Annotated in this window: 117 protein-coding genes, 2 pseudogenes and 1 riboswitch (2 of these 120 cut by a window edge); of the genes and pseudogenes, 56 read left to right on the top strand and 63 right to left on the bottom strand. The window is 47.8% G+C overall.

Annotation, left to right across the window (positions count from 1 at the left end; translation table 11 throughout):
• From AC8GE9_RS03290 to AC8GE9_RS03280, 3 genes are all read left to right on the top strand, one after another.
• Positions 1-1400: the 3' portion of a M81 family metallopeptidase gene (locus AC8GE9_RS03290; RefSeq protein WP_506675679.1), read on the top strand. The gene continues 106 nt to the left of window position 1, outside the view; the window shows 1400 of its 1506 coding nt (coding positions 107-1506); its start codon lies beyond the left edge, outside the window; its stop codon occupies positions 1398-1400.
• A gap of 138 nt (positions 1401-1538) precedes the next feature.
• Positions 1539-1805 (top strand): helix-turn-helix domain-containing protein, encoded by a 267-nt coding sequence (locus AC8GE9_RS03285; protein ID WP_506675678.1) that lies wholly within the window; start codon positions 1539-1541, stop codon positions 1803-1805.
• A complete protein-coding gene (locus AC8GE9_RS03280; RefSeq protein ID WP_506675677.1) occupies positions 1802-3109 on the top strand; it encodes a HipA domain-containing protein in 1308 nt (435 codons plus the stop codon). Before AC8GE9_RS03285 ends, AC8GE9_RS03280 begins: the two co-directional genes overlap by 4 nt.
• Positions 3110-3235: 126 nt before the next feature.
• Here the strand turns inward: AC8GE9_RS03280 and AC8GE9_RS03275 are convergent, their stop codons facing one another.
• The 5 genes from AC8GE9_RS03275 to AC8GE9_RS03255 all read right to left on the bottom strand — a co-directional run bounded on the left by AC8GE9_RS03275 (position 3236) and on the right by AC8GE9_RS03255 (position 8587).
• Positions 3236-4207: a Bug family tripartite tricarboxylate transporter substrate binding protein gene (locus tag AC8GE9_RS03275; RefSeq protein ID WP_506675676.1), complete on the bottom strand. Its 972-nt coding sequence runs from the start codon at positions 4205-4207 to the stop codon at positions 3236-3238.
• A gap of 89 nt (positions 4208-4296) precedes the next feature.
• Positions 4297-5172, bottom strand: a complete 876-nt coding sequence (locus AC8GE9_RS03270) for a polysaccharide deacetylase family protein (protein WP_506675675.1) — start codon at positions 5170-5172, stop codon at positions 4297-4299.
• A complete protein-coding gene (locus AC8GE9_RS03265) occupies positions 5169-5999 on the bottom strand; it encodes a polysaccharide deacetylase family protein (protein WP_506675674.1) in 831 nt (276 codons plus the stop codon). Before AC8GE9_RS03265 ends, AC8GE9_RS03270 begins: the two co-directional genes overlap by 4 nt.
• A 43-nt stretch (positions 6000-6042) precedes the next feature.
• Complete coding sequence (locus AC8GE9_RS03260) at positions 6043-7059, bottom strand: Bug family tripartite tricarboxylate transporter substrate binding protein (RefSeq protein WP_506675673.1); 1017 nt, start codon at positions 7057-7059, stop codon at positions 6043-6045.
• A gap of 43 nt (positions 7060-7102) precedes the next feature.
• Positions 7103-8587, bottom strand: a complete 1485-nt coding sequence (locus AC8GE9_RS03255) for a M81 family metallopeptidase (RefSeq protein WP_506675672.1) — start codon at positions 8585-8587, stop codon at positions 7103-7105.
• 145 nt (positions 8588-8732) lie between these two features.
• Here AC8GE9_RS03255 and AC8GE9_RS03250 point away from each other — a divergent pair, with 145 nt between their 5' ends.
• On the top strand, positions 8733-9659 hold the full coding sequence (locus tag AC8GE9_RS03250) for a LysR family transcriptional regulator (RefSeq protein WP_506675671.1): 927 nt from the start codon (positions 8733-8735) through the stop codon (positions 9657-9659).
• Positions 9660-9804: 145 nt separating this feature from the next.
• On the opposite strand, the gene AC8GE9_RS03245 is transcribed toward AC8GE9_RS03250, so the two are convergent.
• The 3 genes from AC8GE9_RS03245 to AC8GE9_RS03235 all read right to left on the bottom strand — a co-directional run bounded on the left by AC8GE9_RS03245 (position 9805) and on the right by AC8GE9_RS03235 (position 12365).
• Positions 9805-10998, bottom strand: a complete 1194-nt coding sequence (locus AC8GE9_RS03245; protein ID WP_506675670.1) for a CaiB/BaiF CoA transferase family protein — start codon at positions 10996-10998, stop codon at positions 9805-9807.
• Between the two features lie 16 nt (positions 10999-11014).
• Positions 11015-11974, bottom strand: coding sequence for a Bug family tripartite tricarboxylate transporter substrate binding protein (locus tag AC8GE9_RS03240; RefSeq protein ID WP_506675669.1), 960 nt, complete (start codon positions 11972-11974; stop codon positions 11015-11017).
• A gap of 142 nt (positions 11975-12116) precedes the next feature.
• On the bottom strand, positions 12117-12365 hold the full coding sequence (locus tag AC8GE9_RS03235; RefSeq protein WP_506675668.1) for a GSU2403 family nucleotidyltransferase fold protein: 249 nt from the start codon (positions 12363-12365) through the stop codon (positions 12117-12119).
• A gap of 285 nt (positions 12366-12650) precedes the next feature.
• Between AC8GE9_RS03235 and AC8GE9_RS03230 the strand changes: the two genes are divergently transcribed.
• The 5 genes from AC8GE9_RS03230 to AC8GE9_RS03210 all read left to right on the top strand — a co-directional run bounded on the left by AC8GE9_RS03230 (position 12651) and on the right by AC8GE9_RS03210 (position 20992).
• Positions 12651-14447, top strand: coding sequence for an amidohydrolase (locus AC8GE9_RS03230; protein ID WP_506675667.1), 1797 nt, complete (start codon positions 12651-12653; stop codon positions 14445-14447).
• A gap of 236 nt (positions 14448-14683) precedes the next feature.
• On the top strand, positions 14684-15142 hold the full coding sequence (locus AC8GE9_RS03225; RefSeq protein WP_506675666.1) for a MerR family transcriptional regulator: 459 nt from the start codon (positions 14684-14686) through the stop codon (positions 15140-15142).
• Between the two features lie 16 nt (positions 15143-15158).
• Positions 15159-17510 carry a VIT and vWA domain-containing protein gene (locus AC8GE9_RS03220; RefSeq protein WP_506675665.1) on the top strand — a complete coding sequence of 784 codons (2352 nt, stop codon included), beginning with the start codon at positions 15159-15161 and terminating at the stop codon, positions 17508-17510.
• Between the two features lie 198 nt (positions 17511-17708).
• The gene (locus tag AC8GE9_RS03215) at positions 17709-19865 is read left to right on the top strand and encodes a sulfatase-like hydrolase/transferase (protein WP_506675664.1); all 2157 of its coding nucleotides are present in this window, start codon (positions 17709-17711) and stop codon (positions 19863-19865) included.
• Positions 19865-20992: a formylglycine-generating enzyme family protein gene (locus AC8GE9_RS03210; RefSeq protein WP_506675663.1), complete on the top strand. Its 1128-nt coding sequence runs from the start codon at positions 19865-19867 to the stop codon at positions 20990-20992. The genes AC8GE9_RS03215 and AC8GE9_RS03210 overlap by 1 nt, the downstream gene beginning before the upstream one ends.
• Positions 20993-21022: 30 nt before the next feature.
• Here AC8GE9_RS03210 and AC8GE9_RS03205 read toward each other — a convergent pair whose 3' ends face one another.
• Both AC8GE9_RS03205 and AC8GE9_RS03200 read right to left on the bottom strand, forming a co-directional pair.
• Positions 21023-21367: a type II toxin-antitoxin system RelE/ParE family toxin gene (locus AC8GE9_RS03205; protein WP_506675662.1), complete on the bottom strand. Its 345-nt coding sequence runs from the start codon at positions 21365-21367 to the stop codon at positions 21023-21025.
• Positions 21364-21645 (bottom strand): type II toxin-antitoxin system ParD family antitoxin, encoded by a 282-nt coding sequence (locus AC8GE9_RS03200; RefSeq protein ID WP_506675661.1) that lies wholly within the window; start codon positions 21643-21645, stop codon positions 21364-21366. Before AC8GE9_RS03200 ends, AC8GE9_RS03205 begins: the two co-directional genes overlap by 4 nt.
• 228 nt (positions 21646-21873) lie before the next feature.
• Between AC8GE9_RS03200 and AC8GE9_RS03195 the strand changes: the two genes are divergently transcribed.
• Positions 21874-23031 carry a M20 family metallopeptidase gene (locus AC8GE9_RS03195; RefSeq protein ID WP_506675660.1) on the top strand — a complete coding sequence of 386 codons (1158 nt, stop codon included), beginning with the start codon at positions 21874-21876 and terminating at the stop codon, positions 23029-23031.
• Positions 23032-23130: 99 nt separating this feature from the next.
• On the opposite strand, the gene AC8GE9_RS03190 is transcribed toward AC8GE9_RS03195, so the two are convergent.
• From AC8GE9_RS03190 to AC8GE9_RS03170, 5 genes are all read right to left on the bottom strand, one after another.
• Positions 23131-23424: a hypothetical protein gene (locus AC8GE9_RS03190; protein WP_506675659.1), complete on the bottom strand. Its 294-nt coding sequence runs from the start codon at positions 23422-23424 to the stop codon at positions 23131-23133.
• Positions 23414-23893 (bottom strand): type II toxin-antitoxin system HicB family antitoxin, encoded by a 480-nt coding sequence (locus tag AC8GE9_RS03185; RefSeq protein ID WP_506675658.1) that lies wholly within the window; start codon positions 23891-23893, stop codon positions 23414-23416. Before AC8GE9_RS03185 ends, AC8GE9_RS03190 begins: the two co-directional genes overlap by 11 nt.
• A 7-nt stretch (positions 23894-23900) precedes the next feature.
• A complete protein-coding gene (locus AC8GE9_RS03180) occupies positions 23901-24155 on the bottom strand; it encodes a type II toxin-antitoxin system HicA family toxin (protein ID WP_506675657.1) in 255 nt (84 codons plus the stop codon).
• A 329-nt stretch (positions 24156-24484) separates the two neighbouring features.
• A complete protein-coding gene (locus AC8GE9_RS03175; RefSeq protein ID WP_506675656.1) occupies positions 24485-24634 on the bottom strand; it encodes a hypothetical protein in 150 nt (49 codons plus the stop codon).
• Positions 24612-24860 carry a nucleotidyltransferase domain-containing protein gene (locus AC8GE9_RS03170; protein WP_506676313.1) on the bottom strand — a complete coding sequence of 83 codons (249 nt, stop codon included), beginning with the start codon at positions 24858-24860 and terminating at the stop codon, positions 24612-24614. Before AC8GE9_RS03170 ends, AC8GE9_RS03175 begins: the two co-directional genes overlap by 23 nt.
• Here AC8GE9_RS03170 and AC8GE9_RS03165 point away from each other — a divergent pair.
• Positions 24833-25045, top strand: a complete 213-nt coding sequence (locus tag AC8GE9_RS03165; protein ID WP_506675655.1) for a hypothetical protein — start codon at positions 24833-24835, stop codon at positions 25043-25045. The two genes, AC8GE9_RS03170 and AC8GE9_RS03165, sit on opposite strands and share 28 nt — an antisense overlap.
• A 154-nt stretch (positions 25046-25199) precedes the next feature.
• Here AC8GE9_RS03165 and AC8GE9_RS03160 read toward each other — a convergent pair whose 3' ends face one another.
• Positions 25200-25736 (bottom strand): hypothetical protein, encoded by a 537-nt coding sequence (locus tag AC8GE9_RS03160; protein WP_506675654.1) that lies wholly within the window; start codon positions 25734-25736, stop codon positions 25200-25202.
• Between the two features lie 146 nt (positions 25737-25882).
• Here AC8GE9_RS03160 and AC8GE9_RS03155 point away from each other — a divergent pair, with 146 nt between their 5' ends.
• On the top strand, positions 25883-27004 hold the full coding sequence (locus AC8GE9_RS03155; RefSeq protein WP_506675653.1) for a muconate/chloromuconate family cycloisomerase: 1122 nt from the start codon (positions 25883-25885) through the stop codon (positions 27002-27004).
• Between the two features lie 30 nt (positions 27005-27034).
• On the opposite strand, the gene AC8GE9_RS03150 is transcribed toward AC8GE9_RS03155, so the two are convergent.
• Positions 27035-27922 carry a LysR family transcriptional regulator gene (locus AC8GE9_RS03150; protein WP_506675652.1) on the bottom strand — a complete coding sequence of 296 codons (888 nt, stop codon included), beginning with the start codon at positions 27920-27922 and terminating at the stop codon, positions 27035-27037.
• A gap of 189 nt (positions 27923-28111) precedes the next feature.
• Here AC8GE9_RS03150 and AC8GE9_RS03145 point away from each other — a divergent pair, with 189 nt between their 5' ends.
• The 9 genes from AC8GE9_RS03145 (at position 28112) to AC8GE9_RS03105 (ending at position 32848) form a co-directional block, all read left to right on the top strand.
• Positions 28112-29083 carry a Bug family tripartite tricarboxylate transporter substrate binding protein gene (locus AC8GE9_RS03145; protein ID WP_506676312.1) on the top strand — a complete coding sequence of 324 codons (972 nt, stop codon included), beginning with the start codon at positions 28112-28114 and terminating at the stop codon, positions 29081-29083.
• Positions 29084-29395: 312 nt separating this feature from the next.
• Positions 29396-29614 (top strand): hypothetical protein, encoded by a 219-nt coding sequence (locus AC8GE9_RS03140; RefSeq protein WP_506675651.1) that lies wholly within the window; start codon positions 29396-29398, stop codon positions 29612-29614.
• Positions 29615-29743: 129 nt separating this feature from the next.
• The gene (locus AC8GE9_RS03135) at positions 29744-29977 is read left to right on the top strand and encodes an antitoxin (RefSeq protein WP_506676311.1); all 234 of its coding nucleotides are present in this window, start codon (positions 29744-29746) and stop codon (positions 29975-29977) included.
• A gap of 126 nt (positions 29978-30103) precedes the next feature.
• The gene (locus tag AC8GE9_RS03130) at positions 30104-30430 is read left to right on the top strand and encodes a type II toxin-antitoxin system RelE/ParE family toxin (RefSeq protein WP_506675650.1); all 327 of its coding nucleotides are present in this window, start codon (positions 30104-30106) and stop codon (positions 30428-30430) included.
• On the top strand, positions 30427-30708 hold the full coding sequence (locus AC8GE9_RS03125; RefSeq protein ID WP_506675649.1) for a helix-turn-helix domain-containing protein: 282 nt from the start codon (positions 30427-30429) through the stop codon (positions 30706-30708). The genes AC8GE9_RS03130 and AC8GE9_RS03125 overlap by 4 nt, the downstream gene beginning before the upstream one ends.
• A gap of 103 nt (positions 30709-30811) precedes the next feature.
• Positions 30812-30916, top strand: a riboswitch (SAM-I-IV-variant riboswitch).
• Positions 30912-31352, top strand: a complete 441-nt coding sequence (locus tag AC8GE9_RS03120) for a hypothetical protein (protein WP_506675648.1) — start codon at positions 30912-30914, stop codon at positions 31350-31352. Its footprint overlaps the riboswitch before it by 5 nt.
• Complete coding sequence (locus AC8GE9_RS03115; RefSeq protein ID WP_506675647.1) at positions 31345-31965, top strand: hypothetical protein; 621 nt, start codon at positions 31345-31347, stop codon at positions 31963-31965. The genes AC8GE9_RS03120 and AC8GE9_RS03115 overlap by 8 nt, the downstream gene beginning before the upstream one ends.
• Positions 31966-32198: 233 nt before the next feature.
• The gene (locus AC8GE9_RS03110; RefSeq protein ID WP_506675646.1) at positions 32199-32405 is read left to right on the top strand and encodes a hypothetical protein; all 207 of its coding nucleotides are present in this window, start codon (positions 32199-32201) and stop codon (positions 32403-32405) included.
• Between the two features lie 65 nt (positions 32406-32470).
• Positions 32471-32848: a type II toxin-antitoxin system MqsA family antitoxin gene (locus AC8GE9_RS03105; protein WP_506675645.1), complete on the top strand. Its 378-nt coding sequence runs from the start codon at positions 32471-32473 to the stop codon at positions 32846-32848.
• A gap of 29 nt (positions 32849-32877) precedes the next feature.
• Here AC8GE9_RS03105 and AC8GE9_RS03100 read toward each other — a convergent pair whose 3' ends face one another.
• Positions 32878-33291: a hypothetical protein gene (locus AC8GE9_RS03100; protein ID WP_506675644.1), complete on the bottom strand. Its 414-nt coding sequence runs from the start codon at positions 33289-33291 to the stop codon at positions 32878-32880.
• Positions 33292-33764: 473 nt separating this feature from the next.
• Between AC8GE9_RS03100 and AC8GE9_RS03095 the strand changes: the two genes are divergently transcribed.
• Together AC8GE9_RS03095 and AC8GE9_RS03090 are read left to right on the top strand one after the other, a co-directional pair.
• Positions 33765-34544, top strand: coding sequence for a type IV toxin-antitoxin system AbiEi family antitoxin domain-containing protein (locus AC8GE9_RS03095; protein WP_506675643.1), 780 nt, complete (start codon positions 33765-33767; stop codon positions 34542-34544).
• Positions 34544-35386 carry a nucleotidyl transferase AbiEii/AbiGii toxin family protein gene (locus AC8GE9_RS03090; RefSeq protein WP_506675642.1) on the top strand — a complete coding sequence of 281 codons (843 nt, stop codon included), beginning with the start codon at positions 34544-34546 and terminating at the stop codon, positions 35384-35386. The genes AC8GE9_RS03095 and AC8GE9_RS03090 overlap by 1 nt, the downstream gene beginning before the upstream one ends.
• 40 nt (positions 35387-35426) lie before the next feature.
• Here the strand turns inward: AC8GE9_RS03090 and AC8GE9_RS03085 are convergent, their stop codons facing one another.
• The 4 genes from AC8GE9_RS03085 to AC8GE9_RS03070 form a co-directional block, all read right to left on the bottom strand.
• On the bottom strand, positions 35427-35618 hold the full coding sequence (locus AC8GE9_RS03085; protein ID WP_506675641.1) for an antitoxin VbhA family protein: 192 nt from the start codon (positions 35616-35618) through the stop codon (positions 35427-35429).
• A 55-nt stretch (positions 35619-35673) separates the two neighbouring features.
• Entirely contained in the window at positions 35674-36000 is a 327-nt protein-coding gene (locus AC8GE9_RS03080; protein WP_506675640.1) for a type II toxin-antitoxin system HicB family antitoxin, read from the bottom strand.
• 281 nt (positions 36001-36281) lie between these two features.
• Positions 36282-36353: a nucleotidyl transferase AbiEii/AbiGii toxin family protein gene (locus tag AC8GE9_RS03075; RefSeq protein ID WP_506676310.1), complete on the bottom strand. Its 72-nt coding sequence runs from the start codon at positions 36351-36353 to the stop codon at positions 36282-36284.
• 323 nt (positions 36354-36676) lie between these two features.
• A complete protein-coding gene (locus tag AC8GE9_RS03070; protein ID WP_506675639.1) occupies positions 36677-37150 on the bottom strand; it encodes a hypothetical protein in 474 nt (157 codons plus the stop codon).
• A gap of 601 nt (positions 37151-37751) precedes the next feature.
• Here AC8GE9_RS03070 and AC8GE9_RS03065 point away from each other — a divergent pair.
• Complete coding sequence (locus tag AC8GE9_RS03065) at positions 37752-38213, top strand: (2Fe-2S)-binding protein (protein WP_506675638.1); 462 nt, start codon at positions 37752-37754, stop codon at positions 38211-38213.
• A gap of 37 nt (positions 38214-38250) precedes the next feature.
• Complete coding sequence (locus AC8GE9_RS03060; RefSeq protein WP_506675637.1) at positions 38251-40485, top strand: xanthine dehydrogenase family protein molybdopterin-binding subunit; 2235 nt, start codon at positions 38251-38253, stop codon at positions 40483-40485.
• A 360-nt stretch (positions 40486-40845) separates the two neighbouring features.
• Here the strand turns inward: AC8GE9_RS03060 and AC8GE9_RS03055 are convergent, their stop codons facing one another.
• Positions 40846-42327, bottom strand: coding sequence for a Fic family protein (locus tag AC8GE9_RS03055; protein ID WP_506675636.1), 1482 nt, complete (start codon positions 42325-42327; stop codon positions 40846-40848).
• Between the two features lie 260 nt (positions 42328-42587).
• Between AC8GE9_RS03055 and AC8GE9_RS03050 the strand changes: the two genes are divergently transcribed.
• Positions 42588-42848 carry a hypothetical protein gene (locus AC8GE9_RS03050; RefSeq protein ID WP_506675635.1) on the top strand — a complete coding sequence of 87 codons (261 nt, stop codon included), beginning with the start codon at positions 42588-42590 and terminating at the stop codon, positions 42846-42848.
• Here AC8GE9_RS03050 and AC8GE9_RS03045 read toward each other — a convergent pair.
• The gene (locus AC8GE9_RS03045; protein ID WP_506675634.1) at positions 42826-43134 is read right to left on the bottom strand and encodes a DUF4236 domain-containing protein; all 309 of its coding nucleotides are present in this window, start codon (positions 43132-43134) and stop codon (positions 42826-42828) included. The two genes, AC8GE9_RS03050 and AC8GE9_RS03045, sit on opposite strands and share 23 nt — an antisense overlap.
• A gap of 95 nt (positions 43135-43229) precedes the next feature.
• Complete coding sequence (locus tag AC8GE9_RS03040) at positions 43230-43649, bottom strand: tetratricopeptide repeat protein (protein WP_506675633.1); 420 nt, start codon at positions 43647-43649, stop codon at positions 43230-43232.
• A gap of 196 nt (positions 43650-43845) precedes the next feature.
• Here AC8GE9_RS03040 and AC8GE9_RS03035 point away from each other — a divergent pair, with 196 nt between their 5' ends.
• Positions 43846-44394 (top strand): alpha/beta fold hydrolase, encoded by a 549-nt coding sequence (locus AC8GE9_RS03035; protein WP_506675632.1) that lies wholly within the window; start codon positions 43846-43848, stop codon positions 44392-44394.
• Positions 44395-44414: 20 nt separating this feature from the next.
• On the opposite strand, the gene AC8GE9_RS03030 is transcribed toward AC8GE9_RS03035, so the two are convergent.
• Positions 44415-44822, bottom strand: coding sequence for a hypothetical protein (locus AC8GE9_RS03030; RefSeq protein WP_506675631.1), 408 nt, complete (start codon positions 44820-44822; stop codon positions 44415-44417).
• Between the two features lie 421 nt (positions 44823-45243).
• Between AC8GE9_RS03030 and AC8GE9_RS03025 the strand changes: the two genes are divergently transcribed.
• The gene (locus AC8GE9_RS03025) at positions 45244-46179 is read left to right on the top strand and encodes an Abi family protein (protein WP_506675630.1); all 936 of its coding nucleotides are present in this window, start codon (positions 45244-45246) and stop codon (positions 46177-46179) included.
• Between the two features lie 146 nt (positions 46180-46325).
• On the opposite strand, the gene AC8GE9_RS03020 is transcribed toward AC8GE9_RS03025, so the two are convergent.
• Together AC8GE9_RS03020 and AC8GE9_RS03015 are read right to left on the bottom strand one after the other, a co-directional pair.
• Positions 46326-46910: a hypothetical protein gene (locus AC8GE9_RS03020; RefSeq protein WP_506675629.1), complete on the bottom strand. Its 585-nt coding sequence runs from the start codon at positions 46908-46910 to the stop codon at positions 46326-46328.
• Entirely contained in the window at positions 46907-47347 is a 441-nt protein-coding gene (locus AC8GE9_RS03015) for a hypothetical protein (protein WP_506675628.1), read from the bottom strand. The genes AC8GE9_RS03020 and AC8GE9_RS03015 overlap by 4 nt, the downstream gene beginning before the upstream one ends.
• Positions 47348-47465: 118 nt before the next feature.
• On the opposite strand from AC8GE9_RS03015, the gene AC8GE9_RS03010 reads away from it, so the two are divergent.
• From AC8GE9_RS03010 to AC8GE9_RS02990, 5 genes are all read left to right on the top strand, one after another.
• Positions 47466-48059, top strand: a complete 594-nt coding sequence (locus tag AC8GE9_RS03010; RefSeq protein WP_506675627.1) for a SprT family zinc-dependent metalloprotease — start codon at positions 47466-47468, stop codon at positions 48057-48059.
• Positions 48056-48562, top strand: a complete 507-nt coding sequence (locus AC8GE9_RS03005; protein ID WP_506675626.1) for an HD domain-containing protein — start codon at positions 48056-48058, stop codon at positions 48560-48562. Before AC8GE9_RS03010 ends, AC8GE9_RS03005 begins: the two co-directional genes overlap by 4 nt.
• A gap of 174 nt (positions 48563-48736) precedes the next feature.
• The gene (locus AC8GE9_RS03000; RefSeq protein ID WP_506675625.1) at positions 48737-50938 is read left to right on the top strand and encodes a sigma-70 family RNA polymerase sigma factor; all 2202 of its coding nucleotides are present in this window, start codon (positions 48737-48739) and stop codon (positions 50936-50938) included.
• 210 nt (positions 50939-51148) lie between these two features.
• Positions 51149-55111 (top strand): Eco57I restriction-modification methylase domain-containing protein, encoded by a 3963-nt coding sequence (locus tag AC8GE9_RS02995; protein ID WP_506675624.1) that lies wholly within the window; start codon positions 51149-51151, stop codon positions 55109-55111.
• On the top strand, positions 55104-58427 hold the full coding sequence (locus AC8GE9_RS02990) for a helicase-related protein (RefSeq protein ID WP_506675623.1): 3324 nt from the start codon (positions 55104-55106) through the stop codon (positions 58425-58427). The genes AC8GE9_RS02995 and AC8GE9_RS02990 overlap by 8 nt, the downstream gene beginning before the upstream one ends.
• Here AC8GE9_RS02990 and AC8GE9_RS02985 read toward each other — a convergent pair.
• Positions 58424-59608, bottom strand: coding sequence for a DNA cytosine methyltransferase (locus AC8GE9_RS02985; protein WP_506675622.1), 1185 nt, complete (start codon positions 59606-59608; stop codon positions 58424-58426). The genes AC8GE9_RS02990 and AC8GE9_RS02985 overlap by 4 nt on opposite strands.
• A gap of 223 nt (positions 59609-59831) precedes the next feature.
• A pseudogene (locus tag AC8GE9_RS02980) lies at positions 59832-60955 on the bottom strand (IS3 family transposase).
• A gap of 251 nt (positions 60956-61206) precedes the next feature.
• Here AC8GE9_RS02980 and AC8GE9_RS02975 point away from each other — a divergent pair.
• Together AC8GE9_RS02975 and AC8GE9_RS02970 are read left to right on the top strand one after the other, a co-directional pair.
• Complete coding sequence (locus AC8GE9_RS02975) at positions 61207-63102, top strand: GmrSD restriction endonuclease domain-containing protein (protein ID WP_506675621.1); 1896 nt, start codon at positions 61207-61209, stop codon at positions 63100-63102.
• A gap of 299 nt (positions 63103-63401) precedes the next feature.
• Positions 63402-64544, top strand: coding sequence for a protein NO VEIN domain-containing protein (locus AC8GE9_RS02970; protein ID WP_506675620.1), 1143 nt, complete (start codon positions 63402-63404; stop codon positions 64542-64544).
• Between the two features lie 193 nt (positions 64545-64737).
• Here AC8GE9_RS02970 and AC8GE9_RS02965 read toward each other — a convergent pair whose 3' ends face one another.
• A complete protein-coding gene (locus AC8GE9_RS02965; protein WP_506675619.1) occupies positions 64738-65043 on the bottom strand; it encodes a hypothetical protein in 306 nt (101 codons plus the stop codon).
• A gap of 109 nt (positions 65044-65152) precedes the next feature.
• On the opposite strand from AC8GE9_RS02965, the gene AC8GE9_RS02960 reads away from it, so the two are divergent.
• Positions 65153-65413 carry a hypothetical protein gene (locus AC8GE9_RS02960; protein ID WP_506675618.1) on the top strand — a complete coding sequence of 87 codons (261 nt, stop codon included), beginning with the start codon at positions 65153-65155 and terminating at the stop codon, positions 65411-65413.
• A 49-nt stretch (positions 65414-65462) separates the two neighbouring features.
• Here the strand turns inward: AC8GE9_RS02960 and AC8GE9_RS02955 are convergent, their stop codons facing one another.
• On the bottom strand, positions 65463-67148 hold the full coding sequence (locus tag AC8GE9_RS02955; RefSeq protein ID WP_506675617.1) for a phosphoethanolamine transferase: 1686 nt from the start codon (positions 67146-67148) through the stop codon (positions 65463-65465).
• 143 nt (positions 67149-67291) lie between these two features.
• On the opposite strand from AC8GE9_RS02955, the gene AC8GE9_RS02950 reads away from it, so the two are divergent.
• Positions 67292-68278: a Bug family tripartite tricarboxylate transporter substrate binding protein gene (locus tag AC8GE9_RS02950; RefSeq protein ID WP_506675616.1), complete on the top strand. Its 987-nt coding sequence runs from the start codon at positions 67292-67294 to the stop codon at positions 68276-68278.
• 134 nt (positions 68279-68412) lie between these two features.
• On the opposite strand, the gene AC8GE9_RS02945 is transcribed toward AC8GE9_RS02950, so the two are convergent.
• The 7 genes from AC8GE9_RS02945 to AC8GE9_RS02915 form a co-directional block, all read right to left on the bottom strand.
• Complete coding sequence (locus tag AC8GE9_RS02945; RefSeq protein WP_506675615.1) at positions 68413-68979, bottom strand: helix-turn-helix domain-containing protein; 567 nt, start codon at positions 68977-68979, stop codon at positions 68413-68415.
• 93 nt (positions 68980-69072) lie between these two features.
• Positions 69073-70380, bottom strand: a complete 1308-nt coding sequence (locus tag AC8GE9_RS02940; protein ID WP_506675614.1) for a TRAP transporter large permease — start codon at positions 70378-70380, stop codon at positions 69073-69075.
• A 13-nt stretch (positions 70381-70393) separates the two neighbouring features.
• The gene (locus AC8GE9_RS02935; RefSeq protein WP_506675613.1) at positions 70394-70936 is read right to left on the bottom strand and encodes a TRAP transporter small permease; all 543 of its coding nucleotides are present in this window, start codon (positions 70934-70936) and stop codon (positions 70394-70396) included.
• A gap of 22 nt (positions 70937-70958) precedes the next feature.
• The gene (locus tag AC8GE9_RS02930; protein WP_506675612.1) at positions 70959-72662 is read right to left on the bottom strand and encodes a hydantoinase B/oxoprolinase family protein; all 1704 of its coding nucleotides are present in this window, start codon (positions 72660-72662) and stop codon (positions 70959-70961) included.
• Positions 72663-72668: 6 nt separating this feature from the next.
• Complete coding sequence (locus tag AC8GE9_RS02925) at positions 72669-74684, bottom strand: hydantoinase/oxoprolinase family protein (RefSeq protein ID WP_506675611.1); 2016 nt, start codon at positions 74682-74684, stop codon at positions 72669-72671.
• A 106-nt stretch (positions 74685-74790) separates the two neighbouring features.
• Positions 74791-75921 carry a C4-dicarboxylate TRAP transporter substrate-binding protein gene (locus AC8GE9_RS02920; RefSeq protein WP_506675610.1) on the bottom strand — a complete coding sequence of 377 codons (1131 nt, stop codon included), beginning with the start codon at positions 75919-75921 and terminating at the stop codon, positions 74791-74793.
• Between the two features lie 197 nt (positions 75922-76118).
• A complete protein-coding gene (locus tag AC8GE9_RS02915; protein ID WP_506675609.1) occupies positions 76119-77402 on the bottom strand; it encodes an NAD(P)/FAD-dependent oxidoreductase in 1284 nt (427 codons plus the stop codon).
• 100 nt (positions 77403-77502) lie between these two features.
• On the opposite strand from AC8GE9_RS02915, the gene AC8GE9_RS02910 reads away from it, so the two are divergent.
• Positions 77503-78657 (top strand): NADH:flavin oxidoreductase/NADH oxidase, encoded by a 1155-nt coding sequence (locus tag AC8GE9_RS02910; RefSeq protein WP_506675608.1) that lies wholly within the window; start codon positions 77503-77505, stop codon positions 78655-78657.
• A 187-nt stretch (positions 78658-78844) separates the two neighbouring features.
• Here AC8GE9_RS02910 and AC8GE9_RS02905 read toward each other — a convergent pair whose 3' ends face one another.
• From AC8GE9_RS02905 to AC8GE9_RS02895, 3 genes are read right to left on the bottom strand one after another with little or no spacing between them, the layout of a single operon-like run.
• Positions 78845-79381 (bottom strand): hypothetical protein, encoded by a 537-nt coding sequence (locus tag AC8GE9_RS02905; RefSeq protein WP_506675607.1) that lies wholly within the window; start codon positions 79379-79381, stop codon positions 78845-78847.
• A 2-nt stretch (positions 79382-79383) separates the two neighbouring features.
• Complete coding sequence (locus AC8GE9_RS02900; protein WP_506675606.1) at positions 79384-79695, bottom strand: nucleotidyltransferase family protein; 312 nt, start codon at positions 79693-79695, stop codon at positions 79384-79386.
• Between the two features lie 28 nt (positions 79696-79723).
• On the bottom strand, positions 79724-80104 hold the full coding sequence (locus AC8GE9_RS02895) for a helix-turn-helix domain-containing protein (protein ID WP_506675605.1): 381 nt from the start codon (positions 80102-80104) through the stop codon (positions 79724-79726).
• A gap of 358 nt (positions 80105-80462) precedes the next feature.
• On the opposite strand from AC8GE9_RS02895, the gene AC8GE9_RS02890 reads away from it, so the two are divergent.
• Genes AC8GE9_RS02890 through AC8GE9_RS02875 form a run of 4 tightly spaced genes read left to right on the top strand, consistent with a single transcriptional unit; the run spans position 80463 to position 82515 of the window.
• The gene (locus AC8GE9_RS02890; RefSeq protein ID WP_506675604.1) at positions 80463-81176 is read left to right on the top strand and encodes a TetR-type transcription factor C-terminal domain-containing protein; all 714 of its coding nucleotides are present in this window, start codon (positions 80463-80465) and stop codon (positions 81174-81176) included.
• Between the two features lie 59 nt (positions 81177-81235).
• Positions 81236-81652: a MaoC family dehydratase gene (locus AC8GE9_RS02885; protein ID WP_506675603.1), complete on the top strand. Its 417-nt coding sequence runs from the start codon at positions 81236-81238 to the stop codon at positions 81650-81652.
• A 16-nt stretch (positions 81653-81668) separates the two neighbouring features.
• Positions 81669-82076, top strand: coding sequence for a Rid family hydrolase (locus tag AC8GE9_RS02880; RefSeq protein WP_506675602.1), 408 nt, complete (start codon positions 81669-81671; stop codon positions 82074-82076).
• Positions 82069-82515, top strand: coding sequence for a MaoC family dehydratase (locus AC8GE9_RS02875; protein WP_506675601.1), 447 nt, complete (start codon positions 82069-82071; stop codon positions 82513-82515). The genes AC8GE9_RS02880 and AC8GE9_RS02875 overlap by 8 nt, the downstream gene beginning before the upstream one ends.
• 33 nt (positions 82516-82548) lie before the next feature.
• Here AC8GE9_RS02875 and AC8GE9_RS02870 read toward each other — a convergent pair whose 3' ends face one another.
• From AC8GE9_RS02870 to AC8GE9_RS02860, 3 genes are read right to left on the bottom strand one after another with little or no spacing between them, the layout of a single operon-like run.
• Positions 82549-84114, bottom strand: coding sequence for a class I adenylate-forming enzyme family protein (locus AC8GE9_RS02870; RefSeq protein WP_506675600.1), 1566 nt, complete (start codon positions 84112-84114; stop codon positions 82549-82551).
• A complete protein-coding gene (locus AC8GE9_RS02865; protein WP_506675599.1) occupies positions 84104-84985 on the bottom strand; it encodes a hypothetical protein in 882 nt (293 codons plus the stop codon). Before AC8GE9_RS02865 ends, AC8GE9_RS02870 begins: the two co-directional genes overlap by 11 nt.
• Before the next feature lie 44 nt (positions 84986-85029).
• Positions 85030-85998, bottom strand: coding sequence for a Bug family tripartite tricarboxylate transporter substrate binding protein (locus tag AC8GE9_RS02860; protein WP_506675598.1), 969 nt, complete (start codon positions 85996-85998; stop codon positions 85030-85032).
• A 430-nt stretch (positions 85999-86428) separates the two neighbouring features.
• Here AC8GE9_RS02860 and AC8GE9_RS02855 point away from each other — a divergent pair, with 430 nt between their 5' ends.
• The 7 genes from AC8GE9_RS02855 (at position 86429) to AC8GE9_RS02825 (ending at position 93121) form a co-directional block, all read left to right on the top strand.
• On the top strand, positions 86429-87265 hold the full coding sequence (locus AC8GE9_RS02855) for a transporter substrate-binding domain-containing protein (RefSeq protein ID WP_506675597.1): 837 nt from the start codon (positions 86429-86431) through the stop codon (positions 87263-87265).
• A 29-nt stretch (positions 87266-87294) separates the two neighbouring features.
• Positions 87295-87948 (top strand): amino acid ABC transporter permease, encoded by a 654-nt coding sequence (locus tag AC8GE9_RS02850; protein WP_506675596.1) that lies wholly within the window; start codon positions 87295-87297, stop codon positions 87946-87948.
• A gap of 2 nt (positions 87949-87950) precedes the next feature.
• Positions 87951-88628 (top strand): amino acid ABC transporter permease, encoded by a 678-nt coding sequence (locus AC8GE9_RS02845; RefSeq protein WP_506675595.1) that lies wholly within the window; start codon positions 87951-87953, stop codon positions 88626-88628.
• Positions 88629-88658: 30 nt separating this feature from the next.
• Positions 88659-89432 carry an amino acid ABC transporter ATP-binding protein gene (locus AC8GE9_RS02840; protein ID WP_506675594.1) on the top strand — a complete coding sequence of 258 codons (774 nt, stop codon included), beginning with the start codon at positions 88659-88661 and terminating at the stop codon, positions 89430-89432.
• Positions 89433-89456: 24 nt separating this feature from the next.
• Positions 89457-90053 carry a DUF1989 domain-containing protein gene (locus tag AC8GE9_RS02835; RefSeq protein WP_506675593.1) on the top strand — a complete coding sequence of 199 codons (597 nt, stop codon included), beginning with the start codon at positions 89457-89459 and terminating at the stop codon, positions 90051-90053.
• Between the two features lie 39 nt (positions 90054-90092).
• Entirely contained in the window at positions 90093-91052 is a 960-nt protein-coding gene (locus AC8GE9_RS02830; protein WP_506675592.1) for an agmatinase, read from the top strand.
• Positions 91053-91168: 116 nt separating this feature from the next.
• Positions 91169-93121, top strand: a complete 1953-nt coding sequence (locus tag AC8GE9_RS02825; RefSeq protein ID WP_506675591.1) for an alpha/beta hydrolase domain-containing protein — start codon at positions 91169-91171, stop codon at positions 93119-93121.
• Between the two features lie 75 nt (positions 93122-93196).
• Here AC8GE9_RS02825 and AC8GE9_RS02820 read toward each other — a convergent pair whose 3' ends face one another.
• Positions 93197-94273 carry an alpha/beta fold hydrolase gene (locus AC8GE9_RS02820; RefSeq protein WP_506675590.1) on the bottom strand — a complete coding sequence of 359 codons (1077 nt, stop codon included), beginning with the start codon at positions 94271-94273 and terminating at the stop codon, positions 93197-93199.
• A 315-nt stretch (positions 94274-94588) separates the two neighbouring features.
• On the opposite strand from AC8GE9_RS02820, the gene AC8GE9_RS02815 reads away from it, so the two are divergent.
• Complete coding sequence (locus AC8GE9_RS02815) at positions 94589-95569, top strand: Bug family tripartite tricarboxylate transporter substrate binding protein (protein WP_506675589.1); 981 nt, start codon at positions 94589-94591, stop codon at positions 95567-95569.
• A 38-nt stretch (positions 95570-95607) separates the two neighbouring features.
• Positions 95608-96618, top strand: a complete 1011-nt coding sequence (locus tag AC8GE9_RS02810; RefSeq protein WP_506675588.1) for an isopenicillin N synthase family dioxygenase — start codon at positions 95608-95610, stop codon at positions 96616-96618.
• A gap of 188 nt (positions 96619-96806) precedes the next feature.
• Here AC8GE9_RS02810 and AC8GE9_RS02805 read toward each other — a convergent pair whose 3' ends face one another.
• The 4 genes and pseudogenes from AC8GE9_RS02805 to AC8GE9_RS02790 all read right to left on the bottom strand — a co-directional run.
• Complete coding sequence (locus AC8GE9_RS02805) at positions 96807-97010, bottom strand: hypothetical protein (protein WP_506675587.1); 204 nt, start codon at positions 97008-97010, stop codon at positions 96807-96809.
• Positions 97007-97315, bottom strand: a complete 309-nt coding sequence (locus tag AC8GE9_RS02800) for a nucleotidyltransferase domain-containing protein (RefSeq protein ID WP_506675586.1) — start codon at positions 97313-97315, stop codon at positions 97007-97009. The genes AC8GE9_RS02805 and AC8GE9_RS02800 overlap by 4 nt, the downstream gene beginning before the upstream one ends.
• On the bottom strand, positions 97315-97443 hold the full coding sequence (locus tag AC8GE9_RS02795; RefSeq protein ID WP_506675585.1) for a TA system antitoxin ParD family protein: 129 nt from the start codon (positions 97441-97443) through the stop codon (positions 97315-97317). Before AC8GE9_RS02795 ends, AC8GE9_RS02800 begins: the two co-directional genes overlap by 1 nt.
• Positions 97416-97547, bottom strand: a pseudogene (locus AC8GE9_RS02790) (XRE family transcriptional regulator); the annotation flags it as partial. The pseudogene AC8GE9_RS02790 and the gene AC8GE9_RS02795, both read right to left, overlap by 28 nt.
• A 70-nt stretch (positions 97548-97617) precedes the next feature.
• Between AC8GE9_RS02790 and AC8GE9_RS02785 the strand changes: the two are divergent.
• Positions 97618-99279 carry a nuclease-related domain-containing DEAD/DEAH box helicase gene (locus AC8GE9_RS02785; protein WP_506675584.1) on the top strand — a complete coding sequence of 554 codons (1662 nt, stop codon included), beginning with the start codon at positions 97618-97620 and terminating at the stop codon, positions 99277-99279.
• Between the two features lie 25 nt (positions 99280-99304).
• Here the strand turns inward: AC8GE9_RS02785 and AC8GE9_RS02780 are convergent, their stop codons facing one another.
• Positions 99305-99595 (bottom strand): nucleotidyltransferase family protein, encoded by a 291-nt coding sequence (locus AC8GE9_RS02780; protein WP_506675583.1) that lies wholly within the window; start codon positions 99593-99595, stop codon positions 99305-99307.
• A 193-nt stretch (positions 99596-99788) separates the two neighbouring features.
• On the opposite strand from AC8GE9_RS02780, the gene AC8GE9_RS02775 reads away from it, so the two are divergent.
• Genes AC8GE9_RS02775 through AC8GE9_RS02765 form a run of 3 tightly spaced genes read left to right on the top strand, consistent with a single transcriptional unit; the run spans position 99789 to position 101180 of the window.
• Positions 99789-100031 (top strand): AbrB/MazE/SpoVT family DNA-binding domain-containing protein, encoded by a 243-nt coding sequence (locus AC8GE9_RS02775; protein ID WP_506675582.1) that lies wholly within the window; start codon positions 99789-99791, stop codon positions 100029-100031.
• Positions 100031-100372 carry an endoribonuclease MazF gene (gene mazF / locus AC8GE9_RS02770; protein WP_506675581.1) on the top strand — a complete coding sequence of 114 codons (342 nt, stop codon included), beginning with the start codon at positions 100031-100033 and terminating at the stop codon, positions 100370-100372. The genes AC8GE9_RS02775 and mazF overlap by 1 nt, the downstream gene beginning before the upstream one ends.
• A 13-nt stretch (positions 100373-100385) precedes the next feature.
• Positions 100386-101180, top strand: a complete 795-nt coding sequence (locus AC8GE9_RS02765; protein ID WP_506675580.1) for a hypothetical protein — start codon at positions 100386-100388, stop codon at positions 101178-101180.
• Between the two features lie 308 nt (positions 101181-101488).
• Here AC8GE9_RS02765 and AC8GE9_RS02760 read toward each other — a convergent pair whose 3' ends face one another.
• Complete coding sequence (locus AC8GE9_RS02760) at positions 101489-101842, bottom strand: helix-turn-helix domain-containing protein (RefSeq protein ID WP_506675579.1); 354 nt, start codon at positions 101840-101842, stop codon at positions 101489-101491.
• Between the two features lie 189 nt (positions 101843-102031).
• Between AC8GE9_RS02760 and AC8GE9_RS02755 the strand changes: the two genes are divergently transcribed.
• Positions 102032-102931 (top strand): alpha/beta fold hydrolase, encoded by a 900-nt coding sequence (locus AC8GE9_RS02755; RefSeq protein WP_506675578.1) that lies wholly within the window; start codon positions 102032-102034, stop codon positions 102929-102931.
• A 16-nt stretch (positions 102932-102947) separates the two neighbouring features.
• Here the strand turns inward: AC8GE9_RS02755 and AC8GE9_RS02750 are convergent, their stop codons facing one another.
• The 11 genes from AC8GE9_RS02750 to phnH form a co-directional block, all read right to left on the bottom strand.
• The gene (locus tag AC8GE9_RS02750; RefSeq protein WP_506675577.1) at positions 102948-103565 is read right to left on the bottom strand and encodes an HD domain-containing protein; all 618 of its coding nucleotides are present in this window, start codon (positions 103563-103565) and stop codon (positions 102948-102950) included.
• A 21-nt stretch (positions 103566-103586) separates the two neighbouring features.
• Positions 103587-104462: a phosphonate ABC transporter, permease protein PhnE gene (gene phnE / locus AC8GE9_RS02745; protein WP_506675576.1), complete on the bottom strand. Its 876-nt coding sequence runs from the start codon at positions 104460-104462 to the stop codon at positions 103587-103589.
• On the bottom strand, positions 104462-105322 hold the full coding sequence (phnE, locus tag AC8GE9_RS02740) for a phosphonate ABC transporter, permease protein PhnE (protein ID WP_506675575.1): 861 nt from the start codon (positions 105320-105322) through the stop codon (positions 104462-104464). Before phnE (AC8GE9_RS02740) ends, phnE (AC8GE9_RS02745) begins: the two co-directional genes overlap by 1 nt.
• A gap of 6 nt (positions 105323-105328) precedes the next feature.
• Positions 105329-106231, bottom strand: a complete 903-nt coding sequence (gene phnD / locus AC8GE9_RS02735) for a phosphonate ABC transporter substrate-binding protein (RefSeq protein WP_506675574.1) — start codon at positions 106229-106231, stop codon at positions 105329-105331.
• Positions 106232-106274: 43 nt separating this feature from the next.
• Complete coding sequence (gene phnC, locus AC8GE9_RS02730) at positions 106275-107096, bottom strand: phosphonate ABC transporter ATP-binding protein (RefSeq protein WP_506675573.1); 822 nt, start codon at positions 107094-107096, stop codon at positions 106275-106277.
• A 108-nt stretch (positions 107097-107204) separates the two neighbouring features.
• Positions 107205-108377 carry an alpha-D-ribose 1-methylphosphonate 5-triphosphate diphosphatase gene (locus AC8GE9_RS02725; protein WP_506675572.1) on the bottom strand — a complete coding sequence of 391 codons (1173 nt, stop codon included), beginning with the start codon at positions 108375-108377 and terminating at the stop codon, positions 107205-107207.
• Entirely contained in the window at positions 108374-109102 is a 729-nt protein-coding gene (gene phnL, locus AC8GE9_RS02720) for a phosphonate C-P lyase system protein PhnL (RefSeq protein WP_506675571.1), read from the bottom strand. The genes AC8GE9_RS02725 and phnL overlap by 4 nt, the downstream gene beginning before the upstream one ends.
• Positions 109099-109857, bottom strand: coding sequence for a phosphonate C-P lyase system protein PhnK (gene phnK / locus AC8GE9_RS02715; protein WP_506676309.1), 759 nt, complete (start codon positions 109855-109857; stop codon positions 109099-109101). The genes phnL and phnK overlap by 4 nt, the downstream gene beginning before the upstream one ends.
• 26 nt (positions 109858-109883) lie before the next feature.
• Complete coding sequence (locus AC8GE9_RS02710; RefSeq protein WP_506675570.1) at positions 109884-110753, bottom strand: alpha-D-ribose 1-methylphosphonate 5-phosphate C-P-lyase PhnJ; 870 nt, start codon at positions 110751-110753, stop codon at positions 109884-109886.
• Positions 110740-111849 (bottom strand): carbon-phosphorus lyase complex subunit, encoded by a 1110-nt coding sequence (locus AC8GE9_RS02705; protein WP_506675569.1) that lies wholly within the window; start codon positions 111847-111849, stop codon positions 110740-110742. Before AC8GE9_RS02705 ends, AC8GE9_RS02710 begins: the two co-directional genes overlap by 14 nt.
• 4 nt (positions 111850-111853) lie before the next feature.
• Positions 111854-112149, bottom strand: the end of a protein-coding gene (phnH, locus tag AC8GE9_RS02700) for a phosphonate C-P lyase system protein PhnH (RefSeq protein ID WP_506676308.1). The gene runs 328 nt beyond the window's last position; 296 of the gene's 624 nt are visible here — the last part of the coding sequence; the start codon falls outside the window, past its right edge; the stop codon is at positions 111854-111856.

Below are 112149 nucleotides of genomic sequence, written 5' to 3'. Positions count from 1 at the left end.
CTCTGCGCGGAGATCGTATCCTGACTCAGTTACGTGGAACCAATACAGTCATGGGAGGGTTTATCAAAGTATGCGAGCAAGCAAATATTGAGATGTTGCCCATCGTTCAAACTTCTCAAGGTGCGGCGGGCGCAGCAACCGATGAGGCAGTAGAGTTCTACCTCAAAGAAATTTCAGTTGCGATAGAAAAACACCATGCTGAACTCGATGGTGTCCTCCTGTTTCTGCATGGCGCATGCTGGTCTCCGGGCATTCACGATCCTGAAAAAATCATTATCGGACGCATTCGCAAAGTGATTGGCCCCAATAAGCCTTTAGTCGTTGCCTTTGATTATCACGGAAATTTGTCCAGAGACAGTATTGAAGGTGCTGATGGTGTATTTGCTTATAGAAAGTCTCCGCATACGGATGCGGGTGAAACTGGGGAAAGAGCTGCTGACTGTATGTCACGCATGCTTCGCGGCGAAATCAAACCAACGGTCCATTTAGTCAAGCCAGGCGTACTCGTGCCCAGCATTTTTAGCGCGACCAATCTTAAGCCCTTGGCGGATATCATTGCGCTAGGGCACACGTTACAGCAAGAAAGTCCTCACTATCTTGATATTTCAATCATGGCTGGCTTTTCATACACCGACGCGCACAACACCGGGTTTAGCGTGATGTGCACAGCGGATAGTCAGGCGACAGATACTTCCAAAATTATTCAGCAGCTTTCTGATGCCATCTATGAAAACCGAGAGGCGCTGTATCGACCCGTTCCGGTTTATACCTGTACAGAGGCCTTCGAGATCGTTGACTCATTCATCGCCAAACGACCATCAAGTTTAAAACCGATTGTGTTGCTCGAACATGCTGATCGCGTCAATGACTCTAGTTATATCCTGCAAGAATTACTCAAAAGAAGACCTAGCTACAAAGTCAGTGTCCCACTCTTATGGGATCCAGAAGCCGCATCTGTCGCGAGTAAGGCTGGCGTGGGTCAAACAGTCAGACTTCAACTCGGCGGACACAGCTCCCCAAAAGCTGGGCCACGTCTAGATGTCAATGCCAAGGTACTCTGGGTTGGACCAAAGTCCTATCGCAACACAGGCGCTTATATGAAAGGACTGCCTGTCGACCTAGGATTGACCGCATTGCTTGATGTCAATGGCATCAGTATTAGCGTCACGACTAAATCACATACCGCTGTAAATGGTGATCCGTTTTATATATTCGATCAAAAGCCAGAAGATTTTGATCTCATCGTTTTGCGCTCAAAGACACACTTTCGAGCCTTCTATGAGGATGCCGCAGAAACGATCCTGATTGTCGATACGCCTGATTACGGCCCAGCTGACTTAACCACTGTGCCATATCAATTTTTAAATACTGATACTGTTTTTCCTTTTAAGGAAAATTGATTGGAATGAAAAAATCCTCACGATCATAAGGATTTAGTCAAAACAATCATTTTGCATCATAAAATCCTTGCATTCATGAGGATTCATTGACAATCTCGCCAATATAGCTTAAAATCCTCACATTCATGAGGATTTATTGTGAAAATAGCGATTGATAATGTGGCACATATTGGCAAGATCGTGCGCGAAAGCCGCAAAGCTCAAAAAATTCGCCAAGACGACGCTGCGGGCAGTATCGGCGTCAGTGAAAACTTTCTTGGCAAAGTAGAGCGCGGCAGTGAGTCTGTCCAATGGGGAAAGCTCTTTCAAGTGCTCAACGGGCTCGGTATCCGAGTCATTGTCGATGTACCGGAAAGCGCAGAAGCATATTTATCCTCCTTTCCCAAGGCGAAGGATGAGGCATGAACGCCAGAGCTCTAAGCGCCTCTATCAATAATACCCAAGTAGGCACCTTGCAAGAGGTGGATGGACTCTGGAGCTTCACCTACTCCAAAGCTTGGCTCGACAACCCTCAGGGTTTCGCGCTTAGCCCTCAGCTTCCCCTTTCCACGAGCCAGTTACTCGATGGTGCGAGTCTGCGGCCTGTGCAGTGGTATTTTGATAACCTGCTCCCCGAAGAAGGACAGCGCACGTTACTAGCTGCTGATGCACGTCTTGATACAGCAGACGCTTTTGGTCTTTTGGCTTGGTATGGCGCCGAGTCTGCCGGTTCTTTGATTTTGTTGCCGACAGGTGCCGAACCTCAGACTACAGAGCCTTTAAAGCCTTTATCAGATGAGTCACTCGAGGAGAGAATTCGACTGTTACCGAAAGCACCGCTCACCCATGCTGCGACTAAACGTATGTCACTCGCAGGTGCTCAACATAAACTCGCTGTCGTCTTGCAAGGTGGCGCCTTATTTGAACCTGTCGGTGCCGCGCCTTCTACACATATTCTTAAACCCGATCATCCCGATGAGGATTATCCCCATTCTGTGATTAATGAGTGGTTTGTCATGTGCTTGGCCAAGCGACTAGGTCTGAACGTTCCAAACGTTCACCGTCGCTACGTTCCTTCGCCGGTATATCTTATCGATCGTTTTGATCGGTTTGCAAATCAGCATGGTTGGCACCGCACGCACGTCATCGATGCGTGTCAATTACTCGGCCTCGACCGAAGCTTTAAATATATTCAAGGCAATATCGAAAATTTGGCCGCGTTGGCAAAGGCTTGCCGCAGCCCAGCTATTGCTCGTACTCGTTTATTTGAATGGCTCATCTTTAATGTGCTGGTTGGCAACACCGATGCACACCTTAAAAATCTAAGCTTTATGGTCTCTGCCCAAGGCGTTCAGCTCGCGCCTTTTTATGATCTCCTGAGCATCGCCGCCTATGAATCGATTGCGTTTGACCAAAAAGGCTGGCCAGAACAAACACCGTTGGCTTGGCCCATCATGGGCAGCAGACGCTTTGCAGAGATCGACCGACGATTGTTACTTGAGGCTGGCTTAGCGTTGGGCCTTGCAACGGCGACCGCAGAAAGACTCATTGAAAACCTTCGCGGTCGTATCGTCCAAGCAGCTGAAACTCTTTATGCCGAATACGAGGATGCAAATACCAAACTACTCAGCCGACAACCTTACGTACCCGCATCGATGGCGGGGGAGTCAAGATGCCTCAGAACGATTTTGCATGTCGTGATTAAACACATGGCAAAACAAATAGCCTAGCGCCCAATACCAAATTCGCCATCGTTGGTCTGCTGTCAAAGATCGCAAATATTTTTTAACCAAAGAGCCAGCTTGACCGCATGTGCCCATGTGCACACACTCGACAAAGTTAAATTCGCTCAAAACTTATTTTTTAGAGTCTAGTGCTTTCAGCACCAAGCTGGTATCAGAGAGAGATTTTTTCAAGACTTGCGTGAATTCTGTACTATCTACGATAAAAGGCAATTCGCCACCGCGAGCCATTTGAAAGTCGCGAAAGTCAGGAGAGCGCAAAACTTCCATAATGGCACCCTCTAATTTTTTTATGATTGCGGCAGGTGTTCCAGCTTTCACCGCAAAACCAGTCCACACTGTCAGTTCAAATTCTGGATATCCACTTTCCAGTATGGTTGGTGTGCTCTTGAAAGTATCGATATCAACCATACGGCTTTTGCTTGCAGCGACAAGGGTACGAAGTCGGCCTGACTTAACAAGTGGCTCTGCCGTCCCTGTGGGCAGGATGGCTCCATCCAAGGTTTTGCCTGCAAGGTCACTAATGACTGGCGTGGCGCTTTGATAGGGAATGTAGTTTGCCTCAACACCAACATTCTTTAAAAGAGAAATAGAGCCTAAGCGATAAAACTCAGAGTAGTGTCCGAAATTAATTTTTCCTGGATTCTGACGCCCATACTCAACAAAGTCTTTGAATGTTTGATGAGGAGATGACGCAGGTACAACCACAACAATATTAGCGAGATTCATGCCCGCGACCATCGTAAAGTCTTTTAGCGGATCGTAGGAGTTGTTCGGGCGGGTCAGAGGGTTAATCACCATCGAACTGGGAGAGACAAGAAGAACCATATACCCATCAGCCGGAGCTTTTAGAACATACTCAGTCCCTATCAGCGAGCCCGCGCCTGGTCTGTTTTCAACAATGACAGGTTGACCCAGCGTTTTAGAGATTCTCTCCGCGACATAGCGAGCACCCGCATCGAGTCCACTTCCAGGACCAAGCGGGACGACAAACTTGATTGGCTTATCAGGATACGATTGGGCGACAACTACGCTGGAGAACACTCCGACACAAAGAGCCGCTATGACAGTCAGAAAATTTTTCATTGATGATCTCCGTTGAGATTATTTTCATTGGCATAACATCTGAAATACGATAAACACCCTTTCGCTTCAACCGCCGAGCAATCAACTTATCATGTGGGCTTAACCGCTAAATCTCCACGATAAATTGTATTTGCAAGCGTTTGTTGATGAGGTGTGTAGGGATCCCCCTCTACATTTGCCTTGCTATCGATCGTCCATTTCGCAAGTTCTAAATAAGTCATAAATGTTATGCCAGATTGTTGCTTGACCTCTTTAATGTACTGATCTAACAATGCGATTCGCGCTGCCCGAGTAGAGCCAAAATCTCCTCTGAGGTGAAGAGTCAACGGGATCAGTGCGTCAGCGGCAATTAAAGCTTTCGTTTCGTCGCGCCAGATTTGTAGCACTCTCTGGTGTGAATGGCGCGCCGAGTAGGCGGGCGCATCCGCAAGGGCATAGCAAGACGGGATTTCAACTAGTTTTCCACCTTTAAGGTCAAAGATGTAAGGCGCATCATCATCTTGAAAGCTCGCATCATAAAGAAGGCCGAGATCTATCAGGTGATGCAACGTTAAGGGTGATAATTCATTATCCGGACTACGATATCCCAGCACTTTCATCCCAATAATATCTGAAACGATCTCGATCCCCTCCTTAAGCCAAGCGAGTTCACCAGACTCATTCGGGCGTTTCATCGTTGCGCCACGGCTTGCAATCTCATGCCCAGATTTTGCGATTTCTTTTAATTCATCAATATGTCTTTTTGCATCTTCTCCAGTCACGAAAAATGTTGCCTGAATATTATTTTTTGCAAACAAGTCAAGCAGACGCGGAAGACCTGCACGTACGCCATATCGTCCGTATGAAAATCGGCCAAATAGTCGTTCATTCGTAGTACTCAATAAGTCATAAGCTTCTGCATCAAAATTAACGCTGATTGTCACAGCAGCTTGCGTACCTTTGGGCCAAGGGTATCCTGTTTTCATGAGTGAGAGACCTCTTCGAGATATTGGGGATTAGCTTGGCACCATTGGGCAAATTGCGCAGAGGTAAAAAATTGAACGCCGTCGAACTGCTGGATATGTCGGATCGTTTCTTCTAAAATTTTAGTTCTTGATGGCGTACCACTTCCCCAACCAGATCTTGGGTGAACAGTGAGAACAAAAAAACGGTCCCCGTTATAAATCGTATCGAATTCATGACGCCATTGGTCAAGCACCTCGGAGGGCGGAGTATGACTAAACTTAAAAAATGGAAAGTCATCCAAACTATAGGTATTGTTTGGCAGCTCTATGATTGTCGCTGGATTGCCGAGTACATCATTAAAACGAAGGCGATAAGGAAGGTCATAATCCTTGTCACTTGAGTCGTAGATATAGCCCATGGAGTGCAAGACTTGCATAGTCTTATTACTTTTTCTTCCAGAGGGGGAGCGCCAACCCTGCACAGGCTTGCCCAAAAGATTACTCAAGATGTCGTTCGTGAGCCTCAAGAGTTTTTCTTCTTCTGCAAATTCTACTTCCCAGGCCTCATGCAAATAACCATGAGCAGCGACTTCACAACCGGAAGAATCTATTGCTTTCACAACATCTGGATGGTGAATGGCATCGTAGCCTGGCACAAAAAAAGTACAAGGTACGTTCATTCGCTGGAACATATCCAAATGACGCGGTATACCCCTTTTAGCAGAGTATCGGCCCCACGAATGAATGCCAAGTGGTGGGATACCACGCCCTACTTCATGGCAGGGTCCATCGAAGTCCACACCAAGTAAGACGACGCACTTTAGTTCAGATGGGAGAACAGTTTTCATCTTTAGTTATGCCAGGATTAAAGTGGGAAATTAGAAGAACAAATTAATTGACTTTGATGTTCGAGCGTTTGATCACATCACACCAGGTACCAAGCTCTTGAGCAACGTATTCCTTGAATTTTGGGGGCGTGGTGGTTGTGACATCTAACCCTTTGCTGCCTAACGATGCTTGAAGTTTGCCGCCTGCATATACTTTTTGTAGCGCGGTCGCGATTTTTTCTACGACGGCAGGAGGCGTACCGGCGGGTGCAAATAAACCTGTCCATCCTACCGTATCAAACGTTGGATATCCCTGCTCAGCGACCGTTTTGACCTCAGGCAGAACGGGTGACCTAGCCAAGGCCATTGTTGAACCAAGTGCTCGCATTTTGCCAGCACTAATATTTCCGTATTGGCTGACAATTGTGTCTAACATGAAATCCACACGACCTCCCATCAGATCCGTAGTAGCTGCCGGTGCCCCGTTGTAAGGTACGGATAACATCTGAACGTTTGCGATTTGTTTGAATCTTTCGATCGCCAAATGTGAAGAACTTCCAATCACGGTCACAGCATGCGTTAATTTTCCAGGACTGGCTTTTGCCTTGGAAACTAAATCTTCTATTGATTTGATTGGTGAGTCAGCATTTACAATAAAAACGTTGTTGTAGTTTGCAAGCAGACCAATTGCCTCAAAGTCTTTCAATGGATCATAAGGTAAATCGTATAAGCAAGCATTGGCAGCATGCGTTCCGATTGAGCCAACCATGATTGTGTAGCCATCAGGCGCCGCTCTGGCGACCGCACTTGTGCCGATGGTCCCGTTTGCACCAGCTCTATTCTGAACCACGATTGTTGTCCCCAACATAGGACCAAGCTCATTGGCTACGGCGCGAGCAATAATGTCTGTTCCACCTCCAGGTGCAATGGGCACAATGAGGTTGATGGGTTTATTGGGCCAATCGCCTGTGTTTTGAGCATACGAAAAGCTGGAGGAAAGCATGGCGATTGAAAATGTCAACACACTAAAAATTTTCTTTTTAATATGTTTAGTTGTTTTATCTTGATTGAATTTAGTCATGTCGGTTTCCTTAAGTGCGATTGAATAGAGTCAGCTAAGTGCGTTAGAGGGATACCAATTCATTGGGGATTTCATCCAGTGGCCATACAGGACGTCGAACCTTGATATAGGTCAATTTTTTTAAGTTTGATGAGACAAAGCCGCCACTATCAGCCAAAAGAATATTTCTTGAAATGGGCTCAAATGCTGCGCGGAAATGCTGTTGAGATTTCACAACGAGCACGTTGGCATGAGTGGGTTCGATACCATTACTTCTAAAAAAAGCAAGATCTTGTACTTGGATATTATTTGTCGCCAAAATCACAGACAAGTTTCCACAGCGAATAGTTGCGGTAGGACCAAGCGAAAGTTTGGCGCCTTTTCTCATTGGGCCTTCGATGACTAAACCTCCGTCCCCAAGGTGTATTACCTCGCAAAGACCCGCAAATGAAGCTCCATAGAGTTCTGGCATTTTTCTGGAGCCAAACTCTAGATGAATCTTTTTTCCAATACCTGCTTCGAAACATGTTTGAACCGCATCTGGGTCACATATGCTAGCGACACCAATATCATGAATATTGGTATTAGCAAGGTAATTTAATAAACCTACACCATCACCCGGAGCTCCATGCCCAGGATTGTCGCTGAAATCAGCGATAACAATTGGCCCACCCTCAGTCGGAGTATTTTCTATTTCTTTTACAAGCTGATCGAATGAAAGCAAGTTAATTGAACGCTGAGCGCGGGTGTTCCACATATCTTTTAGTAAAGGACGAAGGAGTTCTCTGACTTCCTTTTCTGGGATCTCTGTTGTCACGACTACTGAAGGGCCTGCTTGCTCAATATCTGACCAGGGAAATCCGACGGCAAGTTCAAGAGCATGAATGTCTTGATGAGCAAGATGGATCTCGCGAGCTTTCTTAAGGAGCTCTGGAAAAGGGCCTGAGCTATGTGTTCGCCCGTGATCACAGCCATCAAGCATAGGTAGTCTAAAGACTCTGGTGTGAGGGAGTCTCCCTGTTTCTAGAAGTAGGCTTAAGTGAGCACAAGCCTCCAAGGCTAGAGGATATTGGTCAACATGTGGATACGTACGATAGATGAAAACTCCATTGACGTGGCGCGCCATTTCATCTGTAACGTTGGCATGCGTATCGAGTGTGATAACAAGAGGTTTGTTCGGCCCTAAGGCTTGTCGAACTTTTAATAACAAATAACCCTCTGCATCATCCGCATTTTCTGCAACCATCGCACCATGTAAAGCTAAAATGACTCCATCCACATGAGCAGCTTGCTCAACGAGTCTATCAATACAATAATTCAGCATATGCGCAGTCACTGGCCCCGAGGGCGTGCCATGCGCGGCAAATGGTTGAATTAATGTCCAGTTGTTATCTCGTGCATAGGCGATGTGTGCGCCAAGTTCAGTACTCGTATTTGCATATTGCTTCGTGACCCCTTCGTTTTCAACGAAGATTCTTCTTTTGAACGCAGCCATATCTGTTGCGGTATTGCTGAAAGTATTCGTTTCATGGCTGAGCTGAGCAGACAATATTCTGTAAGTCATTGACGATGGACACTAAAGAAGGGGTGGAATTAAACATTCAACCACTTTAAAGTCCCAACTTATATCCGTCAAATCATTAAAATGGGTCTTCGTATATCAAATTTGGTATATGTGGTTGCTTGGATAAATGATGAATGACATCGACTTACGCCACTACGATTTGAATTTGCTTCCTGTGCTGGACACGTTGTTACGGACAAAAAGTACGACTGAAACAGCCCGAATATTGTCCCGGACTCAGCCAGGTATCAGTCGTGACTTAGCAAAACTCAGGCGTCTATTTGGAGATCCATTGCTGGTTCTTGTCCGCGGACGATTTGAGCCGACTGCTTATGCGATGTCACTATGGCCACATTTGCGAAGAGCATTGGAAGAGGCGCGTACGATACTTGATTGCTCATCGAAGTTTGATCCCGCCTCTTCAAAAGAAGCTTTTCACATCGGGACAAATAGTTTGACCGAATCAATGATGTCGACATGGATGGCGACACATTTTCCAAAAATAGCTCCGGGCGCTTCCATTCGCTTCACCCCTGTACCCGGGTCACATGTTCCGATTGAACCCTTGCTGAATGGACAGATGCATTTAGCTGTTGGCCGATTTAGTATTTGCCCAATAAGCTGCAATATGCAACCTCTATTTACAGACCGACGTGTATGTGTCATGCGTTCGGGGCACCCGCTGCAGGGTAAAAAGTTAAGTCTTGAGATGCTCACCAAGATGAGTTTTGTCACGACTTACACAATGCATGGCTTAACCAATGAGATTGACATTGTTTTAAATGAGCATGGGTTAGTACGGAATTTTCAATTTTTTGTTTCAAACTTGGCTATGGCACCACACATATTGTTGCGAAGTGATTGTGTCACGACAATGCCACGACGTGCGGCTGAGCTTGCATTATCGCAATATTCATTAGTGATCTCAGAACTTCCAAATGATATTCCTGAAACAACCTACTCGATGATCTGGTCAAAACGTTGGGATGGCGTCGACTCGGTCTCTTGGCTCAAAGAGCAAGTGTGTCACACCTTTATGTCACCTGCTCATGATTAAGATGAGCCAAACTTGAAGGAATCATTCCCACCCTTGCCACACGCGAAGACACGTACTTGCGTGTCAATAATCACGCCCAGCTTTAGGGAGATCAATACACCTCCTTCGTACACACTCGCGTAGCCCAAATAAAAGACGCCTTACTTCAAATAACGCTCTTTGCACGCAGTCGCTCAATATCCGCTTCGCTAAATCCCAGTTCCTTCATCAGAACGTCGGTATGCGAACCAAGCGGCGGTGTAGCTGTTCGGATTTCACTTGGTGTTCGCGACAAACCCACTGGCTGACCGACCACCTGAATTTCGCCAAGCTCAGGATGCATGACGGGCGTCGCGATCCCTAAATGCACGGTTTGTGGATCTGCAAACACTTGGTCCATTGTGTAAATCGGACCACACGCCACACTCGCTACTTCAAAACGCTTAATCCATTCGGCGGTTGGCTTTTTGCGGGTCACAGCGTTCAGTTCTTTGCTGAGAGCCTTTCGATTCGCCGAGCGTAGTGTGCCAGTCTTATATTCCTCACGCGCCAACAACTCCTCAGCATCAATCGCTTTACAAAGCCTTTCCCACATTTGTTGCGCACCCGCACCAATATTGATATGGCCATCCGCAGTTTCAAAAACACCTGTCGGTATAGAAGTCGGATGGTCATTACCTGCTTGCGTGGGAATCTCTTTTTTAATCAGCCAGCGCGCCGCCTGAAAATCAAGCATCGCGATCATCGACTCAAGCAGAGACGTTTTGACCCACTGCCCCTTGCCCGAGTCCGCACGTTCAACGAGCGCTGTCATGATGCCTAGGGCGCAATACAGACCTGTCGCAGAGTCCGCAACAGCAATGCCGGCACGCACAGGACCTTGGCCCGGTTCTCCCGTGATTGACATCAATCCACCCATACCTTGCACAATCTGGTCGTAACCTGGCCGATTCGCATAAGGCCCGTCTTGTCCAAAACCGGATACGCTTGCATAAATCAGTCGTGGATTCGTTTTAGCTAGCGTTTCGTAGTCGATACCCAAACGAAACTTCACGTCAGCTCTAAAGTTTTCAATCACGATATCCGCTTGGTCCGCCATTTTTTTAAAGATGGCTAAACCTTCTGGTTCTTTGAGATTCAACGTCAGACTGCGCTTATTTCTGTGAAGATTTTGAAAGTCAGGATTCAGACGCCCATCGCCCCAACCATCGCTTACGCCCAACCCTTCTGGCGCCTCGATCTTGATGACGTCCGCACCCCAATCAGCCAACTGTCTCACCGCAGTGGGTCCTGAACGTAATCGAGTCAGGTCTAGGACCCGGAGTTTTGCCAAAGGCCCTACACGCGTTTTGCTGTCCATTCGTTGCTCCGCTTCGTTATTTATTGGCTTTTTGTCTGGCGATGACATCGCCCCAGCGCTTATGGTCTGCGCGCATGATCGCTCCATATTCCTCAGGCGTGCCTTTTGCTACAGTCATACCCGCTGTCGTCAGTGTCTTTTGGACATCCGGCATATCTAAGATGAGATTAATTTGCTTGTTCAATTTTTCAACAATCTCTTTGGGTGTGCCTTTAGGTGCAAGGATGCCGTACCAACTATCTGCGAGAAAATCGGGATATCCAGACTCTGGGGAAGTCGGCACATTAGGAAGCGTAGTTACGCGTGTCGTACCTGTCACTGCAATCGCTTTTAACTTCCCTGCGTTCACCAAGGGAATGGACGAAGGCAAACTAGCCACCATCATATCGACATCACCACGCGCCAACTCAATCACAGCCGTGCTGGAATTTTTATATGGCACACTCAAAATTCTTGTATCTGTCAGGATGCCAAACAAACTCCCAATCAGCTCCGTCTGTGACGAAGTCGATGCAAACGTTGCGGGCGATGATTTCTTTTTTGCGAACTCAGAAAATTGCTTCAACGTATCGTAGGGTGAATTGACACTCGTCACCATTAAAAAAGCCTGTTTCACGCCAATCGCTACGGGTACAAAGTCGTTCAGCGGGTCATAGCCAAGATTTGCGCTTAAAAAGGGGTTGATTGCGATTGAGCTCGTCAGCGAGACTGTGAGCGTATAGCCGTCAGGTGCCGCTTTGGCACCGAAGGCAGTACCAATGGCCGCCTGAGCGCCAGGCTTATTGTCTACAACAACCCGTTGATTCCATACTTCACTCAATTTCTGAGCAATGATACGTCCAAAGGTATCTGTTCCACCTCCAGGGCCGTTTGGTACGATGAACGTAATTTGTCTATCAGGATAGCTCGATGCGTGTACGAGCGATGTCGCGCTGAGCAACAGACCACCCACAATAAAGCCTAAACGTTTAAGCATAACGTGTCTCCTCTGATGTTTTTAGTTGCGGCTTTTTCGCGCATTTTTTTCATCATATACCTCAAGCACTTCAAATAAAACCAAATGCAGCGTTTTAAAACGCTGACATTCAGAAACCATGGATCGAATAGATCGCTTCGTCCTACTTAATCAGCAACGGCAACACCTTTCTCACGTCACCATGTAAGGATGTCAACGCATCTTCAAAGGACAAATGAGGCATTTGTCCTTTTACGAGGGAAGCGACCGCTTGCGCTTGATCTAGATCGCGAGGTTTTTTAAGTACCTCGCGCGTTGGCAGACTCGATAACCATGCCTTGTGCAAAGCAAACGCGCGCGGATCGGGCACACGCATGGGAACAGGCAACCCTGCCCGGTCCAGCTCTCTCAATACGCGTGCCCTAGCGCTGAGCGATAGTTTTCATAGAGTTGCTCGGAGTTGACCTGGTGCAGTCTTTGCTGATTTGAGAGCAGTTTCATAATGTTTCCGGCAGAAAGTCATTTTCAGTCATTATGCCGGAAACAAAGGATTGCTTAAATCATCTGAACGCACTCAATATGTTTTACATCAGCCCAAGCCTCTCCCGAAACTCAACATTCAGCGTGCTAGTAAGATGGTCGACAAAACATTCCCAGACTCTTCGGTAAACCCGCTCTATCGTCCATTGGAATCAACATGAACTACAAATCAATCCTCAAGACTCTGCCCATTGTTTCGCTCTACTGCCTGTCTACTGTAGCTTTAGCGGAAATACAGATTTTGAAGGCTTCAACCATTATTACGATGGACGCGAAGAATCCACGTGCAGAGGCCATTGCCTTTGATACCGTGACAAAAAAAATTACTGCGATTGGGTCGCTCCAGAATGTGCGTGCCAGTGCACCAAACGCAAAGGTACAGGATTTGGGCTCTACCGTGCTCATGCCTGGTTTTATTGATCCGCACAATCACCCGATTCTCTCGGGAGTTACGACACAAGCACCTGCCTATTGGATTGCACCATACGTTGGCGCAAAAACCTGGGCAGACGTCCAAGCAACCATTAAAAAGGGGGATGCAGAAGCTCCAGCCGGCAGACCTTTGGTATTCAATGGCCTAGACAGATTATTGCAAGAGGCTCCCCTGCCAACACGGGACATACTGGATAAGTTAACGCCAAGCGGTCGAGCAATCATCGTGATTGATAATTCTGGGCATGCGGTTTATTTCAACACTGCAGTCGTCAAAATTTTAGGCTGGAAAGATGAGAAGCCGCCTGCCAACCCAGTGGGCGGCAGCTATGGACGATTACCAGACGGCACCTCCAACGGCGTTGCCAATGAAACGGCTGCTTTAATGGCAGTGGTTGGCCCGATCCTTCCGAAAGCAATCCCCCACATTTTACTTTCCAGTGCAAAGTGGTATGCGTATATGGCCTCTATGGGCATCACCTCGACATCGGAGCACACTTACAACACAGGCATGTATGAGAGTTACCAAGCCTTAGCATCCGTCCCAGACAGCCCCTTAAGAATGCATGTCTATCACATGGCAATTGAGCCGGATGCAGGCGCGAAAGTCTCCTGGCCTGATCCCAGCATGGTCCGAAAAAATGGCGTCAAGCTGTGGGCAGATGGAAGCCCATGGCTGGGTACTGTTGCACAGAGTTTTGGCTATTTAGATAACGCCCGAACCAAACAGGCGAATATTCTCATGGGACCACTGTTCGAAAAGGGCATGAATTACACGCGCCAGCAGCTCGACCAATTGCTCGATCAATACGCGCCTATGGGCTATCAGATGGCGTTTCATTGCAATGGCGACGTTGGGTTTGATGTGGTGCTCGACGCCTATGAGAATGCATTAAATAAATACAAGCTGATTGGCACCGATCACCGCTGGCGTGTTGAGCATTTAGGTGCTGCACGGGCAGATCAATTTCAGCGCGCAGAACGTCTTGGGGTCACTGTTTCAATGGCGCCATTTCAGTACATCTATTGGGGTGATCTATTAGACGGAACCATGTTTAAGTCTGAATATGGGGCTCAATGGCAGCGCGTTGGTGATGCGATGAAAATGAAAACGCGCACCACATTTCATAATGATGGATCGGTATCTCCTCCAGATACGTTAAGAAACATTCAGCACATGGTGATGCGCACGACTGATTCGGGCAAGGTTCATGGTCCCAATCAGGCAGTCACCCTAGAGGATGCGCTTAAAGCCTCTACTATCAATGGCGCCTATCAACTCAAACGCGATAAAGACATTGGTTCGCTTGAAGTGGGTAAGTTTGCTGATTTAGTAGAGCTATCGGCCGACATTACTGCTGTGAAGCCAAACGAGATTGTTGAGAAAGTGAAAGTTCAAGGAACATGGCTGGGCGGTAAGAAGATTGATACTGCGAAATTTATAGAACAAATTTCTGCGATTGATCCATCAATGCATAAGGACTTGTCAAACTCAGCTATCAAGAATTTTCATCGCCATTGATTTATTTTTTACGAAATCTAAAACCACCTTCGGGTGGTTTTTTTATTTATGTCAAAGATCGCGAATATTTTTTTCCTATCGCTGCCGGCAGTCCAAGGCACTCCATTAGATTTAAGTAGAAAGACTTTCATCCGTTTCCAGCAAAAAGTCCTTTTCCGCCTTTTGGCCGGAAACTTTTTTACAACTTATTTTATTTAAACAGCATTTAATGACAGTTATAGTGTTAATATAAACACATGAACACTGTCACAAAGACCCCCCTTCCCTCCGGCGACTCTCCGAGTCAGTCTTTTTCCCTCGATGAGCTCTGTGCCCTCACGGACCTGAGTAAGCGGACGGTGCGTTATTACGTCCAGCTTGGGCTCGTGAGTCGCCCTGAGGGAGAAACACGGGCCGCGAAATATTACCCCCAGCATCTCGAACAGCTCCTGCTCATCAAAAAATGGACGGCAGCTGGTGTTTCTCTAGATCGCATTCGGGAGCTGCTCCAAGGCGGCCCCGCCCCCGTGCCGGACCGTGGTCGTCGACCAGGTTCGCTTGAGGTGTGCAGCCACCTGCATGTCGCCGAGGGGATTGAGCTTGTGATCGAACCGACCCGTGCAGGACTGAGCCCCGAGCAACTGCGCAGTTTTGTGCGCAGCGTGCTGCAGGCGTATGAGGTCTTGCAAAACCACCCTAATAACAACGACAAATAATTAAATGGACAACATCATGATCGGATCTCTACAGCTAGACGAGTCTTTCCACGCGACACTTTGCTCCACGTCGGGCGAGCCTTTGGTGTTGCAACACGTTGCTATCACGGGAGATGTGCGGGGCGCGATCTTTGATGCGCATGTGCGTCAAACATTTATCAATCCTTCGGCGGAGCATCTTGAGGCGATTTATAGTTTTCCGCTACCTTGGGGCGCACAGCTGCTCGGGGTGGAGGTCAAGCTCAACGAGCACACTCTGCTGGGAACGGTTGTAGAAAAGTCCGAGGCTCAAGAAAGCTACGAGCAAACGCTGGCCGACGGCAACGCAGCCATCTTGCTGGAGCGAGGCGAGGACGGCAACTATGTGCTCAATCTAGGTAACCTCGCCCCCGGCGAACGCTGCGTGATCGACCTGCATTACGGCCAGCTCTTGCAGTTCGAACAAGGCGGCCTGCGGCTCAAGATCCCCACGGTGATCGCACCACGCTATGGCGATTTGCTCCGAGACGGTGGTCTACAACCGCATCAAGTCCCCGAGACGGATCTTTTGACCGAATACGGCTTTGCCTTGAGCTTGACCTTGCATGGCACGTTAGCGCAGGCTCAGGTGGGCTCACCGAGTCATCCAATTAAGGTGTCGCGTCAGGGTTCGAAGGGCTTAGTTGGCAGCCACACGCACAACGCTCAGTCCGACTCCCTGACCGTCACACTGGGTCGTGACAGCTTTCTGGATCGAGACTTTGTGTTGGTGATGGATCAACTCGAACATTGCTCAATCGCCTCCGTCGCACCCGACTATGTCAAGCCGGAACACTACGTGGTCACGGCGAGTTTCTGTCCTTCATTCGAGGCCTTAAATACAGAGGGTCAGCCTGTCGTGCCCGAACCGCTCTCTCTCAACATCCTGGTCGACTGCTCGGGCTCCATGGCGGGAGACAGCATCCAAGCGGCTCGCCGCGCGCTGCACGCAATGGTGGCTAGGTTGGGCATGCAAGATACTTTTTCTCTGTCCAAGTTCGGTAGCGCAGTCGAGCACCGCTCACGCGCGCCTTGGCCCGTGACCGAAGCCACTCAGTTATCCGCCCAACGTTGGATCAGTAGTCTCGATGGTGATATGGGCGGCACCGAACTAGAGCCCGCCCTCACCTCCACGCTTGCCTTGTCGAGCAAGGTCGAAGGCGCCATCCTGTTGATCACCGATGGTCATGTCAGCGCCGTCGACGCCATCATCAGGCGTGCAAAAAGCTCTAAGCAACGCATTTTTGTCATTGGCATTGGCAGCAGTGCTTCGGAAGGTCTGCTTAAACGCCTCGCTCAGGAAACCAAAGGCGCCTGTGATTTTGTCGCGCCAGGCGAAGCCGTCGAGCCCGCGATCTTGCGCATGTTTAATCGCTTGCGCACACCTCTTGTCACCCACGTCACCATCGAGTGGCCAGAGGGCAGTCAACCACGCGATATCACCGCGCTCGACTCAGCCGCCTTTGAGGGTGACACTTTGCACGTTAGTGCTTGGTTTGATCGCGCGCCCACCGGAACGGTTACGCTCAAAGCATGTCTTGCGGGTGACACGCGCCAACAGATTCTGGGGAAAGCCGACATTCACTCGGAAGTCAATGCTGAACCGACGAAGAGCGATACGCACACTGCGGGTCAGGCGCTGGCATCCACCACGCTCTCACGTCTCGCAGCCGCCAAACGCCTCTCCGAGGACCTGCCAGCCGACCTCCACTGCAACATCGCGCTCGACTATCAATTGGTCAGCCGCAGCACCAGCTTTCTGTTGAGGCACATCCGTGCAGAGCAAGAACGCGCGCTCGCGATGCCTCGTCTACACAAAGTCAAACAGATGATGCCACCAGGCTTTGCGAGCATTTCAGATCAAGTGCTGTTTTTGCGGTCATCTATTTCATCCGAAGTCCGTTATACAGACAGCATGGATATGGGTGTGCCTAGCTTGTTGCGCAATCCCCGACAATCTGTGGAGTTAAATCTCTGTCAAGCGCAATCGGAAATGTTAGAAGAAGCCTGGATTCCACCGTTTCTCAGACGTGGACAAAGCGATACTCAATCCACTTATCAACACGGCGAGGCTATCAAGCTCTACCACTCGCGGATTTGGAGCCGAATAGAAATCAACGGTCAACGTGAACGGGCAATCATCAACAAAAGCCCGACAGGTGTCGGTGTGCGCGTCTGGTTTTTTAATGATCTCGACCAGACCTATGATTTTGTCGATTACAGCTTACGACGCGTTGCCGAGCGAGTGCTGATGTCGCTGGGCTTTGTGAAAATGCCCAAAGAGCTGAGCGCTCTGGTCCCTTGGGCGCGTATACAACTGACTTGGAAGGCTAGATTGCTTTTGGTGTGATTCATGCTCGGGATCAAACGCTCTCATCGCTGAATCGGTTTTCCTACCGAAGAGATCGTTTACCCTCGCTTTGTTCTAAAGTTCTTTTAATTTCTGAGCCGGCACTGTAATTCGGTTATTAAAATTTAACCTGACATTGATATCCAATTAGCTTACCATCCTAACGTCGACTACTAGAAGAATCCTGAGGCTAAAATAATGAAAGTCATTTTCTGGTTAGCAAGTGCAATTTTTGCTGTCTCGCAACTGAGTGGGTGTAGCGACGGCGGGTCGACCTCAAGCGCGCCTAAAACTCCGAATATCTTATTTGTGGTGATGGATGACGTCGGCGTAGATCAAATGCTGTCGTTCGGCTATGGCGGCACAACGCCCCCAAGTATGCCTAATATGAATACGATCGCTGCTGCAGGAATTCGATTTAGAAATACCTGGTCTATGCCAGAGTGCTCGCCCGGTAGAGCTGCGATGTTTGTTGGTCGCTATCCACTACGAACTCAAATCAATCAAGCAATTGGCCCAAATGATTTAGCTAATTCACAATTGTCTCCCTATGACATGACAGCACCCAAACTATTGCAACAAGCCAACTACGTGAGCGGCATGTTTGGAAAGTTTCATTTGGCGGGTCCAGAGAACAACCAAGCTGGCAATGGCACGCCCAAACAACTGGGATGGGATCATTTTTATGGCTGGGTTGGCGGACTTCCCGGATCGATCGATACGACTGCAGGTGGCGTTGGACCTCAGGGAACTTATTCGTGCGGATTTGTTCCTTCAACCTCCAACGGAGGCGCCAATACAGGCGCCTGCTATCAGGCCGATAATTCGTGTAGTGTAATCTCGACTGTTTCAGATGCTGGTGATCCGCCAGGCAAACAATGTTTAATGTCGGGTGGCATTTTAGTCCCCAATGCTACCTGTCAAAGTAGTCCCCCCGCGAATTTAAATTTCAATATGGAAAATTCATATTACGTTTCTCCTTTGGTGATCAATAGCGCTGCGGGTGTGCAATCCATCCCCTTGACCGACAGTAGAAATCGGGGTTATCGAACGACGATCGAAACGGATGCAGCCATTAATTGGATAAAAAGTCAGTCGACATCGACCCCTTGGATGGCGACCGTTTCTTATAGCGCGGCCCATACACCACTTCAGCAGTCGCCCTCTGCGCTCGCACCAACAATTTCTGGTGGGATTGACGATCTAAATTGTGGTGATTCGTCAAGTTATCAGACTATTCAGAATCAGATGACAGAAGCGATGGATACAGAATTCGGACGCCTGTTAGTCGCCATTGGATTAGCTACCAAGAAGTCCGATGGAACGCTTAATTACGACCCGAACGCTAGCAATACGATGATCATCATCGTCGGGGACAATGGAACAAATGGGCCTTCTGTCAAATCTCCATTTAGTCCTTCTTTTTCTAAAGGCACCTCATATCAAACTGGCGTTTGGGTTCCGCTGATCGTTGCCGGTAAATTAGTCAACGCGCCAAACCGTGACGTGAATTCGATGACCAACACAGTTGATATATTTCAACTTTTTGGAGAAATAGCAGGGATCAATGTGAAACAAGCGGTACCTCGAACAATTGACTCAGCGCCCATGATGCCGTATTTGGCAAATGCTGGCCAAGCCTCTATACGAACGATGAACTTCACTCAAGCTGGCTACAACATTCAGGCTAATGGTAGTCAAAATGGTCCGTGCATCATCTCCGGCGGGACCGCTTGCACACAAGTGCCGGTTTCAAAGAGCGTCTGCGAAGACAACACAGGTGTGTGGTGGGGCGTGGGCTATACGGACGCTTCTGTGATCGGCCCCTCGGTTGGACCAAGTTCCAGTCAGGGCTATCAACAATGCTGGGAGGTGAATCAGGCCTTATTTAAGTCCAGCCGCCCCCAAATTAAAATAAGTGCTGGCGCTTCAAGCGCCATTCGAAATGCCACGCATAAGTTAGTACAAAATCAAACCCAAACCTACAACTCTGCTGATGACTCACACTCGGTAGTCATTACAAACGAGCTCTATGCCATTAATGAGAATGTTGGCTCGCCAGCCTTGGATACTCCAGGATCTGCTAACCAACTGGATCCAAATGCTTATTCGGATATTTATAACAACCTTCTCACTCAACTCAATAGCGTTTTAGCTTCCCAGCCAGCTTGTCCAGGCGATGCCAATATTGACGGCCAGGTGAACCCTGAAGATTTAAATATTTGGCAACAACTTACCCGCTGGGCCTTATCCAGCGTTGCCGACTTTAACTTTGATGGCCTGACAAATAGTACAGATGAGCAGTATATTCAAAAATATCAAGGCAAGTGTCCAGCGTCTACCTCGGTGTATTGATGCAAAGCGTTTACTTGACTCGTCGCACCATCCTGCTTGCCGCTGCTATTGCCGTAACGTGCAGCGTATCAGCTTACTTTTATTGGCAAAATCGCAGCGTCGGTACGAAGACACCTCACGTTGTGATTGAAAGTGATGGCAGGAATGCGCCACTCGGGATGGTTTGGGTTCCTACTGGTGACTTTTTGATGGGGAGTGATTCAAAAAAAGATCAGGACAATGAGAGACCTGTCCATCGCGTCAAGGTCAAGGGCTTTTGGATGGATACAACCCACGTCACCAACAATCAATTTGCTCAGTTTGTTAAAGAAACAAATTACAAAACGACTGCGGAGCGCACTCCAGACTGGGAGACCATTAAAGTGCAATTGCCAGCGGGTATCCCCCGGCCGCCTGCTTCGGTATTGGTACCTGGAGCGATGGTATTTATTGGTACCAAAAATAAGGTTCGTTTAGATGATTACTCCCAGTGGTGGGCTTTTGTACCCGGTGCTAATTGGCGGCATCCCACGGGACCCAAGAGCAATCTCGACAACAAGGGCAATCATCCAGTCGTGCAAGTAAGCTATGAAGATGTTCAGGCTTATGCAAAATGGATTGGCAAAAGATTACCTACCGAAGCCGAGTGGGAGTTTGCCGCTCGCGGTGGCCTGAGCCAGGCAACCTATGTGCTTGGGGATCAGTTTGAACAAAATGGCAAACTACCTGCCAATATTTGGGATGTTAAAAAACGAGCATTCCCGGTTGTAAACGCTCAGTTAATTGAAGATAACGGAATCGCAGAGGCCGGGACAAGTGAAGTAAGGACCTATCCACAAAATGGCTATGGCTTATTTGATATGGCAGGTAATGCTTGGCAGTGGGTGGCCGATTGGTATCGTGCCGATTATTTCGCCATGCAAGTGAAAGAGTTCGGTCATCAAGTCATTGTCAATCCACTCGGCCCGAGCAACTCGTATGACCCAACAGATCCAGGCACGCCAGTCAATGCGCCCAAACGAGTGATTCGAGGAGGGTCTTTTTTATGCAACGAAGATTACTGCCTGTCTTATCGACCAAGCGCACGTCGTGGCACTGACCCCTACAATCCAATGTCTCATATCGGATTTCGCTTGGTCAAAGATTGACCGAGGCCGTGACTGCACAAACTCATTGCCTCACACGCCATCGCCCTTAGGTAAGTGTCTTGGCAGATCCATACTTTCGTGTAAAAGCCTAAGCACATCGATCGTTTGAGTTCTACCTACTCGAAAGACAACAATGTGTCTCCCCTTGCGTCCAAGCCGAGCGACATGCAAGGTCCTTATCCCTAACTCAATTTCATCTCGCTGCTTGCTGCCCAAAATTTCAGGGCCATCCGTCAATGCCTCAATGGCCTGTGAAACTGTCTCAGAATAGGCTTGGGCCTGAACTTTACTAAAGTGCTTCGTTGTCCAACGCAGGATATCCGCATAGTCCAATTCGGCCTGCCGGCCGAGCCTAATCTTCCAAATTTTGCTCATTTATCAGCGATGGCCTTGGAGGCGACAGAGTTCAGATGGGCTCCGAGAGCTTCAGATGTATCAAAGGTCATGAATTCGCCTTGATCAAAGTCAGCAATGCCGACTTTCACCGCGCTACGTAGCGCCACCAAGCGTGACACATCCTCGGCCTCGCGTTGCTCGAGCAAACGGAGGCCGTCGCGGAGCACCTCGCTGGCATTTTGATATCGGCCGCTGCTGACGAGCTGCTCAACGACATGAGCTTGATGATGGGTCAGCACAACATTACGGGTAGGCATTGTTGATCTCCCTAGATGTTATTGGCAGATTATGCCAATAGTTTAGTTGGTCGTCAACACTACCGTTTGAACTGTTCTGGTGGTAAGTCTCAATCCTGTGTTGGCGCTCTTGTGAATCGAAAGGCTTTCCATCATCGGACAGCACTAAGGCTCCAAGCGTTATTTTCAATTAAATAATTCAGAGTATCGTATTGCAATACCTTTAAACATTATTCGAGGACTCACGTTATGCAAAACTCAAAGGCAGTCGAATGGATTGACTCACAGCAGACAGCCATGCTGACATTGCTCGAAGAACTGGTGGGGATTGACTCGCACAGCTATTACAAAGAGGGTGTTTCCCAAGTTTTTCGCAAACTTGAGTCTTTTTTCAAGACCTTCGGCTTAACAACCCAATCCCATTTTGTGCAGGGAGTCGAGGCGGTACTGTCCGTGACGCTCAATGCGGGCGCAAGCCTTGGTCGCCCAGTCCTGCTGATGGGTCATTGCGATACCGTCTTTCCCAAGGGAGAGGTCGCCAAACGCCCCTTCCGCATCGAAGGAAACCGCGCGTATGGTCCTGGCGTTGCAGACATGAAGGCGGGCGTCGTCATGAATGCGTTCATCATCGCCGCGCTTGCCCATTCTGGCCAGACAACCACCGAAGTATCCGCACTCTTTACGTGCGACGAAGAAATCGGCTCTCCCCTTAGCAGAGAGGTCATCGAGGCTTTTGCTCGTAAAGCTGCGTTTGTCTTCAACAGCGAACCCGGACGCCCTTCAGGAAACGTCGTCACAGGACGCAAAGGCGGTATTTTTCTTGAGATGGATATCCAGGGGAAAGCCGCGCATTCAGGTGCCAATTTTTCAGAGGGCATTAATGCGATATCAGAGATCGCGAACAAAATCATTGAGCTTGACAAGCTCACAGACATTGATGAGGGCTTGACTGTTAGTGTTGGACTGATTTCAGGCGGCCAGTCTGTCAATACCTCCGCCCCTTCCGCCAAAGCCGCTATCGACGTGCGAGTCAAAGATCTGGCACAGCGCGAATATGTCATGAGCCGAATCCAGTGCATTTGCAACAAAAACTTCATCACCGGCACCCTGGCGAAGCTAAGCGTCATAGGGGAATTTAAGCCGTTCGTTCCAACCGCAGCCTCGCAGAAACTCTTTGAGTTGTACCGGGACACGCTCAAGGATATCGGTCATCAAACAGACCAGGAATTTAGCGGCGGATGCGCGGACTCTGGAGTGACCTCCAGCCTTGGCGCGATCACGCTATGCGGGACCGGCCCAGTGGGCGGTAAATTCCATACCCCGGACGAATACACCGAAATCGATTCCTTTTTGCCCCGAGCAAAAGCAGTGTTGCTGACGATCGGCAAAGTCCACGCCGCACTGTAAGAGCGATTGAAATCTGTTTCTTTTCTTGGTGACGTCCTCAAACGCCTGCGCGAATTTCCTGAGGACGCAAACGCCTCTTAAAGACGATGTTTATATTATTTATGGTTGCGATTTAGTTTTAATTGCTTTTTTCGGTCTTGGGTTTACCGCTGCAGCATCAACAGAATTAGGATGATTTCCATCTGTTTTTTTAATCCCAATCTTGGAGAATCCTATTGCTGCTCCCGGTAATGCATAGCCTTCTGGCATAGGTATCGCACCCACCGCAATATTCATCTCAAACGCTAACTCATATACTCCTACGTGCAGTCCATGATGTTTAATCAAAAGCTCAGTTAACTCTTGAATCGTATGCGTATTTACATCGTCTTTTTCTTTTGACTTAGTGGGCATGATTTTTTCCCACTATTGTTTTTTGATCAAATTTATGCCAACTCGGTGTATCGCCTGCACTAGCAACAAAGGTTGATTGTTTTTTAACAATAATTTCAACTTTGTGATGGAGCTCAATCTTTTTACTCTGATCGTTGCTCCACTGCAAATATGTATGAATTGCTTTCGAAACAAAGGAATTTAAACTCTGTTGCTCTTTTAATGCCAGTAAGCTTGCCGCACGGTGATCTTGAGGTGAAATCCGCACATTAAAAACGCCTGTGAATGCTTTCTGCGGCGCTTTACCAACTTCAACGCAAGTCACTAAATAATCTTCAACGGCATTTTCAAATTCTTTTTTTAATCCTGCTACCGTATCAGCTTGGTACGTCACCAAATCATCAATAAAAAGCAATTTCCCTCGACAAACGCCAGCTTCCAAGTCAATCTCTGCGCTTCCGTAAAAGTCCTTGTATTTAAGCTGTTCCATTGTTTTCCTAAAGTAATCCGATTTCTTTTAATCGGGATGTAACGTCATTAATGCATCCCTTGTCTACGTCAGGATTAGGATGCGGTTCATGGCACAAAATTAAATGTTTAGTTACCGTATGAACAAATTTTCTTCTAGACCCTGATCCATTGAGCTGTTTATACCCAAGGTGTTTAAGAAATGCTGTTAGCTCGACCCACTTGAGATCGGAAGGAGGTGGACGCCTAAGAAGCCTCTCCCGAGTCTTGTCATGTTTCGACATTTGCTGCCCTTAGAAAGTTCCAAATTGTACCTGAAAAATAGTTACAAAAATCACCCATGAGCATCTATTACCTACCCGGACGAGGCGGTCGTCTAGAAACAGGACTGGCAAAGCAATCCCGACAATGTCCAGGCTCTAGCAAAACTGATGGCATGGCACGTCACTGTTGTCCCAGAGGCGGGACATATGTTGCCTAAAATCTATGTTGGTGCTCTGTTAGATCGATGGACATCTTCCGTCTAACCCACCACATTAGAGAAACGGACGTTCCGCGATTTCTTTAAGAGCGAATGAATTTGCAAGCAAAAAAGGAAAGGATTCCCTGCGCTTCACGCTAGCAACGCATCAGGCGTTACTAAGCTCACCAGACGCGCGTTGCCCGATCCGATCAAGCCATTGATCTCTCTCTGATCCGGCGGTTCTTTGTGCAATGGTTTGCCAGGGCCCGCTAAATTCTCAAGCGGGGATGTCTGATTCATTGCCAATAATCCAAATCTTGGGTTGGTTCAATACGCGTGTCAAAAATGAGCTGTCATCCAACAGTCGTTGCTTGACATCCACTTCTGTGTAAATCGTCGTGTTGATCCCTCGCCCTAAACGCACCTCGGTGCCTAACAATTGATTGAACAAATCTGAGTATGACAGCTTATCGCTGATGACAAACAGGTCAATATCACTTGCGACCGTATCTTGCTTCTTGGCAATTGACCCGAATAAAAAAGCGCAACGAATTATCTCTCGGTAGGATGCGAGAGCTTCACGAATGGGATGAGCTAGACCAAACCGCTTTCGCTCAAGCGCTTCAATTCCCTTTGCACCGCTCCCGAACCAGCACCAGTCAGTTTGATCAGTTCGTTGGAAAAGTACGAGCGGTCTGGTTGGCCGAATAAACAGGCTAGTACGCGTTGCTGGGTATTCGTGAACAAGACACTACCTAGCCCGTCATAAGAAGCAGACTCTTTATGCGTCGAGTTTATTATCATGCCCATATTAGGCATGACAATACCCAATTTGGGCATGTCAAGCAACATCTCTCGATCTCAATTACCTTGCATAGCTATCCAGCAGATACTTACCTAGAAAACCTAGCAAGGTAAACATACCCCCGCAATATGCAGTCATCATCCACATAAATTTACGCTCAAAAAACTTATGTAAATCAGCGTTACTCCGGGCGATTTCTTGGCGCAAGTCAGTCTGCACAAATGCAATCTCTTTGCGCAGGTCAGTCTGTACAAATGCAATCTCTTTGCGCAGATCAGCCTGAACTAATGCAATCTCATGCCGCAGATCAGCTTGAACCTGAGTCATTTGCACACGCAAGTCAGCCATTGCCTGGCAAAGATTCGACATTGACCGATCAAGACGTTCGCAGATTTTAGTGTGTTGATCGACGGCTAATTCAACGGTGAGCATGCGTTTTTCCATCCCAAAATAATAGGGATCATTATGAACATTTTCTATTCGTGAAAGTGCTGCATCGCCCTTTATTTGGTAACAGAATTGTTTCACCACCTCACCCACAAAGCCAGAGTCGATTTCATGTTGAATCTCTTGTTTAGAAGATGATGCACCAGACACGAGCTCACTCGATGACAAAGCATGATCTGCAAGGATCTCAGACTTTAAAAGTATGGATTGCGACTTAATTTGTATTAGACCGAACACACTCCAGTTTCTATACTTTGTTATGAATTTCAACACTATTAACGCTGGTCTGAACCCTTATGCATGACAAAATTGTTTCTATCCAAACCTCTATTCTGGATGTGCCGACCATCAGGCCCCACAAATTGTCGGTGGCGATTATGGAGCATCAAAGCATGGTGCTGGTGAGACTGAGAACCTCAGAGGGTATTGAAGGGATCGGCGAAGCCACTACCATTGGTGGTCTGAATTACGGTAGCGAAAGCCCAGAGAGCATCAAAGTCAATATTGATACCTATATTGCTCCTCTCTTACTAGGACAGTCGACAAAAAGCCCTGCTGCACTCATGGCACGCATCAACAAAGCGGTTAAAGGGAATCATTTCTCTAAAAGCGCCATTGAAACCGCCTTATACGATGCACTCGGGAAAAAATTAAACGTTTCCGTTGGTACGTTACTTGGCGGGATTGTTCGCAACGAACTAGGCGTCGCGTGGACGCTGGCCAGCGGCGATACGCAGCGCGATATCGCCGAAGCTCAACAGATGTTGGAAACAAAACGTCACAACGTTTTTAAGTTAAAGGTTGGACTTCGCTTGCTCAAAGACGATCTCCGTCACATCACAGCGATTAAAAAAGCACTTGGCGAAAACATTAGCGTGCGCATTGATGTCAATCAAGGGTGGTCAGAAAGCGAAGCGCTACTGATGTTGCGACCTCTTGCAGATGCAGGGATTGATTTGGTAGAGCAACCTGTTCAGGAAAAAAATCACGCTAGTCTGGCTAGATTATCTGGCCTAGGTATCCTTCCCATCATGGCCGATGAATCCCTCAAAGGGCGTGAAGATGGTTTCACACTTGCTGCAGGCCGATGTGCAAACGTGTTTGCCATCAAAATTGAACAGGCGGGTGGTTTGCGCGCAGCTCAAGACTTGATTGGGATTGCCCAGGCAGCGGGCATTGGTTTGTACGGAGGCACGATGCTTGAAGGACCGATTTCAACCATTGCCTCCGCCCACTTATTTGCAACGGTCGATCGCATTGAATGGGGAACGGAATTGTTTGGTCCGCTGCTCATGAAAGACAGCATTTTGGCTGAACCGCTTGACTATAGTGACTTCACTTTAAAGTTGCCAAGCGGTCCTGGTCTTGGCCTGACGCTTGATGAAGACAAAGTTCGCCATTACGCGCGCAATCTCTAACCCCTCGCACCAACAGCTCAAGTCCGCGCACTATTGAGACAAAGGCGCGGCGCGCGCAAGTTTTAAGGCTGACTGCAAAAAATCGGACTGGTCATTTTTACGCCAACTCAACATGATCGGCGAAGTGCATCCAGGACTCGTTAAGCTGACATATTTAACGTCCTTGCTAAATAAACCCTCAACAGACTCCGGAACGATTGCCAGACCGAAGCCCGCAGCTACCAAACCCAACGCCGTCTGCAGTTCGTTTACCTCTTGAATGTGCTCGGGCACCCCACCTTGTTGCCTAAAAATATCAAGCACATAGTCGGCATAACTTGGTCGCGGACGCGCAGGATACAGAATGAGAGACTCAGGGATGAGTTGTTCGATACACAACGTAGTGCACTTCGCCAGATCATGCTCTTTCGGCAAGGCCACAATCAAACGTTCCTCCCATAAGACCAAGCGCTCAATTTCAGGATCGGACAGAAGGATCCTGCCGATTCCGATATCGATTCGGCCTGTTTTTAACGCCTCGAACTGCTGCAACGTAATCATTTCCAAGAGACTAATTTCGATGCTTTGATCAAGTGCTCGCAACTGACGAATAAATCCGGGCATATAGCCATACAAGACCGAGGGAACGAATCCGATTCCAACGCGACGCTTTTCCTTGCGGCCGACTCGCTGAGTCGCTTGCACGGTCTCAGAGAGTTTTTTCAACATTAAGTCAGTTTGATCCAAAAAATAGCGCCCTGCCTCCGTCAGCTTAATCCCACGTCCGACCCGCTCAAACAGCTCAACCCCCATTTCCTCTTCGAGCATCTTGATCTGCCGGCTTAGAGGGGGTTGCGCCATGTTAAGAACCTCAGCAGCCCGAGTAAAGCTCATTTCGGCAGCAACACGCCGGAAGTAACGAATCTGTCTGAGCTCCATATTTCATACCTTTAAAGTATCAATCTGAATAAATATAGTCTTAGACAAGCCCACACTGCAACACGATAATCAACTATCCAGCATGATTATCAGAACAAAATCAAAAGATATGCACCTCAATGGAGATCACCGAAAATGAGCAACCTAGTTAACGCCTTGTCCATCAGGAAACGTATAGATTTCGTGAAAATGGGATGCGTCGCCGCAGGGCTCGCCCTAGCACTGAATAGCATGCCAAGTATGGCAAATTCTTCAGTAAGCAATTATCCAGACCGGGCTATTACATGGGTCGTGCCCTTTCCACCCGGTGGTGCGATGGATGCTATTGCTCGCGTACTCAGCCGAACAATGAGTCAAGATCTCGGTCAAAACATTGTTGTGGAAAACAAACCAGGAGCTGGCGGCAACATCGGCGCGAGTTATGTCGCAAAAGCTAAACCTGATGGATACACCATCATGATTGTTGCTAACGGTATGGCCGTGAATCCCGCGCTGTATCGCAACATGAGTTACAGCCCTATCAAAGATTTCCAACCCATTTCTCTGCTTGCGGCCGTGCCGAATATTTTGGTCACGCAAGCCAGTCGTTCCGATGTCAACTCACTGAACGATGTCATCCGCCAAGTAAAAGAGAAGCCTGGCAAGTACAGTTACGCCTCGGCAGGAGTCGGCACATCGATTCACCTCGCGGCAGCACTTTTTACCTATACGGGTAAGCTTGACATGCTGCACGTACCCTACAAAGGCAGTGGTCCAGCCGTCACAGATCTGATGAGCGGCCAAGTCGACTACATGTTCGACAGCATCACCTCTGCCAAGCCGCATATCGAATCGGGAAAACTTAAAGCCTTGGCTGTGACAACACCCAAACGCTCATCGACACTTCCTAACTTACCGACTGTCGCGGAAAGCGGCATGACGGGCTACGAACTGACACCGTGGTTTGCAACGTTCGCCCCAGCAGGTACTCCATCTGGCATTATTGACAAGCTGAATGGTGCCATGATCAAAGCGATGAATACCGAGCAAGTCAAAAAGACATTTGCCGCTATTGGCGCCGAATACATTGGTAGCACGCCTCAAGAGCTTGCAAGCTACCTGGCCCAAGAAACAGAGAAGTGGAAAAAAATTATTTCTGAAACAGGAATTTCTGTTGACTAAACTTATTGGTTGGCGGTTTTTCGGACAGAACATAAGCATTTTGTCCGAAAAATGTAATTTTATTTCGGACAATCTTATCAATAGCGGGATGGCGTTTCTAAATAAAAATGGTCCGATATAACCAGACAGGTCACTGGTACTGTCTCACTAGATGACACAGCAAACGGACCCTCCAAAGCACTCCCCGACTCACTCAGGTCGCAGACGATGCGCTGAAACCATTTGATACAAAAAATAGTTATCTAAACAGATGGTTTGAGATGTCGTTATAACTAAAATTTCACATGATTCACGCACGATAGGTCGTCATTCATGGAAACTAAATTGGTCAAACTTGAAGCCATCATCCCAACCCTTGCCACGCGCGAAGATTTGGCAAGGCAAACAACAGAAACCATGAATCGCATAGATCGCTTGGTCGCCGGATTGAGAGCCGACTTTGACCGTAAATTTATTCTATGCATGAGCATACAAATCACGACTCTATTCGCCATCTTTGGCCTACTGTCAAAGATCGCGAATATTTTTTAGTCATCGCTGCCTATATTGCCAAAGCACTCGGTGTGGTTGCTTGTGCCAAAAGCTGATTGAAACTAAGTTTGCAAAAAATCAAAGATGGTAACCATCATTGATAGATACCATTGAAGCGAGAGGAAAACTATAGATACCGCACACATTTTTCAATCGGGCCGCAGTCAGGCAATCAGATTGCCAAAAGAATACCGCTTCGCTGGCACCGAAGTAAAAGTTAAGCATATTGGCAATGCGGTTTTATTGATGCCCTCAGATCAACCCGGGGGCATCCTACCGACTGCACTGTCTTTGTTTGAACCCGGCTTCACGCTAGAAAGATCTCAGCCAGATGAGCAACTCAGAGAAACTCTATTGCCATGATTTTGCTCGATACTAATATTTGTTTTCACGTCATTAACCAAAGACCTGCTCACGATATTGAGAAGTTTCAAAAATATCGCGCCGGTTAGTATTGTCAAATTATATCCAAACCAGTATAATTACTTAATGAAATCTGTTTCTTTTCTTGGCGACTCCCTCAAACGCCTGCGCGAATTCCCTGAGGATGCAAAACAGGACGCAGGCTATCAGCTAGATAAAATACAAAACGGACTTCAGCCTGATGATTTCAAACCAATGCCAACAATTGGCAAAGGAGTAGAGGAACTTCGCATATGGGATGACAGCGGCACCTACCGCGTTATCTACACAGCAAGGCTTCAAGAAATCATCTATGTTTTGCATGCTTTCCAAAAGAAAACTCAAGCCACATCCAAAAAAGATATTGATATCGCTAAAACAAGATGGATTTATCTGACAAGGAGCAAAAAATGAAAAAAACTGAATCCTATAAAAGCGTTTGGAATGCCATAGCCGATACGCCAGAGCAAGCCGCAAACTTGCGCGCTCGCGCAGAATTGATGATGCAAATATCGGAGTTGGTTAAAGCAAGCGGCTGGACACAAGCAGAGGCCGCCACGCGTTGTGGCGTTACCCAGCCGAGAATGAATGATTTGTTACGCGGTCGTGTTTCAAGATTTTCTCTTGATGCGCTTGTCAATATTGCAACTGCGACAGGCAGACGCGTACACATGGAATTGCAAGCAGCCTGATTTTAATTTCCAGTTTAGTCAGAAAATTAGCATCGGATGATCAACGAGATTTACAAACATTTAAGTGCATTGACTATGTATTGAACAATCTAGTAAAATAATATTTAGACATTTAGATTTGGGTTGACGCCCATGCCAACCTGCCCTCCCGGGCAAGGTGGATCGCCGAAAGGCAATGTGACCGGAAACGGTAACCAAGCGGGATGCGTCAGCCCTCTTCTAATGAAGAGGGCTTTTTGTTTTGTACGGGGGATTTATATCCAACTTGCCAACCCGGGCGTATTGCCGAAGTGGCTAAACAGGAGATCGTGATGACTGTGCACGTGCAATTACTGTCGGCGTTTATTCGCAAAGCCGATATCGCCGCCCATTACCCAGGCGGCTGTGAAACCTTTGAGCAACAACATACCCTTGGCGAGGGCGATGCGTATTTGTATCGCCTGGTGTCGATGAGCAGCGAGGGTCTAGGCGAGCTCCTTGATGAGACCGAACAAGGCGGTTTGGACATCGAACAGTTTGTAGCCATCGCCGATATGTGGGCGGGTCCCTTTAAAGAGATCCCAAACATCTGCTTCACACGCATTGGCGAAGACTTTCCAGCAACATGGATTGCTGCTTCGACACAGGAGCACAATCATGACTAAAGCCGCTGCCAACAAACCCATCCCAGTGAGCGCCTTGTCATACCGTCCACTTGACTATTTTGGACGCTATGACTTGCAGGTCGAACTATTGAGCACTGTCAAAGGTCGCGCCCGGAGAGCGCTCATCAAGGATGCGCTCGAAACTGGCGAGGTTGATACCCTACCCGACTTTGTCACCACCCCCGAGCTCGAGTCGTTTGATCGACAGATGCTCGGCCGACTCCATCCCATGTTTATGGGTGGTGAATTCCTCCCTAAGAGGAAACCCAAAGAAGTCGAGATCGCGCGTATCAGTATTCAGTCCACGACCTACGATGTGACGGTGCTATATGCCAGACTCGTCGGCCAACGCATTCATTACAGAGTCGTGGACGAGTATGAGGGCGATACGCTTGAAGAGCCCTCCACCCGCACCTCCACCAAATCACTCACCATGGGCGCGATGATTGATTTTTTTATCACGGCTTGGAACTTGATGGCTTGTCTGGAGGGTAATTTTGATCAGGATGTAGAGGAGATGCTCGGCTTTTTTAATGCTGAGTCGGAGTTTTATCCTTGCTTTGATCAAATACTCAGAGAGCGGGTGCTCAAGAGATTCATCAATCCAACGTGATCTTCGCCTCTTATATAGGCCTTCGACGAGCCACCTATCGTGATGGCGCCACGCGTTGTGGCGTCACACAATCGAGAATCAATGATTTGCGACGCGACTCACTCAGTTCGCAGACGGCACGATGAAACAATTTGATACAAAAAATAGCTCTTCGGACCGATAGTTGCAGATGACATTAAAACTAAAATTTCACATGTCTCACGCACCAAAGGTAGTGCTCAATGGAAACTAAATTGGCCAAACTTGAAGCCATCATCCCAACCCTTGCCACACGCGAAGATTTGGCAAGGCAAACAACAGAAACCATGGATCGCATAGATCGCTTAGTAGCAGGATTAAGAACTGATCTTGACCGTAAATTTATTCTATGCATGAGCATACAAATCACGACTCTGTTCGCCATCGTTGGCCTGCTGTCGAAGATTGCGAATATTTTTTAGCCAGCGAGCTGCGCATCCTTTATGAAGACCTCTGTATTAATTGTTTCTTTTAAGGAGCTTTGATCATGAAGTGCCCATGCTGTGGTGCCGCTGAACTGATCCACGACACTCGCGATGTACCGTATATTTATAAAGGTGATGCGACAACAATTCCCGCGGTGAAAGGGGATTCTTGTCCTGCGTGCGGCGAAGTCGTGTTGAATAAAGAGCAGGGAGATCGTTATGGTGAATTTATCAGGCAGTTTCAACGTCAGTTCAACCAAAGAGAATACCGCGTCACCGGCACAGAGGTAAAAGTTAAGCATATTGGCAATGCGGGTTTATTGATGCCCTCAGATCAGCCCTGGGGCTTCCTCCCGACAGCACTGCCTTTGTTTGAGCCCGGCTTTACGCTAGAAAGAGCTCAGCCAGATGAGCAAGTCAGAGAAACTCCATTACCATGATTTTGATCGATACTAATATTTTCACTCACCTACACAACCTTTTCAAACTCATCTAGCTCCGATAAATCAACTTCGGAGATTTTTGATTGCCAGCCTTGTTTCGTTTCCGTCATCACGAAATGAATCGTTCGTTCAACATCGTTTAATGCGTGAATAATATTTTTGACTTGCTTATTGCCATCCGCATGAGCAGCATACAAAACATGCAGCATTTGATCAGCAAATTTTGGTACTTTGTTATTCTTTTCCCAGCCTGCGATTGCTTGATCTGTGCGACCTAAAGTTCGTCCAAGCGATGATTGAGACAAAAGCATAGCCTGACGCAAGTAACGGAATTCTGCCCCTGTTAATTTACTGTTTTTACGGATAAGCGCTTTACATATCGCTCTCGAAAGACCAGACAAGTCTTGAATGGTGATAGCCATACCGTAGGGAGTTGCCATCTGCTCATAGCCGTTCGCGAGCCAAATATTGCGAAGGCCTCCGTCTGTGTAGTGGTACGTGCTATTCCACAATTATCAATGCAGTTACAACAATCATCGTGGCAACTTTTTCTGATGATTTCTACGCCCTTATTTTTATAGGTTGACCGATAGTTCACATACTCTAAATGCATCAGCAACTGGTTATCAATGAGATTTACAAACATTTACTTAGTTTTTAGATGCTCAGCGGATCCCTCACCATATTGGCCTGCTCGATCTAGGCAACCGTCATCTCCCGCAGCAAGGCGTTTTTAACGACTGAGTTTAAATGTTATATTTTACGAGCAATTCGCACCTTACATAGAAACACTATTGCCGTTAGTTATCATTATAGTTATACTTAATGCGCATTACGTTTCCTCAAGGGGCGCAAATTGACCGTAAAATATCACTCACAAACGAAGACTCTTGGTCCGCGGGCAGCACAACTCTTGATTGAGCTGAATGAACTGCGCCGGTCTACGTTCACCTTGGCGGATGTCGGTTCAATCAGCGGCCTGTCGGCTGCGGCGGCCCGCAATCTCGTGCACAAAGCTCAGCAGCGAGGCTTGGTTACGCGCCTCAAGCCTGGTTTGTACAACCTCGTACCCTTCGAACTCGGCCGGGCAACTACGCACATCGACAGCCCGTACCTGATCGCACGTGAACTCGCGGGTGACGCGCCCTACTTCTTATCACACGGCACCGCGCTTGAACTGCACCGCATGGTGACGCAGCCGAACTTCACTGTGTATGTGTCCTGTACGCGGCGCGTGCGACCACAGACGGTCGGAGGTTATGACTTTCGATTTATCCACATCACTGCGGAACAAGAATTCGGGGTCATGAAGCACTGGATCGACAAAGAGCGCTTCGTGATGATCAGCGACATGGAGCGCACGATCATCGACGGACTTAGACACCCAGCGTTTGTCGGCGGCATTACCGAAGTTGCCAAGGGCTTATGGATGAAGCGGGACGTACTGAAAATCGAACGGCTGGTGGACTACGCGCAACGGCTCGGTGTCGGCTCCGTCGTGCGCCGTCTCGGCTACCTGCTGGAACACTATGGCATGGCCAAGGCGTCGGAAATAGAACCACTGCGCGGCATGTTGACGGCAACGTACCAGCGCCTTGATCCGTTGCACCCCGCCGAGGGGGCATTTCTCTCGCGTTGGCGACTCCAGCTCAACGTGACTCCCGAAGAACTCGATACCGTAAGGATTGGTTAATGATTCCACAACGCAACATCTCCCTGATCTCGAACACGCTCATGAGCGCCGGTGGTCGGCGTATTCCCGAGGCCGTCATCGAACGCGATTACGTACTGGCTTGGTTTCTAACCGGTCTGGCTGGTCATCCGTTGCGCGAGGTGCTGGTCTTCAAAGGTGGCACAGCCCTGCGACGTTGCTGGTTCGAGGACTATCGGTTTTCGGAAGACCTGGATTTCACTTTGACCCGTCCGATAACCCTCAAAGATATTCTGACGGGGTTCGCCGAAATCTTTTCGGCGGTTGAGGCTGCCTGCGGTTTACGGATCGCTTTCGACCGCGAAGACCGTCACAGCCACCAGAACAGCCACACTTTTTATCTGAGCTACCAAGGGCCGCTGCCCGCTGCGAACGACGTTAAGGTTGACATCACAATCGCCGAAGTCTTGTGCTTTCCGCTGCAAGATCGTCCGATTCATCGCATCTACGATAAATTTGACGATTTACCCGAAGGGCCAACCTTAAAGGTTTACGACATCAAGGAAATCGTGGTTGAAAAGCTGCTGGCATTGAGCGACCGGGCGCGCAATGAGCCGCGCGACCTTTACGACCTCTGGTATCTGTTCGGGTCTAAGGACTTGCGCGTTGCGGAAATGCGCACTGAACTCGACGCAAAGTTGGCGCTGCGACAACGCGTCGTCGCAGGCATGGAGCAGGCGATCGCCGCCAAGGAAGATCGTCTGCGGCGACTCTGGACTGCCCGCTTAGCGCACCAGATGGATCAACTGCCGCAGTTCGACGATGTCTTTCGGGATGTACTGCGCGCTGTTCGCGCGGCCGACTTGCCAAAGACGGCTAGCTAATCCCGGCACCAACATAGCCTGCATGCTCAGCTAGTTGCGATCAGCGATGTAACGCGGCATATTTGGCCTTAACTTCGTTGAGCAAATCAGTAGTCGTTTTCTGCCCATCTATATAGGCCTGAATTGAGGCCTTGAGGCTTTCACTTGGGCTGAGATTTTCAATTCGTAGCGTTGCCAGCATATTGGCAACACTCTTCTCGCGTGCTGACTGATTTAAAGCTGGTTTTGGCATGGCAGGACTCATCTTAGAAGGCAAGATATGCCATTCTAAGACTGAACGTTGACTATTAAGAGAGAGCCAACTTAGCCGATACTAAGCGGTTGATGCTCACCCCCAGATCGGCAGCCTCGGTAGCAAGATTACTATGCACGAGCGATGGTACCCGAACCATAAAGCGGCCGCTGTAGTTCTTTTCAGCAAGAGCTTCTGGAATGGGTTCTCCACAGGCGGCCATTTCGGCAACCACTTTGCCCACGACTCGGCGTATACCGGAGAGCGCTTTTTCAGGGGTAGCAGCAAGCCAGGAGAGAGAGGGAAACTCTGTGCACAAACCCACATGCTCGTTGTCCTCGGCAGACCAGGTGACTCGGTAGGTGTAGTAATTGATGTTCATGGATTAACTCCTAAGCGCTCAATGGCAAGCAGGACTTGTCGAACTTGATAGGCCTTTGCTTTCCTGTGTGCCGCGAGAAGATCGGACGCGATAGCCAACAGACAAGGTGGCATCGGGGCTGTAGTAATAGACATGGTACTTTTTTTCATCGTTTGCAGTTCTCAACCAATGGTTGACAACTGCACCATGCTTTAGCTCGCCATCGGTAAAAATCGACTTCAGATGTTTGGTGATATTTTGTTTCGTAATCTTAAATAGCTCAGATACATCGGCTGACTGTCCTAGATCGTCAGGAAGACGGTTATGTCGATGTCCTCGGAAAATCGCGAGATCAGGCCGAAGGCTTTGGACAGGGATGTGCCTCCCTTGAATAGCAGGCGAGGGCCGCCAACCTCTAATCCGTTAAACAGTACATCAAGCGTCCAGCAAACCCAGAAGTCTTTATCGACGTTCTAAACTGCCGTCCCTAACCGAGCGGCGGTTCCGAGAAACAAATTGCGAAGTGATGATGGACCTGGGATCAGACATAATTTTATCCTGTCCGATATTTGTACATGCTTTTCGGACAAGCATCTCAATCATAAAATTGGCTTTTAAGCACCTGTGTGACCTGACGCCTCCAGCCCTTACAACCTCAAAGCCGTCACCCCTCCGACATATTTGTTACGCGACTCACTTACACAACCTTTTCAAACTCATCTCGCTTCGATAAATCAACTTCGGAAATTTTTGATTGCCAGCCTTGTTTCGTTTCCGTCATCACGAAATGAATCGTTCGTTCAACAGCGTTTAGTGCGTGAATAATATTTTTGACTTGCTCGTTGCCATCCGCATGAGCGGCATAAAAAACACGCAGCATTTGGTCAGCAAATTTTGGTACTTTGCTATTCTTTTCCCAGCCTGCGATCGCTTGATCAGTGCGACCTAACGTTCGTCCAAGTGATGATTGAGACAGAAGCATAGCCTGACGCAAGTATCGAAATTCTGCGCCTGTTAATTTACTGTTTTTACGGATAAGCGCTTTACATATCGCTCTTGAAAGACCAGGCAAGTCTTGAATGGTGATAGCCATACTGTAGGGAGTTTCCATCTGCTCATAGCCGTTCGCAAGCCAAATATTGCGAAGGCCTCCGTCTGTGTAGCGGTACATGCTATTCCCCAATTATCAATGCAGTTACAACAATCATCGTGATGTGTCTCGCCCTCATTTGCTGTTTTGCGTGTTCAGTCCATTTGATCTGTCTGCTATTTCCAGCAATTTTCCTAATTAAGGACTCCCACTGATGCTTGCTTAAGGCCACAAAATATACCCTTATTTACATAGGTTGACCAATAATTTATACAGTCTATAAGTATCAATAACCAGTTATCAATGAGATATACAAACATTTACAAAAATTTATTTAGTTTTTAGATGTGAGACTCAAACAAGTGCAAAGTCTCCCCAACCCAAAGGTCATCCCTAAACTCGACAAACCAAGATAAAGGCGTGACTGTCATTGAGAGCTTCCCGCCCTTGTGATGGAGGGTTTGACCAAATTGTGCGGTCATTGTCAGTCGTCACTGAAGTCATCCTGCCTCGACAATACCAACATGCCTGTATCACCCTGTGATAGACCTGAGTAGACATAACACTAGCCAATTTGGCTAAATTTAACTTTTCAAATATTTGCAATTTAGTTACATTTAGTATGTCACATTGACGATCTAAGCGGATTGCAATAGGTATAAAAAAGAAACTGGAGACAAAAATGGCAATAGTAAATTTGAATGTCAACGGCAAGTCTCAGCGAGTAGAGGTCGAAGACGATACCCCTCTGCTGTATGCACTTCGTGATCACCTAGAAATCAATGGTCCTAAATATGGATGCGGACTCGGACAGTGTGGTGCTTGTACGGTCGTGGTTGACGGTCAGGCGGTCAGATCCTGTGTCACCCCCACCACCGCATTTCAAGGCAAGGCCGTGACGACACTTGAAGGCCTTGGCAGTTCAGCAAAGCCAGGCAAGTTACAACAAGCATTCATTGATGAGCAAGCTGTGCAATGTGGCTATTGCATCAACGGCATGATCATGACTGCGAGTGCTTTTCTAGCTAACAACAAAAATCCAACAGACGCACAAATTACTGAAGCGCTCGCGGGCAACCTGTGCCGTTGTGGTACGCACCAACGGATTGTGGCAGCGGTCAAACGCTACATCGCCACTGCCTGACCTCAACCTCACAACACACATCTCCACAGGTGAACTCATGAACGCACTAACACGACGCGATTTCCTCAAAGCAAGCGGCGCTGGCCTACTCGTGGTTAGCTTTTCAATGAAGATAACTGAGGCCTCAGCCAATTATGGACTCATGCCTCCAAAAAGTGTCGCTAAAGATCAACTTGACTCCTGGCTGACGATTGATCGAACAGGAAAAATTACGGTCTTTGTCGGCAAGGTTGACTTGGGCACAGGTACAAAAACAGCACTGTCACAGATCGCAGCGGAAGAGCTTTACGTCCCTTTTGAGCGTATCGATATGATTATGGGCGATACCGCCACCACACCGGATCAATGGCTCACAGGTGCTGCCATTACCTTGTCGCAAGGTGGTAGCGAGTTACGCATCGCCGCGGCAAATGCCCGTGCCGCGCTACTCACGCGTGCCGCCGAACAGCTCAAAGTACCTCTGACCGAACTCAGCATCAAAGACGGCGTGATCTCAGCCACATCAAAACCCAACCAAACCCTTGCCTACGGCGAATTGATCGGAGAGGGTTTTCAAATTAAGGTTGATCCAAAAGCAAAAGTTAAACCACACACCGAATACACCTTGGTGGGCAAGTCGATCCAACGCGTTGATATCCCCGACAAAGTTTCTGGCGAACACCCCTTTGTTCACGACTTCCGTCTGCCAGGAATGCTGCATGCACGCGTGATTCGACCCTTGGATATGGGCGCCACTATTGTGAGCGTCGATGACTCTGCTGCCAAGCAAATAAAAGGCTATGTGCAGACCGTTCGTAAAGACAATTTCTTGGCTGTCGTGTGCAAAGATGAATGGAGCGCAGTCAAAGCCGCCAACGCCGTTAAAGTGACATGGTCTGCTGGTCGCGCGCTGCCACCACAAGATCAAATTTTTAATTATTGGCGACAGCTCCCCATCGCAAAGACTGAGATCACACAAAACGTGGGCAATGTCGATGCTGCCTTGTCGGCGGGTGTGAAACGCGTCAAAGCGACTTATAACTTTGCGGTTCAAACGCATGCTTCCACAGGTCCTTCCTGTGCAGTGGCGGATTTCCGCGACGGGAAGATGACCTTATGGTCAGCTTCGCAAGCGACGCACTCCATGCAAGAGGAAATCGCCAATGTCACCAAGCTACCTAAAGAATCCATTCGCTTGGTGTATTTGGATGGATCTGGCTGTTACGGACGCAATGGTCACGAAGATGCAACTGCCGATGCTGCTCTGATTGCACAAATGATCGGCAAGCCTGTACGCGTGCAATGGACGCGACAAGATGAAACTGCTCTGGCGCCCAAGAGTCCGCCACGTTCGATGGATTTCGAGGCCAGCTTTGATGCACAAGGGAATTTGACAGGCTGGAATAGCGACTTTTATATTGCACTCAATCATATTGCCGCCTTCAAACCCTTGGACTTTCCGCTGCTTGCCTCAGCAGACACGGGCAATCCTCGCCCGGGTAACTGGGTTGGATTCTTATTTCAAAACTCTGCGGCGCCCTACGTTTTACCCAATATCAAAGTCACGACTAAACACATCGATCAGACGATCTTCCGCGCTTCGCACTTGCGGAGTCCCGGCCGTATCGAAAACAGTTTTGCTAACGAGTCCTTTATGGACGAACTGGCGGCAGCGGCCAATGCGGATCCTGCTGAATTCAGGATTAAGCACCTTTCTGATCCTCGTGCTTTAGATGTGATTAAAGCGGTCCTTAAGGCCTCCAACTGGCAAACACGCCCCGGTCCAAATCCTGCGAGTGTTCAAGGCGAGATCGCAAAGGGCCGCGGTATTTCATATGTTCGCTATAACAACGCCATTACCTATGTTGCCACCGTTGCTGAAGTCGAAGTCAATCGAACGACGGGTCAGATTAAGGTGACGCGTGTCTGCGTGGCGCATGACTGCGGTCAAATCGTCAACCCAGATGGTGTGATAAACCAAGTAGAGGGTGGCGTGATTCAAACAGTGAGTCGCACGCTGATGGAAGAAGTGAAGTGGAATGGCAGTACCGTCACGAGCGTTGACTGGGCGAGCTATCCGATCCTGCAGTTCCCGGACGTCCCTAAAGTAGAGACTGTGCTGATTGATCGTCCAGGTCAACCCGTCTGGGGTGCTGGCGAGCAAACACCCACGACAGTCCCCGCCGCCATTGCCAATGCTGTCTTCGATGCAATCGGTGTGCGTTTACGTACGATCCCTTTCACTCCAGCATCCGTCAAGGTTGCGATGAGTCAAGCAAAGAAAGTTGGTTGATGGTTGTCTGACCATAAAACAGCCCTTCAATACGAAGGGCTGTTTTTCGTTAACAGCGCCAACACGCTGCACCAACTTAGCCTGCATGCTCATATAGGCCTGAAGTGAGGATGGGTTCACCACAGGCGAACATTTCGGCAACCACTTCATGGAATTACAAGCAGCTTGAATTAACCGGCAACGGTAACCAAGCGGAATGCGTCAGCCCTCTTCTACCGAAAAGACAATCCGATCACAATCCCAACCATCAAAACAATCAACAATAGCAACGCGCGGATACGGCTTGGTGGATACGGTTAATGTCTCGGTGAATACCTGACACAGCGCGTTGAATGCCTGAGATTTCATGAAAGCGTACTTTCACCGCACCTTCAAATACTCACTTTCAATCGCCTCAAAAACTTCTACAGGAACGGTGGTGGCAAATTTTTTACGGAGATTAATTGACAGTTTTCCGTTTTGCTCCATGCACAACAAGACCAATACATTGAGATCTTTGCCTCGCACGTCGTAGCGGCTATCTATCGCGCGATAGATCAAGTCGTATCGCGCCAAGAACTCGGCCTCTTCTTTCAAATCTTTTTCAAGCGCTTGTTCAGCCATCTCTAGCCCGAACTCAACGCAAGCCGTTGCATTCCAATAGCGGTACAAAGACGCGTCAGAATTGAAGGTCATCTGGTAGTCGTCACCGTCGATCCATCGCACGTCCCAACGTTTACGCGCAGGGGCTGAGAAACTCTTTAACGCAGCCAGGTAGTTCTCTTCATTGCGCTTCATGGCGCTTGAGACCGGCAACAGCAGACTATTCTTTAACAGCCCAGACTGACAGAGCGCGTGGTGAAATAAAAACCGCGACAAACGTCCGTTGCCATCCATAAAGGGATGAATAAAGACAAACCCAAACGACACAATTGAGGCAGCGATTAGGGGATCCACTTGTTTAGGCGCACTGTTAGCAAACTCGAGCAAACCGCTCATCAGACTGCCAACTAGCGTTGGTGGCGGCGGCACATAGGTCACCCCCGCGGCACCACGCAGCGCGCTGCTGAGCCAATTTTGTTGGTGCCGGTAGTGCGTGGCCCGATCGAAGGGGTTTGTGATTGCGGTGTTTTGCAAACTCACCAAATACTCTTCATCTAAGTGCGAAGCAAGAGACGCCTGTTTAAGCAGCTCGACAAACGCTTCGGCCTTGCCTGAGCTTGGTGTTTCTCGCTCGATCTCAAACGAACTTTTAGTTTCGTTTAAGTACGCCCAAGACATGGCACGCTCTGAGGCGCTTGCGCCTAGTTCTGATAAAAATTCATTGGCTCTTTGTAAAATATTGGCGTCAAGTAAACGACTTAAGCGAGCGGTTCTTTCAACCGTTACGCAATAATCGAATGAGCCCAAACCGTTAAAGTTAACGCGCCACTTTGCGTTGCGTTGGCTAGGCCCAGTGACGTATTTTTTTGGATCGAATAAGTTAACTAAAGCCCCTGTGACTGTTGGTGCACCTTCGAGCTCTTGCTGATTAAAGGCCTCCCACAAAAAGCAGGCGGTGCGAATATAAACACCTGTTGGCGCTTCTGTCAGTGCTGCCAGCATCTCTTGCCCTGGGATTTTTTTTACCGCCTGCGAGAGCAACTGCAGCTCAGTCCCTTCGTGTTTTAAGGCAAACAAGAGATGACTTAACGGGTCATCAGCCTTAGGCGCGACATTTGAAGGGATCAGCAGAGCGTCGTTAGCCGACGTCACCTTACTAACCGCGGCAAGACGCGCAGGCACAGTAGGCCCAAGGGCGCTTAGGCCCAACAGACTTTTTACTTGCGAGTAACCGATTTCACTGTTTTTTTTGCTAATCATCTAACTTTTTGGACAAATAACCATTTTTTCTTACAAATAACCATTTTACGACATTTTTTCGTACATTTTTGATGTTTTCGTCATAAAAAATAAAGCAGTATCAAAAAGCTACTTTCCGCTTTTCGATCTACGGCTTGTAACCGTCAGTGCAAGACTCAACCCTATTGCCCTCGACATTAGCAACATTGCTGTGTCACCCGATGAGACACCTGGAGGCATAGACTAAAAATTTATCCCCTCCAAAAGATCCGTACTGACCCATGCCTAAAATCAACACCATCACCCGCGAACAATGGCTACAGCAAGCCGTCAGCGCTCTCAAGCCAATCTTTAGTGCCAAAGGCTACCCCGTCCCAAACTGTCACGTTTCCTGTGGCTTTCTAGACGATAGCGCCTTCGAGTTTCCTTTGGGTTGTAGGGAATTGATTGCTTGCGATGGTAGTGTTGGTGTTAAGTCCGCCCAGTTGGATTTGGTTACTGGCTGGCTCAGGCAGGCTTCTAACGCAAAGACAAACCTATAAATATCCCAATCAAGAGAATGATAATCATCACCAATAGCGATGGAAATCTCGGACCGCTTGATTCCGACTTAATTGTCGCCACCTGATCTTGTTTGCCTGCTGGCAAATCAAGTCGCTCTCGATAAGACAAACCCGTGCCTGGTATGCCAACATTACCTGTCAAATGACCATCTTTAGCAGTTACGCTAGCTCCGCGCGTCCCTACCGTCCAAGAAAACCCTGTCTTACTTACATTCAATCTTAGGCCAGGCAGAATCTTGATCCGACGCTGAAAACGAAAAGTCATTTAATGAATACCCTTTTTATTATGTTGCTGTGTGGCAATGCATCCTTTTCAGGGCATCTCTCCGCTCGGACTACCACCACTCATTACAAAATCCATTAAATAAAATCATTTAACAAAAATAAAATAGAAGCTAAAAATTCATCACAACTTTTGAAGTTTCTTGCTTTGCATTCGTTTGCCAACAGTTGAGCTAACACTATTTGCTTGTGGGTCATGTCCTTAGAAATTTCATCGATATATTTTTGCGAGTACTTGTTACCCTTGTCTACAGACAGGCGAAACCACATGTAAGCTTTCACGTTGTCTTGCGCAACACCTTGACCAAGCTCGTACATGATGCCTATGTATGACAGAGCAAGATCATCATTTTGTTCTGCAGCCTTGATGTACCAACGGATCGCTTCAGAGTAATTTCTTTCAATCCCTTCATTCTCCTTGTACATAAGAGCCGCGAAGATTTGAGCGTAAGCATCACCTTGCTTTGCTGACAGCAAGTACCAATGCCACGCAGCCATCCACATTTAAATCAAATATCTTGATCAGACCGATATGTAGACTATGACCAAGGGACGAAATTACTTTGTTAAACTTTAGACGTTTCACCCATTGGCGTTACTTTAAAGCTAAATCACTCGCCACACACGCCATTGGATGCAAGTGCTAGCTTTCTAATCTCTTCCTTACCCTCTTCATCTGTGACCAACATTACCCATGAACATTTATTACCTACCTGGACGAGGTGGTCGTCTTCAAACAGGACTGGGAGAGGCACTGCTCTCCCGAGGGCTGAACATCTCCGGTAGGGAGACGCTTGGTGATTTCGCGAAACTCCGTTTTGCAGAACAAATCGAACACGTGGCGCAAGACCTCAAAGCGCACTTTTGGCACGACGACGCAATGGTTGTGGCCAACTCTTTTGGGGCTTACCTCTTTCTGCACGCGCAAACATTAATGGCCCCTTTTCCAGGCAGAGTCCTTTTGCTCTCTCCAATCGTCGGAGAATTTGCAAATAGCGAATCGCAAACCTTTTTCGTTCCACCCAGAGCCCGCCAACTCATGGAATTAGTTCAAGCCGGTCAATATCATTCATCTAAACACTGTGAAATCCATGTTGGTGAACAAGACTGGCAAAGCAATCCCGACAATGTCCGGGCTCTAGCAAAACTGATGGCATGGCACGTCACTGTTGTCCCAGAGGCGGGACACATGTTGCCTAAAACCTATGTTGGTGCTTTGCTCGATCGATGGATTTCCAATTAGGCGCAATCTCCCCCACCACCCTATCGCCCATAAACATTAAACCCACCCGCACCATTCGATAGGATCTGCGACGATCCGTCCGAACCAAAGGTATTAAAGCCACCAGCACCATTAGGCAGTATCTGCGTCGTACCATTTGAGCCATAGGTGTTGTACCCACCTGCTCCGTTGGGCAACACCTGGGTTGTTCCCCCAGAACCATACACGTTGTAGCCCCCTGCCCCATTCGACAAGATCTGGGTCGTGCCATTTGAACCATAGACATTAAAGCCACCCGCGCCATTTGGTAAGACCTGCGACATGCCCTCAGGGCCATACACGTTATAGCCCCCCGCACCATTGGGCAGCACCTGCGTCTGCGCGTGAGTCACGCCAAGACCTAGAAATACCCCTAAAGCACACAGCATCAAAGTCAGCGTTGTTTTCATGTTGGATCTCCTGTTTGGTAGATCATGCGCCAGGTACTGTCTCACTAGATGACACAGCAAACAGACTCTCCGAAGCACGTACCGACTTACGCGAGGGGCTACCGTCGTGATGCAACAATTTGATACAAAAAATAGTTCTCAGGACCGATCGTTGCAGATGACATAAAAACTAAAATTTCGCATGACTCAGATTTTGCATGACTCACGAACTATGGGGCGCACTATCTCGTGCGCAAGGTTCAATAGAGTCAAAGGCATTTGAGATTAGGTTGACTAGTGAAGTTAAGGTGGCTTATCATTCCAAACAACACGGCCCGCTCCTCTACGTCGCAAGACGCACGAGCGGGTTTTCTTTTTTGTGATTCTAGAAATGTTATCGACGTTTAAAAAACCTCATCTCCCCTTTAAGCAGCAGTTAAATTTGCTTAAAGCCAGAGGGCTTGAGGTTTCAAATGACAATGCAGCTTTAGCCTACTTAACTCGAATCGGCTACTACCGCCTGAGTGCTTACTGGTACCCCCTTCGCCTTCCGTTGATCACTCAGGATCCGATCACTCAAAAAATCAAAGTCAGCAGGCAAGACAAATTCTGTCCCGGAATTAAATTTGAAAATACCTTGAGCATTTACGTGTTCGATAAACGACTTCGTCTGTTACTACTCGATGCAATCGAACGCGTTGAAATTGCGATACGAGTTGATATCTCCCATATCTTGGGTGCGCGCGATACTTTTGCACATACGAACGTATCAATGCTGCACGGCAATTTTACGAAAAAAATTAGGCAAAACGGCCTCACAGCGCACCAAGAATGGCTCACGAAATACAACAAGGTTCTTGCGCGTTCAAAAGAGGACTTTTTTAAACACTATAAGAACAAGTACGGGTTGCCTCTGCCAATTTGGGTTTCCGTAGAGCTTTGGGACTTTGGCATGCTCTCGACTTTCTATAAGGGAATGCAAGTAGCCGATAAAAAAGTCATTGCAGGGAAATACGGCATCCAAGATTTTATTGTGATGGAGAGCTGGCTTCGGACCTTGAACTATGTGCGAAATGTAGCGGCCCATCACAGTCGACTTTGGAACAAAAATCTCGTCGATCAACCAAAATTTCCAAAAACGGGTGAGATTTCAGCTTTTGACCCTATTACTAACGACCAATTATCGTCTCAAGAAGTTAGTGCTCGTTTATACGGAGTGCTTTGCATCTTGCTTCATATGCTAAAAATCATTAGCCCAAATTCTTCGTGGAGGGATCGGCTACGAGAAATGATTGATCAATTCCCGCAAGTGCCGCCACTGTCGATTTCTGATATGGGGTTTCCACTTCAATGGCAACAGCACGACTTCTGGCGATGAGCACGCATTTTTCAATTTGTTGCGCGGTCGTGTTTCACGATTTTCTCTTGATGCGGTTGTCAATATTGCAACTGAGACAGGCATACGCGTAAGCAAGGAATTGCAAGCAGCCTGAGGTAGGATTACAAAGCAAACAAACCGCACTCCTAAAGCCGCCACCCCGCAGTCATAAACCGCTCAACCCTCCCCTCCTTGCACACCGCATAGCCCCAAATCAATTGCTTTATAAACGCATTCGGCCCCACAGACTCAAACAAGTGCAAAGTCTCCCCAACCCCAAGCCCTTCCCGAAACTCGATCCACACAGCATTTAAATACCCAAACGGAAGATTCGGCGCAGCGCCCAGCGGATCCATCACCATATTCGCCTTCTCAATCTCGGCAACCGTCATCTCCCTGATCAAAGCCTCCTCTGTCAATACAAACTCCTTGGCCTTGGCCAGTCGCTCACTATTCGCCTCCGCGTCTTTCTTTTTAAACATCTCAAAGAACTTGAGGACAAGTGCAACGGGCCACACTAACCAAACCAAGATAAAGGCCAGCCCCGGCACCACAACATCTTCTAACACCCGATACCAAAACCTTTGGCGCGAGGGGTTGAGAGACTTTAGGGCATCCGTTAAAGAACCCGCTTGCCGATGCTTCATCCACAGATGCGAAGTCACCACGGCCAAGCACACCACCAACCCCACACCAAAATAGATTTGCAGAACCAGGAGCCAATCCTTCATGCTCTGGACTCCTTAGCAGAGGACTGCTCTCTATTCACACGCACTTGCGTGTCAACAATCACACCCTGGTCTACGGAAATCAATAGATCACGTTCATACACACTCGCGAAGCCCATGTGCACATACTCGACTAAGTCACCCTGCGGGATACTCAAGACCCCGGAATACCAATGCGCAAATACACGACTGTCATAGCCAGGAAAAAGACTCCCTAGCGTCACCTCGGTGCCGTCTTTGTAATCCGCGCGAATCTCGATCAGGTAGAGCCGGTCAAGCGTAATTTCCCATTTCCCAACATAACAGCGCCAACACGCCGTGGAGATATCTTGAAAATCCGGACTGATCCCCATCAAGACGAAATAGTCAGATAAAGGCGTGACTCTCATTGAGAGCTTCTCGCCCTTGTAGTGGAGGATTTCACTAAATTGTGCGGTCATTGCCAGTCGCCTTTGAAGTCATCGTGCATCGACAATACCAAAAAGCCTGTATCACCCGATGAGACACCTGAAGGCATAGACTAAAAATTTATTCCCTCCAAAAGACCCGTCCTGACCCATGCCTAAAATCAACACCATCACCCGCGAACAATGGCTGCAACAAGCCGTCAGCGCCCTCAAGCCAATCTTTAGCGCCAAAGGCTACCTCGTCCCTAACTGTCACGTTTCCTGTGGCTTTACAAGTACGGATGTCAAACGTGGGCATATCGGGCAATGTTGGAGCACCAAGGCCTCGGCGGACAAGGTGAATCAGATCTTTATCTCCCCAGCGCTGAGCGATCGCGTACAGGTCCTCGACACACTGCTGCATGAGCTCGTTCATGCCGTCGATGACTGTCAAAACAAACATGGCTCCGTCTTTAAGAAAATGGCACTTAAGCTAGGCATGAAAGGTCCTATGCGGAGCGCAGGCGCTGGACCTGAACTCAAAGCAAAGCTGAAACAACTCGCAGAGGAATTAGTCCCCTATCCCCACGCAAGGCTCACGGTCCCGAGCAAAGTCATTGACCGACGCCCTCGACCACGCGCAAAATGCTCAGAGTGCGGGTTTACGGTGCCTATGCTGAAAGCGTTCATCCATTACGGACCACCGATATGTCCGAAAGATAAGATTGAAATGACGGCTATTGGGGATTGGGAGGAAATGTATTGAGCGGACAAAGAGACACGTGGCTACAGCGAGAAGCCTATGACAAGCAAGGTATGCTCACAGCCATACGAGAACAATTCAAGATCGATTGGCATGGCATACATGGCGCCAACCATTGGGCGCGGGTGTTGCATCACGGCGTTGCTATTGGCACCGAGCGCTCGGCTGACTTATTCGTCGTTGAACTGTTTGCCTTTTTGTATGACAGCCAACGCCACAATGACGACGAGGACTACCAGCATGGTAAGCGTGCGGCCGAGTATGCGCGCTCGTTAAATACGGTTTACTTTCAGCTGTCTGCGAAGCGAATGGATGCTCTTTGCAAAGCGATCGAACATCACAGCGGTGGCAAAGTTCATGACCATGCAACGATTCAAACCTGCTGGGATGCTGATCGCTTGGATTTAGGGAGAGTTGGTATTAAGCCGAGTGCTAAGTTTTTGTCGCTTGAGGCTGTTAAGCATATTGAGGGGGCTTATCGGTGGAGTCGTTCCAAATTAAGTTGAAAGTTCATTTATCTTTTTAAAGAAATTTCCCAGAAAATGCAAAATCAAAGATGAGTTCAATTTTGCGTAACCTACATCATGAAAGATATCAATCAGTAGGTATCATTTAAACTTGCTAGCACCTAATTCAAATAAATAAAGCGTCTTTAAACTAAATTGTAAAGAGATACATAAATGGACAAACTCTTCTTAGCAGCATGCACATCCGATTTAATCGAAGCTGTTGAGCATTGCCTTGCACACGGAAGAACTGTTAACGATCGCAATGAAATAGGTATGACTCCTCTGATGCTCGCAGCGTCAGTTGGTAGTATTTCAGTCAGCCTATTTCTTATAGATCAGGGAGCTGATTTTCTTGCCCAAAATAATGCGAATGAGACAGCTGCCGACGTTGCTAAGAATAATAAGCATTTCAAATTGGGAGAATTACTTTCGAAACTTTGCGACGAAAGCAAGGTTGATGTCTCTAGGCCCGCCCCAATCGTAGACGATGGCGAAGGTCCTCCTAAAAAGGCGAGTGGTCGTCCACCCGGAGGTACAGGTCGTCGCCCAGGTCGCCCCTCGAAAAACCCAGGCAACAACGATGCTGATTTTGGTGATTCGGGTGATGGCGAACACAAAGTGGAGGTTGTACCTGATTTCAAACCAGTCAAAAGCGGTAAGCGTGGTAAGGGCGACGCGAAAGATTTGATTTCACGCGGTCCCGTGACGCCCGAGGAGTATGAAGCGCGTCGTAATCGCTTGAAGTCTCTCATCAAGCTCGGCAAGGATCGCGGCTATCTAACTTATGGTGAAATTAATGACTATTTGCCCGATGATCTCGTTGACGCAGAAGCGATTGACGGCATTATCAGTACGTTTAGTGACATGGGCATCGCGGTCTGTGATCAAGCGCCAGACGCTGAAATGTTATTGTTGGGTGAAAACGCACCTGCCGCCACGTCTGACGATGATGTCGAGGACGAAGCCGCTCTGACCACGGTCGCTTCAGACTTTGGTCGCACAACAGACCCGGTGCGCATGTTCATGCGTGAGATGGGTACGGTGGAAAGGCTGACACGCGAAGGCGAAATTGAAGTCTCCAAGCGTATCGAGGAAGGACTAAAAGCGATGATGATGGCGATTTCTAGTTGCCCGTCATTGATAAACGATATCTTGAATCACGCTCAACGAATCCGCAATGGTCAGGAGCGAATAGATGAAGTCGTTGATGGCTTAACCGATCTCGATGAATGCGTCGATTACGGAACTATCATCGTACCCGAAAGGACTGATGAAGATGGTCCTGCAGGTGGTAAGAGTGACCAACAGTTGGCAGAACTGCTGGTGCAAAGTTTAGCTAAATTTAAAACCGTTGAAACTGAATTAATGAAAATGCGTTTAGCCTACGAGAAGGATGGTTATCTTTCAGCCGCGTACGTAAACGCTCAAAAGGCAATTCAAAATGAACTGATGGAAATTCGTCTAAATGTTGAAATTGTTGAACAATTAGCTGGCACGTTAGGTGCTCAGGTCGCAGAAATACTCAAAATTGAGCGCCAGATAATGCGTTTATGTGTGGATCGTGCAGGTATGCCGCGAAACTACTTCCTCAAAGCACTTCCATCTAACGTAACTAATCTAGAATGGATACCTAACGAAGTTGCTGGCAGATCCGACTACGCCCCTGTGCTAGCTCAGCATTCCAACACTGTCCAAAATCTGCAAAAAGAATTAATTAATTTGCAGACAACGTTGGAAATACCTATTAAAGAGTTAAAAGCTAGTTATAGAACAATAGCGCTCAAAGCATCTAAAGTGCATCAAGCCAAACGAGAAATGTTGGAATCTAATTCTGATTTGGTTATTTCTGTTGCCAGCAAATACACCAACCTTGGAATAGGGTTTCTTGACTTAATTAGCGAGGGCAACAATGGCTTGATGAGAGCAGTCGAAAAATTTAATTATCGGCAAGGCTATAAATTTTCAACGTGTGCCAATTGGTGGATTCATCAAGCAATCAAGCTCCTTTTAGCAGATCAAAAATACAAGAACAATTCTCCAGATAATATAAATAAAACGATTAGTGATGACCCTTTTTTTAATTCGAGAGATTTCAATGAGAAATTTACTGATTCAAATGCTTTAGATTCCGTTTTTAATAAGTCTATGCGCGATGCAGTTCATGAAGTTCTCAACTCCCTAACAACTATCGAAGAGAAAATTTTGCGTATGCGTTTCGGCATTGATATGGACTCAGGTCATTCCATTGAAGAAATTAGTGAACATTTAAGCATTTCGCCTGAGGAAATACTTAAAATTGAAACTCATGCGTTTCGTAAATTACGACATCCTAGTCGCGCCGATATCTTGAACGAATTGTTTGACAGGCGGTAAGATCAATGAATAACAATGACAGAATTTTAATTTTAAATTCTACTAATTTTAAGGCGGTCAAAATTAAAAATCTGGTTTCAACAATAGCTTTTTAAGGACGATTGCCTAGTAAATCTATAAAAAATACAGTATTGAAAATGCAAATAAAATCCTAACTGTTAATAAAAACTAAATTTTAAATTAATTATAGTTACTCGGTAAAATTTAAAAATGGACTTGAAATTTTTAAGCGATATCATCGCGAGACCTCTAAAGCAACAGGTTCAAAATGGAATTTTACCTACTGATTTGTATATTGGTAAAGGCGTTAATCCAATTGAAGTTGCTTTGTATATATCAAGCATAAAAATAACAACAACTATAGTTTCAAAAATATGGTCAGATAGAAAAGGTGGAAGATCATCGCCCTTACTAGTCATCGTAGTTCATAGGGATGAGGTTGCGATTTGTGGCCCGATAGGCGAAAAGCCTCCGGTGATCTTAATACGCGATTTATCCCAAGCAGAAAGACTAGCACGGGAAGCCCTAACTAAAGTTGATCGCCATAGCGCAATTAAATTTTTATCAGATGCGTTACCTTCATTAAGTACTGATTTACCTGGAATTTCTAATCAAGGTTTGTTTGCTCTACACGCCTTGAAAAAAGAAATATCAGAAAGATGTGATAAGGAAAATGCAAGTAAGTATGCAAAGAAAATAGTTAATAAAAAGGGGGTTGATTTACTAGGTGGTCTCGGATATAGCATTGAAAGAATTGATAACTTAACAAATTTACTGCGCTCTGGAGATAAAAGGACGGCATTGGCAGTAATGCTTCAGGAAGGAGAACTTGAGGAGGCAGGCGCAGAGCGTTTTAATAAGTTATCTCCAATATCTTATGCATTAACAAAAGCTGATCTAGAACAATTACCGTGGGTAATTTTTGTACAAGGAAATAAAGTACGTCTTTATTCAACACAAAATATTGGGGTAAGTAAAAGAGGCCGAACTGAAACATATATAGAATGCCAGACTTCACTACTTGCTGAGAGAGACATTCACTATTTATGGTTATTATTTTCTGCAGATGCACTTTCGAAGGAAGGATCAGTTTCACAGCTTATTGAAGGGTCAGCTAGATTTGCTGGTAACTTAGCTGAAAAATTAAGAGAGCGAATTTACGATTTTGTCATACCTAATTTGTCTATTGGAATCAATAAAGCTAGAAATTTCACAACAATTCCGACACCACAAGATATTAAGCTGACATATGAAATGGCTCTGATTGTTTTGTTTAGACTTCTTTTTGTAGCTTATGCAGAAGATAGAGACTTACTACCCTACAGGTCCAATGAAAATTATAGAAGGAGATCTTTAAAACAGAAAGCGCAGGAATTACTTGGGGCGGTATCACAAAACAAAAGCGAACCAGCTGGTCAACATCATTGGAGTGAGGTGTATCAGGTGTTTCAGGCTGTAAACAAAGGGAATAGAGAGTGGGGTATTCCTGCATATGCTGGGACAATTTTCTCAGACGATAAATTGATATCTGACGCTGGTTACACATTATCAAAAATAAAAATTGATAACAAATACTTTGAACCAGCATTAGTGGCTTTGCTTTTGACCGATACCGATGAAAATCAGTTAGGCCCTGTAGATTTTAGGAGTCTAAGTGTTCGCGAGTTTGGCACAATTTACGAAGGGTTGTTGCAATCAGAATTATCCATAGCAGACCAAGACTTAGCAATAGACAATTTGGGGCACTATTTGCCGGCGAATAAGTCTGATTTGATAACAATCAAAAAAAATGAAATTTATTTACACAATAGATCAGGCGCAAGGAAATCAACTGGCAGTTATTACACACCAGATTTTGCCGTGGAGCATTTATTAGATGGATCATTAGAACCAGCACTTGATGAACATTTTAATAGACTTAATAAATTAGAAGATGTAGAAGCTGCTGAGCAGTTTTTTGACTTTAGAGTAGCTGATATTGCAATGGGTTCTGGTCACTTTCTTGTTGCGGCAATCGATCGAATCGAGAAGAGATTCACTCAAGAACTCCAGCTAAGAAGATTGCCTGGTGTTATCAAGGAATTAAATGATCTCCGCTTATCGGCAAACTCACAGCTAAAAGAATATTATGACCAGATAAGTATCGAGGATGGACAATTACTTCGAAGGTTAATTGCTAAAAGATGTATTTATGGTGTCGATCTTAATACGCTAGCTGTCCAGTTAGTTAGATTATCAATATGGATTCACTCATTTGTGCCAGGGCTACCTCTATCACTTGTCGATCATAATATAGTCCACGGCAACGCTCTTGTTGGAATAGGTAATTTAGATGAAATTAAAAATGCGTTCCCAAAACATGAAGAAAGTTTATTTTCAATTGATGTTGAAAGTTTGCTAGGCACTGCTCGAGAATCATTATTAAAAATCGCTAAAATATCAGACTCTACGATCAAGGACATTGAAAGTGGAAGGTCGTTGCTTGAGCAGTGTCAAATTGCCATTAAAGAAACCAAGGCGCTATGCGATTTAATTACTGCAAAAAATATTAGCAATGAGCTTCTAGTAAAAGGTTTTCCATTTGAGGATTGGGAGCGCGTTAAGGAAACCATCTTTGAAAGTAAAGCACATCAACTGGCAATTGAATGTTTAAAAGGACTGCATGTATTTCATTTCCCAATTGCATTCCCAGAGGTTTTTATAAGGGACAGGGCTGGATTTGACGTTATTTTAGGTAATCCGCCCTGGGAAACCATAAAAGTTGAAGAGCAAAAATTCTGGGCTAGACATTTTCCAGGCATGAGAGCCCTTACACCTAGAAATTTTGAATTAAAAAAATCCGAGCTTTATCTTAAACGACCAGATCTAGTTGCTAAATTAGCTACCGAGGTAGAGGAGTCAAGAAAAATAAGGAAAGCGGTTTTATCTGGCGATTTTCCGGGTCTTAATGCCGCAGAGCCGGATTTATATAAAGCCTTTTCTTGGCGGTTTTGGAAATGTATTTCTGATGATGGTGGAAAAGCCGGCTTAGTTCTTCCAAGATCAGTCTTTAATGCACTAGGATCACAAACCTTTCGTACATCATTATTTGAAAAAGCAGATGGATTAAAAATTACAACATTAGTAAATACTGGCAGATGGGTATTTGATATGGAGCCTCGTTATACAGTCAGTTTAGTAAATTTTTCACGTGTTAAAAAAGGTACTGGGCTTTTATATCTCGCAGGACCATTTTCAAATAAAAAAACATTTGATTTAAATAAACTTAGATTTACAAAGATTGAAATTGCTGATTTATTGACATGGACGCCTAGTTGCTCAATTCCAATTTTTCCAGGAGACTCATCTATTGATACTTTTCTGAAGATCAGAAAATCGCCACGCTTAAATCTTACAGATGGCGTTACATGGAAAATTCAATTGGGATCAGAATTTACCTCTTCAGATAAAAATAAATTTGACTTAATTTCAGAAACTTGTCCAAAGGGATATTGGCCAATTTATTCGGGCAGTTCATTTGATATATGGAAACCTGACACAAAAACATATCACGCCTGGGGAAATCCAAAAAAATTATTACCCTCACTTAAAACACAAATATGTAGTTATCGAAAAAAAGAGCTATATGCTTTCTGTGAGAGGCCAAGAATCCTTTTTCGAAAGGTATCTAGGGCAACAGATTCGAGAACAATGAGAGTTGCGTTAATCCCACCTAATATATTCTCTTATGAATCCGCGCAATATATAGACTTAACTCTTGGAGATGAAAAAGATCAAGCATATCTTTTAGGAATTTTATCTTCAAGAATATTAGATTGGTATATCAGACGTTTTGTAGAGGCCAATGTCAATCTATATATCGTAAACCCCCTGCCAGTTCCACGCCCAGATCGAGGTTCAAAGTTATGGAAAAAGGTCGTTTCGTTAAGTGCAAGACTTGCAGCTGTCGATGATAGATATAGTGACTGGGCAAAGAAAGTTGGCGTAGCATTTGGTCCAATTACTGATGAAATTAAGACAAATTTAATTTATGAACTTGAGGCTGTGATTGCTAAATTATATGGATTAAATAAAAAAGAATTAATTAATCTCTATGAAACCTTTCATGAAGGCTGGGATTTTTCTACGGAATTAAATTCAGTCTTAAAAAAATTAGAAGAAATAAATGAATAACGTACCTAATTTAATCGATAACGTTGATAATAAATTATCACATATTTTAAGTAATATTTTTAACGAAGCTAAATTAAATGATGGTTCTGAAGCGAGAATTGCAAGCGCTTATTTTAGTCCTGCAGGTTTCGTTAAGATAGTTGATTCACTGCAAGGCATCAAAACAGTTTGTTTGTTGCTAGGTGCTGATATGCCTGATTTTTCTGAATTACAAAATAAGCGTTTAGATGAATCTCAAGATGCTTATGCAACTAGAAAACTTAAAGAGAAATTACAAGCTCAGATTAAATTTTTAAAAGAAGAACGAAATCATTTTCCTTTTAATAGGGCTACCTCTGCTTCAATAAGGCTTATGGTAGATGCGCTTAAAAAAGGAAATATTGAAGTGCGTAGATACGAAAAAGCATTTATGCATGCAAAAGCTTACATACTATCCAATTCATATATTGATAAGACACATAACTCCGTTATTGTTGGATCATCAAATTTGACATCCGCAGGACTTAGCTTTAATCGTGAACTAAACATGTCGAGGCAAGATAATGATGTCATTAATGAGGCTAAAATATGGTTTGATTCACTTTGGCTAGATTCAGAAGAGTTTGATTTAGTATCTTTTTTTGAAGATTTATTTATTCCACGCTCTCCATTTCAAATATTTCTTCGCGTACTTTTTGAGTTATATGGCGATGAAGTTGATAAAGATACAATTAATGATAAAAATTTGCCTTTGACTAGTTTTCAAAAACATGGGGTTGAGAGGGCTATTAGGCTAATAAATGAATGCGGTGGAGTCATAGTCGCAGATGAAGTTGGGCTTGGAAAAACCTTCATTGCTGGCGAAATAATGACACGTTATATGGCAAGAAGGCAGAGAGTTCTGTTGATTTGCCCTGCATCATTAAGAGACAGCACATGGAAAAAATTCAAATCGGATTACCAGCTGCATCTTGAAGTTTTATCATTCGAGCAACTTGCAAATGAAGAGCAATTAAAGGATTCGCGTCGCCCTAATGCAAATCAAAGACATATTGATCGCGTGCTTGATGAATATCAACTAATTATTATTGATGAGGCTCATAACTATAGAAATCCAGATGCCGCTCACCGAGCGGGTGCTTTGAGAACCCTGCTTTATGGCCCCCGTAAAGATGTATTAATGTTGACTGCAACACCAGTTAATAACTCTTTATGGGATTTATATCATTTGACAAGATTCTTTCTTAAACAAGATTCTTTTTTAGCAAACAAAGGCATAATTTCAATCAGGGAGAGATTTGAAGAGGCTATGCGGTACGATCCTGCTAATCTTTCTCCAGACTTGCTATATCCCATTATCGATGCGACCACGGTAAAAAGAACTCGACTGTTTGTAAAAAAACACTATCCGAGCGACTACATAAGAAATTCCGATGGTCAAATGGTTCCAATTGTTTTTCCAGAACCATATGCGATTACTGTCAGGTATGCACTTGATGAGTCCTATCCTAATTTATTTGATTTAATTGTAAAAGCACTCGATCCTGATTCTGCATACCAATTATCTTTCGCAAGATATAAAACAGAAACATATCGAATTAATATTAATGACGAAGAAAAAAGAAAAGCAGGAGCTGCGGTTGGATTAATTAGGAGTGGCTTACTAAAAAGATTTGAATCCTCCGGTGAGGCTTTTCGTAAAACAATATCTAGACTTATAAATCAGTATGAAGAATTTACCAAAGCAATAGAATATGGATTTGTTATTTCTACAGGCTATCTTGATGAGTACTCTGTAAATGATGATGATGATTTTGAAGAGGCTCTTGAAAATAGCACATACACTAGTCCAATATCAGATTATAAAAAGATAGAACTTCTTGAAGATTTATCATCAGATTTGAGAGTTTTAAAGGAAATTGAAAATAAACTTAAAAATACGGCTCCTGAAAATGATCCAAAACTTAAAGCCTTAGTTAAGGAGTTGGAGTATATAGCGAAACAAGCTAGAGATGAATCAGCTGATTTAGTTAATGAAATTCAGAAAAGAAAAGTTTTAATATTTTCCTACTATTCCGATACTGTAGGATGGATTAGAGACTTTCTGATTGCTGAATTTGAACGAAATCCGAAACTGGCATCATATAGAAAAAGGATTGCATCGGTTTCAGGCACAAATTCAGAGGATGACTTAAAACGAAATATAGCTGTAGAGCAATTTGCACCAGTTTCCTCTGGATCCTCTAGGGAAGAAGACTTAATTGATATTCTTATTTCAACTGACGTCTTGGCAGAGGGTGTTAATTTGCAGCAGTGCCGTCATATTATAAATTATGATATGCCGTGGAATCCTATGAGATTGGTTCAAAGGCATGGTCGTATTGATAGGATCGGCAGCACCCATAATAAAGTTTATATGCGAACTATTTTTCCTGTGGATCGACTTGATGAGTTACTAAATCTTGAGAGTCGAATTTTAAATAAACTTGCTATGGCTGCTGCATCTATTGGTGTTGTATCACCACTAAATAACGTATCAAGTTCTGAGCATGTATTTTCAGAAACTAGAGAAGAAATTGAAAGGCTGTTAAGAGAGGATTCGGGAATATACGAACGCGGAGGGACACTTAGCTCTTCTCAAAGCGGTGAAGAGTATCGGCAGACATTAAGGAAAGCTATTGAAACAGATCGTGAGTCTATAACAAATATACCTTGGAAATCAGGTAGCGGTATAACTTCTGAAAAGTATCAAGGTTATTTCTATTGCATAAAAGTTGGGGAAAGAACCTATTTAAGATTTATTCATTGTAATTATGACTGGACGCAAAATAACGACATTTCCAATGATGATGCCATCATTCGGGAAATAGGCACATGTCTTAGAATTATCGAATCTAATAGCGATACTCCGTTATTGTTACCGGAAATAGCGGTTAATAATGTATATGATTTTTGGGAGCTAGTTAAAAACGATGTATGGGAAAGCTGGATGCATGAAACTGACCCTGCAAATCTTCAACCTAAAGTTCGCCCCTTAAATCAAAAAATTGCCCTATTCATTAGAGATAATATCCCTCAAGATTTTGAGAAAGAAAAAACTCATAGGGCTTTAGATATCTTAGAATCTCCATGGTCTAGAAGGGATGAAATATTATTGAGGGAATGGTTTGAGAAAAAGCTATCAAATATTGAAAAGTCAAAATTTTTAATTGAGAAAATAAATTCAAGTGGTATGGAGCCAACTCAAACACCGGAACCCCTACCACCAATCAATATTGATGAGGTCAAACTGTTGGTCTGGCTGGCTGTATCTAAAGAGGTTATTGAGTCCAATTAGGTTAAAAAATCTCTAATAAACATCTTTCCTATGCTTTGAGCAACTAGAGGGGGAACAGAATTGCCAACCTGTTTACCTTGGGAAGATCTACTCCCCTCAAATTTAAAACTATCAGGAAAGCTTTGAATCCTCGCAGCTTCTCTTACAGATAGAGTTCTATTGTCAATGGGATGAATTACCCTGCCAGTACTGGGGGTATCAAATCTAGTTGTTATCGTTGGGCATAGGGAATTTTTTTCTAGCCGCCCCCATGCACCTGAATGATGAGATTTTGTTTTTAACTCTTCTGGAAGAGATTGAAAATTTTGACCGGGTTGAATCAATTTGATTCTTTTTACTACATCAGAAGAATGTGGAGTCGCGGAATGATTCAAAAGCAATCCCTTACCTTCCCTCATTATTTTTTGATATTCATTCTGAGGTGCACATAGATATTCATATGCACTTTCACCAGCCTCTAATCTAGGCAAATCAGAAAGGGCGCACCAAACTGTCGGTGGAGATAAGAATTTTGTTTCAAAGTCAAATAATGAATTTTGAATAATATCGTTATTTTGTTGTGACAACTCATCCTTGGAGTAACAAATTTTTTCTAAATTTCCTAGTTCGCCACTTAATAATTGCTGTTTTTTTGACTCTAATCTTGTACCAATTACAATAACTCTTCTACGGATTTGTGGGACACCGTGCTCCTCAGATTTAAAGGTTTTAAAGCTAATTGCATATCCTAGATCATGGAAATACTCACGCATTGATTCCATGACCTTAGATTCGTTACTGTCTTGATTAACATTCTCTGATTTCATCCCCAAAACATTTTCAATCAAAAAACATTTTGGTTGAAAAAAATTAACAAATCTAACGAATTCTAAAAAAAGTAAATTCCGTTCATCATTTTCAATTCGCTTTCTGTTAGCCATACTAAATCCCTGGCATGGCGGACCGCCAACAATTAAATCTACATCTTTTTTTACCGAAAATTGACTTGATAATTTTTTTAAGTCAATTTTTCTAATATCGTCAATTACGACATTAGCATCTGGAAAATTTTTCTGAAAAGATGTTCCAGCCTCTAGATCAAACTCGTTCGCGAAAAGGATCTCAAAACCTGCATTTTTAAGGCCTAAACTTAGGCCTCCTACGCCGGCAAACAAGTCTATTGAAGTAAATTTTTTCATCATTACATTTTATACTGGAACTGCTATACCATTTCCTACTCGACTTTTGGTTGCTATATCTTTAGCATCATGAGTGGATCTCTGTTTGATCAAGGATTCGACACGGTTGGACGAGACCCAAGCAAAAGAAATCATGTCCATTGGCTGAGTAATGGTGAGTTGAGAAGTGGCCCCAATCATTTGGACAGCAATACGTCAGAATTAATAAAGTGACCGTGCTGCCGGGTTACGCGGCCTTGGCCGCAAATGGGTAATTGAAATATACGCTATCCGGAGTCTGTCCGTTCAATGCCTGATGTCCTCGCATTTCGTTGTAGAACCGAATGTATTGGGTTAACTGGGTTCTAGCTTCTGATGTAGTTTGATATGCTTTCAAATACACCTCCTCATATTTCACAGTGCGCCAGAACCTTTCAATGATCACGTTGTCTCGCCAGCAGCACTTTCCATCCATGCTGATCTGGATGTGGTGAGACTTCAAGGGAGCGGTGAATTCCAGGCTGGTGAACTGGCTGCCCTGATCGGTATTCATTATCTCTGGCACGCCATACTTTTGAATCGCTTCATGAACCGCTTCAATACAGAAATCTGTATGCATGGTGTTCGAGAGCCTGAAGGACAGGATTTTTCTGCTAAGCCAGTCGATGACGGCGGCCAGGTACAGAAAGCCCCGTTTCATCGGCAAATACGTGATATCCATCGCCCAAACCTGGTTGACTCGGTCAATGGTCAAGTTTCTGAGCAGGTACGGATAGACTTTGTGAGCAAAATTGCGCTGACTAGTGTTTGATTTGCGGTATGTCGCTTCGATGCCCATCTTCCTCATCAAGCGAGTGACCCGTGCACGGCCCACTGCCGAACCCTGGTGTCGCAGCAAATCACGTAACATCCTCGCGCCCGCAAACGGATAGTCCAGATGCAGCCGATCCATCGCCGACATCAATGCCAGGTCCGAATCCGAGATTGGCGCAGGCTTGAAGTAAACCGTAGATCGGGCAATGCCCAGTGCCTTAGCTTGTCTGGAGATCGAAAGTTTGTGGGTCGGGTCAATCATTTTCTTGCGCTCAGCTTGCCCGCTTTGATGAGCGCACTTTCTAAAAAATCGTTAGCAAGCGCAAGTTCACCGATTTTGGAGTGTAGTCGTTGCACATCAATATCAGGCTTATCTGGTTTACTGCCATCAAAGACAGCTTATGCCTCTTTAACCGGATCGGCTTTCAACTGCGCAATCTGGGTGGCATGTACATCGTATTTCTCGGCTATTTCGGCTAGCGGCAATTCGCCTCGAACTGCTTCTAACGCCACCTTCGCTTTAAAAGTGGCTGAATGGTTTCGACGGGGTCGTCTCATGGTCTTGCGCTCCAGTTGGCAATATTTTTGCCTTAAAGAGCAGCACTGTCACCTTTTATCTATCTGTCCGAATTTCCGGGGCCCGCTCTGTCTAGAGAGAACATCCAGATGACTATCAAAACATCTGTTAATCCATTGCGAAGCTTACTTTTTAAATTTAATAAAAAGCCTATAAAAAAGGTAAACTATCCTGAGTATTTAGACTTTCGTTTCTATAACAACAACAATCTCCCGCCAAGGAACTCACGGTAATGTCCGGATCAACATTCCAAACAAACCCCTACGATTTATTCAAGCTGCTAGAGGATTGCCAGCGGGGCAAGATCCAGCTTCCGGATTTCCAGAGGAGTTGGGTTTGGGATGAAGATAGGATAAAAAGCTTGTTAGCCTCGCTGTCTCGCGCTTTTCCCGTTGGGGCGCTAATGACCCTAAACACTGGCGGCGAAGTGAACTTCAAGCCCCGTCCGATCGAGGGCTCCCCTCCTGAAGCCAAATCAGTTTCTCCAGAGTCTTTGCTGCTAGACGGCCAACAGCGCATGACTTCGCTATATCAAGCGACGCTACGAGACAAGGTCGTTGAAACCATTACGCCCAAAAACAAAAAAGTAAAAAGATGGTTTTACATTGATATACGTAAGGCTCTTGACCCAAGCATCGACCGAGAAGAAGCGATCGTAGGAGTCCCTGAGGACAAAGTCATTCGCACCGACTTTGGACGAGCCGTTGTCTCTGATCTATCTACGGCCGAGCTCGAATATGAGATGCTGATGTACCCCGTCACTAAAGTGTTCGATTGGGATCGCTGGCAGGATGGTTTTGACAGTCACTGGAAAGGTGACGCTCACGCAGAAGTCCGTGAGACCTTCAGACTTTTTAAACGTGAAGTGTTAGAAAACTTTAAGTACTACAGAGTGCCCGTAATTGCGCTTGATCGCTCCACCTCTAAAGAAGCGGTGTGTGTTGTGTTCGAGAAAGTGAATACGGGCGGCAAACCTCTTGATGCATTTGAGTTAGTGACGGCGATGTACGCTGCAGAAGGTCATGAGCTACGCAAAGACTGGTATGGCGATGAAACCCAGCGAGGCCGTCAGCGCAGGTTCATTGATACCTTAAGACCGTCTGACTCTGACAATGGCATTATTTCTAGCGCGAGCAATACGGACTTTTTACAGGCCCTATCCTTATTCCATACGCGAGAGCGTCGGCGCGAGGCTGAAAGAGCGGGCAAGCAAGGAAAAGATTTACCTGCAATTACTGGCAGTCGTCATGCCCTCCTCAACTTGCCTCTTTCCGAATACAAGAAATTTGAGAAACAAGTCGAAAGCGGTTTTATAAAAGCGGCGAAGTTTCTTCATTTGCTCCATATATACCGGGTCTTTGATCTGCCATATCAATCACAAATCGTCCCTCTCGCAGCGATCATTGCTGACATTGGTGATGCTTGGGAACATGAAGCCAACCGAGCCAAACTCACGCGTTGGTATTGGAACGGTGTATTTGGCGAGCTCTATGGCTCAGCCGTAGAAACACGAATCGCAAAAGACTTTGTAGAGGTACCGATTTGGCTATCAGGTGGCATTGAGCCAACCACCGTCAGTGAAACCATCTTTAGAGCCGACCGACTCAAAACGATGCGTATGCGTCTGTCTGCAGCGTATAAAGGAATGAACGCCCTGTTGATGAAAGAGGGCGCACAAGATTTCCGCTCAGGACAAAAGTTTGATCACACTATATTTTTTGGTGAAAACGTCGATATTCATCACATATTTCCACAAGATTGGTGCAAGAAAAACAAGATAACGCCAAGTATCTTTGACTCAATCATCAACAAAACACCTTTGTCCTTCCGGACTAACCGAATCATTGGTGGTGTGGCGCCTTCTGAATATCTGAAAAAACTAGAAACAGGTGACAAACAAACACCGCGCATTGAGCCTGGTCAGCTGGATGCTTATCTCCGCTCACATCTAATAGAGCCATCATTTTTACGCGCAGATGACTTTGAAGGTTTCATGAGCGATCGTCAAACAAAACTTCAAAAGCTCATTGAGCAGGCTACTGGTAAGGTTGTTTACTCGGGAACGGAGACAGACGAAGGTGTTGATGTAGAGGTGGATGATGAGTCAAATCTGGACAATAGGATTTGAAAGCCCATTACTCAAAATAGGCTGCAGTAAATTGATTCTTTACTTATGGGTTTCGCTCTGTGCGGGGCTCATTGCATATCGAATCGCTACACAGCAGGTTCGAAGCTGCGTTTTTAGCGGGGTGAGTGGATAAATTGTTCTTTCCATCCTGTTTTATAAGAAAAAATCTAAGGCTAATAACTAAGGGGCTAATCATTGTTTGATACCTAATGGTATAAAACAATTTGTAACAATTCGCTTACGATGTATGAATTAGTAACCGAAGCCAATCCTCGCCCATAATCATTTTCCAATTCTCCATGCCTATTACCGACCTCCGCAACCGAGTTGCAGTAATAGCAGCACTAGCAGAGTTCGACTCACTGGGCCAAACGGCTTTCTTAAAGAAATACGGTTTCGGTAAATCACGCGAATATCAAATCTTTGATCCTGCCAGTGGCAAGCTCTACGACTCAAAGGCAATCGTAGGGGCAGCCTATGGATATGCTTTCCCAGAGCAAGGGCCTTTAGGCGCCGCAGACTTTTCAGGTGGCGAGGCCACTGTACAAAAGGTATTGCAAAACCTAGGGTTTGAAGTACGACAAGGCAGACCCGATTGGTCAGCGGCCGAGGTGCAAGCCATCATCGAAGATTATTTTGAAATGCTTAATCTCGAATCGCAAGGCGTTGCGTACAATAAATCTGCACACAATGGGCAACTGCAACAACGAATCCCAGCTCGTAGCACCGGCTCAATAGAGTTTAAACACGCCAATATCTCAGCGGTACTAGCTGAACTCGGCCTTCCGTACATTCTAGGTTATAAGCCACGCTCAAACGTTCAAGATTTGCTGCGCAAGATGGTGCAAGAGCATATAGAAAGGCACCGCGCTAGCCTACTCGAGGTCATGGATAACTTTGATGTTCTCACCCCAAGCGGTGCGCAGCAATTTAGAGGGGTACTGATTGATACGCCAATAGTCGAGCGCTACACGCCAACCAACTTGAAAGTGCGAACGGCTAAAAAATTTGACTACGCCGCACGCGAAGACCGTAACCGCCTTTTGGGGTGTAACGGTGAAGCCTGGGCAGTTGAGTATGAAAAAGTCAGGCTTGGCGATGACAACAGAATTGATCTGGCCAACAAAATAGACTGGGTTTCCGACCGACTTGGAGACGGCTTGGGCTATGACATCTTGTCATACGACTCATCCGAAGGCGCCTCTACAGAACAAAGCCGATTCATTGAAGTCAAAACTACTAACAGCGGCGCAGCCAATCCTTTTATTGTTACGCGTAATGAAGTTGAGTTTTCTGAAGAACAAGAGGATGCCTTCTGTCTGTACCGAATTTTTAATTTTGCCAAACAACCACATCTGTTTATCTTGCGCGGACCGTTAAGCGCACATGTAGAGCTTGAAGCCCTTGACTACAAAGCACGGCTATTAAGTAGCTCGGCATGACCGCCATGCCCTTATAAAAAATAACGGAGCGTGCAACGTATGCAGTGACCAAAGAGGAGATTCGGCAACTCTCAGCGGAGTTCGGAGCGACGGTGCTGAGATGTCTCTCAGCACCTGATCAAAGCGGTCGCTCGGAGATTAGTTGGATTCAGATGGCGTTGCAGAAAAATTTGTAATGCTTACCTTTATCTCCTCACCTAAAAATATCAAACATCCCCAGCACACTCATCCCACCGATAAGCATCTTGATGTAAAGCTTCATTTTTTGATCCATCGCCTGCTGCATCCCTGCGGCGTTTAGTTTCAATGCCTCGACCTCAGCCTCTAACCGTTGGATTGCTTCGGCGTGTTCGTCTTCTCGGGTCTTTTGCTCCATATAAATAAATGGTGGCTCAACCGCTGCAGCTGTGGCGAACTTTATCCCGGATGCTGTATAGGGCAAGGATCCTGCCTTGACTTTGGTGGCAGGGCTTGGTTTTTTATTAACTGAAGTTTGCATATCTTTTCCTGTCGTTGGATGACAGGGGATGATATGTAGCAGGCTCGTTCAGGTGTGTGCAAAAACACCTGTTTATCCATTGTGGAGAGTACGGATAAGCTTTAAAAAAGTGAACTGGCAGACGCAAGAGCTGCCAGACTTTTCTCAGCGTTTTGGTTTAGGTGAAGGTGCAGGCGTAGGTGCAGGCGTAGGAGCAGCAGGAGCACTAGCTGGCGTGGCGCTGCCAGACTTGTTAGTAGACGCCGGTGCGCTGGCTTTAGGGTTAGAACCCGAAGCCACTTGTGCATTGACGTTAATTGGCAGTACTGTTGCTGCTACCACTAATAACATACTACCTAGTGCGCTGAGCTTAAACATTTTTTGCCTTTAAAAATGGAGATGATATCTAATATTTATACCATTTTTTTTACTCCACTTTTTCAGTATCTGGGGATTGGTGTGCCCTTGTCGATGACTTCGCGACATGTATTGTCAAAGGTTGAGTTGTCATAATCGGACATCCCATAGCTATCCACATAGCGTTTTTGAGGAGAGAATGTTTCATTAAAGAAACTACCCCTTAACGTGTCTCCTGGAATCTGTATATCACCGAGGTCTGCGAGAGAGTGAAAGATGTTTTGAACGGATAAGGGTGCCTCGCGATGCTTTCTTAGAGAAACGATTTTTTCAGGATAACGCTGTGCGAACTGCTCGGAGTACCACACCAACGCAGGCACCTGAAAATCATATTGCGTGTTGCTGCCATGAAATGCCAGTGTGCACGCCCCATCATAAAGATTTTGTCCATGATCGGAGATGTAGATCATCGCACTGACTTCAGCCGAGGATTTCAAGATCTCGATGATGTTTGAAAGCATCCAGTCCGTATACAAAATTGAATTGTCGTAGCTATTGTTGAGACGCTCTTTGAGGGCAACGCTTGGGCTGATGTGGCCTGCACCAAACAACGATGGCTGCCAGCGATCAAAAGACTGGGGATGACGATAGCTGTAGTTCCAGTGACTCCCTAACGTGTGTAGGACGATGAATTTTTGCTCTGCGTTCTCACTCAGTATTTTTTTAAAAGGGTCGAGTAATACTTCGTCAAAACTCGAACGATGAGTCGCTTGTACGATATTTAAAAACTTTACGTGTTTCGCCTCTTTTGCGATTGCTGTGACGGACGAGTCGTATTTTCCATAAGACAACTGATTTGAGAGCCAATAAGACTGAAAACCGGACTCATTAAAAGCCGACACAATTGATTTTTCCTTGAAACTCGACGATTTGAAGCTATCGACAGCCGGCAAGCGAGAAAGCATCACGGGGACGGATAAGCTTGTTGCGGATGTTGCAGACACGACGTCGGTGAGGCTGATCAGATTGTCTGTGGCGGCGAGCAATGGATTGGTCTCTCTCTCATAACCGTTCAGAGACCACCGATCGGCGCGTGCGGACTCACCAATCACCAAAACAATCACGCGTTTGTCTTTGGTGGCAGACTGCGCATGAAAGGCAAACTCTTGCTTCAGCTTCATTAAATCATCTGCATTGTTACGTTCTTGCCAAAACTGATATGCGCTTGCTACGAGGCCAAATGGTCTTGTTTTTTCTATTGTCTCTGAGTTCAAACGATCGCTGTAAAACAAAATACTTCCACCCACCAGCGCGATGAGGGCCACCACAAATCGCAGGCGGCCTGAACAATCTAACGCACGCGTTTGGCGCATGGCCCTGAGTATTAAAAACCACCAAAGCAACACAACGCACCAGATTAGGGCCCAAAGCCAGCCTTGATCACCGATAAACTCAATAGCTTCACTAGGATTTGTTTCAGCGATGATGCCCAAGTGATGCGCCTTGAGCCCAGTATTGAAGTGCAGACGCAAATAGAGCTCGAGGGGGAGGATTAAAAATACAGGAAGTAACAACCAGTGCACATAGGCAGGACGTTTAAAGACCCACCATAGAAATAGCCAGCCAATCACTACCACATCAAGGGAATAGTAAAGTGGCTCTAAGACGCCTTTCGATGTCGTGGATACGTGCTGTGTCAGCGAGAGCGCAAGATACGTGCACAGGATCGCAACAGTCCATGGTCTCCATCGCGGTAAATTCCCAAACACTGCGACCCCTCATTTTTTTCTAAATTAATCAATAGTGTATTAGATGGCTGTCGGAAGGGGGTACAGCGTTATTTAACGACCAAATTTGTCAGTCAACTATGTTAATTTGACTGATCAGTACATAAAAATAATCTGGAGACAACATGAAAACAATGAAATTTAAAACACTCAGCATGGGTGTATGTGCGGCGGTCATGAGCGTGTCATCGCTTGTCTATGCGCAAGCGGACTATCCGAATAGGACGATTACCTTGGTGGTGCCGTTTCCACCGGGTGGGGTGACGGACATTGCCGGTCGCGAGGTCGCGAGAAATCTCACGAAATATTTAAATCAACCGGTCGTGGTAGAAAACAAAGTCGGTGCGGGTGGCAACATTGGGACTCAATATGTGGCGCGCAGCAAGCCCGATGGTTATACCTTGGGTCTCTTGACGGTGAGCGCCATGTCGATTGCGCCGCATGTCACTAAAAATCTTGGTTTCAATCCCAGCAAAGACTTCACACCACTGACTAATGTGATCACGACGGATGGCGCGATCGTGGCTAATGTGGCAGCTCCCTACAACACAGTTCAGGAGCTGATCGCGTTCGCCAAAGCGAATCCCGACAAGGTGAACTATGCGAGTGTGGGTAATGGCTCGATTCCGCATTTGACGGCAGAAATGTTTTCTCAACGCGCGGGGATCAAGATGACCCACGTCCCCTACAAGGGTGCGGGCCCTGCGATGCAAGACTTGCTCGCCAATCAGATCCCAATCTCTTTTGAGACGTCGTTGGCGACCGCCTTAAACAATGTCGCGAGCGGCCGTTTAAAAATCCTCGCCCTCACGGGACCACAGCGTTCCCCTGCTGTACCGAATGTGCCAACGGTTGCGGAGTCGGGCTATCCCAATTTCAGTGCGCAGGGCTGGTTTGGGTTGTTTGGTCCGGCTAATTTGCCACCTAATGTTGTGGCTGCATTGAACAAAGCCACCACGGATGCGCTGCGCGATCCTGAGGTGATCGCCAGGTTCGAAAAGCTCGGTGTACGCCCCGATCCCCAGACGCCCTCGGACTTTACAAAGTTTTTAGCGGCTGAGTCTACGAAATGGGGCAATGTCGCAAAGTCGATCAAGCTTGAACCTAACTAGTTTGAGTGGCTAGGCCCTGTACCATTAGCGTTGACCAATAAGCGCTACTGCAAGCGCTGTCCCGTAAATGCGCTCCACAAGCGCACCATCGCGTAGATGTCGAATCGAACACGCGTGGTGACGCTTATGTTGACTCAATAAATCGCTGGTGTGGTGACCCAGAAAAGCTCGCAATCCTCGTCGCCAATACACCAGAGCTTGTAAGTTGAACTCGCCTTAAAAGCGAAAGAATCTCCAGGCAAGAGCGAATATGTCTTTTCATCAACTTCGAGTCCCAAAATTCCAGAAATGACAGTACCGGCTTTAGCACCATTCGCGATCGGGGCAAGGCCTTCGACGACCTTGCTTTGTGGATGCAAAACAAAGCGCATGAGCTGAAGGGATGTCAAGGCATCAGGAGACAGAATTTCCTTGCTCATGCCCGATGCGCCAAGATCCATCTTTCGGCGACGTCCAACCCTGACAACTATATTTTCCTCAATATTATTTTCAATATGCTCATTTTGGAAAAGCCATCTCAAGGGCATGGATAGCGCAGAGCAGATCATACTGAGTGATCGCAATGAGGGTGCAGAAATCCCTCGTTCGATTTGGCTCAAAAGGCCAATAGAAAGTCCAGTTTTTTTAGCAACTTCACTCAAGGAAAACTGTTTAACCTTTCGGCGTTGGCGTAGTTTTTCACCGATGCCATCAGTCATCATGTTGATATCTTTCACGCCAGTGGTTTCAGCCTAGTCAAAATTCATTATCGAAGTTTAAAGTTTGATTTTAGGATAAAAAAAACAATTAGTCCCTCAGTCCATAAGTCCGGGAAGGTAAAGTGAAATGATCGGAAATGCAATCAGCAAAGAAAGAGTGATGAGGTCAGCTACGATAAACCACGATACGCCTCTAAAGATGGTAGGGAGTGAAACGAGATTCCCAAGTGCGCTTTTAGTCACATATACATTGAGTCCGACAGGCGGGGTGACCAGGCCAAGCTCTAAGAGCTTAACTAAAATAATCGCGAAGTAAATCAGATCGATTCCCACTGCCTTGGCTAAAGGCAAAATAATCGGGAGCGTCAGCAGCAACAAACCAATCGAATCAAGGAAACAACCCAAAATCAAATAAAGTGCAGCCACGGCGATAATGACACCCAGTTCACTACTCGTGGTTGACAGAAAGCTCTCTGTGATGAATGCGGGTAATCCGCTGAGTGCAAGAAACTTCCCTAGCATAACGGTGCCGATGACTACCATGAAAATACTGGCAGTCCCACTGAGCGTCAGAGAAATCGAGCTTTTAATGACGCTCCAGCTGAGAGATTTCCTTAAAAAAGCAATGAGTATGGCAAGCGCAGCCCCAACCGCACCAGCCTCCGTTGGCGTGAATAATCCGATAAAAATTCCTACCAGAACACTGAGAATTAAAACGGGTAAGGGCCATACTTGAGCCAATACCTCGAGTTTTTCCTGTCGGGAAAAGGTTTCCCTAACGGGCGGCGCTAAATTTGGATTCAGTTTGACTCTAACGTAAATCATCGCTGCAAACATCAGCATCGATAGCAGCCCTGGCAAAAATCCAGCCATGAAAACCTTGGCAACAGATACCTCTGCCATGTATGCATACAGCAGCATCAAAATACTCGGAGGAATAAGAGAACCTAGCGTTCCAGCGGAAGCAATCACCCCACTGGCGAGACCCGGATCGTATTTGTACTTGAGCATTTCGGGCGTCGCAATGCGGGCAAAGGCTGCAGAAACAGCAACACTGGAACCTGATGCTGCAGACATCAATCCACAGGCTCCAACGCTTGCAATGGCCAAGCCACCGGGCAATCTGGACAAGAAAATACGCATTGCCTTGAACAAACCAGAGGTCAGCCCTGAGAAACTAGCAACATAGCCCATCAACAAAAACATCGGAATAGCGGTAAGGTTCCAATCTCCAACAAAATTGAATGGTACCGAGCTCACCACGCCCCACGCAGCCCGCCAGTTAACGACTGCTGCAATACCAAAAAAGGACACAATGCCAAGCGCGACACCAATCTGGATACGCAGCGCGACAAGCCCAAGTCCGATCAATAGCCCTATAAAACCGATTGCGACGTTACTCATGATTCTCCTTTAATCAGATACTGACAGAAGTGTCTTTATCTGAATCGGGCGAGCTTGGCGTGGGATCAAAGTCTGGTTTGGTAAACGCGTGAATAATGTGTAAAAGAACAACCAGCATAAATGCTGAAAACCCTAAAGGCAGTGCGAATCTGGCTGGCCAGACAGGAACATAAATAGAACCCATAACAACCTCGTTAATCTCGAATGATTGAAGAGCATCAATTAAAGATTGCCAAAACAAAATTCCTATAAAAACAAGCGTCACGACAGCGCCAAAAATATAGGTGAACCGCCTCCAGAATTTGGAGAAATTAATGACTAAGAGGTCAGAGTTGATGTGCTCGTGTCTGAGTTCAACAAGAGCCAAAGGTAAAAAAACGATAATGACCATGTGATAAATGGAAATGACTTCAAGATTTCCCTCTATCGGTTTGTTGATCACGTTATTTAGAATGACATCCATGACGGTCTGGAGCATCATGAGAACGAGGCTCAATGCTGCAAGTCCCGCAAGCAGATATGCAAATTTCTTGACCAGCGACTCAAATATTCTCATTTCTTTTTCTCGATTAGAGTGGCTAGGCAGTGACCTCGTAAGAAGCTTTTGCCGTGGCGTCAGTCAAGTAACCTTGCTCCAAGTCGCGCTTAATTTCTTCTTTAGGACGCTCCGCGGGATGACCATAACCGCCACCGCCTGCTGTAAAGATCGTCAGGATGTCACCTTTTTGCAGTGTCATAGCATCTTTACTCTTTATAGGGATGATCTTGCCATTGCGCAGCAACTCGCCCCTTCCAGTATGGGCATCCGTTCCACCAAAGAGTCCATACGGAGAAATAGTGAATCGATCCGCATAGATAGCAAAATTGACGTCATCCTCTAGGATTTGGAAGCGTCTGAAAAAGCCTAATCCACCACGCTGCTTGCCATGACCACAAGAGTCAGGAATCAGCCCGTAGCCGATAATTCGAAAATGGCTGAAGTCCATATCGGTGGCCTCAACCGGGGTATTGGTGCAATTCGAGAGAGGGGAATCTACGGCATCACAGCCATTTTTATGCACAGAGGCGCCAAATCCACCTCCATATACTTCAAGGTAGACTTTGTACTTTCCGCTTTTCTGATGTGCAATTGAAGTCACAAGTGTGGAGTCATTACCACCAGCAATGACTTTTTCAGGAGCGACTTGTGCAAGCGCCTTTAATACGGCGTTAAAGCACCTGTAGGCAGCTTCCATTCGTGCCCGCACTGGGGCAGGATAGCTTGGATTCACAAGTGACCCTTTAGGAGCCTTGATCGTAATCGGTTTTTTTGTTCCCTCGTTAAAAGGGATATCGGCACTTGTGAGTGCTGTTTTAACTGCAGTGAGTCCAGCAGATATTGTTGAAGATAAGGGGCAATTAAGATTACGTGAAACTTGCGCACACGTTCCTTCAAAATCAATTTCAATACTATCGCCAGAAATTGTTACTTTGGCTTTGACTCTCAAGGGGGTGTCGGTTATCCCATCATCATCGACTGCATCCTCGCCGTAATAAACGCCGTCAGGTAGTGCCGATATAGCGGTTCTGCAGCGCATTTCAGAATAATCAATCAACTGCGCCATGGCGAGTTCCATGGTTTCCAAGCCGTATTTGAGAAAAAGTTGCTTCAGCCTTTCGCCACCCACCCTATTGGCAGCAAATTGAGCATCAAAGTCACCAATTGTTTGACTAGGTACCCGAATATTTGCAGCAAGCAATCGCTTGAGCGAACCATTATTTTCCCAGTCATGTTCAAAGTTATACCTTGAAGGTGGAAATATCATGCCCTCTGCGTGGACATCTACTGCCTCAGTCGTCAAGCCTGGATTGCCTCCACCAAGGTCCAGATGGTGGGCAACGGTACCCGCAAAACCAATCAGCACTCCGTTCAAAAAAATGGGGGAATAGATGAACACATCCTGAAGGTGTTGACCGCCTGCATAGGGGTCATTATTGATATAAAAATCTCCTTCTTTGAGCTTCTCGACTGGATAAATGTCAGCACAGGCTTTAAAAATCTCAGACATAGGACCCAATTGCATTGGAATCAGTTCAGCCTGAGCAACAACATTGCCAAATCTGTCAAATAAGCATGCTGACGCATCAGCAGCCTCACGAATGATGGTCGAATACGCCGACCGAATAAGCTTCACACCCATTTCTTTAGCGGCAGCAATCAAGCCTTGCGTAATGACCGCGTAGTCAACGGGATCAATACTGTCCGTTTTAGCAACGGATTGATCAAACGCTGGTGCATTCATGTCCACTTACTCCAAACAAGTCAAAATGATGTTGTCGCTCGTATCACGGTGAGCCTTCCAACCGCTTGGAACAAGCAAAGTCGAGGTAGGATCATCGAGTAAGGCCGGCCCACTAATTGAGTCGCCTAATTTAATGTTAGATCTGCTCATGAAGGTCGCCTTTCTCCAGGCCCTACTTTCAAAAATATCGATCTCACGAGTCTCGACTTGACGGTCAGTGGACTCTGTCAAGATAGGAATTTCTTTGAGGGGAGCCGTCAAACCAAGTCTGAATGAAACAAACTCAATGGGTTTATCTTCTTCAGCTCCAAAGAAAAATAACTTTTGATGCATCTCTCCAAATTGCTGACGAAGCTTTTCATAGGTCAGCTCAGAAAGCTCTTCTGGTGATAGTTCAACCGGTACTTCAAAAGCCTGTCCAACAAAACGCATTTCAGAAATAAAACTAAGCTTGATAATATCTCCGAACTTCATCGATGTCGCTCGCTCAAGCGCGCGCATTTTCATTTCATTGAAGACTTGTTTGACATGATCCACTGCTGACTGATCCAGCAAAAATCTTCTGGTCAATGTTTCAAACTGAATGAAATCGCTGGCGATCAGACCATAGGCAGAGATCACCCCAGCATTGGGTGGTACCGCAATTAACTTGACCCCAAGATCACGGGCCACCTGCGCCGCATGTAAGGGCCCAGCTCCGCCATAAGGAACCATGACGCTGTCTCTAGGATCATATCCTCGCTCGGTAGAAATAACCTGAATGGCTCTTACAATATTCGCGTTGGCTAGTTGTATTGCACTATCAGCAGCCTCTTCGAGGCTCATACCAAATGCCTTGGCAATCGGCTCCAGGGCTTGACGTGACAACTCAGCATCAATTTTCATTTTGCCCCCGAGAAATGCCTCTGGCAAAATAGTGCCGCGCACCACATGCGCATCTGTCACTGTGGGCCGGGTACCTCCTCGGGCATAGCATGCTGGACCTGGCATGGCGCCAGCAGATTCTGGCCCGACGCGCAACATCCCACCATCATCAATCCAGATGATGCTTCCTCCTCCAGCCCCCACCGTATTGATGTCTAAAAGTGGAATGCGAACCGGCAAGCCATCCAGTGAAAACTCGTTGGTCAGTTGAGGATGACCATCCGCGATCATGCACACGTCCGTTGACGTTCCACCAATATCGAGCGTGATGAGATTTTTATAGCCCGAGCGCCCAGCCTGACGAGAGGCTCCGATCACTCCGGCAGCGGGCCCTGAAAGCAAAGCTGTAATGGCATTTGCACGCATGGCTTCTGCGGGAAGCTTGCCCCCGTTGGATTGCATCACACTAAAGCGGCCCTCAAAGCCAGCTTCTTTCAATTTCTGGGCAAATCTGGATACATAGCGATCCATGACTGGCTGTACGTATGCTGATAAAGTGGTGGTTGATGCTCGCTCGTATTCTCTGAACTCACGGCTGACATCAGAGGACAAGGTGACATTGAGATCCGGTATGTGCTTACCAAGCAGGTCGCGCAATGCAAGCTCATGCTTTGGGTTGACATAAGAGTTGAGCAGACAAACAGCAACTGCCCGATATTTACCATTTTTTAACACCGGTACCAGTTCGGACTCAATCTGCGCTACATCTAACTGTGTCTCGGTTTCACCATTTGCGAGCATCCGTTCCGTAATTTCAAACGTGTCTTTTCTTGATACAACCGGAACGGGTTTCTGATACGCCAGATCATAGATATTTGATCTGCCATGTCGTTGAAGCGCCAAAATGTCACGAAAGCCTTTTGTTGTAAGAAAGGCCGTGAGAAAACCCTTTCTTTCCAAAACAGCGTTGGTCGCGACGGTTGATCCGTGCGCAAGATCAGTAATTTCCTTGAGGGATATGCCGCTTGCAACCAGTGCGTTGAAGGCGCCTATGTCAGGACTTTCAGGTGTACTGGGCACCTTGAGTACTTGAATTTTTTCACCGTCGATCGCAACAAGATCTGTAAACGTTCCACCTACTTCTACACCTATACGCATTTTAAATACCCAACAATGTGTTTGATTTACATGATTACCGGGCTGAACCGTGTCGCTCTTTATTTAAGTCGGACCTGCAAAACAGGTCCGACTGCCGGTCATGACTTCAAAGTCCGTAAGATGAAGCGTTTATTTTTTGATAGAGGTTTTCCTTCAGGATTTTTTTCAGCGCATTTCTATCGTTGCGATCGACACCTTCAAGAAGCTTTTCCCACTTCGCCAGTGTGGTCTCAAATCTGGTGACTAACCCTTCTGAGTCTTTCAGTTTGAAACGGTTCGTTCCCTCCTTAATGGCCATATCACGGGCAACTTTGGAAAACGCTTGCAGTGAATTTTTTATATCCTCTGACGGCTGAATGATAGTGACTCCTTTTGAGGGAGCCTCCTTGAGGGCTTGCTTTTCCTCCATGATGTATTCGACCTCGAGATCAACGGTTGCATCTGCAATGGTATCTAGGAGGATCCGTCTTTGTTCGGGCTTGAGTTTTTTCCAGGTATTACCGTTCATCGCCCATTCCCAGCCGGCAAAGTAAGGTCCGAGGTTTGCGACGTTGATGAATTTGGCAACATCCCACAAGGAGCGAGCTTTCATATCATTCGCGCCCATCATCGTGCAGTCAATTTGGCCTTTATCAAGCCCAGTAAACATTTCGCTCGAAGGAACGTTGACGGGTGTTGCTCCGACTAGCTTGGCCCATTCAGAATGCACCACACCAGCAGTTCTGACTTTGAGCCCTTTCATATCGCTCAAGGTTTCAATCTTCTTTCTGCAGATCAAGTTGTAAGGTACGCTGGCATAGGCACCGAGAAAGACAATTCTTTGCCTTTTCCACAAGGCCAGCATGGCAGGATCAGTCATGTAAAAGTCAGCAACAGCAAATGTTGTCGCAATTGGATCTTTTAAGCCAATCCCCAGAATAGAAAGTACGTTGTCTTCGGGCAAATCAGAAGGCGTGTATGTCCCGGCGTGATAGGTCAGGTCTGCAACACCGTCACGCAAGCCACTGAGGTGAGTGTTTGGAGAGAGCAGTGCAGTTCCGGTAAACACCTTAATTTTGATGTCGCCTTTGGACGCAGCCTCGACTTTTTTGGCCCACTCTACATAGCCAAATTTCGCAAGAGGATGCGAATCGGGGAACCACACACTAGCTGTCAATTCAGTCGTTGCAATCGATGATGTAGCAAAAGACATACATCCTGCCATGGCAAGGGCGGTACAAATTCTTTTCAAATTCATGGTGCTCTCCTCACTGGTGTAAAAACTGTGCGCGAAGCACGAATGAGAACTCGCGTGCAATCATGAAGTTCGCGCAATTGATTTAAATGAAAATGAAATTAATTCAATTTAATTTCATTTTTATCTTATATTAAATATTTTAAATATTAAAGAAATGAAACAGCGATCAAGGGTAAATACTTAGCTGCACTAAGAATTCATAGATCCTTATAGCTGTACCACGTCATCAGCGCATTCACATAGAGTCGTCTCAACCCATACAAAGGGAGAGGCTTTATGTCTGAGCTAGCAAAGGGCAACACATCGCGATTGCCGGTCGTGAGGTACTGCGCGATCGCCCGACCCATTGAGGATTGGAGACCAACGCCTCTACCCATGCAGCCAATATCAATGAGTAAACCAGGCTTGGGCTCGTGAATGTGTGGCAAGAAATCTCTGGTCACAGCAACACGGCCGCACCACTTGTGTTCAATGGGGATATCAGACAGAAACGGAAACATTTTTTTTGTTACGCGCTCGATATGGCCCCAGTCCTCGGGGCCTTTAGGTTCTCTGAAAGGACCTCTTCCTCCCAGCACAAACCGGCCTTCATGATCCTGTCGGAAATAAATCAATAAATTCCTGGCATCTGAGCAAACCTGACCACCAGGTGCGATCTTGTTTCGTAGACTCTCTGGTAAAGGCGGCGTTGCAATCAGATAACTGATTGCATCGATCACACTGGCTTGCAAATGAGGCCAGAGGTTTTGACTGTAGCCGTTCGTGCAGATCACCACCTTGTCTGCTGTCACAGATCCACCGCTAGAGGTAGAAGCTTGCCAGGCAGATCCATGTTGAGACAGCTTGATCACAGGCGATTCAGTAAAAATTTCAGCACCAAGACTGAGGGCAACCCGAGCAAGCTCTCGGGCGTAGCTAAGAGGCTGAATAGCCCCAGCCCTCTCGTCAATCCAGCCGCCAAGGTAAATGTCGGTGCCTAACAAATTGCCTATTTCCTCCCTGCTCAACATCCGCGCGGGCGCACCAAGCTGGCTCCACTGGGAAGACCGCTTGCGGGCCAAGGCCAGTGTTTCTTGATTGTGCGAGCCCTGAATCCACCCTTTACGGACATGCGGTACGTTCATATTGAAATTTTTGATGAGGTCAAAAACAATATCTGCCGTTTTTCCGGAAAACTCGACCAGTTTTTTTCCACGTTTTTCACCAAACATCGTCATCAGTTCGGCGGGGTCAAACTTCAAGCCTGGTATCACCTGACCACCATTGCGACCCGATGCGCCAAAGCCAATTTCTTTAGCCTCCAGAAGCACCACCTTTTGGCCCTCTTGTGCGAGGTGCAACGCCGTGTTGAGACCTGCAAAACCACCTCCAATGACCAGTACACCTGAACGAATGTCATCTTTTAATGAAGTTGTAGAGGGAGCAGGACATGCAGTTTTGGCCCAAAGCGAGGGCTCAAGCGGAAAAGGGATCGAATACATTGAGTCTCCAGAAAATTTCACAATTGTGAAATTTATGTGATATTTTTATATCAAAGAAAAACAAATAGCAAATAATTTTTCAAAAATTAAAGGCTCAGAGATGACAGAAAAACTCGAAACTTCAGTTCCCTTATTTACAAAGTTGAAACTCAGGGACATTGAGCTTAAAAATCGAATTGTCATATCGCCTATGCAGCAATACGCCAGCGGTAACGATGCCATGCCGACGGACTGGCATATCAATCATCTCGAAAAACTATCCGTCGGCGGCGCTGGATTAGTATTTACTGAAGCTCTTGCTGTGACAGAGCAAGGCAAAGCAACGCATGCAGATGTCGGCATCTGGTCGGATCAACAAATGGAAGCTTTAAAACCAGTAGCTGAGGCCATCGCCAGACATGGTGCAATACCGGGAGCACAACTTATCCATGCAGGAAGAAAGGCAAGCGTTCAAGTCCCTTGGGAGGGCTATCAATCCTTAAATGCGCACGATGCGGCCAATGGTTTTGCACCTTGGCCTACCGTTGGACCGTCAGCCCTCCCAGCCAATCCAGGATGGCAAGTACCGAAAGAACTGACAAAAGATGAAATTTGGAAACTGCGTGACAAGTTCGCAGAGGGCGCTTGCCGCGTTGCCCAAGCGGGGTTTCAAGTGCTCAACATCCACGGGGCGCATGGCTACCTGATACATAGCTTTCTGTCTCCTCTGTCTAATCACAGAAAAGATGAATACGGTGGCACTTTAGAAAACAGGATGAGATTTGCCTTGGAAATCGCGGAGGCGGTGCGATCTCAATGGCCTAGCAATCTACCTATTTTTTATCGTCTTTCATGCGTCGATGACCTTGAAGGAGGCTGGACGATGGATGACACACTGATTCTTACAAAACAACTGAGTGACCGAGGTATTGATGTCATTGACTGCTCATCAAGGGGACTGATGGACAGAGGCACGCTTGCCCCCGGAAGAGAACCTGGCTATCAGGTTCCGTATGCTGAAAGTGTGCGAAGAAATACTGGTTCAAAGGTCATGGCGGTCGGCCTGATTACTAAGCCTGAGCACGCGAATGAAATTATTGGCTCAGGTCAGGCCGACTTGGTTGCGATTGGAAGAGAGTCTCTTTACAACCCAAACTGGCCCGTGCAGGCAGCCGTAGCACTCAAACACGATCCTGACTACTCAACCTGGCCCAAACCATATGGATGGTGGTTATTAAAAAGAGACCAGTCAAATGCAAGACGAAACAATACATAAAAATAATGTGAGGCACCCGGAACATGCTGAAAATGCTCGTAAGGGTGGTGCACACCTAATCGACTTGAACCCCTCATTGAACGTGACATAGAACTTGCCAAGCACACAAAGTATATTTCTGAACAACATGAAACTGCTATTTGGACAGTAGGCGTATGGGGGGTGTTTCTCAATGACACCTCACCGCTCACAAATGAGCGGTAATTGCTCGAAATTCAATAGAAAAATCTTCGCTTTGAGGTAGAACAGAAAGCTCCTCATCGCAATAGAGTAAAAATCTCTTTGCAGTTCCATATAGATTTTCAGTTAGCAAATGCAATGAGTTGAAATGCTCTGCAACCACTGCATAATCCGTCTGATAATCGTGCGCGGCCAAATTTCTGGCTGTTCGAGCTGTTTGCCAATCTTCAATTGAAGATATGACCTTGAACTTTTCGAAGATTGCCAAAACTTTCAAAAAACTTTCAGCCTGCTCGCCAGACAAAATAAGACTGTGCCGCATAGCAGCACCTAGCGAGTCCTGTAATGTTGAAAATCGTTCATTGACTGCTGCGAGGGCCTCAAAAAGCTCATTATCTTTCTTTCGTGACAGTAGTAATTGTCCCGTTAAAGGCCAAGGGGTATTTTTTGAAGCAGCATCTAAAAAATAAACACACCTTTGGATAGCTTCTAGCAAGCCAGCCAAGCAATTTCTTTCATCACTTAAGGCAGTGTCAATCGTCATTTTTACGAACGCAACGATACATCATTGATGCATCTTGAGTTTGCGCGAGCGATTGCTACAAACGGTGTTTGGATATCGTCTAAATCAGCTGCAAGCACATCAACAGGCAAGTTCAGTTCCTGCTCAAGAAGCCATTTAATTTTTGCACGAGCCAACAAACCGATCGCAGGCTTGGATTCAATGAATAGATCCACATCACCGCCAACACGCGAATCATCCAACCTAGAACCAAAAATCGACACGCGCGCCAAAGGCCCAGCGACAGCAGTCGTCGTCTGGGTAATTTTGGCTAACTGACTTTGGCTCAAACGCATCTAAAAAAGCCCTCTTTTGACTTAATTTCTATTTTACTCTGCGGATGGCCCGACTAGTCTCATCAAGGGTGGCAAACCCCTTTCGGTTTAGCTTTTCTAATTCAACCTTCAAGGCTGGACTCTTAAGCATCTTGTTGACCATTTGCTTATGGATCAAGCAATCCATCAGTTTGCGCTCAGACAGATTGGTGAAGTCGCCCCGCATCATGTCAGAGACTTTTGGTTGAGAAATGCCCATCCGCTTAGCGGCCACTTGTTGTGTCAAGCCACGGCTTATCATGGCTTTTCTGATTTCAATCACCAAGCCCGTTTTAATCTTGAGCTTTTCAGCATCAACTAGGCCAAGATCAGCAAAGACATTGGCAGAGCCACGATGCACTTCAACGCCGCTAACAAGTCGAGTTTTCATTTCCGTAACTTTTTTACATACGCTTTGGCTAGAAACCTTATGAATATATATGAAATGGTATAAAAATTAAAAGAAACGTGCTCATCTCAAACACAATTATTCATGACCGCATGCCCCTAATCGTGCGCGTAAATACGTTATGTTGTGATCTGTTCTGAGTGGAGTCTCCCTATGGCTGTCCTTTACCCTTCCCTGCCGAAAGCTTCACCGGTCACGGGCCTGCAACGCGAGCGCATATCGCCGTGGAAGTGGTGTTAACGGAACGCGCGGCTGGGGAGTTGGTGGGGGTGTTGTAGGGGGCTGCTGAGAGGAGTATTTGCAAATTGACTTTAGACATAGCCGCCTCTAGAATTTGACCATGAAGTCAAAATCAACGAAATCAATACTCCGCCCGTCCCTCCCCGCTCCGAGTCCAGAGCCGGATCGAAACATCGAAACCCGCCGCTGGAGTGGACGCCACACCCCAAAGGTTTCCAGGCGCGACGAAATCTTGCGTAGCGTAGGTGATGCACTCGGGGAGTCGCGTTTATCTTCTCTCACGATGCAAGACATCGCTGACCGGCTCGGCATTACCAAGGGCAATTTGTATTACTACTTTCGCGACAAGCAGGATATTCTTTTCCAATGTCACATGCGCTGCATGGATATTAGCTTGGAGGCACTGGCAAGTCTGGATCCAAAAGCGAGTCCCAGGACGCGTCTGTTTGAGCTGTTGTTTCAGCATATTCGCGGGATTATCGAGGACAGTTTAGGCAGTATTTTACTGACCGATCTGGAGAACCTCAGTCCCCTGCAGCGTTCAACCTATGTAGCGAGACGGGATGAGTTTGAGGCCGGTGTGCGACATCTGATTGAGGTGGGTGTTGCGCGCAAAGAATTTAGTTGTGCAGACTCCAAGCTTGCGAGTCTGACCATATTGGGTGCGATCAACTGGATACCAAAATGGTATCGCCCCGAAGGTCGACTAAAGTCTACGGAGATTGCGACTGGCATGGCGAACTTCTTACTGCAGGCGCTCACTATTATTCCGAGTGAGCCGAAAACGACGCGTAAAAAGACGACTAAATCCTGACCTCAAAATTGCTCCCGCCTGAAAACTTAAACGCATATTCAACTGCAAAGACGGATCTCATGGAACTTAAACTCGGCGATACCTTTTACGGCCCTTCTAAAACACTCACAGATGCCCATTTTCTGTTTTTTTCCGGCATTTCAGGCGATGTACATCCGATTCATTACGATATCGAATACGCCAAACAAAGCCATTTTGGCAGGCCTCTCGCACATGGTCTTTTATTGGTGTCAATCGCAGCGCTAGGAGCTACAACCTTACGTGAGGAAATCAACGGTTTCACGTTTGTAGAGCAAGGGTCCAATTTTCTCGCGCCTGCCTTTGTCGGCGACACCTTGAAGCCGCACTTTACGCTTGAAAAAATATGGCGTGAAGAGCATCGGCAGTTTTACCGTTTTCAAACAAACTTGATCAATCAGCACGGAAATAAAGTGCTTGAGGGTTTCCATATTTATCGCGTTCTTCCTCAAAAATAAGCACTGGGAGCAAATGATGTCTGATACCCGTACCGCACTGACTGCTGGCAAACCTTGGCCGGCGCACTACACCTACGCCCCTGCGCTGCGGGTGGGCAACACCATCTGGTTTTCCGGGACGACTGGTACGGATGACAATGGCGTCATCACGGCACCCGGTGACATCGTTGAGCAGACGCGTCAGATCTATCGGAAGTTCGAGAAAATACTGAATTCGGTGGGGGGCTCTTGCGAAGACATCGTCTCCACACACGAGTTTGTCATCACGGCTGAAAACTACAAAAATACTGCGGCGGTACGACGCGAATTTTTAAAATCAGCAACTCCCGCAGCGGCAGGTGTATTTGTAGCAGCACTCATACGCAAGGACGCGCTGATAGAAATATCAGCTGTGGCTGTGCTGCGTGAAGGGTCAGATGACTAGCCGCTTTTACGAAGACTTTGAGGTGGGCGCTCGCTATCCGACGCGCACGCGCACCATCACGGATGAAGATCACGAAGCTTTTTGTAAATTGGTGGGGTACGAGGTACCTCTTTTCCTCGACAACGCAGTCGCACATGCGCGTGGACTGCCGAGTCGGTTGTGCCCGAGCCATCTTGTCATGTCGTTTTCAACAGCGATGACTGGAGATCTTTTTAAAGACAGCATCGTGGCGCTTATTGGGCTCGATAGCGCCAAATTCCTCAAGCCAGTCCATCCGGGGGATACGCTTCGCACTGAAGTCGAGGTCCTCCAGAAACGACTGACCTCATCACCGGGACAGGGTTTGATCCTCTTTCGAGACCATGTCTACAACCAACTAAACCAAGAGGTTTTTCAAAACGACAAACACGTTCTCGTGCGTTGTCGTGTGGGCGCCTAGCGGTAAGTACCACGTGAGAGTTCGTATCTGACTTTATCGCATGCCTTTGAGCGCAGCGCTTTTGACTTCGCGTCTCAGGATTTTGCCCATGGAGCTTCGTGGCAACGGTCCTCCAATTGCAATCCGCTTCGGAATTTTCCAGCGCGCCAAATGCAACGCGCAATGGGCGCGCAGATCCTCTTCGAATAAGATCGCGCCACCCCTGAGGTGCACAAAAGCGGTAATGGCATCCCCCCAATACTCATGGGGCAGTCCGACAACGGCCGCTTCCGCTACAGCAGGATGTTGCATCAATACTTCTTCGATCTCCCTTGGGTAGACATTTTCGCCACCCGTAATAATCATGTCGTTCTTTCGGTCGACGAGATAGATATAGCCCTCTTCATCGCGCATGGCCATGTCACCCGCCGACACCCAACCTTCGCGCACGGTGCTTGCTTCTAGCTCAGGTCGATTCCAGTAACCAGAAAACATGAGTGGCGAGCGACTCCAAAGCTCTCCCGTCTCACCCGGGGCAACCAAATGACCCTCTGGATCGCGTATTTCAACCTCTACCGAGGCAAAGGTATTTCCCACACAAGCTATTTTGCGTAACTGATCTTCGGGTCGCAGGTTGGTCACCAAAGAAGCTTCTGTAGAGCCGTATCGCTCATGTAGCACATCAGGACCAAAACTTTCGACGATCCGACTTTTAATCGACTGTGCGAGTGGTGCCGTACCGGACACTATGCAGCGCAAGGAGGAGACATCGAAACGTGCGCGCTCCTGCTCCGAGAGGGCGAAGTAAGCAGAAAAATGCGCAGGCACCATATGGGCTTTGGTAATGCGGTGACGGGAAATGAGTCCGAGTAACGTCTCGATATTGAACTGAGGCAAAATGACGGCCTCTCCCCCGAACCAGAGAGGCGCGAGCAGATTTAGAAATCCTGCACCGTGAAACACCGGTGTGCTGACCAGCATCCGCGAATCAGGACCAAACGATCGATATTCCGCGGCAGCAACAAAGGCGGTCAATATTCTCGATCGGTGTGAAAGCAGGATACCCTTTGGTAGGCCGGTGGTGCCAGAGCTATAGGAAATAGAAAAAATATCCGTTTCCGCGACAAGCGGAAAAGACTGGGCGGGCGTGGCCTGCTCCAGCCACTGTTCGTAGCTGTCGACGCCTCCCCGTCCCACCACCAGTATCGTATCCACGTTCCCAGCTGCGCCAGCACGCACTTCATCCTCGTTGCTAACGTGGCAGACGACCAGACGAGGTGCGCAATCTTCAACAATGAAGCGAACTTCGCTGGCAATCGCCATGGGCGGAAACATGGCGCACAGGACGCCGACCGCCGCAAAGCCCGCCACGATTTCTAGGTAAGGCAAACAATTGGGGAGTGCAATCGCGATGCGGTCGCCTGGCTGTAATTTCAAGTGATGCATCGCACCGGACGCGACGCGATCGATGCGATCCATCAGCCTGCGGTAACTGAGCTGCTCCTCTCCGATTGTCAAGGCAATGCGGTCTGGTCGCGCCCTCGCAGAAGCACGAATCCCATCAATAATCGTCAGACCCGGTCCTCGCTGATCGACAGGGATCTTAGTGTCATTCAGCATTGAGAGCACTTCTCCACGCAGGTATAGCAGGGTTTGTCGTCAAGCTCGCGACCATCCCATGAGGTGAAAATATGACGCCCACGCAGGGCTCACCTTGACGCTCAAGTCCAGGATGACGCCTAAGCGTTCCAGACGCTTCTGTACCCGTTTCGGCCGTGACACGATTTTTACCTAGCCAGGCAAGGAGCGTCGACGCCACAGTCTCGGAGGGCAACCCCTCACAAACCGCGAGCCTAAAACTTGCCGTAGGTGGGTTGAGCGTGGTGAGTGGCGTGTTCCCATGCAGACTCAGTGCGCAAAATTCCGCCTCACCCAGCCAGACTTGGTTGACACGACCAGTGCTGACCGCCTCGACTATCGCGGACATATCTCCCGGATTGAGTAGTTGCAGGGTGCCGCCCAGCCACAAGGGCAAAAGCGCTGCCACGGTTCCAGTCCAGGCGGTTAAGGGCAACGGAACACCTGAGACGATATCCTTGCTAAACACGCCATGAGACACCGCAGCACTGAGCAAGCGCAATACAGTTACCCGCTCAGACAAGGGTTGAGGCGCTGATTGCGATGCGGGTTGCAATGCGGGTTGTAATGCGGGCTGAGACTGGTCTAAAAAGATCCTGCTTTCATCAAAACCCGAGTCTGAGGCATATGCTTTCGCGAGCAGTTGAACGAGGGTTTTAGTACGCACTGCAGGCCACATTGCCAGATGGCGTTGCACATCCTTGGCAGTGATTGCAATACGTAGTTGTTCATAGGTGAGGCTAAAGCCATTTTCAGTGATGGCAATTTTCTCTGGCGTTCGCTTCACAGATGCCATTACGCCTTGCAAGACGGTGACTTGGTGCAAAGAGGGCGTAAATCCATGCAACGGCATTGTGCTTCCCTAACAGTGTGATTCCAACGTGGGGCTATCAACAACTATTGAGGCTCAATGCCAGCGGCTTTTGCACCTGTTGTCCATCGCTTGATTTCTGAGTCGATGAATTTTTTAAAGTCAGGAATACTCGAGGCCACTGGCTCGTAGCCTGAGGCTCTTAACTGTGCGACCACTTCAGGCGTTTGCAACGCTTTTTTAAAATCCTCATTCAAACGCTGGGCCAACTTTGGATCCATTCCGACAGGACCCCATAGGCCTTGCCACGACTGGACGTTGAAACCAGGCACTAGAGACTCAGCAATCGTCGGTACTGTTGGCGCAAGTGTCGAACGTTTGTCTCCCGTCATAGCGATTGCGATCAATCGGCCCGAATTGATATGTGGCAGTAACGTCGACTGGTCACCCATCATCATAGGGGTGTGACCCGCTACCACATCGTTGACCGCCTGACTCGTCCCCTTGTACGGAACATGCTCCAACTTCAGACCAAGCGAAGAAGACAACATTTCAAAACCGAGGTGAGCAACGCCGCCTACACCCGATGAGGCATAGGAATACTTACCTGGATTTTTTTTGATGAGCTCAACCAGTTCGGTCGGAGTCTTTACGCCAAGCGAAGGATGTGTCACCAGCACCCAGCTGGTTCCGGTCAACTGGGAGATCGGAGTGAAGTCAGCCACTGGGTCATACATCATCTTTTTCACCGTCGCCACATTCATGGCGTGTGTCTGCGCACCCCCGATCAAAAGGGTGTAGCCATCAGGCGCTGCGCGCGCGACAAAACTCGAGCCGATCATGGCCGATGCACCTGGGCGGTTATCAAAAATAATCGTCTGACCCCACCCTTCTTGAAGCTTTTGCTGCACCGAGCGTCCGACAAAGTCGACTGGTCCACCCGGCGTGTAGGGCACGACAATACGCACCGGTTGATTGGGATAGTTTTGCGCGGTGGCGGGGCTCACTAGTACCGATAACAAGGTCAACACACCAGCAATAGCAACATTTTTCATGAGAACCCCAAACTAAAAGCATGCGGTTGCCGGTTGTAGAAAATTAGAACCGGAGAAGATGAAATAATTTTGACCATCTAGTCAAAATAGTAAAAGTGATGTTTAATGAAGTCAATCAATGTTTGCATTGTTAAGTTTTTTACCTCATGAAATAGGTCGTGTTCACTGCACTTCAGTCGCAACGGATCAAGGCTTCACAGATTTTTTTAAGTATTAAAGCAACACTGAGTATGGGTTCTTTGTGGAACTTCAGGCATAAGGCCGTTCATCGACTCCACAACCTCTCCACCTTAAGATTTTTTTCTAAGGACCGGCACGCTTCTTGCTGGCACAAGAATGTATTCCCCCTGTCGCTAAAAGTCGATGGGACGCTCTTGATGGATCGTTGTACTTGTCCTTAACGTAGTCCAGTTCCTTTGAGGAGTTCACAATGTTGAAAGCACCTAAGTTTTTTATGGCGGTGACCTTGGCGGTATGTGCAACGGTCAGCTTCAACGCAGCGGCCGATGCCCTTGCTGATATCAAGAAAACCAATGTTTTGAAAGTCGGCACGGAAGCAGCCATGCCGCCGATCGAATTTATGAGAGATGGAAAAATCGTTGGTCTTGGAAAAGACGTCCTTGACTATATCGTTGCTAAAAATGGCTTCAAGTTGGATCAATCGAACCTGCCATGGCAGGGCATCTTGCCCGGACTTGGTGCAAAAAGATACGACCTCGTCGCAACCTCCGTGACGATCACGCCTGCCCGTGCTGCTAATTTTGCCTTCACCATGCCAATCTCAGAAGCGACAACATTTGCGATCACGCAAGCAAAAAACAGCAAGATCAATAACCTTGAAGATTTAAACGGTAAGGTAGGCGCTACTCAGATTGGCTCAGGTACTGAGCAGGCACTCAGAAATTACGACGCAAAGATCAAGCAATCGGGCAAACCAGGTCTCAAGTCCATCAAGCTGTACACCACTTTTCCGGAGGTTTACTTAGCTGTCGCAAATGGAGAAGTTGACTTTGGTGTACACAACTTGCCATCCTTGAATTCTATGATCAAGGAAAAACCTGGTGTCTATAAATTAGTCGGTGGTATCAGCGATAAAACGTATTACGCGTGGGTCACTCGGCCTGAAGATGCCGCTTTGCGTGACCTCATCAACGTTGGTATCAAAGAAATGATCGCGAACGGCAAGATGAATGAAATTCATCAAAAATGGTTCGGGGCCAATGCGGTTCTGCCACTCGAAGGCTACCTGCCACCTGGCGCAAAGTAATCAAATCGAGCACTCGCTAGAGGAAGCTCATGCTTGAACTTGACTTTACGATAAAGGCCATACCCGACCTTGCGAAGGGTATGGTCATCGCCTTTAACTTTACCGCACTGTCTCTCACGCTCAGCATTCTTCTGGCATCGTTGCTCACCGCGCTTCGGGCCCTCAATGTCGTGGCAATCAATGTCGCCCTGACAGCCTATGTGACCTATATCCGAGGCACGCCACTGCTCGTGCAGATTTTTGTTATTTACTACTTGTTACCAAACGTGGGTCTGAGTCTGCCTCCTTACGTGGCAGGTCTCATTGCGTTTGTTTTAAACAGCGCAGCGATCATGCACGAAGTGATGCGGGGCGGCGTCACATCCATTGCACGCGGTCAATACGAGTCTGCCAAGGCGATTGGCATGTCGATCGCCTCTACTTGGCGCTACATCGTGATCCCTCAAGTACTGATCAAAATTACGCCTCAAATCATTAACGAGTTCATGATCTTATTAAAAGGCACGCCACTACTGGCTTTCATTTCAATTGTTGAGGTCTTTAGAACTGCTCAGCTCATGTATTCAAGCAATTACCGTCCGCTCGAAGTACTCATCGGGGCAGCTTTAATATTTTTTGTGGTGAATTTCGTCATTAGTCAGGCAGGCACCCTGATTGAGCGGCGACTGGCTAAACGGTGCTGACTATGGATACCGTCAGCGTCACCGGCAATGCGGTCCTCAGTAACCTTGGCTTGTTTGCTGAGGGCCTAAAGATTACGGTGCTCATCAGCCTGTCTGCCATCCCCTTAGCGATCACACTTGGCACCTTGATCGCACTCTTCAGACTATCCAATATTTTAGTGCTTCGATACTTTTCAATTGTCTATCTCGAGATTTTTAGAAATATCCCTTTTACGATTCAAGTCTTCTTACTGTATTACCTACTCCCCTTTTACGATGTTCGACTGCCCTCCTACGTTGTCGGTATTTTTGGGCTCAGCCTCTACACTAGCGCATACTTTTCAGAAATCGTTCGGTCTGCCATCATTGCACTGCCAGCAGGTCAGCTCGAAGCCGCGCGGGCGGGCGGCATGTCAAGTTTTCAAACACTGCGCTACATCGTATTTCCACAACTTCCACCCTATGTGATCCCTCCCTTCATCAACCAGTCAGCCTCCCTGGTCAAGGACACTGCAATTTTGTCAACGATCACGGTTCATGAGCTGACCATGGTGGCGCAGAGAGTCCAGAACGAAACATATAGCTTCACCGAACCGCTCATCTTTGCAGCGGTTCTGTATCTTTGCATCAACGGCACCCTGATTTCATTGATGTCCCTCGCCAAAAAATATCTTCAACCCAAAAATCTAAGTCTGCAATAGCCATGATTGGCTTTAAGGAGTGAAGTAGGAATGAAGGACGATAAAAGTGATCGATACGTTCTGCAGCTCAGGAATATCAAGAAAAGATTTGGCGACTTAAAGGCTGTCGACGGTGTCAGCCTGAATGTCCGACCCGGAGAGGTGGTGAGTATCATCGGACCGAGTGGTTGCGGAAAAAGTACGCTCTTGAGATGCATCAATCACCTCGTCATTCCCGAAGAGGGGGAGATATACCTCAATGATGAATTAATGAAAGCCTCAGAAAAAGGCATTTTCTTTAAGTCCGAGGCAGATATCAACCGCCAGAGAGCCAAGGTAGGGATGGTGTTTCAATCCTTCAATCTGTGGCCACACCTTACGGTGAGAGACAACGTCTCGATTGGTCCAATCAAGGTACTAGGAAAACCCAAAGACCAAGCCCATGAAATTTCCGAGAAGGTGCTGGCGCAAGTGGGCTTATCTGAAAAACTGAATGCATATCCTTCAGAACTATCAGGGGGACAACAACAGCGTGTCGGGATTGCGCGTGCGCTTGCAATGGAGCCAGAAGTCATCTTGTTTGATGAGCCAACATCCTCGCTTGATCCTGAGTTAGTCAGTGAAGTTTTAAAAGTAATCGCGGATCTCGCGACAACCGGCACGACAATGTTGATTGTGACGCATGAAATCAGATTTGCTGAACAGATCTCAGATCGAATCGTATTTATGGATAGCGGAAGAATAGTTGAAGAAGGCACCCCTGAAGAAGTTATACGTTCATCAAAAAGCGAAAGGCTCATCGCCTTTTTATCAAGCATTTCATAACCTATGAAACATTTGGAGAAGAACATGGAAGAAGTACTTATTGAAGGTGGTTTCGCCGGCAGAATGAATCTTTTAAAAGGCGAAATGCTTGAGGTAGAAAATGTAGACGGCCACCAAGTCTGTGATTTCTTTGCCTTCAAGAAAGATGAAGTGAAAGAATTTTTATCGCCCTCTCACATGCGATCCGTGATGCGCAGAACCTTCATTAAAGAAAATGATTTGTTGTATTCCATTCTCAGAAATCCAATGTTACGTGTTGTACGCGACGAGGTGGGTATCCACGACTTTTGTGTGCCTGCTTGTGATCCGATGCGTTACTCGATGGACTTTAACGTTTCAGATCATAAAAGCTGTCGATGCAATTTGGCTGAAATCACAAAGGACTTGAATATTCCTTACGAGTACTTGCCTGACCCTTTGAATCTTTTTCAGGAAACATCGGTCAATAGCAAAGGATTGATTACAGGAGGTATTTCACCTGCCCTAGCCGGCCAGAAAATCGTGATGGAGGCGTTGATGGATTTGATTGTCGTGGGCTCGGCCTGTCCGCAAGACTTGGCGCCCACTAACAACTTTAACCCCACCAGAATTCGACTACGAAAAGTCAAAGCAAGCGCTTAGTCGAAACTATCTATTTGTCGATTTTTTCTGAGAGACGTTATGAACACACTTACCACCGCGCCGATTAAAAGTCATCAAACGTTGCTGTACTCGGAACTCGTGACGGATTTGACAAACCTTAAGGCTGACATTGCGTTTCTAGGCATGCCCTTCGGAGCAGCCTATGGTCCGCGCAGCTTTACCAATGACCAAACGAATGCGCCACAGGCCATACGAAGCATAACGGATCGTCTGGTACGCGCACCAGGCCATTATGATTTTGATATCGAAGGTCCTTTGCTTCAACATCGAGAAGACATCAAACTCGTTGACCTTGGTGATGTGCTGCCTGATTTGATGGACCCAGGAGCGCATTACAGGAAAGCTGAACAAGTGATTCGCAAACTCCTATCGGTCGGTGCGCTTCCAGTGATTTTAGGAGGCGATCACGGTATCACCACACCGATTTTGCGTGGCTACGATCAGCTGGAAGACATTACCTTGGTACATATTGACGCGCACTTAGACTGGCGTGATGAAGTCAATGGCGTGCGAGAAGGCCTGTCTAGTCCCATCAGACGCGCCTCAGAGATGAAACACGTCGGTTCTATTTTTCAAATTGGTCTTAGAGCGCAAGGTAGCGGCAGGCCTGCTGACTATCAGGCTGCAATCGATTACGGTGCGCATCTGATTTCAGCCTATGAACTGCACGAGGTAGGCGTCAAAGCCATCCTCGACAGAATCCCCAACAACGGGAAATATTATCTCTCCATCGACGCGGATGGCATGGACCCTACGGTCATGCCGGCGGTAGACGGTCCCGCTCCGGGAGGTCTCAACTTTGTCCAAATGCGTGAAATCATCAAGGGCTTGGTGCTAAAGGGCCGCGTGGTTGGCATGGATATTGTTGAAATTCAGCCTGCAAAAGACACTGCGGCCAAACTCACGTGCGTCACGGCCGGCAGGCTGATTGTGAATCTAATCGGGTGGTCGATCAAAGCGGGTTACTTTAATCGGTAAGGGGCTCGGGCGGTGATAAGGGCTCGATCAGCAAACAAGAGGCCCCCCAAGGGTTTACACGGATTCTGGTGATCAGTCTGTCTGCGATACTCGTGGAATCTTCAAAGGATAAGTGAATGAAAATTAAAATTCTCACGGTACTGGCTGCGACGTTGGCCGCCACATTCACTGCCAATGCAGAGGTCATTCGTTTCGACATAACAGAAAAAGCACTTGCTTTTGAGGGACGCGTATTTCCAAATGTTGGCACCTACACAGTTATAAAAGCAAAAGCGGTGATCGCACTCGATCCGAATGACAAGCGTAATGCAGTCATCGCCGACTTAAGTGACGCGCCTAAAAATGCGAAGGGTCTAGTCGAAGCATCTGCCGATGTGGTTTTGCTTCAACCCACAGACCCGCAAGCAGGCAATAAAACACTACTGGTGGATATACCCAACAGAGGCCGTAAATTAGCACCTCAACTGTTTGACGACGCACCTCAGCCTGGCGCTAATAATGCAGTGAAAGCGCAAGATGCTGGCATTGCTTACTTGCATCGACAGGGATACACCATGGCCTGGATTGGCTGGCAAGGTGACATCCCATCCGGACCACAATCATTAACCATGCAAGCACCTTCGGCTGTAGGCATTCAAGGCTCCGTACGCGATGAGTTTCAATTTGATCATTTGACCAATCCAATCAAGGTCCAACTCACCGCTCTGATTGAAAACCCCTCTAGCGTCAATGCTACTGTTCGAGCTATCTGGACAGACACGCGCGAAACGCCTTCAGACTTGACGGTCAAAGTGACTGGCCCACAAAATATTGAAATTTCAAGGCCTAAAGGTTTTGATGCCGGCGCAATTTATGAAATCACCTATACAGCCAAGGATCCAGTGCTCCATGGCATGGGCTTTGCCATGGCACGTGATGTCAGTGCATTTTTAAAAACAAATAATTCACCTGCTAATCCTCTTGCACTCAACGGTGCCATCACCGTGCAACGTGCCATTGGTTTTGGTGTGTCGCAATCAGGCAGATTTTTGCGTGACTTTTTATGGCTAGGCTTTAACGAAGACTTGAATGGGAAAACGGTCTTTGAGGGAATCATGCCCCATGTAGCAGGCGCTCGCAAAATGGCCACCAACTACAGATTTGGTAAACCCAGTCGAAACGCTCGACATCCGCAAGACTCTGGCTGGCAAATTGATTTATTTCCCTTTACCTATGAGGTCATGACCGACCCCTTCTCAGGCCAGCAAGATGGTTTACTCCTCAAATGCCGCCAAACACAAACTTGTCCCAAAGTCATGCAGACCGACAGTGAGCATGAATGGTGGGGTGCAAGAGCATCACTGTTGGTAACGGACCCTTCTGGTAATCACATCGACTTGCCCACCAATGTCCGAGCCTACATGATTGCAGGCACACCCCATTTCGCAGCCCCAGGTGCAGTGATCAAACAAGAAAAAAACATGGCGCTGCCTGTCAACCCGTTGCACGCTGGTCAGCCCATGCGCGCCTTGCTGCAAGCGCTGAATGACTGGATCACCACTGGTGCTGAGCCTCCATCGAGTCGAGTCCCTATGCGCTCTCAGGGCACGTTGGTACCCGCAGCCAATGCAGCGCCGCACAACTTGCCCACCTTGCCCTACGGAGCCTTATTCTCAAGTGCTTATTTATCTGACCATAGTCAGTTGCCGCCCAAGGTTTTAGGACGTTATGAAGTGTTGGTACCACTGGCAGACTCGGATGGCATGTCCGTTGCTGGCATTAGACCCTTACCGTTGGCTGTCCCTAAGGCCAGCTACACCGGATGGAATCCGCGTGCCGAAGGCTATGGACCAGGCAATCTCTTCCCCTTGCAGGGAGCGGCATCACCCTTTGCCCTCACCAAGGCGGAGCGACTGGAAAAAAATGATCCTAGGCTTTCAGTTGAAGAACGATATGGCTCTTCTCAAGCCTACGTCGATGCAGTCAGAGCAACTTCACAGCGTTATATCAAAGAACGTATTTTGTTGGCGGAAGACGCCGAAAGAAATGTAGAACGCGCGCAAGCCAACACCCTGTCACAAATCAAATGACCAGACATGTCTCCATATTCTGACTTGCAAGGTGTTGTCAACGTCATGACTCCAGTTCTCGCGCAATAGGATTAACTACTTCGTTGGAGCATCCTTAAGCAACGCGTCAACCTGATCTTTCCACCACTTTGCCTGCCCCGTAGTCCCATGCCCTGACGTTTGCGGACTCGCCGGGATGAGATAAAGCTTCGCGTCTGGAATACGAGGTAGGATTTTGTTCATTAACCCTAGCGACGGCGGGTTGCGCTCATCGTCCTCTGAATTAATAGCCAATACGCGGGCCTTGATTTTTTCTACATGAGCTGCGGGATCAAAGTCGCCAGAGGATTCCCATTGATAAAGGTTGTCGTTCGCATCAGCTTTAAATTCAGCCGTCAGCCGTCTATCTAGTAGCTCGTCCGCCTGTTTGCGCGTTGGTGCTAAGCGGTACAAACTCTGATCGCCTCCACTCGTGCCTACGCTAAAAAACACGGAGGCAAATTGAAGACTTTTAGGCTGTGTGGTGTAGTTACCGTCCATCCATTCCGGATCACGCCTGATCATGTCGATAATGAGTCGGCGCATCATCCAGTTACGACCAGACATGGCGGAGGGTGTCGCCGCCATGGGAACCAGCGTATCCATAAAGTCCGGATACTTGATGCCCCAAAGCCACGTTTGCATACCACCCATGGAATTACCGATGACCAGACGTAAATGCTTTACACCAAGCCCTTCAGTCACCAACCGATACTGCGCAGTCACCATGTCGTCATAGTTGTACTTGGGAAATTTAGCGCGTAGTCCGTCCGAGGGTTTACTGGATCGTCCAACTCCAATTGCATCTGGCAGAATGATGAAGTACTTGTTTGCATCCAGCGGCTGCCCAGGACCAAACAGCTCACCGGAAAAATTCTTATTTGTGATCATGCCAGAACCGGTCCCCGCAGTACCATGCAGTACCAGCACGGGGATCCCTGTGGGCTTGCCGAGCGTGGTGTATCCGAGCCTGAGCTCTGGAAATACTTCGCCCGTGTGAAACTGAAAATTTTTGGCGATCCATACACCCTGCTGTTGGTCTGGATACGGTTGAGCGCTTGCCTTGTCGGCTCCAAGCACAAACGCAAACAAACAGAACAAACTGAGAAACATACGGGCGTTGAACATTGTCATTCTGTTTCCTCTCAAGCTATTGGTTTGAACTAAAGCTCTGCTGCAAGTAATCCAGACTCCAGACTATTGACTAAGTCTATGCGATAAATCTCTCTCGGAACCACTTCTCGATATGAAATTCATTCAATCCCCAAAAGTACCGGTCCCTCCGGGGGAGATGCGGCGCACGCCAGCGTAAACCTCACGCTATTGCGAAAGCATCTGGCGCCGTACGGGCCTTAACACAACGTTAAGGGTGACTGCGCTCTTTTCAATGGACAGGCATCTCAAAAGGCGTTAGATTGCCAACTACACATCCTCTAGAGAGAGCAAGCTATGACCTATCGTCTCAACCGTCGCCAGCTGCTCCAGGGTGCCCTCGCCAGCGCCGCGGCTATCACTGTGCCGTCCTTCGTGGCCGCGCAGGCGTTTCCTTCGCGCACCATCAAGCTCATCTATCCCTGGACGGCTGGCAGCGGCGGAGACGTCATCATCCGTGCTTTGGCCGCCAGCGCTGCGAAGACGCTCAACACCTCGATCATTGTCGAGAACAAGCCGGGCGCAGGCGGCATGCTCGGCCCCAACGAGCTGCTCAAGGCCGCGCCGGACGGCTACACGCTGTCGCAGATGTCGGTCGCTGTCTTTCGCCAGCCGCACATGCAAAAGACCGCGTTCAATCCACTGCAGGATTTCAGTTATATCATTGGGCTGGCGGGTTTCGTTTTCGGCCTCGTCGTGGCTGCCGACTCGCCAATCAAGTCAGTGAAGGACTTGGTGGAATTCGCCCGAGCGAACCCCGGCAAATTCAGCTACGCAACGTCGGGCATCGGCATCAGCGGCCACCTCGCCATGGAAGAGTTTTCGTACCGGGCCGGCGTCCAGCTGCTGCACATCCCTTACAAGGGTGACACCGACGGCCTCCAGGCCATGCTGGGGGGGCAGGTGATGGCCCACAGCTCAGCATCGACATGGGCGCCGCACGTCGATGCGGGGAAGGCTCGCCTTCTCATGACGTATGGCAGCAAGCGCACGACCCGTTGGCCGGATGTTCCGACCGTGCGCGAGTCCGGCTTCGACTTCTTTACCGATTCGCCCTGGGGCATCGCCGGCCCGAAGGGTATGGACCCAGCCATCGTCAATAAACTGCACGACGCCTTCCTCCTAGGCATGAGCGATCCGGCTGTAAAGACGCTGCTTGATCGATATGACCAGCCGCAGATCCACATGAACCCGGAGCAATACACGCGGTTCGCGCACGAGGCCTACCTGCAGGAGAAGGCTACCATCACTCGCCTTGGCCTCGCAGCCAAAACTTGACGCCCTCGACCGGACGCATCAGAAGGAGAATCTGCCCCATGACAAACAACCTAGCTCCCAACCTGAACCCGATTCGTCCCGAAGCCAAGGATGAAATCCCCGTTATCGACCTGGGGCCGTACCTGGCGGGCGCTCCCCGCTCGCTCGAGAGCACCGCAGAACAGCTGCGCTATGCGATGGAAAACGTCGGCTTCTACTTCATCGTCAATCACGGTGTGCCGCAGAAGCTGGTCGAGCACACCTTCCAGGCGGCCGAGCGCTTCCATGCGCAGCCGCTCGATGCGAAGCTGCGGCTGAAGATCGACGAGAACATCGTGGGCTATCTTCCGATGCAGGGCGCAACCGTGCGTCACTCGGCCATCAACGCCAACAACAAACCCAACCTGAACGAGGCGTTCTTCATCAATCGCCAGCTCACACCGGACCACCCGGACGTCGTGGCGAAGAAGCCTTTTCGTGTGCTAAATCGCTGGCCAGACGGCCTGCCCGGTTTTCGCGAAGACGTGATGGCCTATGTGAATACGATGGAGCAGCTCGGCCGCAAGCTGATGCCACTCTATGCCGTCGCCCTCGATCTGCCTACGAACTACTTCGACGAAGCTTTCCGCGAGCCGACTTATGCGCTTCGCTTGTCGCACTACCCCTCGCAGGAAGTAGTCCAAGATAATGAATTCGGCCTCGCCCCTCACACCGACACCAGCTTCATGACGCTGTTGCCGGACAATAAGGTACAGGGCCTCTCGGTGCGGATGCCCAACGGCAAGTGGGTGGACGCCCCCACACTGCCTGGCAGCTTCCTGGTGAATGGGGGCGACCTGCTCCGGCGCTGGACCAATAACCGGTTCATGGCCACGCCCCACCGCGTTGTGAACCGTTCGGGGCATGAGCGTTATGCCATCCCGTTCTTCATGGACTGCCACTACGACTTCCGCATGGAGTGCCTGTCGACCTGCAAGAGCCCGGACAACCCGTCGCGTTACGAGCCGATCAGCTATCCAGAATACAAGACTTGGTATCGCAACCGTAACTACGACACACCGGCAGCCTGAAAGGCAGCCCGTTGGACATAGGCATCAAGGCCCTCGCCCCGCGCGACAGCTATAAGCTCATGGCCGGATTGATCGTGCCGCAGCCCATTGAGCTGGTGACAACCGTCAGCGCGGGTCATACGCACTTAGGGCATTACCGATAGGCCATCAGCTTTGACTCGGATAGTGGGCGCATAGGGGGTCTCAATCTAGACTAAGTGAAGTTCTATTTTCTTTCCTAGTGCAATTTGCGCCTGAGACAAGCCCGCTTCTTTTCTGGCCGCAAGAATCTCATCGAGAATGGCAAACCCCTCTCGGTTTAGCTTTTCTACCTCAGCCTTCACAGCTGGGTTCTTGAGCATCTTGTTGACCATTTGCTTATGGGTCAAGATTTTGGTTTTATTTGTAGTCATTTTTTTATTTCTTTCGTGAGACATTGAGATTTCGACCTAGCAATATTAACGAACGGTGTTTGGGTATCGTCTAAATCAGCGGCAAGCACATCGACAGGCAAGTTTAATTCCTGTTCAAGGAGCCATTTTATTTTGGCGCGCGCCAACAATCCGATGGCAGGCTTAGATTCAATTAAAAGATCCACATCACCGCCCACACGTGAATCATCCAACCTAGAGCCATAGATCGACACACGCACCAAAGGCCCAGCAACTGCAGTCGTTGTCTGAATAATTTTGGTTAACTGACTTTGACTAAGACGCATCAGCTAAACACGTACTCACCTACGATCGCTTCTTGATCAGCGATCAAGATGTCAAGGATCATGAAGAATGGCAGACTAGGGTTTTCTTCGGCAATCTTGCTTATTCGGGACCAATATTCGATTTGCATAGGGACGGACGAGGTTTTATTTCAATGTCGTAGCCTAATCGTGTCAGACAGTCCATCAGTTTGCGCTCAGACAGATTAGTGAAGTTGCCACGCATCTGGCCTGTTCCATTACCGCACCCCCTAATCATGCGCGTAAAAACGTTATGTTGTGATCTGTTACAAGCGGAGTTCCCTATGGCTGTCCTGTACCCTTCCCTGCCACCTTCAATACCAGTTACGGGTTTGCAACGCGAACTAGATGTGCTGCGGGTGCTTGAGCAATCACTCTCCGAGGGGTATGAGATTTTTCATAGTGTGCCGTGGCACACGGTGCATGAGGGTCGTGATCGGCATGGCGAGATCGATCTGGTGGTGCTGGGACCAACAGGCAATATTTTGTTGCTGGAAATCAAGTCCGGTGCGGTCGAGCTGACCAACGGCGTGATGTTCAAAATGTACAAAGAAGGCAGCAAGGACGTGGGTCGCCAGCTCAAGGTCCAGCACGCCGCCATGGTCAGTCGCCTGCAACAAGCCGGACTGCGTACGGTGGTCACCAACTGTCTGGTACTCCCGGACTTTAGGGTCGAGGGACCGCACGTGGTCGGTATTCCGCCAGAGCGAATTGTGGATGCAACGGGATTTGCGCAGCTGGGTTCGTACGTGATGGAGGCGTTGGCAAGCGGTGGGGGTGTAGGTGCAGGCGTAGGTGGGACCTCTGATCCCAGTTCGCTCACTGCGCTGCGGCAGTTTCTCTGTAATGAGTTTAAAGTCACGCCTGATCTGCGGGTCTTGGGCGCGCAACTGTGTCAGACCACGCTGCGACTGGCCGATGGTCTGGCCACTTGGGTGCCGCGCATTGATACACCCTCAGGTGTGCTGAGGATTCAAGCAACGGCGGGTTCGGGTAAAACGCAACTGGCCTTGCGTTTGTTACAAGATGCCGCTGCGGCCTCGCAACGCAGTCTCTATGTTTGTTACAACCGCGCACTCGCTGATCACATCACGCAGCTCGCCCCCACACGTGCCCAAGTCGCGAGTTTTCATGAACTATGTGTGGATCATCACCGTCGACACGTGGGAGAGCCGGATTTTGGTGCCCAGGGTTTGTACGACACGCTCAGTGCTGAGTACAAGGAAGCGGTCGAGACGACCCCAGAGCTGCAAGGCCGCTATCAGCTGATCATCATCGACGAGGGGCAGGACTTTGAACCCGACTGGGTTGCAAGCTTGTTGCCGCAACTCTCGGAGGATGGTCGTATTTATTTGCTAGAGGATGCGGCCCAACGCCTCTACCCGCGCGACGAGTTTGATTTATCGGATGTCGTGACGGTCCACTGTCAGGACAATTTCCGCACACCCCGCCAAGTCTGCCAGGTCCTCAACGCCCTCAAGCTCTCGCATGCACCGATCGAAGCGCGCTCGGCCTATGAGGGCGAAGTGCCCAATTTTCATACCTACACGACCGAGGCGCAGCTGCGACGTCAAACCGAAGCCGCGGTGAAACATCTGCTATCGCTGGGTATCGCACTCTCTGATATCGCCTTGGTCAGCTGGCGAGGGCTGATGAACTCGGTCTTGGTTCAGACACCTGCGCTTGGGGATTGGTCGCTCAGGCGCCCCACCGGCAAATACTCAAAGGCCGGGGATGCGCTCTGGACGGAAGGTGAGTTACTGGTAGATTCGGTCTATCGCTTTAAAGGCCAAAGCGCCGCCGGGATTGTATTGACCGAGGTGGATTTTGCAGAGCTCGATGAGGGCGTGAAACGTAAGTTGTTTGTGGGACTGACAAGGGCGCATATTGCGGTGGAGGTGGTATTGACGGAACGGGCGGCTGGGGAGTTGGTGGGGGTGTTGTAGGAGGGCAGGCAGAGCGATTTTTTGCTCATATAGGTAAGGCAGATTCGAGCACGGATTGCCTGAATTTTTCTGGCAAAGCTCTTGGCGTTAAGACATCAACAGAAACACCTAGAAGCTGTTTCAATTTATACCGAATCGCGCCGATATCAAACAACGTTGTATCTGGGGTGGGATCAATCAACACATCGAGGTCACTTTCTTCGGTATCTGTACCTGAAGCTACCGATCCAAATACACGTGCGTTTTTCGCGTGATGCGTCAAAACGATCTCGCGAATTTCATCTCTGTGAGCAGCTAAGGCAACTGAAGGTTTCATAGATACATTGTATTTGCAGTTTTAAATAGAGCCAATTGATATCTAGAACTCAAAGTAAAAAGTTGTATCTCTTTGCTAAAGAATCCCCCCCTTACTTTCATCAGGAAAGATCAGATGTGTCCACAGCCAAAGCTGTAGCTTGTCAAAACGGCCCTATGTATCTACAATGTATACACTTCACAGGAGTACTCGCATGGATGCAGTGATTCGAAAATGGGGCAATAGTCCTGCCCTTCGACTAACAACCGCCGTATTAAAAGAGGCTGGACTTCAACTCGAAGAAAGAGTTGACCTAGTGGTATCAAAAGGCCAAGTGATCATCACCGCGATCGACAAGGTCGAATACGATCTAGATACGCTTGTTAACGGTATCAATGCTAAAAATACCCACGGTGAAGTCAGCTTTGGTGGACCTGTTGGCAAAGAGGCGCTTTGATGCCACGCGTTTATGTCCCAGACACAGCAGATGTCGTTTGGCTTGCATTTGACCCACAAGCTGGACACGAACAAGCCGGACACCGACCGGCATTAGTCATCAGTCCTGCAAGCTACAACAGCAAAACAGGTCTCATGGTCTGCTGCCCACTGACATCCAAAATTAAAAATAATCCTTTTGAAGTGGTTACTCAGATAGATGGTGTCGATTGTGCAGTGCTCTCAGATCAAGTGAAGTCGCTGGACTGGAAAATCAGGCGCGCCAAAAAGAAAGCCACCGTTCCACCAATTGTCATGCTTCATGTCAGAGCGAAAATTAAAGCGTTATTGATGATCAAGTAGATATCTGTATTCGATGACAACAATAAGCACAACGCCTCTCACCGCTCCCTCAACACGCTTGGGCATACGCAGCACGCCCTCGCTGGTGCTAGTGATTTACGGCGTCTTGATGTTGCTGGCTTTTACAGTGACCTTTGTGATGTCGCTCAATGATGCTCGGACCATACGAGACGTCGGGATCTGGATCAAGCCCATGAAATTCATGGCGGCCACGGCTATTTTTGCCTGGACGTCCGTGTGGGTCGTCATGCTCAGCCGCTCTGCTGTCGCAGCGACACGCGTCTGGGGCTGGATCGCTGCCCTACTGATTTCAACGTCTTTGTTTGAGGTGGTCTACATCACCTATCAAGCTGCCCAAGGTGGAGGCTCTCACTACAACACCAGTACACCTCTGAACGCAGCGCTTTTTGCGCTAATGGGCATCGCCGCCCTCGCACTCGTCGCCTCCCAAGCCTGGCTCGCCTGGGAGATATGGAAACGACGCACACCAGAGCACAGCGTAATCACACTCGGTGTAGTAATCGGCTTGAGCTTTACCTTTTTGTTTTCAGCAATTAGCGGTTTTTTATTAGGTGGAAACCAACCCCCGCCGGGTCAAGGACTACCGTTTTTTGGCTGGCATCTTTTTGCCGACATCCGCCCCGCGCATTTTATGGGTGTCCATGCACAACAATTCATTCCTTTGTTAGGGTTGTTGGCGGCGAAGTTTGCGGGCAAGCATGCAAGGCAGGTAATAGTCGTGTGCTCGGTTTTATATGCGGTGCTTTGGGTCATGCTCACTGGGTTTAGTTTTGTGGGTCATGCATAGCAATAACGTATATAACAAAGCGTTACCAGCTTAATATCAAGCTACCCAAGCTAGCGGTTGCTGGTAAACAAGGCGGCTGCTCTTTTAGCTGCGAGAGTCTCATCGAGGATAGCAAACTCCTATCGGTTTAGCTTGTCTACCTCAACCTTCATAGTTGGATTCTTGAGCATCTTGTTAACCATTTGTTTATGGGTCAAGACTTTGGTTATATTTGTAGTCATTTTTTTATTACTCACATCAGTTAAATACGTACTCTCAAACGACAGCTTCTTTATCAGCGATCAAGATGTCAAGGGTCATGAAATACGTCAATTAAAGCTTTGTCTCGTTTCAAGGTTTAAATCTGAGGGCCTCGTTTGTGACTCGCCTTGCCAAGCGTCAAATAGCTCTAAATAGCCTAATCGTGTCAGACAGTCCATCAGTTTGCGCTCAGAAAGATTGGTGAAGTCGCCACGTATGATGTCAGAGAGTTTCGGCTGGCTAATGCCCATCCATTTGGAAGCCTCTTGTTGTGTCAGGTTAAGACTTTTCATGGCCTTTATGATTTCGATCACCAAGCCAGATTTAATCTTGAGTTTTTCAGCATCAGCCAAGCCAAGATCAGCAAATACATTGCCAGAACTATGATGCACTTCAACGCCGCTAACAAGTTTAGTTTTCATTTCCGCAACTCCTTTACATATGCTTCAGCAATTTTCCGCTTGGCATGGATAATGTCATGCCCTCTCTCGGCGTTGCGTGGTTCGTCAATCTATATGAAATGGTATAAAAGTCAAATAAAGACGTCACCATGAGGCTCGATCCTTAGAGCGCTATTATTGTCAGATACATCCATAATTTTTGAGACCAATATGTCTTCTGTAATTGAATCTTTTGTTTTACCGACCTCTGATCCGGGCGTAAGCATTGTGGGGCGTAAGCGCGGCTCGGGTCCGCCGTTGTTGTTGTTACACGGCAATCCTCTGACTCAGCTCAGTTGGGAACGTATCGCGCCAAGATTAGCTGAACAGTTCACAGTGGTGACAACTGATCTGCGTGGGTATGGGGATAGCGATAAACCCGAAGGGCTTCCTGATCACAGCAATTATTCCTTTAGACGGATGGCGCAAGATCAAGTTGAAGTCATGCAGCAACTAGGGTTTGAGAAATTTGCTTTGGCGGGCCATGATCGTGGCGCGCGCACGGCGTTTCGACTGGCGATGGATCATCCTGAAAATGTTTCACGCGTCGCTTTTTTAGATATTTTGCCCACACACTGTGTGTTTAAAGATATTCAAGCGCAAATGGCAATGGATCTGTATCACTGGTGGTTCATGGCACAACGTAAAGGATTTCCTGAACAGTTGTTGAAAGGAAATGAAGAGTTTTATATCCGCGACAAGCTCATGAAGCAAGGCCCGGGAAAGGGTGGCTTTACCGAAACTGAAATACTTGAATACATCCGAGTCTGTACGCCAGAGAATATTCATGCGGTCTGTGAAGACTATCGGGCGGCTTTTAAGATCGATCTACCCATGGATACCGCTGACCTTGAGTCAGGGCGAAAGGTGCAGTCCCCTGCCCTCATTCTTTGGGGCGCAAAAAGTCACACGGCCCACCACCATGATCCACGCGTGGAATGGCCAAAATATTGCGCAAATATTGTTCGAATGGCTGAATTACCCTGCGGCCACTATCCGACCGAGCAGGCACCCGAGGAAACGTATCAGGAGCTTAGTAAATTTTTTGCTTCTGCTGACGGGAAGTCGTAGTTTACAAAACCACAATTCACACACTCACCTGCAACATCTTTTTTTCAAAATGTGCCAGGTCAGGTGTATTGTGACCGGGCACCTTGGCCAAGTCGTCATAGCGTCTGAGGCGCACGGCCTCGGCGTAATAGGGTAAGGCTTCAAAAGCTTTTACTTGCTTTTCATCAAAAGTACCGCCTTGTAACTCAAGGCTGTGCTTGGAGGCCGGCGATAGGTCGGCCCAATAGCCTGCATCGACCGCACACAAATAGCGCTTTGCATCAACGTGCAGTTTGATGGGCTCTAACACGGCGTCTGGAAATAGACTTCTCAAAAAAGGCAAGGCTACAAATTGATGCAGATCGTCCTTGGTGGGCCGTGTGTCAGTGTGAAGCGCGTCAGCAAGCACCTCATCCTTGGACAGCGCATCCGAAGACAGCGCTTGAGCAGGCACCTCACTAAGACGATGTGGACTCAGCATATGGCCGAGATCATGCAGCAAGGCCGCAACCACGGTCTCTGGGGTCTCGTCAGCTTTTTCTGCTAGGTCTGCACACTGCAGCGCATGCTCAAGCTGACTGACGGACTCTTGACCGTACCATGTGGTGGCGCGGCTGTTCAACAGTTGGACAATTTCCGGAATAGACAAGGACATGTTGAAAGATCCTAAGAATGACTATCGAGCACGTGCGCCAATAATAGCGTAGCGCAGTTTCGAACACACGAAATCAATGATTGCGACCGTGACCAAGATCAACAAAATGACAAAAGACATTTGTTGAAATTCCATCGTACGAATTTGTTCGGACAAGATCAAACCGATACCGCCCGCCCCCACAATACCAATAATAGAAGCGCTGCGCGTATTGGACTCAAAGGCATAGAGGACTTGGCTCAACAACACGGGCAACAACTGAGGCAAAATACCAAAGCGCACGGAGGCCACTTTGGAGCCACCGGTGGAGAGGACGCCTTCGACGGGTTTATTGTCTGCTGCCTCAATGGCCTCAGAAAATACTTTACCGAAAATACCCAGATCTGCCATAAATAAAGCCAGCACACCTGCAAAAGGACCTAAGCCGACCACATTGATCCAGATCAAGGCCCAAATCAAAATATCGATGCCGCGCAGCGTATCAAAACTACGCCTCGCCATAAACTGCACCAACCTGTTGATGGTGGTGTTTCGGGCCGCCAGAAAACCAAGCGGAAAGGCGACCACAGCAGCCAATAGGGTACCCAGCAAGGCGATGGCCAGGGTTTCCAGCATGGCATACAGATACACTTTGGTGAGGGCCCAAGTCTCTGGATTAGGCGGCAACATGAGCACGACCATCTTACCCAACTCACCCAATCCGCCCCAGATGCGGGCAAAGGTCATGTCTAACTTGTAAATACCCAGTGCAAAGACAGCCAAGGCGACCAGGCCGATAAAAATGGCGGTCCAATTGTCTTGGTAGAACGGTTTGAAATGGCTGGCATAGCGTTGACGCAATTGGTCACGCGCACTTGCTTGGGGTGTATCCGCTTGAGGTGTCGTCACTTGACTCATTATCTGGCGTCCATGCCGATGAGTTTGTGGCGTATACGCTCCGTCACGGCATCAATAATCATGACCGTTGCAATGATCAATACCAACAAGGCACTGATGTCTGCGTAATAAAACTTTCTGATGACTTCGAGCAAGGTTTGCCCAATACCGCCCGCGCCCACAAAGCCCAGTACAGAGGCACCTCTGACATTGATTTCAAAGCGCAACAACGCATAGCTGGCAAAGTTTGAAGCGACTTGCGGCAACACTGCAAAACGAATTTTGTGAAACCAGTTGCCACCTGCTGCGACCACACCCTCTACTGGCTTCATGTCGATATTTTCAACGACTTCGGCAAAGAGTTTGCCTAAGGCACCGGCGGTATGGATAGCGAGTGCCAAGATGCCGGGCAAAGGACCGAGGCTAAAGGCCACAACGAAAATCAGTGCGAACACTAACTCAGGCACTGTTCTTGAAAACTCAAGCAAACGGCGAGTCAAAAAAACCACGCCCTTACTCTGCGTCAGGTTTTGACTGGCCAAGAAACACAAGACAAACGCTGCAATGGCGCCGAGTAAGGTACCCACATACGCCATTAACAGCGTCTCGCCCATCAGGGCTAACCACTTTTTCCAACCCCAAAACCACTCCGCGGGATCTGCAATGACAGGGCGACCATCTTCGAGGTGCGCGATTCTGTCAAAGTAACTAAAAAAGCCGCCAATGTGCTGATAAAACTTAGATAAAGATATCTCAGCAATATTGGCCGAGAAGACGACCAATACAGCCAATATTAAAAGGCCTAGCCAAAGCTGGCGGCGTTTAAGCGCCACCGCCTGGGCATAGGCGGTCTCCAATAATCGGGGACGGGAATCAAGCATCGAAGATTATTTTCTACGCAAGCTATCAACGAACTTGTTCAATTCGACAACGGGCAAATAGGCCTCATGTGTCACAGGTTGAAACGGTTCCATCTTGCCATCAGATAACTTGTCAAACGCAGCTTTGTCTTTTACTGCGGCATTCAAGAACGCTTGTTCGATCAGTTTTTTGAGCTCAGGTGGAAGGCTGTCCAAATAAGTCATCGGGCTGTTCACAATTTGATCTGATTTAAAAATGATTCGGAAATCTTCTTTTTTGACCATACCCTTGTCGACCATGCGTTGCAGTTCAGAGTCATTTTCGTTGTTCCACCAGTTTGCCGCGACATCAACAGTGCCTTGGTTCAACGCCATCACTGCATTGACGTGGCTGCCGGTATAGACCACTTTGCCGAAATGCGTTTCAGGTCTAATCTTCATATCGTTCATGACAAAGCGTGGCACGTTGTTGCCCGAGGTGGAGTTAGGATCAACGAGACCCAAGTTTTTACCCTTCAGGTCAGCAAGTGATTGGTAGGGCGAATTGGCTTTGACATAAAACACGGAGTGATAGCCCTTGACGCCACCCTTAGAGACCTCAATGGCAAAGGGGGTGATCTTTACACCAATCATCCGGGCACGCGCATACGAAGCAGGACCATAATAGGCCATGTGAATTTGTCCAGCACGCTGGCCTTCAATCACCGCGGCATAGTCACCCACGACACGCAACTTCACTGGAACGCCAATTTCGCGCGACAGATAGGCCGCAAAATCTCCAAAACGCTCTGTCACTTGGGCTGCGTTTTCAGCAGGGATCGTGGCAAACACCAATTCTGGATATTTGGCTTTCCAGTCTTGCGCTTGGGCAGACACGGCAAAGAGACTTGAAGCAGCGAGAGCGAGCAGAGCACGACGAATGAGCAACATAAAAAATCCTCTTGAAACAGGGAAGAAAAGGCTTGAGGTAAAACTAAACGAGGCTAGTTTCAAGATTTAGCGTAGACACCTTGGGGGAACTCAACACAGGTGAAACGTATTGCGTTGTATCGTTGGCTTCGATGCCATACAGGTCATGCACCAAGGTCTCGGTAAACTGCTCTGGCACGTCATCAAAAACCACGCGCCCATCAGACATGCCAACCAAGCGATCGCAATAGTCTCGTGCGATATCGAGATCGTGCAGATTACAAATCACCGTAATACCCAACTCTTCGTTGATGCGCTTTAAAGCATCCATCACCATCAGGGTATTTTTGGGGTCAAGCGAGGCAATGGGCTCGTCGGCCAAAATAATTTGGGGTCTCTGAACCAGCGCACGACAAAGCGCGACGCGTTGTTGCTGGCCACCAGACAGTTGGTCACAGCGCTGCGCCGCAAAGTCAGCCATGCCAAAGCGGTCCAAGGTTTCCAAGGCATCTAGCTTGTCTGCATCACTCCAAAGTGTGAAGAGTGCACGCCAAGTAGGGACCGTGGTCAAACGTCCCATGAGCACGTTGGTCAAGACATCCAGGCGACCCACTAAGTTGAACTGTTGAAACACCATGGCGCAGTTACGGCGCCACTCATTTAACGCCACACCCTTGAGGTCGGTGACCACGACACCGTCATACTCAATCGCGCCTTGGGTGGGCTCATTCAGACGATTGATCATTCGCAGCAAGGTCGATTTACCAGCACCTGAGCGACCGATCACACTGACGAAGCTGCCAGAGTTGACCTCTAGTGATACTGAGTCAACGGCTGTGTGAGGACCAAACTGTTTGGTCAAATTGCGAATAGATAAAGTCTTCATTTTTTTAAATTTTTATCAATAATCAGTGAATATGTTCATCAGAATAGGGTTTGAATATTTCACTGTTATGACGCATTTAAACAATACGGAATTTAACTCACGCGGAGCTTAAACAACCCGCACGCCAGCACGCCACACCGCACGCACAACAGGTTGTTGACGTCCATCAGGCAACGTCATCATCCGCACTTGAGTCAGATCCGAGCGCAAACCCATTTCAAGGCAGCCTCTGTCGTGCAAGCCAACGGATTTAGCGGGGTTTCGACTCACCAAGGCCACTGCCTGTGGCAAGCTTAAATCCGTGGTTTCAGTCAAGCGCACCATCGCGAAAATCAAACTGCCGGGTACATAGTCGGACGAAATGATATCGACCAGACCTAACTTGACCAACTCAGTGGCAGACACATTGCCCGAGTGCGAACCGCCCCGCACCACATTGGGCCCACCCATGATGTTAAACATGTTGCGCGCTCTGGACGCTTGGGCTGCCACGACCGTCGTGGGAAACTCACACACCGTTGCGCCTTCAGCAAAGGCCTCCTCGACATGCGCCACCGTGGTGTCGTCATGGCTCGCCAAGGTAATGTGATGGTCCTGACAGTATTGGGTAAAGTATGTGCGATGAGGTTTGGCATAACGCGCCTGCGTCTCTTGTGACAGGGCGACACGCTCCTCAAATTTCTCTCTGGTCCAGCCTTTTTTGCCAGAAAAATAAATCCACGCTTGCTCAATATTTTCCCATTGGCGCTGCCCAGGGGTATGGTCCATCACCGAAATCATTTTTACTAATTCATTACCTATAAATGGTTCGAACAACTCAAGGGTGTTGGGTGCAGGCAATTCACAGCGCACATGTAAGTAATGATCGGCGCGCAGGACACCTCGGTTTGCAAAGTCTGACATACACGCCAGCACCGTGTTCCATTCGCTGCCGCGCACGCTTTCTGGATCGGCCTCACCTACCCCCAAGGCGTCTAGGACAGTGGTAATACCGGCCGCAGCAATTTCAGCATCGTGTGCAAGCACGGCAGGTGCGACATCCCAACGTACTTTGGGACGCGGCATCATGTGCCGTTCAAAATTATCGGTATGCACCTCCACCAAGCCAGGCAGAAGATAGTCACCCTCTAAATCGATAGCGTGGGGCACCGAAGCTTGACCTTGATCGATACGCTGAATCAGGCCATGCTGACTGGTCAAACTGCCCTGCACTACTTCCTCTTGCAGCACTAACCGTGCATTGGTGAAAACAACGGGGGTGGAAGTTGGCGTGTGCATCATTTTGTTTCCAAGGGCAGCATGGACACCGTTCGGCTGACAACTTCTTGTGCCACCGTGTCATCGTGAAAAATACCAAGAATGGCAACGCCCTGAGCGCGGGCTTGAATAATCATCTCGATCACTGTTTGAGTATTGACAGGATCCAGGGACGCTGTGGGCTCATCAAGCAAGAGCAAGGGCCGTGGCTTGATAAAGCTGCGGGCCAGGTTGATGCGCTGTTGCTCCCCGCCAGAAAAAGTCGCAGGTGGCAGCTGCCATAAAGCCTCAGGAATGCGCAAGCGGGTCAGCCAGTGCGCAGCCTGTTCACGGGCTTGCTCGCGACTGACAAGATCCAGGCTATTTTCCAGCAAAGGTTCGGCCACAATATCAATCGCGGCTACACGCGGAATGACTCTCAAAAACTGACTGACATAGCCCATCGAATGTGCACGCAAATGCAACACCGCACGCGCGCTGGCCTGGGTCATGTCGATATATTGACCATCGGTGTCACGCACCAAAATTTCACCGGCACTGGCGCGATAGTTGCCATAGGCCAGTTTCAGTATGGTGCTTTTGCCCATGCCAGAGGGGCCACTCAAGCGTACACATTCACCCGGACTTAAGGTCAAGTTAAAGTTTTGCAACACGGTCAAGACCGTACTGTTTTGCAAGTGCAATAAAAATTGCTTGCTCAGCTTGTTCATCTGCAGCATGGGCTGCGTGTCTGTGCTGTGAAGTGTCATGGCTGCAATACCGAAGAAACCAACAACTGCGTGTAGGGATGCTGAGGATCGTCTAGCACCTGATCGGTCAAGCCTGTTTCAACCGCCTGACCGTTTTGCATCACCATCATGCGTTGCGCCAACAGTCGTGCAACGGCCAAGTCATGCGTCACAATGATGGCGGCCAAGTTCATTTGGCGTGTCAGGGTGCGCATCATGTCGAGCAGTTTGGCTTGCACGGACACATCCAAGCCAGAAGTCGGCTCGTCCATAAACACCAGGCGAGGCTGGGTAATGAGATTGCGCGCGATTTGCAGCCGTTGGCGCATGCCGCCAGAGAACGTATCGGGTCGATCATCAATACGGCTTGGATCAATTTCCACTCGCTCTAGCCAATCAATCGCTTGGGCGCGCAACTGGCCATAGTGGCGCTGACCCAAGGCCATCAAGCGCTCGCTCACATTGGCGCCTGCAGACACGTTCATGCGCAGACCTTCTGCGGCATGTTGGTGCACAAAGCCCCAATCGGTGCGGGCCAGCATGCGTCGTTGGGCCTCGGACATGGCATAGATTTCTTGCAAGCCCTGGTCGCGCAAATCAAAAGACACGTGGCCCGCGCTAGGCGTGTGACGCGCCGCAACGGCATTGAGCAAGGTGGTTTTACCAGAGCCCGATTCACCCACAATGGCTAGGACTTCGCCTGGCCACAGATCAAATGAAATATCGCGTACCACGGTTTTCGCACCATAGGCACAAGACAAGCCCTGGACCCGCATCAAAGGCGGCTGGGTATCCAGTCCCCTCATGGCGACACCTGTCGTTTGCTGCAATAGTCGCTATCTGAGCAGACAAACATTTTTTTGCCTTGATCGTCCATGATGACCTCGTCCAAGAAACTTTCTTTGGAGCCACAGAGTTCACAGGCCGACTCCCAACGTTGAATCTCAAAGGGGTGATCGTCAAAGCCCAAGCTTTCAACCATGGTGTAAGGCGGCACAGCATAAATACGCTTTTCTCGACCTGCGCCAAACAGCTGCAAGGCAGGATTTAGATTCATTTTTGGATTATCAAATTTTGGAATAGGTGATGGCGACATGATGTAGCGACCATTGACCAACACCGGGTAGTCATAGGTGCTGGAGATATGTCCGTAGTGCGCTAAGTCTTCAAATAAATTGACGTGCATCAGGCCATACTCTTGCAGGGCGTGAAGTTGTCGGGTCTCTTGCTCACGCGGCTCCAGATGCTGCATGGGCTCGGGCACAGGCACCTGATACACCAATACCTGCCCTTCGCGCAGCGGCGTTTCTGGAATGCGGTGACGCGTTTGAATGATGCTGGCGAGCGTGGTGTCGGTGGTCACCTCCACGCCCGTTGTGCGTTGAAAGAAGCGCCGAATGTTGACGGCATTGACCGTATCATCAGAACCTTGGTCGATCACCTTGAGCACATCGGTGGACCCAATGATCGAGGCCGTGACTTGAATACCACCCGTCCCCCAGCCATAGGGCAAGGGCATTTCACGCGAACCAAAAGGTACTTGATAGCCAGGGATAGCAACGGCCTTGAGGATGGCGCGCCGAATCATACGCTTTGTACGCTCGTCCAGATAGGCAAAATTGATATGCGGATCACGCACAGGAGCAGACTCGACGGGATTATTCTGCGACATGGTCATCCTTAGTTTGGTCAACCCCAGGCAAGACATGTGACTGTCGCATTTTTCTGACCAATTCCAATTCGGACTGAAAGTCGACGTAATGCGGCAATTTCAAATGCTGCACAAAGCCCGAGCTTTCCAAGCTGTCACTGTGTGACATGACAAATTCTTGCATCTGCGCGGGCGAAACAACGGCCTCGCCCAACTCGTCTGCGCGGAGAGCGCGATCCACCAAGGACATGGCCATCGCTTTGCGTTCGCTATGACCAAAGGCCAAACCATAGCCCCGCGTAAACTGTGGCGGTTGCGTGAGGCTGCCTTGAAATTGGTTGATCATTTGACATTCCGTAATGGGTAAATCACCCACGGATATTTCAAAGCCAAGTTCTTCTGGCACGAGGCACAGCTCGACGGTGCCAAAACGAATCTCACCCACAAAGGGGTGTGAGCCAGAATAGCCACGCTGCGTGGAATAGGCCATGGCCAATAAAAAGCCTTCGTCGGCCCGCGCCAAATTTTGAAGTCTGGCAGACCGATTGGCAGGAAACCGCACAGGCTGTCGCGTTAAATCAAAGGGGTCAGGATCGCCCTCTTCAGGCACCTGCCCCTCGAGCAAGCTTTCTTGGTTGAGTAGATCAACCACTCTGGGTGTAGCGTCGTGATTGATCTCGCCTTTGCGTGCCACTGGAGCGGATTGACCCGTGGCCAGCAAACTGAAATCCAACAAGCGCTGGGTGTAGTCGTAGGTCGGGCCCAATACCTGGCCACCTGGCAGGTCTTTAAAGGCGGCTGAGATGCGACGCGCAATCTGCATGCGTCCTGTATCTAGGGGCTGGGAATAGCCCAGCCTTGGCAAGGTTGCACGGTAGGCGCGCAATAAAAAGATCGCTTCCACCAAATCACCGGCGCTTTGCTTGATGGCCAAGGCCGCTAAGTCTGGGTCGTAAACAGAACCCTCTGTCATGACCCGGTCAACGCTCAACCGCAACTGCTGACGAATTTGCGCCACGCTGAGCTCTGGCACCTCAGGATCGCCACGACGCTGCTGCGCGAGTAATTCATAACTATTGAGGATGGCGGCTTCGCCCCCTTTGACAGCGACATACATGGCTTCAGTCCTTCACTTGGGTTGATCGGGGCAAGCCAATCAAGGTGTCGTTATGGGTGAAGAAAAAGTCAAGACCACAGGGTGCATGGACCTGGCTCGCGCGGCGTTCAGAGACAAAATTGTCTGAAAGACCCTTCAAAATCAACGGGCGCGTCCCGTTGACGCCAGGACCACTGAGCGTCCACGCCTCTGCAGCGGGGACAGTATCGAAGTCCGTCACTTGTACGACACAGGTGGCAGACAGCTCTGGATACTGGGCATTGCCCTGGGCTAACTGTTCTAAAGCGGGCAGCTCCCGGG

The organism is Zwartia lucis, assembly GCF_965234455.1.
In the GTDB taxonomy this organism is placed as follows: domain Bacteria; phylum Pseudomonadota; class Gammaproteobacteria; order Burkholderiales; family Burkholderiaceae_B; genus Zwartia; species Zwartia lucis.
The sequence above is the reverse complement of the archived record's forward strand: the minus strand, read 5'-3'. Positions and strand labels throughout refer to the sequence as shown.

What these genes read in the sequence shown, in the direction of transcription:
- AC8GE9_RS03280 (WP_506675677.1), top strand. Translation starts at nt 1,802, where the DNA reads ATGAACGCCAGAGCTCTAAGCGCCTCTATCAATAATACCCAAGTAGGC.
- AC8GE9_RS03275 (WP_506675676.1), bottom strand. Translation starts at nt 4,207, where the DNA reads ATGAAAAATTTTCTGACTGTCATAGCGGCTCTTTGTGTCGGAGTGTTC.
- AC8GE9_RS03270 (WP_506675675.1), bottom strand. Translation starts at nt 5,172, where the DNA reads ATGAAAACAGGATACCCTTGGCCCAAAGGTACGCAAGCTGCTGTGACA.
- AC8GE9_RS03265 (WP_506675674.1), bottom strand. Translation starts at nt 5,999, where the DNA reads ATGAAAACTGTTCTCCCATCTGAACTAAAGTGCGTCGTCTTACTTGGT.
- AC8GE9_RS03260 (WP_506675673.1), bottom strand. Translation starts at nt 7,059, where the DNA reads ATGACTAAATTCAATCAAGATAAAACAACTAAACATATTAAAAAGAAA.
- AC8GE9_RS03250 (WP_506675671.1), top strand. Translation starts at nt 8,733, where the DNA reads ATGAATGACATCGACTTACGCCACTACGATTTGAATTTGCTTCCTGTG.
- AC8GE9_RS03245 (WP_506675670.1), bottom strand. Translation starts at nt 10,998, where the DNA reads ATGGACAGCAAAACGCGTGTAGGGCCTTTGGCAAAACTCCGGGTCCTA.
- AC8GE9_RS03240 (WP_506675669.1), bottom strand. Translation starts at nt 11,974, where the DNA reads ATGCTTAAACGTTTAGGCTTTATTGTGGGTGGTCTGTTGCTCAGCGCG.
- AC8GE9_RS03230 (WP_506675667.1), top strand. Translation starts at nt 12,651, where the DNA reads ATGAACTACAAATCAATCCTCAAGACTCTGCCCATTGTTTCGCTCTAC.
- AC8GE9_RS03225 (WP_506675666.1), top strand. Translation starts at nt 14,684, where the DNA reads ATGAACACTGTCACAAAGACCCCCCTTCCCTCCGGCGACTCTCCGAGT.
- AC8GE9_RS03220 (WP_506675665.1), top strand. Translation starts at nt 15,159, where the DNA reads ATGATCGGATCTCTACAGCTAGACGAGTCTTTCCACGCGACACTTTGC.
- AC8GE9_RS03215 (WP_506675664.1), top strand. Translation starts at nt 17,709, where the DNA reads ATGAAAGTCATTTTCTGGTTAGCAAGTGCAATTTTTGCTGTCTCGCAA.
- AC8GE9_RS03210 (WP_506675663.1), top strand. Translation starts at nt 19,865, where the DNA reads ATGCAAAGCGTTTACTTGACTCGTCGCACCATCCTGCTTGCCGCTGCT.
- AC8GE9_RS03205 (WP_506675662.1), bottom strand. Translation starts at nt 21,367, where the DNA reads ATGAGCAAAATTTGGAAGATTAGGCTCGGCCGGCAGGCCGAATTGGAC.
- AC8GE9_RS03200 (WP_506675661.1), bottom strand. Translation starts at nt 21,645, where the DNA reads ATGCCTACCCGTAATGTTGTGCTGACCCATCATCAAGCTCATGTCGTT.
- AC8GE9_RS03195 (WP_506675660.1), top strand. Translation starts at nt 21,874, where the DNA reads ATGCAAAACTCAAAGGCAGTCGAATGGATTGACTCACAGCAGACAGCC.
- AC8GE9_RS03190 (WP_506675659.1), bottom strand. Translation starts at nt 23,424, where the DNA reads ATGCCCACTAAGTCAAAAGAAAAAGACGATGTAAATACGCATACGATT.
- AC8GE9_RS03185 (WP_506675658.1), bottom strand. Translation starts at nt 23,893, where the DNA reads ATGGAACAGCTTAAATACAAGGACTTTTACGGAAGCGCAGAGATTGAC.
- AC8GE9_RS03180 (WP_506675657.1), bottom strand. Translation starts at nt 24,155, where the DNA reads ATGTCGAAACATGACAAGACTCGGGAGAGGCTTCTTAGGCGTCCACCT.
- AC8GE9_RS03175 (WP_506675656.1), bottom strand. Translation starts at nt 24,634, where the DNA reads ATGAATCAGACATCCCCGCTTGAGAATTTAGCGGGCCCTGGCAAACCA.
- AC8GE9_RS03155 (WP_506675653.1), top strand. Translation starts at nt 25,883, where the DNA reads ATGCATGACAAAATTGTTTCTATCCAAACCTCTATTCTGGATGTGCCG.
- AC8GE9_RS03150 (WP_506675652.1), bottom strand. Translation starts at nt 27,922, where the DNA reads ATGGAGCTCAGACAGATTCGTTACTTCCGGCGTGTTGCTGCCGAAATG.
- AC8GE9_RS03145 (WP_506676312.1), top strand. Translation starts at nt 28,112, where the DNA reads ATGGGATGCGTCGCCGCAGGGCTCGCCCTAGCACTGAATAGCATGCCA.
- AC8GE9_RS03140 (WP_506675651.1), top strand. Translation starts at nt 29,396, where the DNA reads ATGGAAACTAAATTGGTCAAACTTGAAGCCATCATCCCAACCCTTGCC.
- AC8GE9_RS03130 (WP_506675650.1), top strand. Translation starts at nt 30,104, where the DNA reads ATGAAATCTGTTTCTTTTCTTGGCGACTCCCTCAAACGCCTGCGCGAA.
- AC8GE9_RS03125 (WP_506675649.1), top strand. Translation starts at nt 30,427, where the DNA reads ATGAAAAAAACTGAATCCTATAAAAGCGTTTGGAATGCCATAGCCGAT.
- AC8GE9_RS03120 (WP_506675648.1), top strand. Translation starts at nt 30,912, where the DNA reads ATGCGTCAGCCCTCTTCTAATGAAGAGGGCTTTTTGTTTTGTACGGGG.
- AC8GE9_RS03115 (WP_506675647.1), top strand. Translation starts at nt 31,345, where the DNA reads ATGACTAAAGCCGCTGCCAACAAACCCATCCCAGTGAGCGCCTTGTCA.
- AC8GE9_RS03105 (WP_506675645.1), top strand. Translation starts at nt 32,471, where the DNA reads ATGAAGTGCCCATGCTGTGGTGCCGCTGAACTGATCCACGACACTCGC.
- AC8GE9_RS03100 (WP_506675644.1), bottom strand. Translation starts at nt 33,291, where the DNA reads ATGGCAACTCCCTACGGTATGGCTATCACCATTCAAGACTTGTCTGGT.
- AC8GE9_RS03090 (WP_506675642.1), top strand. Translation starts at nt 34,544, where the DNA reads ATGATTCCACAACGCAACATCTCCCTGATCTCGAACACGCTCATGAGC.
- AC8GE9_RS03085 (WP_506675641.1), bottom strand. Translation starts at nt 35,618, where the DNA reads ATGCCAAAACCAGCTTTAAATCAGTCAGCACGCGAGAAGAGTGTTGCC.
- AC8GE9_RS03080 (WP_506675640.1), bottom strand. Translation starts at nt 36,000, where the DNA reads ATGAACATCAATTACTACACCTACCGAGTCACCTGGTCTGCCGAGGAC.
- AC8GE9_RS03070 (WP_506675639.1), bottom strand. Translation starts at nt 37,150, where the DNA reads ATGTACCGCTACACAGACGGAGGCCTTCGCAATATTTGGCTTGCGAAC.
- AC8GE9_RS03065 (WP_506675638.1), top strand. Translation starts at nt 37,752, where the DNA reads ATGGCAATAGTAAATTTGAATGTCAACGGCAAGTCTCAGCGAGTAGAG.
- AC8GE9_RS03060 (WP_506675637.1), top strand. Translation starts at nt 38,251, where the DNA reads ATGAACGCACTAACACGACGCGATTTCCTCAAAGCAAGCGGCGCTGGC.
- AC8GE9_RS03055 (WP_506675636.1), bottom strand. Translation starts at nt 42,327, where the DNA reads ATGATTAGCAAAAAAAACAGTGAAATCGGTTACTCGCAAGTAAAAAGT.
- AC8GE9_RS03050 (WP_506675635.1), top strand. Translation starts at nt 42,588, where the DNA reads ATGCCTAAAATCAACACCATCACCCGCGAACAATGGCTACAGCAAGCC.
- AC8GE9_RS03045 (WP_506675634.1), bottom strand. Translation starts at nt 43,134, where the DNA reads ATGACTTTTCGTTTTCAGCGTCGGATCAAGATTCTGCCTGGCCTAAGA.
- AC8GE9_RS03040 (WP_506675633.1), bottom strand. Translation starts at nt 43,649, where the DNA reads ATGGCTGCGTGGCATTGGTACTTGCTGTCAGCAAAGCAAGGTGATGCT.
- AC8GE9_RS03035 (WP_506675632.1), top strand. Translation starts at nt 43,846, where the DNA reads ATGAACATTTATTACCTACCTGGACGAGGTGGTCGTCTTCAAACAGGA.
- AC8GE9_RS03030 (WP_506675631.1), bottom strand. Translation starts at nt 44,822, where the DNA reads ATGAAAACAACGCTGACTTTGATGCTGTGTGCTTTAGGGGTATTTCTA.
- AC8GE9_RS03020 (WP_506675629.1), bottom strand. Translation starts at nt 46,910, where the DNA reads ATGAAGGATTGGCTCCTGGTTCTGCAAATCTATTTTGGTGTGGGGTTG.
- AC8GE9_RS03015 (WP_506675628.1), bottom strand. Translation starts at nt 47,347, where the DNA reads ATGACCGCACAATTTAGTGAAATCCTCCACTACAAGGGCGAGAAGCTC.
- AC8GE9_RS03010 (WP_506675627.1), top strand. Translation starts at nt 47,466, where the DNA reads ATGCCTAAAATCAACACCATCACCCGCGAACAATGGCTGCAACAAGCC.
- AC8GE9_RS03000 (WP_506675625.1), top strand. Translation starts at nt 48,737, where the DNA reads ATGGACAAACTCTTCTTAGCAGCATGCACATCCGATTTAATCGAAGCT.
- AC8GE9_RS02995 (WP_506675624.1), top strand. Translation starts at nt 51,149, where the DNA reads ATGGACTTGAAATTTTTAAGCGATATCATCGCGAGACCTCTAAAGCAA.
- AC8GE9_RS02990 (WP_506675623.1), top strand. Translation starts at nt 55,104, where the DNA reads ATGAATAACGTACCTAATTTAATCGATAACGTTGATAATAAATTATCA.
- AC8GE9_RS02985 (WP_506675622.1), bottom strand. Translation starts at nt 59,608, where the DNA reads ATGATGAAAAAATTTACTTCAATAGACTTGTTTGCCGGCGTAGGAGGC.
- AC8GE9_RS02975 (WP_506675621.1), top strand. Translation starts at nt 61,207, where the DNA reads ATGTCCGGATCAACATTCCAAACAAACCCCTACGATTTATTCAAGCTG.
- AC8GE9_RS02970 (WP_506675620.1), top strand. Translation starts at nt 63,402, where the DNA reads ATGCCTATTACCGACCTCCGCAACCGAGTTGCAGTAATAGCAGCACTA.
- AC8GE9_RS02965 (WP_506675619.1), bottom strand. Translation starts at nt 65,043, where the DNA reads ATGCAAACTTCAGTTAATAAAAAACCAAGCCCTGCCACCAAAGTCAAG.
- AC8GE9_RS02950 (WP_506675616.1), top strand. Translation starts at nt 67,292, where the DNA reads ATGAAAACAATGAAATTTAAAACACTCAGCATGGGTGTATGTGCGGCG.
- AC8GE9_RS02945 (WP_506675615.1), bottom strand. Translation starts at nt 68,979, where the DNA reads ATGATGACTGATGGCATCGGTGAAAAACTACGCCAACGCCGAAAGGTT.
- AC8GE9_RS02940 (WP_506675614.1), bottom strand. Translation starts at nt 70,380, where the DNA reads ATGAGTAACGTCGCAATCGGTTTTATAGGGCTATTGATCGGACTTGGG.
- AC8GE9_RS02935 (WP_506675613.1), bottom strand. Translation starts at nt 70,936, where the DNA reads ATGAGAATATTTGAGTCGCTGGTCAAGAAATTTGCATATCTGCTTGCG.
- AC8GE9_RS02930 (WP_506675612.1), bottom strand. Translation starts at nt 72,662, where the DNA reads ATGAATGCACCAGCGTTTGATCAATCCGTTGCTAAAACGGACAGTATT.
- AC8GE9_RS02925 (WP_506675611.1), bottom strand. Translation starts at nt 74,684, where the DNA reads ATGCGTATAGGTGTAGAAGTAGGTGGAACGTTTACAGATCTTGTTGCG.
- AC8GE9_RS02920 (WP_506675610.1), bottom strand. Translation starts at nt 75,921, where the DNA reads ATGAATTTGAAAAGAATTTGTACCGCCCTTGCCATGGCAGGATGTATG.
- AC8GE9_RS02915 (WP_506675609.1), bottom strand. Translation starts at nt 77,402, where the DNA reads ATGTATTCGATCCCTTTTCCGCTTGAGCCCTCGCTTTGGGCCAAAACT.
- AC8GE9_RS02910 (WP_506675608.1), top strand. Translation starts at nt 77,503, where the DNA reads ATGACAGAAAAACTCGAAACTTCAGTTCCCTTATTTACAAAGTTGAAA.
- AC8GE9_RS02905 (WP_506675607.1), bottom strand. Translation starts at nt 79,381, where the DNA reads ATGACGATTGACACTGCCTTAAGTGATGAAAGAAATTGCTTGGCTGGC.
- AC8GE9_RS02900 (WP_506675606.1), bottom strand. Translation starts at nt 79,695, where the DNA reads ATGCGTTTGAGCCAAAGTCAGTTAGCCAAAATTACCCAGACGACGACT.
- AC8GE9_RS02895 (WP_506675605.1), bottom strand. Translation starts at nt 80,104, where the DNA reads ATGAAAACTCGACTTGTTAGCGGCGTTGAAGTGCATCGTGGCTCTGCC.
- AC8GE9_RS02890 (WP_506675604.1), top strand. Translation starts at nt 80,463, where the DNA reads ATGAAGTCAAAATCAACGAAATCAATACTCCGCCCGTCCCTCCCCGCT.
- AC8GE9_RS02885 (WP_506675603.1), top strand. Translation starts at nt 81,236, where the DNA reads ATGGAACTTAAACTCGGCGATACCTTTTACGGCCCTTCTAAAACACTC.
- AC8GE9_RS02880 (WP_506675602.1), top strand. Translation starts at nt 81,669, where the DNA reads ATGTCTGATACCCGTACCGCACTGACTGCTGGCAAACCTTGGCCGGCG.
- AC8GE9_RS02875 (WP_506675601.1), top strand. Translation starts at nt 82,069, where the DNA reads ATGACTAGCCGCTTTTACGAAGACTTTGAGGTGGGCGCTCGCTATCCG.
- AC8GE9_RS02870 (WP_506675600.1), bottom strand. Translation starts at nt 84,114, where the DNA reads ATGCTGAATGACACTAAGATCCCTGTCGATCAGCGAGGACCGGGTCTG.
- AC8GE9_RS02865 (WP_506675599.1), bottom strand. Translation starts at nt 84,985, where the DNA reads ATGCCGTTGCATGGATTTACGCCCTCTTTGCACCAAGTCACCGTCTTG.
- AC8GE9_RS02860 (WP_506675598.1), bottom strand. Translation starts at nt 85,998, where the DNA reads ATGAAAAATGTTGCTATTGCTGGTGTGTTGACCTTGTTATCGGTACTA.
- AC8GE9_RS02855 (WP_506675597.1), top strand. Translation starts at nt 86,429, where the DNA reads ATGTTGAAAGCACCTAAGTTTTTTATGGCGGTGACCTTGGCGGTATGT.
- AC8GE9_RS02850 (WP_506675596.1), top strand. Translation starts at nt 87,295, where the DNA reads ATGCTTGAACTTGACTTTACGATAAAGGCCATACCCGACCTTGCGAAG.
- AC8GE9_RS02845 (WP_506675595.1), top strand. Translation starts at nt 87,951, where the DNA reads ATGGATACCGTCAGCGTCACCGGCAATGCGGTCCTCAGTAACCTTGGC.
- AC8GE9_RS02840 (WP_506675594.1), top strand. Translation starts at nt 88,659, where the DNA reads ATGAAGGACGATAAAAGTGATCGATACGTTCTGCAGCTCAGGAATATC.
- AC8GE9_RS02835 (WP_506675593.1), top strand. Translation starts at nt 89,457, where the DNA reads ATGGAAGAAGTACTTATTGAAGGTGGTTTCGCCGGCAGAATGAATCTT.
- AC8GE9_RS02830 (WP_506675592.1), top strand. Translation starts at nt 90,093, where the DNA reads ATGAACACACTTACCACCGCGCCGATTAAAAGTCATCAAACGTTGCTG.
- AC8GE9_RS02825 (WP_506675591.1), top strand. Translation starts at nt 91,169, where the DNA reads ATGAAAATTAAAATTCTCACGGTACTGGCTGCGACGTTGGCCGCCACA.
- AC8GE9_RS02820 (WP_506675590.1), bottom strand. Translation starts at nt 94,273, where the DNA reads ATGACAATGTTCAACGCCCGTATGTTTCTCAGTTTGTTCTGTTTGTTT.
- AC8GE9_RS02815 (WP_506675589.1), top strand. Translation starts at nt 94,589, where the DNA reads ATGACCTATCGTCTCAACCGTCGCCAGCTGCTCCAGGGTGCCCTCGCC.
- AC8GE9_RS02810 (WP_506675588.1), top strand. Translation starts at nt 95,608, where the DNA reads ATGACAAACAACCTAGCTCCCAACCTGAACCCGATTCGTCCCGAAGCC.
- AC8GE9_RS02805 (WP_506675587.1), bottom strand. Translation starts at nt 97,010, where the DNA reads ATGACTACAAATAAAACCAAAATCTTGACCCATAAGCAAATGGTCAAC.
- AC8GE9_RS02800 (WP_506675586.1), bottom strand. Translation starts at nt 97,315, where the DNA reads ATGCGTCTTAGTCAAAGTCAGTTAACCAAAATTATTCAGACAACGACT.
- AC8GE9_RS02795 (WP_506675585.1), bottom strand. Translation starts at nt 97,443, where the DNA reads ATGCAAATCGAATATTGGTCCCGAATAAGCAAGATTGCCGAAGAAAAC.
- AC8GE9_RS02785 (WP_506675584.1), top strand. Translation starts at nt 97,618, where the DNA reads ATGGCTGTCCTGTACCCTTCCCTGCCACCTTCAATACCAGTTACGGGT.
- AC8GE9_RS02780 (WP_506675583.1), bottom strand. Translation starts at nt 99,595, where the DNA reads ATGAAACCTTCAGTTGCCTTAGCTGCTCACAGAGATGAAATTCGCGAG.
- AC8GE9_RS02775 (WP_506675582.1), top strand. Translation starts at nt 99,789, where the DNA reads ATGGATGCAGTGATTCGAAAATGGGGCAATAGTCCTGCCCTTCGACTA.
- mazF (WP_506675581.1), top strand. Translation starts at nt 100,031, where the DNA reads ATGCCACGCGTTTATGTCCCAGACACAGCAGATGTCGTTTGGCTTGCA.
- AC8GE9_RS02765 (WP_506675580.1), top strand. Translation starts at nt 100,386, where the DNA reads ATGACAACAATAAGCACAACGCCTCTCACCGCTCCCTCAACACGCTTG.
- AC8GE9_RS02760 (WP_506675579.1), bottom strand. Translation starts at nt 101,842, where the DNA reads ATGAAAACTAAACTTGTTAGCGGCGTTGAAGTGCATCATAGTTCTGGC.
- AC8GE9_RS02755 (WP_506675578.1), top strand. Translation starts at nt 102,032, where the DNA reads ATGTCTTCTGTAATTGAATCTTTTGTTTTACCGACCTCTGATCCGGGC.
- AC8GE9_RS02750 (WP_506675577.1), bottom strand. Translation starts at nt 103,565, where the DNA reads ATGTCCTTGTCTATTCCGGAAATTGTCCAACTGTTGAACAGCCGCGCC.
- phnE (WP_506675576.1), bottom strand. Translation starts at nt 104,462, where the DNA reads ATGAGTCAAGTGACGACACCTCAAGCGGATACACCCCAAGCAAGTGCG.
- phnE (WP_506675575.1), bottom strand. Translation starts at nt 105,322, where the DNA reads ATGCTTGATTCCCGTCCCCGATTATTGGAGACCGCCTATGCCCAGGCG.
- phnD (WP_506675574.1), bottom strand. Translation starts at nt 106,231, where the DNA reads ATGTTGCTCATTCGTCGTGCTCTGCTCGCTCTCGCTGCTTCAAGTCTC.
- phnC (WP_506675573.1), bottom strand. Translation starts at nt 107,096, where the DNA reads ATGAAGACTTTATCTATTCGCAATTTGACCAAACAGTTTGGTCCTCAC.
- AC8GE9_RS02725 (WP_506675572.1), bottom strand. Translation starts at nt 108,377, where the DNA reads ATGATGCACACGCCAACTTCCACCCCCGTTGTTTTCACCAATGCACGG.
- phnL (WP_506675571.1), bottom strand. Translation starts at nt 109,102, where the DNA reads ATGACACTTCACAGCACAGACACGCAGCCCATGCTGCAGATGAACAAG.
- phnK (WP_506676309.1), bottom strand. Translation starts at nt 109,857, where the DNA reads ATGCGGGTCCAGGGCTTGTCTTGTGCCTATGGTGCGAAAACCGTGGTA.
- AC8GE9_RS02710 (WP_506675570.1), bottom strand. Translation starts at nt 110,753, where the DNA reads ATGTCGCAGAATAATCCCGTCGAGTCTGCTCCTGTGCGTGATCCGCAT.
- AC8GE9_RS02705 (WP_506675569.1), bottom strand. Translation starts at nt 111,849, where the DNA reads ATGTATGTCGCTGTCAAAGGGGGCGAAGCCGCCATCCTCAATAGTTAT.